General features: G+C 50.3%; 116 protein-coding genes, 3 tRNA genes, 1 pseudogene and 1 CRISPR repeat array (2 of these 121 only partly in view). Of the genes and pseudogenes, 50 read left to right on the forward strand and 70 right to left on the reverse strand.

The genetic code is table 11. The annotated features are described in order from the left end of the window. Both glp and serS read left to right on the forward strand, forming a co-directional pair. A protein-coding gene (glp, locus tag E3E32_RS00355; protein WP_167729714.1) for a gephyrin-like molybdotransferase Glp crosses the window boundary here: on the forward strand, positions 1 to 416 show its final stretch. It extends 787 nt beyond the left edge of the window; only the last 416 of its 1203 coding nucleotides appear in the window; its start codon lies off the left edge, out of view; it ends in the stop codon at positions 414 to 416. Positions 417 to 496: 80 nt separating this feature from the next. Next, positions 497 to 1870 (forward strand): serine--tRNA ligase, encoded by a 1374-nt coding sequence (serS, locus tag E3E32_RS00360; RefSeq protein ID WP_167729716.1) that lies wholly within the window; start codon positions 497 to 499, stop codon positions 1868 to 1870. Between the two features lie 6 nt (positions 1871 to 1876). Here the strand turns inward: serS and E3E32_RS00365 are convergent, their stop codons facing one another. Continuing rightward, positions 1877 to 2581 (reverse strand): nucleotidyltransferase domain-containing protein, encoded by a 705-nt coding sequence (locus E3E32_RS00365; RefSeq protein WP_167729718.1) that lies wholly within the window; start codon positions 2579 to 2581, stop codon positions 1877 to 1879. A gap of 81 nt (positions 2582 to 2662) precedes the next feature. Here E3E32_RS00365 and E3E32_RS00370 point away from each other — a divergent pair, with 81 nt between their 5' ends. Further along, positions 2663 to 3082, forward strand: a complete 420-nt coding sequence (locus tag E3E32_RS00370; protein WP_167730840.1) for a hypothetical protein — start codon at positions 2663 to 2665, stop codon at positions 3080 to 3082. Positions 3083 to 3093: 11 nt separating this feature from the next. Here the strand turns inward: E3E32_RS00370 and E3E32_RS00375 are convergent, their stop codons facing one another. From E3E32_RS00375 to minD (E3E32_RS00405), 7 genes are all read right to left on the reverse strand, one after another. Next, complete coding sequence (locus E3E32_RS00375) at positions 3094 to 4275, reverse strand: hypothetical protein (protein WP_240910532.1); 1182 nt, start codon at positions 4273 to 4275, stop codon at positions 3094 to 3096. A 72-nt stretch (positions 4276 to 4347) separates the two neighbouring features. After that, positions 4348 to 5367 carry an L-threonylcarbamoyladenylate synthase gene (locus tag E3E32_RS00380; RefSeq protein WP_167729720.1) on the reverse strand — a complete coding sequence of 340 codons (1020 nt, stop codon included), beginning with the start codon at positions 5365 to 5367 and terminating at the stop codon, positions 4348 to 4350. Positions 5368 to 5399: 32 nt separating this feature from the next. Then, positions 5400 to 6437 carry a glycosyltransferase family 4 protein gene (locus E3E32_RS00385; RefSeq protein ID WP_167729722.1) on the reverse strand — a complete coding sequence of 346 codons (1038 nt, stop codon included), beginning with the start codon at positions 6435 to 6437 and terminating at the stop codon, positions 5400 to 5402. Positions 6438 to 6475: 38 nt separating this feature from the next. Continuing rightward, positions 6476 to 7681, reverse strand: coding sequence for a hypothetical protein (locus E3E32_RS00390; RefSeq protein WP_167729724.1), 1206 nt, complete (start codon positions 7679 to 7681; stop codon positions 6476 to 6478). A 143-nt stretch (positions 7682 to 7824) separates the two neighbouring features. Then, a complete protein-coding gene (gene asnB, locus E3E32_RS00395) occupies positions 7825 to 9267 on the reverse strand; it encodes an asparagine synthase (glutamine-hydrolyzing) (protein ID WP_167729726.1) in 1443 nt (480 codons plus the stop codon). A gap of 121 nt (positions 9268 to 9388) precedes the next feature. Beyond that, on the reverse strand, positions 9389 to 10132 hold the full coding sequence (locus E3E32_RS00400) for an ATP/GTP-binding protein (RefSeq protein WP_167729728.1): 744 nt from the start codon (positions 10130 to 10132) through the stop codon (positions 9389 to 9391). Continuing rightward, positions 10129 to 10869 carry a cell division ATPase MinD gene (gene minD, locus E3E32_RS00405; RefSeq protein ID WP_167729729.1) on the reverse strand — a complete coding sequence of 247 codons (741 nt, stop codon included), beginning with the start codon at positions 10867 to 10869 and terminating at the stop codon, positions 10129 to 10131. Before minD (E3E32_RS00405) ends, E3E32_RS00400 begins: the two co-directional genes overlap by 4 nt. 111 nt (positions 10870 to 10980) lie before the next feature. On the opposite strand from minD (E3E32_RS00405), the gene E3E32_RS00410 reads away from it, so the two are divergent. From E3E32_RS00410 to E3E32_RS00420, 3 genes are all read left to right on the forward strand, one after another. Continuing rightward, a complete protein-coding gene (locus E3E32_RS00410) occupies positions 10981 to 12789 on the forward strand; it encodes a PINc/VapC family ATPase (protein WP_167729730.1) in 1809 nt (602 codons plus the stop codon). Positions 12790 to 12856: 67 nt separating this feature from the next. Continuing rightward, positions 12857 to 13039 (forward strand): hypothetical protein, encoded by a 183-nt coding sequence (locus tag E3E32_RS00415; protein WP_167729731.1) that lies wholly within the window; start codon positions 12857 to 12859, stop codon positions 13037 to 13039. A gap of 123 nt (positions 13040 to 13162) precedes the next feature. Next, a complete protein-coding gene (locus E3E32_RS00420) occupies positions 13163 to 13717 on the forward strand; it encodes a Maf-like protein (protein WP_167729732.1) in 555 nt (184 codons plus the stop codon). Between the two features lie 496 nt (positions 13718 to 14213). After that, positions 14214 to 16399: direct repeats of the CRISPR family, unit length 30 nt; unit sequence GTTGCAATAAGACTCTAGGAGAATTGAAAG. 2 nt (positions 16400 to 16401) lie between these two features. Here the strand turns inward: E3E32_RS00420 and E3E32_RS00425 are convergent. After that, a pseudogene (locus E3E32_RS00425) lies at positions 16402 to 17049 on the reverse strand (PHP domain-containing protein); the annotation flags it as partial. 115 nt (positions 17050 to 17164) lie between these two features. Here E3E32_RS00425 and E3E32_RS00430 point away from each other — a divergent pair. The 6 genes from E3E32_RS00430 (at position 17165) to E3E32_RS00455 (ending at position 23880) form a co-directional block, all read left to right on the forward strand. After that, positions 17165 to 17605, forward strand: a complete 441-nt coding sequence (locus E3E32_RS00430; RefSeq protein ID WP_012572036.1) for a cobalamin B12-binding domain-containing protein — start codon at positions 17165 to 17167, stop codon at positions 17603 to 17605. A gap of 34 nt (positions 17606 to 17639) precedes the next feature. Continuing rightward, a complete protein-coding gene (gene meaB / locus E3E32_RS00435) occupies positions 17640 to 18599 on the forward strand; it encodes a methylmalonyl Co-A mutase-associated GTPase MeaB (protein WP_167730842.1) in 960 nt (319 codons plus the stop codon). After that, the gene (mce, locus tag E3E32_RS00440; protein ID WP_167729733.1) at positions 18596 to 19000 is read left to right on the forward strand and encodes a methylmalonyl-CoA epimerase; all 405 of its coding nucleotides are present in this window, start codon (positions 18596 to 18598) and stop codon (positions 18998 to 19000) included. Before meaB ends, mce begins: the two co-directional genes overlap by 4 nt. Before the next feature lie 171 nt (positions 19001 to 19171). Further along, a complete protein-coding gene (locus E3E32_RS00445) occupies positions 19172 to 19597 on the forward strand; it encodes a DUF835 domain-containing protein (protein ID WP_240910574.1) in 426 nt (141 codons plus the stop codon). Between the two features lie 48 nt (positions 19598 to 19645). Continuing rightward, positions 19646 to 23212 (forward strand): chromosome segregation protein SMC, encoded by a 3567-nt coding sequence (gene smc, locus E3E32_RS00450; RefSeq protein ID WP_167729734.1) that lies wholly within the window; start codon positions 19646 to 19648, stop codon positions 23210 to 23212. 5 nt (positions 23213 to 23217) lie between these two features. After that, positions 23218 to 23880 carry a ScpA family protein gene (locus E3E32_RS00455; RefSeq protein WP_167729735.1) on the forward strand — a complete coding sequence of 221 codons (663 nt, stop codon included), beginning with the start codon at positions 23218 to 23220 and terminating at the stop codon, positions 23878 to 23880. On the opposite strand, the gene E3E32_RS00460 is transcribed toward E3E32_RS00455, so the two are convergent. Then, entirely contained in the window at positions 23877 to 24302 is a 426-nt protein-coding gene (locus E3E32_RS00460) for a hypothetical protein (protein ID WP_167729736.1), read from the reverse strand. The two genes, E3E32_RS00455 and E3E32_RS00460, sit on opposite strands and share 4 nt — an antisense overlap. Positions 24303 to 24351: 49 nt before the next feature. Between E3E32_RS00460 and E3E32_RS00465 the strand changes: the two genes are divergently transcribed. Next, entirely contained in the window at positions 24352 to 26721 is a 2370-nt protein-coding gene (locus E3E32_RS00465) for a DEAD/DEAH box helicase (protein ID WP_167729737.1), read from the forward strand. A 431-nt stretch (positions 26722 to 27152) separates the two neighbouring features. Here E3E32_RS00465 and E3E32_RS00470 read toward each other — a convergent pair whose 3' ends face one another. Then, positions 27153 to 27995, reverse strand: a complete 843-nt coding sequence (locus tag E3E32_RS00470) for a M55 family metallopeptidase (RefSeq protein ID WP_167730844.1) — start codon at positions 27993 to 27995, stop codon at positions 27153 to 27155. A 152-nt stretch (positions 27996 to 28147) separates the two neighbouring features. Here E3E32_RS00470 and E3E32_RS00475 point away from each other — a divergent pair, with 152 nt between their 5' ends. After that, complete coding sequence (locus tag E3E32_RS00475) at positions 28148 to 28387, forward strand: hypothetical protein (RefSeq protein ID WP_167730845.1); 240 nt, start codon at positions 28148 to 28150, stop codon at positions 28385 to 28387. Between the two features lie 2 nt (positions 28388 to 28389). Here the strand turns inward: E3E32_RS00475 and E3E32_RS00480 are convergent, their stop codons facing one another. Both E3E32_RS00480 and E3E32_RS00485 read right to left on the reverse strand, forming a co-directional pair. Further along, positions 28390 to 29157: a geranylgeranylglyceryl/heptaprenylglyceryl phosphate synthase gene (locus tag E3E32_RS00480; protein WP_167729738.1), complete on the reverse strand. Its 768-nt coding sequence runs from the start codon at positions 29155 to 29157 to the stop codon at positions 28390 to 28392. Beyond that, the gene (locus E3E32_RS00485; protein WP_167729739.1) at positions 29154 to 29597 is read right to left on the reverse strand and encodes a DUF123 domain-containing protein; all 444 of its coding nucleotides are present in this window, start codon (positions 29595 to 29597) and stop codon (positions 29154 to 29156) included. Before E3E32_RS00485 ends, E3E32_RS00480 begins: the two co-directional genes overlap by 4 nt. A 61-nt stretch (positions 29598 to 29658) precedes the next feature. Between E3E32_RS00485 and E3E32_RS00490 the strand changes: the two genes are divergently transcribed. After that, positions 29659 to 30048, forward strand: coding sequence for a DUF2095 family protein (locus E3E32_RS00490; RefSeq protein WP_167729740.1), 390 nt, complete (start codon positions 29659 to 29661; stop codon positions 30046 to 30048). 152 nt (positions 30049 to 30200) lie between these two features. Here E3E32_RS00490 and E3E32_RS00495 read toward each other — a convergent pair whose 3' ends face one another. The 6 genes from E3E32_RS00495 to E3E32_RS00520 form a co-directional block, all read right to left on the reverse strand. Then, the gene (locus E3E32_RS00495; RefSeq protein WP_167711908.1) at positions 30201 to 31712 is read right to left on the reverse strand and encodes an AMP phosphorylase; all 1512 of its coding nucleotides are present in this window, start codon (positions 31710 to 31712) and stop codon (positions 30201 to 30203) included. 127 nt (positions 31713 to 31839) lie between these two features. Then, positions 31840 to 32088: a hypothetical protein gene (locus E3E32_RS00500; protein WP_167711909.1), complete on the reverse strand. Its 249-nt coding sequence runs from the start codon at positions 32086 to 32088 to the stop codon at positions 31840 to 31842. A 90-nt stretch (positions 32089 to 32178) separates the two neighbouring features. Beyond that, entirely contained in the window at positions 32179 to 32430 is a 252-nt protein-coding gene (locus E3E32_RS00505) for a hypothetical protein (RefSeq protein WP_167729741.1), read from the reverse strand. Beyond that, the gene (minD, locus tag E3E32_RS00510) at positions 32427 to 33206 is read right to left on the reverse strand and encodes a cell division ATPase MinD (protein ID WP_167729742.1); all 780 of its coding nucleotides are present in this window, start codon (positions 33204 to 33206) and stop codon (positions 32427 to 32429) included. Before minD (E3E32_RS00510) ends, E3E32_RS00505 begins: the two co-directional genes overlap by 4 nt. Before the next feature lie 171 nt (positions 33207 to 33377). Beyond that, positions 33378 to 34184 carry a slipin family protein gene (locus E3E32_RS00515; RefSeq protein WP_167729743.1) on the reverse strand — a complete coding sequence of 269 codons (807 nt, stop codon included), beginning with the start codon at positions 34182 to 34184 and terminating at the stop codon, positions 33378 to 33380. Position 34185: 1 nt separating this feature from the next. After that, complete coding sequence (locus E3E32_RS00520) at positions 34186 to 35511, reverse strand: nodulation protein NfeD (protein WP_167729744.1); 1326 nt, start codon at positions 35509 to 35511, stop codon at positions 34186 to 34188. Between the two features lie 91 nt (positions 35512 to 35602). On the opposite strand from E3E32_RS00520, the gene E3E32_RS00525 reads away from it, so the two are divergent. Genes E3E32_RS00525 through E3E32_RS00540 form a run of 4 tightly spaced genes read left to right on the forward strand, consistent with a single transcriptional unit; the run spans position 35603 to position 37463 of the window. Then, positions 35603 to 35902 (forward strand): hypothetical protein, encoded by a 300-nt coding sequence (locus E3E32_RS00525; protein ID WP_167729745.1) that lies wholly within the window; start codon positions 35603 to 35605, stop codon positions 35900 to 35902. Then, on the forward strand, positions 35884 to 36711 hold the full coding sequence (locus E3E32_RS00530) for a DNA-3-methyladenine glycosylase (protein ID WP_167729746.1): 828 nt from the start codon (positions 35884 to 35886) through the stop codon (positions 36709 to 36711). Before E3E32_RS00525 ends, E3E32_RS00530 begins: the two co-directional genes overlap by 19 nt. Next, on the forward strand, positions 36708 to 37040 hold the full coding sequence (locus E3E32_RS00535; protein WP_167729747.1) for a hypothetical protein: 333 nt from the start codon (positions 36708 to 36710) through the stop codon (positions 37038 to 37040). Before E3E32_RS00530 ends, E3E32_RS00535 begins: the two co-directional genes overlap by 4 nt. Positions 37041 to 37067: 27 nt before the next feature. Next, positions 37068 to 37463, forward strand: a complete 396-nt coding sequence (locus E3E32_RS00540; RefSeq protein WP_167711925.1) for a hypothetical protein — start codon at positions 37068 to 37070, stop codon at positions 37461 to 37463. A gap of 121 nt (positions 37464 to 37584) precedes the next feature. Here the strand turns inward: E3E32_RS00540 and E3E32_RS00545 are convergent, their stop codons facing one another. After that, a complete protein-coding gene (locus tag E3E32_RS00545; RefSeq protein WP_167711913.1) occupies positions 37585 to 38070 on the reverse strand; it encodes a type II toxin-antitoxin system VapC family toxin in 486 nt (161 codons plus the stop codon). Positions 38071 to 38130: 60 nt separating this feature from the next. Here E3E32_RS00545 and E3E32_RS00550 point away from each other — a divergent pair, with 60 nt between their 5' ends. Genes E3E32_RS00550 through E3E32_RS00560 form a run of 3 tightly spaced genes read left to right on the forward strand, consistent with a single transcriptional unit; the run spans position 38131 to position 40583 of the window. Beyond that, positions 38131 to 38898 (forward strand): 5-oxoprolinase subunit PxpA, encoded by a 768-nt coding sequence (locus E3E32_RS00550; protein ID WP_167730846.1) that lies wholly within the window; start codon positions 38131 to 38133, stop codon positions 38896 to 38898. 4 nt (positions 38899 to 38902) lie between these two features. Beyond that, positions 38903 to 39589: a 5-oxoprolinase subunit PxpB gene (gene pxpB / locus E3E32_RS00555; RefSeq protein WP_167729748.1), complete on the forward strand. Its 687-nt coding sequence runs from the start codon at positions 38903 to 38905 to the stop codon at positions 39587 to 39589. After that, the gene (locus tag E3E32_RS00560) at positions 39582 to 40583 is read left to right on the forward strand and encodes a biotin-dependent carboxyltransferase family protein (RefSeq protein ID WP_167729749.1); all 1002 of its coding nucleotides are present in this window, start codon (positions 39582 to 39584) and stop codon (positions 40581 to 40583) included. Before pxpB ends, E3E32_RS00560 begins: the two co-directional genes overlap by 8 nt. 9 nt (positions 40584 to 40592) lie before the next feature. Here the strand turns inward: E3E32_RS00560 and E3E32_RS00565 are convergent, their stop codons facing one another. Both E3E32_RS00565 and E3E32_RS00570 read right to left on the reverse strand, forming a co-directional pair. Further along, the gene (locus tag E3E32_RS00565; RefSeq protein ID WP_167711916.1) at positions 40593 to 41027 is read right to left on the reverse strand and encodes a UPF0179 family protein; all 435 of its coding nucleotides are present in this window, start codon (positions 41025 to 41027) and stop codon (positions 40593 to 40595) included. A 27-nt stretch (positions 41028 to 41054) separates the two neighbouring features. Further along, positions 41055 to 42095, reverse strand: coding sequence for an NAD(P)-dependent glycerol-1-phosphate dehydrogenase (locus tag E3E32_RS00570; protein ID WP_167730847.1), 1041 nt, complete (start codon positions 42093 to 42095; stop codon positions 41055 to 41057). 73 nt (positions 42096 to 42168) lie between these two features. Here E3E32_RS00570 and E3E32_RS00575 point away from each other — a divergent pair, with 73 nt between their 5' ends. From E3E32_RS00575 to E3E32_RS00595, 5 genes are all read left to right on the forward strand, one after another. Beyond that, positions 42169 to 42978 (forward strand): DUF63 family protein, encoded by an 810-nt coding sequence (locus tag E3E32_RS00575; RefSeq protein WP_167729750.1) that lies wholly within the window; start codon positions 42169 to 42171, stop codon positions 42976 to 42978. 5 nt (positions 42979 to 42983) lie between these two features. Beyond that, positions 42984 to 43766 carry a bifunctional fructose-bisphosphatase/inositol-phosphate phosphatase gene (locus tag E3E32_RS00580; protein ID WP_167729751.1) on the forward strand — a complete coding sequence of 261 codons (783 nt, stop codon included), beginning with the start codon at positions 42984 to 42986 and terminating at the stop codon, positions 43764 to 43766. Next, entirely contained in the window at positions 43756 to 44367 is a 612-nt protein-coding gene (locus tag E3E32_RS00585; RefSeq protein ID WP_167729752.1) for a rhomboid family intramembrane serine protease, read from the forward strand. Before E3E32_RS00580 ends, E3E32_RS00585 begins: the two co-directional genes overlap by 11 nt. Positions 44368 to 44415: 48 nt before the next feature. Continuing rightward, positions 44416 to 44523: transfer RNA gene (locus E3E32_RS00590), tRNA-Met, on the forward strand. Between the two features lie 375 nt (positions 44524 to 44898). Continuing rightward, positions 44899 to 46080 (forward strand): transglutaminase-like domain-containing protein, encoded by a 1182-nt coding sequence (locus tag E3E32_RS00595; RefSeq protein WP_167729753.1) that lies wholly within the window; start codon positions 44899 to 44901, stop codon positions 46078 to 46080. Here E3E32_RS00595 and E3E32_RS00600 read toward each other — a convergent pair. Together E3E32_RS00600 and E3E32_RS00605 are read right to left on the reverse strand one after the other, a co-directional pair. Continuing rightward, on the reverse strand, positions 46074 to 47285 hold the full coding sequence (locus E3E32_RS00600; protein ID WP_167729754.1) for a DEAD/DEAH box helicase: 1212 nt from the start codon (positions 47283 to 47285) through the stop codon (positions 46074 to 46076). The two genes, E3E32_RS00595 and E3E32_RS00600, sit on opposite strands and share 7 nt — an antisense overlap. A gap of 72 nt (positions 47286 to 47357) precedes the next feature. Further along, positions 47358 to 47435: transfer RNA gene (locus tag E3E32_RS00605), tRNA-Lys, on the reverse strand. Positions 47436 to 47547: 112 nt separating this feature from the next. Here E3E32_RS00605 and E3E32_RS00610 point away from each other — a divergent pair. Further along, a complete protein-coding gene (locus tag E3E32_RS00610) occupies positions 47548 to 48294 on the forward strand; it encodes a DUF835 domain-containing protein (RefSeq protein ID WP_167729755.1) in 747 nt (248 codons plus the stop codon). Positions 48295 to 48368: 74 nt separating this feature from the next. Next, positions 48369 to 48456: transfer RNA gene (locus E3E32_RS00615), tRNA-Leu, on the forward strand. 534 nt (positions 48457 to 48990) lie between these two features. Here the strand turns inward: E3E32_RS00615 and E3E32_RS00620 are convergent. Further along, complete coding sequence (locus tag E3E32_RS00620) at positions 48991 to 50916, reverse strand: helicase C-terminal domain-containing protein (RefSeq protein ID WP_167729756.1); 1926 nt, start codon at positions 50914 to 50916, stop codon at positions 48991 to 48993. 49 nt (positions 50917 to 50965) lie between these two features. On the opposite strand from E3E32_RS00620, the gene E3E32_RS10045 reads away from it, so the two are divergent. Beyond that, positions 50966 to 51295: a hypothetical protein gene (locus E3E32_RS10045; protein WP_240910575.1), complete on the forward strand. Its 330-nt coding sequence runs from the start codon at positions 50966 to 50968 to the stop codon at positions 51293 to 51295. 12 nt (positions 51296 to 51307) lie between these two features. Here the strand turns inward: E3E32_RS10045 and E3E32_RS00630 are convergent, their stop codons facing one another. The 25 genes from E3E32_RS00630 to E3E32_RS00750 form a co-directional block, all read right to left on the reverse strand. Next, on the reverse strand, positions 51308 to 52012 hold the full coding sequence (locus E3E32_RS00630) for a hypothetical protein (RefSeq protein WP_167729757.1): 705 nt from the start codon (positions 52010 to 52012) through the stop codon (positions 51308 to 51310). A gap of 196 nt (positions 52013 to 52208) precedes the next feature. Further along, on the reverse strand, positions 52209 to 52877 hold the full coding sequence (locus E3E32_RS00635) for an ABC transporter ATP-binding protein (protein ID WP_167729758.1): 669 nt from the start codon (positions 52875 to 52877) through the stop codon (positions 52209 to 52211). After that, positions 52874 to 53335 (reverse strand): hypothetical protein, encoded by a 462-nt coding sequence (locus E3E32_RS00640; RefSeq protein ID WP_167729759.1) that lies wholly within the window; start codon positions 53333 to 53335, stop codon positions 52874 to 52876. The genes E3E32_RS00635 and E3E32_RS00640 overlap by 4 nt, the downstream gene beginning before the upstream one ends. Then, on the reverse strand, positions 53332 to 54090 hold the full coding sequence (locus E3E32_RS00645) for an ABC transporter permease (RefSeq protein ID WP_167729760.1): 759 nt from the start codon (positions 54088 to 54090) through the stop codon (positions 53332 to 53334). Before E3E32_RS00645 ends, E3E32_RS00640 begins: the two co-directional genes overlap by 4 nt. Next, positions 54074 to 55150, reverse strand: coding sequence for a hypothetical protein (locus E3E32_RS00650; protein WP_167729761.1), 1077 nt, complete (start codon positions 55148 to 55150; stop codon positions 54074 to 54076). Before E3E32_RS00650 ends, E3E32_RS00645 begins: the two co-directional genes overlap by 17 nt. 116 nt (positions 55151 to 55266) lie before the next feature. Continuing rightward, positions 55267 to 55566, reverse strand: coding sequence for a hypothetical protein (locus tag E3E32_RS00655; RefSeq protein ID WP_167729762.1), 300 nt, complete (start codon positions 55564 to 55566; stop codon positions 55267 to 55269). Positions 55567 to 55763: 197 nt separating this feature from the next. Continuing rightward, positions 55764 to 56810 (reverse strand): M42 family metallopeptidase, encoded by a 1047-nt coding sequence (locus E3E32_RS00660; protein ID WP_167730848.1) that lies wholly within the window; start codon positions 56808 to 56810, stop codon positions 55764 to 55766. Positions 56811 to 56953: 143 nt separating this feature from the next. Beyond that, positions 56954 to 58516 (reverse strand): proton-conducting transporter membrane subunit, encoded by a 1563-nt coding sequence (locus E3E32_RS00665; protein ID WP_167730849.1) that lies wholly within the window; start codon positions 58514 to 58516, stop codon positions 56954 to 56956. Positions 58517 to 58526: 10 nt separating this feature from the next. Continuing rightward, on the reverse strand, positions 58527 to 59012 hold the full coding sequence (locus E3E32_RS00670; RefSeq protein ID WP_167729763.1) for a Na+/H+ antiporter subunit E: 486 nt from the start codon (positions 59010 to 59012) through the stop codon (positions 58527 to 58529). Beyond that, complete coding sequence (locus tag E3E32_RS00675) at positions 59009 to 59413, reverse strand: Na+/H+ antiporter subunit C (protein WP_012571989.1); 405 nt, start codon at positions 59411 to 59413, stop codon at positions 59009 to 59011. Before E3E32_RS00675 ends, E3E32_RS00670 begins: the two co-directional genes overlap by 4 nt. Continuing rightward, on the reverse strand, positions 59406 to 60176 hold the full coding sequence (locus E3E32_RS00680) for an MnhB domain-containing protein (RefSeq protein WP_167729764.1): 771 nt from the start codon (positions 60174 to 60176) through the stop codon (positions 59406 to 59408). The genes E3E32_RS00675 and E3E32_RS00680 overlap by 8 nt, the downstream gene beginning before the upstream one ends. After that, positions 60177 to 60431, reverse strand: a complete 255-nt coding sequence (locus E3E32_RS00685; RefSeq protein WP_012571987.1) for a hydrogenase subunit MbhD domain-containing protein — start codon at positions 60429 to 60431, stop codon at positions 60177 to 60179. After that, positions 60424 to 60783 (reverse strand): monovalent cation/H(+) antiporter subunit G, encoded by a 360-nt coding sequence (gene mnhG, locus E3E32_RS00690; protein ID WP_167729765.1) that lies wholly within the window; start codon positions 60781 to 60783, stop codon positions 60424 to 60426. The genes E3E32_RS00685 and mnhG overlap by 8 nt, the downstream gene beginning before the upstream one ends. Beyond that, positions 60780 to 61064, reverse strand: a complete 285-nt coding sequence (locus E3E32_RS00695) for a monovalent cation/H+ antiporter complex subunit F (protein ID WP_012571985.1) — start codon at positions 61062 to 61064, stop codon at positions 60780 to 60782. The genes mnhG and E3E32_RS00695 overlap by 4 nt, the downstream gene beginning before the upstream one ends. After that, on the reverse strand, positions 61054 to 61629 hold the full coding sequence (locus E3E32_RS00700) for an NADH-quinone oxidoreductase subunit B family protein (protein ID WP_167730850.1): 576 nt from the start codon (positions 61627 to 61629) through the stop codon (positions 61054 to 61056). Before E3E32_RS00700 ends, E3E32_RS00695 begins: the two co-directional genes overlap by 11 nt. 5 nt (positions 61630 to 61634) lie before the next feature. Next, complete coding sequence (locus E3E32_RS00705) at positions 61635 to 62132, reverse strand: 4Fe-4S dicluster domain-containing protein (RefSeq protein WP_167729766.1); 498 nt, start codon at positions 62130 to 62132, stop codon at positions 61635 to 61637. Between the two features lies 1 nt (position 62133). Continuing rightward, a complete protein-coding gene (locus E3E32_RS00710; RefSeq protein ID WP_167729767.1) occupies positions 62134 to 63756 on the reverse strand; it encodes an NADH-quinone oxidoreductase subunit C in 1623 nt (540 codons plus the stop codon). A 3-nt stretch (positions 63757 to 63759) separates the two neighbouring features. Beyond that, entirely contained in the window at positions 63760 to 64641 is an 882-nt protein-coding gene (locus E3E32_RS00715) for a respiratory chain complex I subunit 1 family protein (protein WP_167729768.1), read from the reverse strand. Further along, on the reverse strand, positions 64638 to 66542 hold the full coding sequence (locus E3E32_RS00720; RefSeq protein WP_167729769.1) for a proton-conducting transporter membrane subunit: 1905 nt from the start codon (positions 66540 to 66542) through the stop codon (positions 64638 to 64640). The genes E3E32_RS00715 and E3E32_RS00720 overlap by 4 nt, the downstream gene beginning before the upstream one ends. A 4-nt stretch (positions 66543 to 66546) precedes the next feature. Then, the gene (locus E3E32_RS00725) at positions 66547 to 66741 is read right to left on the reverse strand and encodes a CooT family nickel-binding protein (protein WP_167729770.1); all 195 of its coding nucleotides are present in this window, start codon (positions 66739 to 66741) and stop codon (positions 66547 to 66549) included. Then, positions 66742 to 67551, reverse strand: a complete 810-nt coding sequence (locus E3E32_RS00730; RefSeq protein WP_167729771.1) for a P-loop NTPase — start codon at positions 67549 to 67551, stop codon at positions 66742 to 66744. It lies immediately after the preceding gene. Between the two features lie 70 nt (positions 67552 to 67621). Continuing rightward, positions 67622 to 69514 carry an anaerobic carbon-monoxide dehydrogenase catalytic subunit gene (gene cooS, locus E3E32_RS00735; protein WP_167729772.1) on the reverse strand — a complete coding sequence of 631 codons (1893 nt, stop codon included), beginning with the start codon at positions 69512 to 69514 and terminating at the stop codon, positions 67622 to 67624. 10 nt (positions 69515 to 69524) lie between these two features. Continuing rightward, positions 69525 to 70163: a 4Fe-4S dicluster domain-containing protein gene (locus tag E3E32_RS00740; RefSeq protein WP_167729773.1), complete on the reverse strand. Its 639-nt coding sequence runs from the start codon at positions 70161 to 70163 to the stop codon at positions 69525 to 69527. 98 nt (positions 70164 to 70261) lie between these two features. Next, positions 70262 to 71371 carry a winged helix-turn-helix domain-containing protein gene (locus E3E32_RS00745; RefSeq protein WP_240910577.1) on the reverse strand — a complete coding sequence of 370 codons (1110 nt, stop codon included), beginning with the start codon at positions 71369 to 71371 and terminating at the stop codon, positions 70262 to 70264. Further along, entirely contained in the window at positions 71371 to 71925 is a 555-nt protein-coding gene (locus E3E32_RS00750; protein WP_240910578.1) for a V4R domain-containing protein, read from the reverse strand. The genes E3E32_RS00745 and E3E32_RS00750 overlap by 1 nt, the downstream gene beginning before the upstream one ends. A gap of 64 nt (positions 71926 to 71989) precedes the next feature. On the opposite strand from E3E32_RS00750, the gene sfsA reads away from it, so the two are divergent. The 3 genes from sfsA to xerA are packed head-to-tail and all read left to right on the forward strand — an operon-like array spanning position 71990 to position 74505. Beyond that, positions 71990 to 72712: a DNA/RNA nuclease SfsA gene (gene sfsA, locus E3E32_RS00755; protein WP_167729775.1), complete on the forward strand. Its 723-nt coding sequence runs from the start codon at positions 71990 to 71992 to the stop codon at positions 72710 to 72712. A 49-nt stretch (positions 72713 to 72761) separates the two neighbouring features. After that, complete coding sequence (locus E3E32_RS00760; protein WP_167730852.1) at positions 72762 to 73655, forward strand: toprim domain-containing protein; 894 nt, start codon at positions 72762 to 72764, stop codon at positions 73653 to 73655. A 1-nt stretch (position 73656) separates the two neighbouring features. Further along, positions 73657 to 74505: a site-specific tyrosine recombinase/integron integrase gene (xerA, locus tag E3E32_RS00765; protein WP_167729776.1), complete on the forward strand. Its 849-nt coding sequence runs from the start codon at positions 73657 to 73659 to the stop codon at positions 74503 to 74505. On the opposite strand, the gene pfkC is transcribed toward xerA, so the two are convergent. Beyond that, entirely contained in the window at positions 74506 to 75885 is a 1380-nt protein-coding gene (gene pfkC / locus E3E32_RS00770) for an ADP-specific phosphofructokinase (protein ID WP_206205183.1), read from the reverse strand. Between the two features lie 98 nt (positions 75886 to 75983). After that, positions 75984 to 76697 (reverse strand): aspartate/glutamate racemase family protein, encoded by a 714-nt coding sequence (locus tag E3E32_RS00775; RefSeq protein WP_167729777.1) that lies wholly within the window; start codon positions 76695 to 76697, stop codon positions 75984 to 75986. A 96-nt stretch (positions 76698 to 76793) separates the two neighbouring features. On the opposite strand from E3E32_RS00775, the gene E3E32_RS00780 reads away from it, so the two are divergent. From E3E32_RS00780 to E3E32_RS00800, 5 genes are read left to right on the forward strand one after another with little or no spacing between them, the layout of a single operon-like run. Then, complete coding sequence (locus E3E32_RS00780) at positions 76794 to 77402, forward strand: nitroreductase family protein (protein ID WP_167729778.1); 609 nt, start codon at positions 76794 to 76796, stop codon at positions 77400 to 77402. A gap of 41 nt (positions 77403 to 77443) precedes the next feature. Beyond that, positions 77444 to 77770 carry a hypothetical protein gene (locus E3E32_RS00785; protein ID WP_167729779.1) on the forward strand — a complete coding sequence of 109 codons (327 nt, stop codon included), beginning with the start codon at positions 77444 to 77446 and terminating at the stop codon, positions 77768 to 77770. Between the two features lie 5 nt (positions 77771 to 77775). Then, positions 77776 to 78921, forward strand: coding sequence for a tRNA uracil 4-sulfurtransferase ThiI (gene thiI / locus E3E32_RS00790; RefSeq protein WP_167730854.1), 1146 nt, complete (start codon positions 77776 to 77778; stop codon positions 78919 to 78921). A gap of 9 nt (positions 78922 to 78930) precedes the next feature. Then, a complete protein-coding gene (locus E3E32_RS00795; RefSeq protein ID WP_167729780.1) occupies positions 78931 to 79485 on the forward strand; it encodes a DUF998 domain-containing protein in 555 nt (184 codons plus the stop codon). Between the two features lie 42 nt (positions 79486 to 79527). Next, on the forward strand, positions 79528 to 80118 hold the full coding sequence (locus E3E32_RS00800; protein ID WP_167729781.1) for a 7-cyano-7-deazaguanine synthase: 591 nt from the start codon (positions 79528 to 79530) through the stop codon (positions 80116 to 80118). Between the two features lie 91 nt (positions 80119 to 80209). Here E3E32_RS00800 and E3E32_RS00805 read toward each other — a convergent pair whose 3' ends face one another. The 4 genes from E3E32_RS00805 to E3E32_RS00820 are packed head-to-tail and all read right to left on the reverse strand — an operon-like array spanning position 80210 to position 83551. Then, positions 80210 to 80518: a hypothetical protein gene (locus E3E32_RS00805; RefSeq protein ID WP_167729782.1), complete on the reverse strand. Its 309-nt coding sequence runs from the start codon at positions 80516 to 80518 to the stop codon at positions 80210 to 80212. Continuing rightward, positions 80515 to 81108 carry a hypothetical protein gene (locus E3E32_RS00810; RefSeq protein WP_167729783.1) on the reverse strand — a complete coding sequence of 198 codons (594 nt, stop codon included), beginning with the start codon at positions 81106 to 81108 and terminating at the stop codon, positions 80515 to 80517. The genes E3E32_RS00805 and E3E32_RS00810 overlap by 4 nt, the downstream gene beginning before the upstream one ends. Before the next feature lie 36 nt (positions 81109 to 81144). Further along, a complete protein-coding gene (locus tag E3E32_RS00815) occupies positions 81145 to 82131 on the reverse strand; it encodes a hypothetical protein (protein ID WP_167729784.1) in 987 nt (328 codons plus the stop codon). Positions 82132 to 82144: 13 nt separating this feature from the next. Then, positions 82145 to 83551, reverse strand: a complete 1407-nt coding sequence (locus E3E32_RS00820; RefSeq protein WP_167729785.1) for a hypothetical protein — start codon at positions 83549 to 83551, stop codon at positions 82145 to 82147. A gap of 303 nt (positions 83552 to 83854) precedes the next feature. On the opposite strand from E3E32_RS00820, the gene E3E32_RS00825 reads away from it, so the two are divergent. Next, entirely contained in the window at positions 83855 to 84676 is an 822-nt protein-coding gene (locus E3E32_RS00825; protein WP_167729786.1) for a cysteine synthase family protein, read from the forward strand. Beyond that, positions 84673 to 85008 carry a hypothetical protein gene (locus tag E3E32_RS00830; RefSeq protein WP_167729787.1) on the forward strand — a complete coding sequence of 112 codons (336 nt, stop codon included), beginning with the start codon at positions 84673 to 84675 and terminating at the stop codon, positions 85006 to 85008. Before E3E32_RS00825 ends, E3E32_RS00830 begins: the two co-directional genes overlap by 4 nt. Before the next feature lie 32 nt (positions 85009 to 85040). Here E3E32_RS00830 and E3E32_RS00835 read toward each other — a convergent pair whose 3' ends face one another. From E3E32_RS00835 to E3E32_RS00850, 4 genes are all read right to left on the reverse strand, one after another. Next, positions 85041 to 85766 (reverse strand): acetate--CoA ligase family protein, encoded by a 726-nt coding sequence (locus E3E32_RS00835; protein WP_167729788.1) that lies wholly within the window; start codon positions 85764 to 85766, stop codon positions 85041 to 85043. A 31-nt stretch (positions 85767 to 85797) separates the two neighbouring features. Beyond that, on the reverse strand, positions 85798 to 87216 hold the full coding sequence (locus E3E32_RS00840) for an acetate--CoA ligase family protein (RefSeq protein ID WP_167729789.1): 1419 nt from the start codon (positions 87214 to 87216) through the stop codon (positions 85798 to 85800). 103 nt (positions 87217 to 87319) lie between these two features. Beyond that, complete coding sequence (locus E3E32_RS00845) at positions 87320 to 88096, reverse strand: sugar phosphate isomerase/epimerase family protein (RefSeq protein WP_370456342.1); 777 nt, start codon at positions 88094 to 88096, stop codon at positions 87320 to 87322. Further along, positions 88089 to 89270, reverse strand: coding sequence for a magnesium transporter (locus E3E32_RS00850; RefSeq protein WP_370456343.1), 1182 nt, complete (start codon positions 89268 to 89270; stop codon positions 88089 to 88091). The genes E3E32_RS00845 and E3E32_RS00850 overlap by 8 nt, the downstream gene beginning before the upstream one ends. Before the next feature lie 107 nt (positions 89271 to 89377). On the opposite strand from E3E32_RS00850, the gene E3E32_RS00855 reads away from it, so the two are divergent. Together E3E32_RS00855 and E3E32_RS00860 are read left to right on the forward strand one after the other, a co-directional pair. Continuing rightward, a complete protein-coding gene (locus E3E32_RS00855; RefSeq protein WP_167729790.1) occupies positions 89378 to 89986 on the forward strand; it encodes a potassium channel family protein in 609 nt (202 codons plus the stop codon). Next, positions 89979 to 90557 carry a potassium channel family protein gene (locus tag E3E32_RS00860; RefSeq protein WP_167729791.1) on the forward strand — a complete coding sequence of 193 codons (579 nt, stop codon included), beginning with the start codon at positions 89979 to 89981 and terminating at the stop codon, positions 90555 to 90557. Before E3E32_RS00855 ends, E3E32_RS00860 begins: the two co-directional genes overlap by 8 nt. On the opposite strand, the gene nth is transcribed toward E3E32_RS00860, so the two are convergent. Both nth and E3E32_RS00870 read right to left on the reverse strand, forming a co-directional pair. Beyond that, positions 90558 to 91289, reverse strand: coding sequence for an endonuclease III (gene nth, locus E3E32_RS00865; RefSeq protein ID WP_167729792.1), 732 nt, complete (start codon positions 91287 to 91289; stop codon positions 90558 to 90560). Further along, positions 91255 to 91686, reverse strand: a complete 432-nt coding sequence (locus E3E32_RS00870; RefSeq protein WP_012571955.1) for an ATPase — start codon at positions 91684 to 91686, stop codon at positions 91255 to 91257. Before E3E32_RS00870 ends, nth begins: the two co-directional genes overlap by 35 nt. A 96-nt stretch (positions 91687 to 91782) precedes the next feature. On the opposite strand from E3E32_RS00870, the gene E3E32_RS00875 reads away from it, so the two are divergent. Genes E3E32_RS00875 through E3E32_RS00890 form a run of 4 tightly spaced genes read left to right on the forward strand, consistent with a single transcriptional unit; the run spans position 91783 to position 94310 of the window. Next, the gene (locus tag E3E32_RS00875) at positions 91783 to 92232 is read left to right on the forward strand and encodes a PadR family transcriptional regulator (protein ID WP_167730857.1); all 450 of its coding nucleotides are present in this window, start codon (positions 91783 to 91785) and stop codon (positions 92230 to 92232) included. Position 92233: 1 nt separating this feature from the next. After that, positions 92234 to 93220 (forward strand): ATP-binding cassette domain-containing protein, encoded by a 987-nt coding sequence (locus E3E32_RS00880; protein WP_167729793.1) that lies wholly within the window; start codon positions 92234 to 92236, stop codon positions 93218 to 93220. 4 nt (positions 93221 to 93224) lie between these two features. Beyond that, a complete protein-coding gene (locus E3E32_RS00885; protein WP_167729794.1) occupies positions 93225 to 93989 on the forward strand; it encodes an ABC transporter permease in 765 nt (254 codons plus the stop codon). Between the two features lie 12 nt (positions 93990 to 94001). After that, on the forward strand, positions 94002 to 94310 hold the full coding sequence (locus E3E32_RS00890) for a hypothetical protein (RefSeq protein ID WP_167729795.1): 309 nt from the start codon (positions 94002 to 94004) through the stop codon (positions 94308 to 94310). Here the strand turns inward: E3E32_RS00890 and E3E32_RS00895 are convergent. Further along, complete coding sequence (locus tag E3E32_RS00895; protein WP_167729796.1) at positions 94304 to 95548, reverse strand: phosphoglycerate kinase; 1245 nt, start codon at positions 95546 to 95548, stop codon at positions 94304 to 94306. The two genes, E3E32_RS00890 and E3E32_RS00895, sit on opposite strands and share 7 nt — an antisense overlap. A 143-nt stretch (positions 95549 to 95691) precedes the next feature. Here E3E32_RS00895 and E3E32_RS00900 point away from each other — a divergent pair, with 143 nt between their 5' ends. Next, entirely contained in the window at positions 95692 to 97830 is a 2139-nt protein-coding gene (locus E3E32_RS00900) for a restriction endonuclease (protein ID WP_167729797.1), read from the forward strand. Here the strand turns inward: E3E32_RS00900 and E3E32_RS00905 are convergent, their stop codons facing one another. The 7 genes from E3E32_RS00905 to E3E32_RS00935 form a co-directional block, all read right to left on the reverse strand. After that, the gene (locus E3E32_RS00905; RefSeq protein ID WP_167729798.1) at positions 97831 to 98454 is read right to left on the reverse strand and encodes a hypothetical protein; all 624 of its coding nucleotides are present in this window, start codon (positions 98452 to 98454) and stop codon (positions 97831 to 97833) included. Positions 98455 to 98542: 88 nt separating this feature from the next. After that, positions 98543 to 100579 carry a metallophosphoesterase gene (locus E3E32_RS00910; RefSeq protein WP_167729799.1) on the reverse strand — a complete coding sequence of 679 codons (2037 nt, stop codon included), beginning with the start codon at positions 100577 to 100579 and terminating at the stop codon, positions 98543 to 98545. Between the two features lie 68 nt (positions 100580 to 100647). Next, the gene (locus E3E32_RS00915) at positions 100648 to 101247 is read right to left on the reverse strand and encodes a DUF447 domain-containing protein (RefSeq protein WP_167729800.1); all 600 of its coding nucleotides are present in this window, start codon (positions 101245 to 101247) and stop codon (positions 100648 to 100650) included. Positions 101248 to 101280: 33 nt separating this feature from the next. Further along, positions 101281 to 102345: an ABC transporter ATP-binding protein gene (locus tag E3E32_RS00920; RefSeq protein ID WP_167729801.1), complete on the reverse strand. Its 1065-nt coding sequence runs from the start codon at positions 102343 to 102345 to the stop codon at positions 101281 to 101283. 10 nt (positions 102346 to 102355) lie between these two features. Next, positions 102356 to 104197, reverse strand: a complete 1842-nt coding sequence (locus E3E32_RS00925) for an iron ABC transporter permease (protein WP_167729802.1) — start codon at positions 104195 to 104197, stop codon at positions 102356 to 102358. Between the two features lie 147 nt (positions 104198 to 104344). Continuing rightward, positions 104345 to 105796 (reverse strand): ABC transporter substrate-binding protein, encoded by a 1452-nt coding sequence (locus tag E3E32_RS00930; protein ID WP_167729803.1) that lies wholly within the window; start codon positions 105794 to 105796, stop codon positions 104345 to 104347. A gap of 92 nt (positions 105797 to 105888) precedes the next feature. After that, complete coding sequence (locus E3E32_RS00935) at positions 105889 to 106989, reverse strand: CGP-CTERM sorting domain-containing protein (protein ID WP_167729804.1); 1101 nt, start codon at positions 106987 to 106989, stop codon at positions 105889 to 105891. 123 nt (positions 106990 to 107112) lie between these two features. On the opposite strand from E3E32_RS00935, the gene E3E32_RS00940 reads away from it, so the two are divergent. The 3 genes in view from E3E32_RS00940 to E3E32_RS00950 are tightly spaced (at most 48 nt apart) and all read left to right on the forward strand, a layout consistent with a single transcriptional unit that may run on beyond the window. Beyond that, a complete protein-coding gene (locus E3E32_RS00940) occupies positions 107113 to 108240 on the forward strand; it encodes a tyrosine--tRNA ligase (protein WP_167730858.1) in 1128 nt (375 codons plus the stop codon). A 25-nt stretch (positions 108241 to 108265) separates the two neighbouring features. Further along, the gene (locus tag E3E32_RS00945; protein WP_167729805.1) at positions 108266 to 108727 is read left to right on the forward strand and encodes an Lrp/AsnC family transcriptional regulator; all 462 of its coding nucleotides are present in this window, start codon (positions 108266 to 108268) and stop codon (positions 108725 to 108727) included. A 48-nt stretch (positions 108728 to 108775) separates the two neighbouring features. Further along, on the forward strand, positions 108776 to 110752 hold the 5' portion of the coding sequence (locus E3E32_RS00950; RefSeq protein WP_167730859.1) for a DEAD/DEAH box helicase. 564 nt of this gene lie beyond the right edge of the window; only the first 1977 of its 2541 coding nucleotides appear in the window; it begins with the start codon at positions 108776 to 108778; its stop codon lies beyond the right edge, outside the window.

Raw genomic sequence — 110752 nt, forward strand, 5'->3', positions numbered from 1 at the left:
TCACCAGCTCGATAATCGAGGAGCTCGGCGAGGTGAAAATCCACGGCATAGCCATACAGCCCGGCAAACCAACAATAATAGGCCTCATTAACGGAAAGCCCATCTTTGGCCTTCCTGGCTATCCCACGAGCTGTTTAACGAACTTCACCCTTCTCGTCGCCCCACTCCTCAGGAAGCTCCTTGGCAGGGAGAATGAGGTCAGGAAGGTCAAGAAGAGGCTTGCCCACAAGGTCTTTTCGGTCAAGGGCAGGAGGCAGTTCCTTCCCGTCAGAATCGAGGGCGAAAAAGCGGTTCCAATACTCAAGGGCAGCGGAGCTGTTACGAGCTTCATCGATGCTGATGGCTTCATAGAGGTGCCGGAGAACGTGGAGATACTCGAGGCGGGAGAGGAGGTTGAAGTAACCTTCTTCGGTTGACCTCTTTTTTGCCGAAATGTCAAGGCGATTATCAAATTATTTTTAAACTCCAGCACCGTTCATCTCCCAGGTGAAATGCTATGCTGGACATAAAGCTCATCCGTGAAAACCCTGATCTAGTTAAGGGCGATCTCATAAAGCGCGGGGAAATTGAGAAGATAAAATGGATCGACGAAATCCTCGAACTCGACAAAAAGTGGCGCGAGAACCTACGGAAGATCAACCAGCTCAGGAAGGAGCGCAACCAGCTCGCTGTGCAGATAGGAAAGCGCAAGAAGGCTGGTGAGCCGATAGACGATCTCCTTGCAAAGAGCAACGAGATTGTGAAGCAGATTGAGACCCTTGAGAAGGAAGTTGAGGAGCTGAGGGCGAAGATCGACTACTACCTCTGGCGCCTGCCGAACATCACCCACGAGAGCGTTCCGATCGGCAAAGATGACAGCGAGAATGTGCCGATAAGGTTCTGGGGCAAAGCGAAGGTCTGGGAGGGGTTCCTTGAGACGTTTAAGGAGCAGAGCCTTGGGAAGATGGACTATGAGGTTATTGACTGGAGGCCAAGGCTCCACGTCGACATGCTCGAGATTCTTCGCGGAGCTGACATCGAGAGGGCCGCAAAGGTTAGCGGTTCAAGGTTTTACTACCTCCTCAACGAACTGGTCATCCTCGATCTCGCCCTCATAAGGTTTGCCCTGGATAAACTCATCGAGAAGGGTTTTATTCCCGTCATACCGCCCTACATGGTGCGCCGCTACGTTGAGGAGGGTGTCACCAGCTTCGGTGACTTTGAAGACGTTATCTACAAGGTCGAGGGGGAGGATCTCTACCTTATTCCAACGGCCGAGCACCCGCTCGCTGGGATGCACGCCAACGAGATACTTGAAGGAAAGGACCTCCCGCTCCTCTACGTTGGTATTAGCCCCTGTTTCAGGAAGGAAGCTGGAACCGCTGGAAAGGACACCAAAGGTATCTTTAGAGTCCACCAGTTCCACAAGGTCGAGCAGTTCGTCTATTCGAGGCCAGAGGAGAGCTGGGAGTGGCACGAAAAATTAATACAGAACGCCGAGGAGATCTTCCAGGAGCTTGAAATCCCCTACCGCGTCGTCAACATCTGTACCGGAGACCTCGGCTACGTTGCGGCCAAAAAGTACGACATAGAGGCATGGATGGCTGGACAGGGCAAGTTCAGGGAGGTCGTTTCGGCGAGCAACTGTACGGAGTGGCAGGCGAGAAGGCTCAACATCCGCTACCGCGACAAGACTCACGAGAAGCCCAAGTTCGTTCACACGCTCAACTCAACGGCGATAGCCACCTCGAGGGCTATCGTTGCTATCCTCGAAAACCACCAGACTGAGGAGGGCGTCGTCAAGCTTCCAAAGGCCCTCTGGAAGTACACCGGATTCAAGGAGATTCTCCCGGCGCATATGAAGGAGAAGTGCTGCCAGGGGCTTGAGTGATTTCTTTTAAATCCCCCCGGCTTCCCTTACCTTTCTCCTGACGTTCGGGTCGCGGTCCGCTATGAGCTTCAGCGCCTCCTCGAAGGTCATCCAATCGGGCACCTCTTCGTTGAGGTAAGTGCCTGTCCTTCCTATCGCGTCCCTTCTCGTCAGGACGTGAATGCGCTCGGTTACGATGTCGATGCTAACTCCGAGGATTTTTGCTACTTCGCTCTCTCTTCCGACGACCTCGCGCTCGATGTGACCTCTCTCGGTTGGGACTATAAGAATGAGCTTCTTGTTTACTCCAGGAACCCTCTGCTTGGTCTTCACATCCCAGATGTCTATCGCGCCACCCCACTTATAGAACTCCAGCTCCCTCTCTGTCGGTTCTATGAGAGGGAATGTTACCGTAGTTTCTTCATCTATCTCGATGACGCCCTTAATGAGATGCCACGGCGTTGCCATAACGATCTTTCTCCTGCTTACTATGCCCTCAAGGGCGAGCTCTATTAAATAGCTCGGCACCTTGTAGGGAATGAAGATGTCAATGTCGCTGTCTCGTCTAACATCCCCCCTAGCCACGCTACCGTAGAGCTGCGGGTCGAACTGCTCCAGACGTTCCATTATTTTCAGAGCTTTCTCCCGCTTCTCCCAAAGGTAGTGCCAGCGCTTTGGTGGATAAACCACTTCCCTTTCGTCCCAAATCTTAACTACTTTTTCCCTCGGCATCGAACTAAGCTCGACCGGAACGTTTAAAGGCCTACCGATAGCGTTTTATATAGTTGAAACCACTTGGGGGTGGTGAAAGAAATGCCAGTGCTTGGATTCAACATAACCAAGGTCGAGATGGAGAAGACGGCCATCGGCGTTCCCGGGGGCCAGATTGAGGTCAGGCTCTCGCCGAAGATTAAGGAAATGCGCCTCGGTGAGATACGCACTCCGACCGGAAAGATGAACGGTATCGAGGTTCTCTTCAGGTACGAGATTGACTACAACCCCAAGGTCGCTCAGGGTGTAATCGAGGGAATTATTCTGTATGTTCCGCCTCAGAAGGACAAGATGGACGAGATACTCAACCTGTGGGAAGATGAAAAGAAGATGGATCCAGTAACCTTTGCCGAGATTGTGAACTTCATAACCAAGGAAGTCTCCCCTATGATAATGCTCCTCGCGAAGGAAATGCGCCTGCCCTACCACATACCGCTTCCGAGGGTAGAGGTCAAGTCCTGACCTTTCTTTTCTTAATGATATATTCCCTCTGCCTCGTGGAGCATGTTTGCGACCTCTTTGAGCTCATCCTTTCTCAGGAGTACTTTTTCGGCCAGCTCGAGGGCTTTCGGATAGTTCTTCTTATTGGTGTAGTACTCGATGGTATCGATGTCCTCCAGGAGATCTTCATCTCCCTTTGACGCTGCGAACTGTTTGAGGATAGCCAAGCGGACACTAGCCCTGAACTTCATATCACTCCTGGTTTCAAGGGCGCTCTTGTATGTTTCCATGGCTTCCTTGATTTTGCCAATTCCTATCAGAGCTTCAGCCATCTCCGCAAGCTTTTCGGCGGCCATGTCATCGTTGCTGTTGGCGCGATGAGAGCTTACTATCTGGTAGAGCATCCTGACGGTGTTTATTCCTATCAGCTTGGCCCTGTTGAAGTTCCTAGCCAGCAAATATGCGTACTGTGCCTTGACGAGACAGCTAGTGGTTCTATCAAGGTCACCGTTGGAATAGGCCAGCTTGCTGGCTTTCTCAAAGTTCTTGGCTGCTGTGTCCATCATCTCAATGAAGTGTATATCGTAGCCGAATATCGACCTGATGAAGCTGGCGAGGCGGTAGAAAGCCTCTGCAGCACCCTTTAAGTCTCCTTTTTCAAGCTTCTCTTCTGCTACCTGTCCATAGAGGGTTATCAGTATCTCCGCGATCCTCTTGTAGGACTCAATGCTGTCGATTATCTTGTAGTACCTGTAGGCGGATTCGTAGGCTCGGATAGCCATGGTGATATCGTCATTGTCCCGGTACGAGTTGCCGAGGTCCTCATATATCGCTGCGAACTCTTCGGCGTATTTCATCAGGTTTCTTTCATCGTTTAGCGTCAGAAAGACCTCGAGAACATTGGAGCAGTACTCATCGAGGGTGTCTAGATTAACTCCTGGCCGGGTTATCTCCTTTTCGATAAGGTCAATGTAGAGATAGGCGCTCTTCAAAAGGGATGGGCGGGACTTCTCAATCAATTTAGTTCTCTCAAGCAGAATATATCCCAGGTATTTGTAAAGTCTCGCGGCGTCCTCCTTTTTCCCCTCCTCTTCGTAGCCTTTTGCAGCACGAAGAACGAATTTAAGTCCCTCTTTAAGCTTTCCCTCGTTGATTCTCTTGAAAGCTAGCTGTTCCAGTTCTTCTGGCCCTTCTAGTCCCATGTTGGCTGCCAAATTTCTCACCCCACATGATTCAAGTCAGGGTCCCATTGGCTAAATTTAAGAGTTTCAATATTTAAGCGTTGTCTATGCCCATACTATTCTGTACCCTGCTGCCTTTCTCAGTCTGTTCATCACAGCAAAGCCCAAACCTCTCTCTTCGATTCCTTCGGCAATTATGATGTCAACTCCCCTCTTGTCGAGCTCCCTTAAAGCTTTGAACAAATTCCTGGCAACTTCCTCCTCGCTCGTTCCAAGATGGAAGAACTCATCTGCATCGTATTGTTCTGTGGCCATAACTCCAACCCGCAGTCCTTTTTTCCGGTACTCATTAACGAGCTCTTCTATCTTTTTCCTGACGTTCTCTCTGGGTCCTTCAACGACAATAACCTGCGCATTCGGCGAGTAGTGCTTGTACTTCATTCCCGGAGAGCGGGCAACATCGACGAGCTTACCTCTGACCGCAGGGTGTATCTCCACTTCTCCAATGACCTTTTCGATCTCCTCGAGCGGCAAACCACCGGGCCTCAGGAGAGTTGGTTTCTCACCACTCAGGTCGACGACGGTGGATTCCACGCCTATTTTTGTCTCGCCTCCGTCGATTATGCACTCGATTTTTCCGTAGAAATCATCTATGACATGCTCGGCTAGGGTTGGACTTGGCTTTCCGCTTATATTGGCTGATGGGGCCGCTATTGGCGTGCTGGCCCTTATGAGTGCGAGGGCTATCGGGTGGGCTGGCATTCTAACCGCCACGGTGTCTAGGCCGCCGGTAGTGACCGTTGGTACCTCCTCCTTTTTGGGGAGAACCACTGTTAGGGGGCCTGGCCAGAACTTTTCGGCCAGGAGTCTTGCCTCGTCAGGTATTTCTCTTGCGAGCTTTTTGAGGTCATCGAAGTCTGCAATGTGAACTATCAACGGGTTGTCCGCTGGCCTTCCCTTGGCCTCGAATATTCTCCTCACGGCTTCCTCGTTCAGCGCATCCGCACCGAGGCCGTAAACAGTCTCCGTTGGGAAGGCGACGAGCTTGCCCTCGAGTATGAACTTCGCGGCAATCTTTATCTTCCTACCATCCATACCGTCTCGCATATTGATTACTACCGTCATCTTCTCACCCAACGTTCACCGAGAAAAGGCCGTTAAAAACGTTGCCCAATGACATCGAGGTAAACCTTTTCAACCTCCCTTGCCACGGCCCCCCAGGAGTAGAGGCTGGCTATCCTTCTTCCAGTCTTTCCGATCTTTATGTTGGCCTTTGGTTCGAGGATTGACTCAACGGCTTTTACCAGATCCTCGAAGCTTTTGAACGTCACCCCGTTTTTACCTTCCCTTATTAGCTCGGGGATAGCGCTTACCCTTCTCCCAACAGTCGGAACACCAAGGCTGTTGGCTTCAAGGATTACAAGGCCGAAGCCTTCCCTCTTTGAGGGCAGTACAAGAAGGAGGCTTTCTGAGAGAATTCTATCCACATCGCGGCGGTAACCCAAAAACCTGACGTTCTCCGGCGCTTCCTTCTCGAGTTTCCATCTGAGGGGGCCATCGCCCACTACGAGAAACTCCCTATCAGGAAAAACCCGGGCTAGCTCGATAAACGTTTCCGGGCTCTTGTAATCTCTCAAGGCCCCAATAAACGTGATGTAGCGCCTTTGCCCCTGTTTCTCCGAGAGAGACTTGACGCCATTGGGGATAACCTTAACCTTGCCCGCTCCCAGGGAGATCGCCTTCTTTGCGAGCCAGTGGCTGACGGTTATTATAGCGTTTGCCGTCGCAAGCGTTCTTTTGACGTAAAATCTTCCAAGGGTAAGCTTCGCGGTGTGTTCTAAATCGCTTCCGTGGGCTGTAACAACAAGAGGCAGGTCAATTCTCTCCTTGGCCAGAACGCCGGCGTAGCTCGTTGTTCCCACGAAGTGAGCGTGCACCAAATCAAAACTGAACTCGCGATGGAGTCGGACTATCTCCTTTGCCCCAAGAAGGGCGAAGTTCGTTCCCCTGATGCCGTAAACCGGTGGAACCTTAACCTGATGGACGAATTCTTTCTCGTTATCTCTCGGTTTAATTGGGCCGTAGGTAAGGACATGCACCTCGTGGCGCTTTCTAAGTTCCCTCACGAGGTTATCGAGGTGGTTTGCAACGCCACCACCGTGGGGAGGGTAGTGTCCTACCATTAGAATCCTCATTTTGACCGGGAAAAATGGAGAAGGGACATTAAAAAGCCTTATGGTCTTCCCCTGTCCCGGCCTTCAGGTATTCCTGGAATCGGCCTCTTCACTGTCAGCTGGGCTATCTCGTTCTTTATCTGTGGGATCAGGTCATTGAGGAGTGCTGAGTAGTCCCCTCTATCCAAGGCTTTCCCTGCCTGGATCAGTAAAGCCTCGAGGTTGCTAACGTCGTAGCCCTTTTTCTTGAGGACTTCCACCATTACCTGCAGCCGGAACAGCTCCCGGGTCATCTGAAGCTTGGCAGAGCCCTGATAGATGGTGTTCATCTCCCTGTATGCGCGGGAGATAACGAAGTCTGCGTTGAAGTTGGCCCTAATTGCCAGTTCGTAGGCCCTGGCGTAATCTCCCTCATTGTATGCCTCCCACGCGAGGGTCATCAGCTTCTTGGCATCGTCGAGCTTTTTCCTAGCATCTGGGATTTCAAGACCATCCAAGAGCGTCTCGGCACGATGGGTCTTGTTCTGTACATCAACTAGAACTTGGTATGTTCTTGTAGTGAAAGGCATGAACATGCTCTTGGAGGAGAAATAATCTGTCCCGAAGCGTTTCTTAAGCCAGAGGTCGATTGTTTCCTCGTTAATAGGAAACAGGGGAGTTCTGCTGAACGAATTCGCGTAGGTGGCCATGTATCTGACCTCTATAATCCTGTTGAACTCGTTCAGGACATTCAGCGTGGTCTGGATTTTTCCTTCATCTGTGAGGACTAGAATTGGGATGCCTGCAAACTCATTTGGGAGTGATTCCCTCATGCTCTGTATGGCAAGAACGTCGCGCCCGTTGACGATGACCACGGAAGTTATTTGGCTAAACGCCTCAGGAAACTCCTCCTTGAGCATCTTTATAACTGCTAGGTTTGTCTCGTACCTCGTCTCTCCGTACCAGCGCTCATAGGGTATCCCAAACTCCCCGAAGTCCTGAGTGTATTCCTCTGGTACGGCGACGGATCCGCCGATGATTATTACCTTGTCTGGGTTTATCGTCAGTATCTCTGCACTCGCAGCCGGGTCATAGGTTCCCCATGGGCTAACAACTACCTGGGCACCCAGGATTTTTGCCACATTCTCCGCTATTGCCCTATCAGCCTCGTTGTCACTCACGAGGATTACGAGCTTTATATTTGCCCCTGCGACATGTACCGTCGTGATGGGACTTGTGATGAATAGGATTCCAATGAGCAATGCGAGGCCTTTTCGAAGTATCACGGCTTTTCACCTGGTTTTAGTTTCGAAAGAGCCATATTTAAGCGTTTTTCACGAAACCGTTTGCCCGTGTTTGTGAGAGGACGGATGAGAAAGTTAAAAAAGCTCCCCCATGTCCTAGAAGATTAAAGGACGTTTAACAACGTTTATCCGCGTTTAAATGCCTCATTAAAGGCTCTTTGGGCGTACTCTCTGAGGGTCATTCCTTCGCTCTTGGCGAGCTTCTCGAGGAGCTTCTGAGCACCGCTGCCATACTGAGCGGCCTTTTTGTCCCTCTCAGCTATCCACTTCGGAAGACCAAGCTCCACGGCAACTTCCCTGAGGATAGCTTTTCTGATGCCCTTCCTTATCTTGGTCTCGAGGGGCGTGTTGAAGGCTGTTGAAATCACTGCTAGATCAAGGAAGGGAACCCTTCCTTCCACGGAATTCAGCATCGCTATCTTATCGTCCCTGACAAGGTTCTTCTCACCTATTTCAAGCAGATCGCTCTCCATGAGTTCTGGCCTCTCGAGGTATTTTGCGTAACCGCCGAAGAGCTCGTCGGCTCCCTGACCGCTCAGAAGAAGCTTGCAGCCATCTTCACGGGCGAGTTTGGTAGCGAAGTAGAGAGGAATACCTATTGCTAGGTTCATTGGGTTCGATTCCTCTATAGCGAAGGCAACTTTTGGAACGGCCTCCTTGACGTCGTCCAGATCAAAAACATACTCCCTAAGTGGAAGACCAAGCTCTTCGCTGACCTTCCTAGCCCATTCGAGATCCTGACTTCCCTCAGCTCCGGCGGTGTAGAGGACGACATCCGAGTACCTCGATGCAGTCAGAGCTATTAGCGAGCTGTCCAGCCCGCCGGAGAAGAGAACCCCCGTCCTCTTTTCGACTCTAACCCGTACGGCATGGGTGAGCGTCCTTATTAGCGAGAGTTTTGCTCTTTCCTCAGAAAAAACCATCCTTTTTAGTTCAAGTATACTGAAGAGCTTTCTCCTTTGAACCCCTTCACGCGAGAGGAGGATCAGCTCTCCCGGCTGAACTGGAATGGCCCGCTCACCAATCGCCCAGAGCACCTTTTTCTCCGAGGCGAAGAAGCCGTTCGGTGAATAGTAGAGCGGCCTCACACCAACGGGGTCGCGGAAGAGGTATATTCTCCTGCCATCACTGAAGGCAACTGCGTAGTCCCCTTCTAGCATGCTCATGGCCTTTTTAACAGCTTTCTCAACGTTAAAGCCTCTCTTCAGGAGATATTCGAGGAGCCTTAGGATCACTTCGCTGTCAACGTCGCTCTCGAAGGAGACTCCCCTGCCCTTGAGGTAGTTCCGAATATGGTTGTGGTTGTATATCTCACCATTATGGACAAGCGCCAAATCGTTGTAGAATGGCTGGGTGTAACCGAAGGAACCGGTCATGGCCAGTCTGCACTGAAGGAGGCCGATTCTTCCGTCGGGAATTTCATCAAGCTTCGAAAAGTCCTCTGATTTGAGCACTCCTTCGTTAGTCCACACACCAAAAGAGTCCTCTCCTCTGTGCTTTCCAGCAAGAATCATCATTGTAAAGTGTTCCTTGAGGTTGGTTCCGATTCCTCCCGCTACAAGACACATGCTCTCACCCAACGGACTTTAAGATACAATGCCAAAAGGCTTCTCCCTTATTCCTTGAAAGAGTTTTTAAAATGTTAGCTGCTGACTGAAAGGATGCTCACAAAATCGAAAGACCGGTGAACTATGTTAGGTCTCCGCAGGTGCAGTAATGCTCGTAGGCCAGTGTTTCAAGCTCATCGAAGCCTTCGCGCGTTTTGGCTGAGATGTAAACAACCCTCGTCGGCGGAGCTAGCTCCGGAAGAGCTGAGCACATCTTGTAGGCCAAAAGTCCCTGCATCGACGGGTCGAGCTTAAGTCTGGCCTTCAGATACTCAACGTCATCGAGGTATTTCCTGTACTCCTCTATGTTCTCAACGGTATCGATTTTGCTGAGAACTGGAACCGTTGTCGTGCCGAGGCGCAAATCTATCATGAGACCGAAGAACCTCACGAAGCAGAAGTCGTGGGGCTTTCTTAGAATGTCTGGACTGAAGAGGTAAACTGTGAGGGGCTCGGGAAGGCTCTCCATAAGCCTGACCCCGAATTCGTGGAAGAGGAAGGTTTCCATCTGCCCAGGAGTGTCAAGGAGGACGTAGTCGTTCTCCGTATCAAGCCTGATAATCCAATCGATGTAGCTCCCAACTTTTGGGAGAAGCCTGTCGTAGCTCTCAACTATGGCCCCGTTGGGCCCGTAGCCCTCTTCCATTATCTCCCATGCAGTCACTTCGTCCCTAACGTCTAAATCAGGTTTGTAGGGAAGACGCATAACTCCAGTATCAAGGTTCACGTAGGCGACGTTGTGTCCGTTTTCCTCCAGATACCTCCCAAATTCCCCGGTTAAGGTCGTTTTTCCGCTTCCGGCAGTGCCCACGAAGGTCAGTATCACTTCCTCATCACCTGCGCCTTGAGACCGGATATCCTTGCCACCTTTTCTGCGAGCCTCATGTATGCTTTGGCACCTCTGGAGTCGGGCTTATACTCAACGACGGGGACTCCTTCGAGAGTTGCTTCTCTAACGGCTGGATCCTCCGGAATAACAGCCAGGAGAGGTATCTCCATAACCTCCTCTGCAACGTCGGGAGGAATATCGTTATCGCTCCTTCCATAACGGTTGAGAACGAATCCGAGAATTGCCAAGCCAGCTTTCTTGAGAACCATCCCTACCTTCATGGTGTCGGTCACACACGATATCTCTGGGTTCGTAACGAGAAGAACTTCCTCACCGCTTAACATGGCGTTCATTGCGTCCATCTGAAGTCCAGCAGGAGAGTCTATTATGACGTAGTCGAACTTGTTCTTCAGCTCCCTTATCGTCTCCGGAAGCTTTCTGGGATCGGCCCTTATGACGTGCTCCCAGTCTATCGACGCGGGAATGAGGTGGACGTTTTCGTATGCCGTTGCGTAGATGGCCTCACTTATAGTTGCTTTTCCGGCGAGAACGTCGTGAATGGTCGTGTACGCGTCATCTATTCCCATAACGAGGCTCAGATTCGCCATTGTCAGGTCAGCATCGATGGCACAAACGCGATAGCCCATTTTTCCGAGGGCTATAGAGAGATTAGCCGTTGTTGTGGTCTTTCCCGTGCCTCCCTTGCCGGAAGCAATGGATATCATTCTGCCCATCATCCCACCTATCCTATTTTTGACTAAACCTTTATGAACCTTTAGTCAGAGCATCGGTTAGGGAAGTCTTATAAACGGATGAGAGTTTCCGGGACTTCTGAGGTGAGAGAAATGAGAGTGTTCGTTGCTGATACGAGTGTTATAGTAGATGGCCGCCTTACGCAGTTCCTATCAACGCTTGAAGACAAAGTTAAGGTTGTTATCCCTGAGGCAGTCATTGCCGAGATAGAGCACCAGGCCAACGAGGGAAAGGCTATAGGTCATGTGGGACTTGAGGAGCTCAAAAAGCTCCGTGAGATGTCCGACAAGGGGAAGATACTCCTCGAGTTCTACGGCGAGCGGCCCGAGCTCTGGCAGATAAGTAGAGCGAAGGCTGGAGAAATAGACCACATGGTTAGGGAGGCTGCCCAGACGCTGGGCGCTACTCTAATAACCGGTGACCAGGTCCAGAGGGACATAGCCATCGCCAAGGGTATAGACGTGATTTACCTGACGGCCAAGAAAGAAGTCAGGCACCGCTTGGAGGACTTCTTTGACGAGACGACGATGAGCGTTCACCTGAAAGCTGGCTTAAGGCCCATGGCAAAGAAGGGAAGACCGGGAGAGTGGAAGCTCGTTCCCGTTCGTGACGAGATTCTGACCGATGAAGAGCTCGAAGAGATTGCCGATGACATAGTCGAGCGCGCGAGACGTGACCCAGAATCCTTTATAGAACTCGACGAACCTGGAGCGACCGTCGTCCAGCTCAGAAACTACCGTATAGTTATTGCCAAGCCGCCCTTTGCAGACAGGATTGAGATAACCGCCGTTAGACCCGTCACGAAACTGAGTATAGAAGACTACGATCTGAGCGAGAAGCTCCTGGAGAGGCTCGTGGATAAGGCGGAGGGAATACTCATAGCAGGTGCGCCGGGAGAAGGAAAGACGACCTTCGCACAGGCTTTGGCCGAGTACTACGCCTCCATGGGCAAGATAGTGAAAACGATGGAGAAGCCGAGGGACCTGCAGGTGAGCGACGAGATAACCCAGTACACGGCTTTGGCCGGTAGGATGGAAAAGACGGGGGACATACTCCTCCTCGTCAGGCCGGACTACACGATATTCGACGAAATGAGAAAGACCAGTGACTTCAAAATATACGCTGATCTGAGACTTGCAGGCGTCGGAATGGTTGGTGTCGTGCATGCTACCAAGCCCATCGATGCGATCCAGAGGTTCATCGGAAGGGTCGAGCTGGGAATGATACCCCAGATAGTCGACACCGTGATTTTTATCAAGGCAGGAAGGATCGCCAAGGTTCTAACGCTGGAGTATCTCGTTAAGGTGCCAAGCGGCATGAAAGAAGAGGACTTGGCCAGGCCTGTCATCGAGATTCGCGACTTTGAGACAGGCGAGCTTGAGTACGAGATATACACCTACGGCGAGGAGATAAGCGTTGTTCCAGTAAAGAAGGAGGAGAAAGCACCGGCGCTGAGGCTTGCAGAGAAGAGGCTCAAGCAGGAGATAAAGAAGTTCCTGCCCGATGTTTACGCTGAGGTTGAGATAGTCAGCCCGCACAAGGCGGTTATTTATGCCGACGAGTTCGACATTCCTGCAATCATAGGCAAGAAGGGCAAGCGTATCACCGAGCTTGAGAAGCGCATAGGAATAAGCATCGACGTCAAGAGCTTCGCCGAGAGGGAAGCGACAAAGCCGAAGGAGAGGATACCTGTCGAGGTCGAGGAGAAAAAGAAAACGATAGTGCTCCGTGTTTCGCCGGACTACGCAAAGAAACCGCTCAAGTTCTACGGAGGCGAGCAGTACGTCTTTACTGCAACGCCAAGCAAGAAGGGTCTCGTCAAAGTAAGCAAGAGTACACCGATAGGGAAGGAACTCAAGAGGCTCCTCGACGCGGGCATTCCGATATGGGCCTCGGCCTGATTTCAAAAACTTTTTATAATTTGGTTTCTTATTTTCTTTAGTGGTACTAACCACGGAGGAATGTTTTATGGTATGGAGAGACAAGGTGTTCTGGGGTCTGGCTGGCATGGCACTGATTGCATATCTCTACGGACTGCTCGTCGACTTCGACGCAATGATAATAGGCCATGTCCTGTGGATCCTTGCCTTCGTTTATCTCTTGGTTTCCAGCATTGAAAAATGGGCGAAATACCGGAAGGAAACTGCATGATGGCTCAGCTGCGAGGGTACTCATCATCTTGCCACATGGAGCGTGACTTCAGCTAGCGAAATTGTCGTCATCGCCAGCTTTAGTTCTCGGAAGCTTTTTTAACCCTTTTCCGAAGGCCCAACCATGTTAGTGCTGGCCTCTGCAAGTCCAAGGAGAAGGGAAATACTTGGCAGGTTCATTAAGGACTTCAAGGTAGTCCCAAGCAACGCGAGCGAGGAGTGCTCCCTGACCGAGCCTAGAGCTTACGCCCTTGAGCTCGCTCGAAGGAAAGCAAGGGAAGTTTACAACCGCGTCGGCGGGACTGTCATCGGTGCCGACACCGTCGTCTCCATCGATGGCCACATTCTCGGGAAACCCAAGAGTGGGGAAGAGGCCTACAGGATGCTGAAGCTCCTCAGCGGCAGAGTTCACCGTGTCACGACCGGCTACTGCATAATCCACGGGGGAGAAGAGGTCTCGGGTGCCGTCATCACGGAGGTCAAGTTTAGGGAGCTGAGCGACGAGCTGATATGGGCGTACATAAGAACGGGTGAGCCCATGGATAAAGCTGGCGCCTACGGCATACAGGGGAGAGGAGGCCTTCTGGTGGAATGGATCAAGGGTGACTACTACAACGTTGTCGGCTTTCCTCTGGAGATAGTCTGGAAACTCAGGGAACTTGGGTTCAAGGTAATGTAGAAACAACTAAACTCCTTCTTTTAGATTGCATCTCGTTCATATCCCTGTTTTTCTTGAATTTTCTGTTAATCGTTTCAGAATTTAAAAAAGAACTCCGTTTGACCCATTGGAAGTCTTTAATAACAGTTTGTGATAGTGTTACTTTGAGTTATAAAATTCCAAGTTAATTGTAACGAAAAATTTTCGAGATTTGGGAATTGAAGTGTAAGGTGCCCTCAATTCTGCCTATCCCTGCCCTGATATGTCTATTATCGGATTGGACTGGTTTTTTGCTGCTGAAGATGATAAAAAGGCTGACCTAGGCTTCGGAACTCTCCAACGCTGTTAATGGGTTCGCTGGAAAAAACGTCGAGAGGGTCTTGTCCCTTGTGTTCAGTTTGCATATCCATTAAAAAGCGGGCAGCACATTGTCGTTTAAACTCCCCTCCGCAGAAAGACTTAAATATTTCCAGCTTTTTTAATTCTTTTTGAGGCAAAAGGGGGTAAAAGCCGCCCTGTTGCAATAAGACTCTAGGAGAATTGAAAGAAGGTGGGTTTGCATACTATGACTTCACACACTTCAGAGTTGCAATAAGACTCTAGGAGAATTGAAAGTTATGTAGACTCCCGTTGCATCGTCTATCTTTTTGAATGTTGCAATAAGACTCTAGGAGAATTGAAAGCTTCTCGCAGAGTTCGCTTCAGCTGACCCGATCCTTTAGTTGCAATAAGACTCTAGGAGAATTGAAAGTCCTGGCTCTCTCGATGGCCTGGTTCTCAAAGTACTTGTTGCAATAAGACTCTAGGAGAATTGAAAGTCGTCTCAAAGAACCTCACCCTATCCTTGTAGATTAGTTGCAAGTTGCAATAAGACTCTAGGAGAATTGAAAGTCAGTTTCTTCAGGTGTCTCGACAGTATATACTGTATGTTGCAATAAGACTCTAGGAGAATTGAAAGACAGAGACTAACAAACCATCGCTTCGCAGTCTATGACAGTTGCAATAAGACTCTAGGAGAATTGAAAGCAGTTAGGCTTATCCGGGCTGGATTTTGGATTTTCCTGTTGCAATAAGACTCTAGGAGAATTGAAAGGGCGTATGGCTTCGTCAGGACGTCCCCAGAAGGTTAGTTGCAATAAGACTCTAGGAGAATTGAAAGAGTGCTTCAAGTCGACATCCGCCCGCTCCTGGAAATCGTTGCAATAAGACTCTAGGAGAATTGAAAGTTGGCGTAGGTCTCATTGAGTGCGTAGATGAAGCGATCGTTGCAATAAGACTCTAGGAGAATTGAAAGATGATGGGTGATGGAAGTAACGGGAAAAGAGTTAGCAGGTTGCAATAAGACTCTAGGAGAATTGAAAGCACGCTTTATGGCTTGTGTATTATGCAACTGAAGAAGTTGCAATAAGACTCTAGGAGAATTGAAAGGCCGGCCTCCCGGCTGGAACATACACCGGAACGCTTTAGTTGCAATAAGACTCTAGGAGAATTGAAAGAAAGGGGGTTCATCTGACAGTGTTCTTAACAGGGCTGGTTGCAATAAGACTCTAGGAGAATTGAAAGGGGCCTGGGTTATGAGATGGTCTCGCTCTGGTGGGTTGCAATAAGACTCTAGGAGAATTGAAAGCCCAGATGGGCGGGGGTCTCGGTAGGGGAAAGACCCCACGTTGCAATAAGACTCTAGGAGAATTGAAAGTAATAACACTCGGCATCTCAACTGATATCCTGTCCCTGAGTTGCAATAAGACTCTAGGAGAATTGAAAGGGTCTTACATTCATTTCATACAATTTTCCATGTTGCTGTTGCAATAAGACTCTAGGAGAATTGAAAGCGAACAGCGGGTCGTTGACGAATTCCTTCACCTCGTAGTTGCAATAAGACTCTAGGAGAATTGAAAGCAACGGCAACAGGTTCAACATCAGGAAGCACATATTTGGTTGCAATAAGACTCTAGGAGAATTGAAAGGAAAAAACTCCAGGAGGCCCAGGCCCAGGGGAGTGGGTTGCAATAAGACTCTAGGAGAATTGAAAGCTGCAAGGCCATACATCACTCCAACGCCTATCAGTTCGTTGCAATAAGACTCTAGGAGAATTGAAAGAGAGACTATTCATGCAGGTCGTGCTCCCAAGCGTGTTGTTGCAATAAGACTCTAGGAGAATTGAAAGCGCTGATGGACTCGAGGGAGGAGGTTAGGTAAATGGTGTTGCAATAAGACTCTAGGAGAATTGAAAGATTGCTGTCTCTGGCTTGAGTTCGAACTTTTCCAAGTGGTTGCAATAAGACTCTAGGAGAATTGAAAGAAGAGCAACGTGAGCGCCAGGCCGATGTATATCGCTCCGTTGCAATAAGACTCTAGGAGAATTGAAAGCAATATGTCCATTGTCATAGTTGACAGTGACGAGCAAGTTGCAATAAGACTCTAGGAGAATTGAAAGACGTGCACTGGGTGGACTGGAAGATAGTCATGATAAGTTGCAATAAGACTCTAGGAGAATTGAAAGTGTTAATGTTGTTATGTATTGCGAATCTTTGTAGACGTTGCAATAAGACTCTAGGAGAATTGAAAGATCAGCGCTCCAGCCACACCAGCCAACGGGTTCTCCGTTGCAATAAGACTCTAGGAGAATTGAAAGTCGTTCAGGAGTGAACCCTTTTTCCCTTATTCCTATATGTTGCAATAAGACTCTAAGAGAATCGGAATCACAAAAGCTCTCCAAACAATAAATCCTCCTTCGTCCCCCCGGCCTTCCTGAAAGCCTTCTCACTCCAGCTTACGTTTCCAACGCTTCTTGGCCAGTGGGCATCGCTGGCAAAGGTGAGCTTTATACCTCTTTTTATGCACTCCCTGATGAAGTCCAGTTCGGGAACTTTATAACGTGAGCTTATCTCGAAGGCCTTTCCATTCGCCTCGGCCAGCTCCAGTATATCCTTCAGACCCTCCTCGCTTGGATAGCCGGTGTAGGGGAAGCTCGCCCCGAAGTGGCCGATTACGTCAACGTTCTCGTCTTGGAGGGCGAGCTTAATGAGCTCGACGTGCTCCTCCGGCGTCTCCACCCACAGGTGAACACTTGCTATCACGTAATCAAGCTTCTTGGCTATGTCCGTGGTTATATCAACCCCCCAGTGCATTATGTTGGCCTCCACCCCGGCCAAGACGGCGAGCTCGGCACTTTCGCTCCACTGGCGTATTTCCCTGACGTATCGGTTGAGGCTCTTTGGGGTGAGGTAATGGATGTGATCGCTTATTCCGAGGAGTCTCAGCCCTTTTTGTTCAGCTGCGGCTATGTTTTCGGGAACGCTCCCGGTTCCGTCCGAGTACGTGGTGTGGGTGTGGAGATCCATCATGATCATGACTCCTCGCTGGGCATTAAAAAGACTTCTGGACAAAATATCCAATGTAAAGTCCAACCTTTAGTTTTGACAATCTTTAAATACCATCTGGAACAAAATCCTTCCGGTGGTTGAAATGGTCGAGCGCTCAAAGGTTAGGGTCGTTATCGCCAAGCCCGGTCTTGATGGCCATGATAGAGGCGCCAAGGTCGTTGCGAGGGCGCTGAGAGATGCAGGGTATGAAGTCATTTACACGGGTATAAGACAGACTCCGGAACAGATAGTTGAGACAGTCATACAGGAAGATGCCGCCGTACTGGGAATAAGCATTCTCTCAGGTGCACATATGGTTCTAATACCTAAGATCCTCAAGCTCCTTGAGGAAAGGGGTCTTAAGCTGAACGAGGATATTGTTGTTTTTGCCGGTGGAATAATCCCGCCCGACGATGCCGAGGAACTCAAAAAGATGGGTGTTGCGGAAGTGTTCGGGCCGGGGACGCCGCTTCAGAAGACTATTGATTTCATTGATAGGGCCGTAGAGAACCTCAAGCGCTTTAGGGAAGGCTTAACTTTATAATTTCTTTCTTGGATAATTTGTCCGAGTGATGACGATGATAGACGATCTGATCGAACGCATGCTCCAGGGAGATAAGCGCGCCACGGCCAGGCTGATAACCCTAGTAGAGAACGACGAGGATAAAGCTAGAGAAGTAATCAAAAAGATCTACCCCCACACGGGCAATGCCTATATCGTCGGTATCACTGGCCCTCCTGGAGCTGGAAAATCAACTCTTCTCGACAAGCTGATCAGGGTCGCGAGGGAGGAAGGCAAAGTTGTCGGCGTCATAGCCATCGATCCGACCTCGCCTTTCACCGGCGGCGCTCTGCTCGGCGACAGGATAAGGATGCAAAGGCACTCGACTGATCCTGGCGTTTTTATCAGAAGCATGGCCACACGCGGCTCCCTTGGTGGACTGGCCAAGGCCACAAGTGACGCGATAAAGGTGCTTGATGCTTACGGCTGCGACGTTATTTTCGTTGAGACGGTTGGCGTGGGCCAAATAGAGATTGACATCGTCAAAACTGCTGACACAGTCGTCCTTGTTACGGTTCCAGGACTGGGCGACGACATACAGGCTATTAAGGCTGGCCTTATGGAGATAGCGGACATTTTCGTCATAAATAAGGCCGACAAAGAAGGGGCAGATGCCACTTACTTCGAACTTAATATGATGCTCGACCTCGAGAAGGAGCGCTGGGAGAAGCGCGGCTGGAGGCCGCCGATAGTCGAGACCGTGGCGACGACAATGAGAGGCATAAGAGACCTCTGGAAGGCAATACAAGATCACCATGAGTTCCTTGAAAGGAGTGGCGAAATAGAGCGTAAGAGAAAGTTCCGCGCCGAAGAGGAGGTTAAAACTATAATCTCCGGTAGAATCGCGAAGATGATAAGTGAGCGGCTCGACGAGGAAGAGGTTTCGGGCCTGATAGATAAAATTGTGAAGCGGGAGATAGACCCGTACTCTGCCACGGATTTAGTTCTTGAAAAAACTCTGGGGGTGAGGGTATGATAAAGAAAATTGACCACGTCGGTATTGCAGTGAAGAACCTTGAAGAGGCCATAAAGATCTGGGAAGGTCTCGGCCTCAAGGTCGAGGAGATTGAAGAAGTGCCGGATCAGAAGGTTAGAACTGCGATAATCCACGTCGGCGAGAGCAGGATCGAGCTCCTGGAGCCAACGGCCGAGGACTCCCCAATAGCCAAGTTCATTGCCAAGCGTGGTGAAGGCATACATCACATAGCACTTGGAGTTGAGAACATAGAGGAACACCTTACAAAGCTGAAGGAAACGGGTTACAGACTGATCGACGAACAGCCTAGAATCGGTGCAGGTGGTGCGAAAATCGCATTCATACATCCAAAGGCTGTAACGGGCGTTTTGCTCGAACTCTGTGAGAGAAAGGGAGAGTGATCATGCAACTAGATAATTTTCAATCTTTTGTTATTCTTCCAGGAGTTGGCTAGATCAGAGGACTTGTTGTGAAATTTTTTATCCGGCTCACAGTAACATTTATATAGGACGTACCGAAGTTGCGTTGGTCATGCTTTAATCCTGTCGAGTAATCTGCGTGAAGTGGTGGTTATGTTACTAAAGGGAAGACCCCTACGAAGCGGGTCAAGAATAATGGACTATCGGCGGCTTAATGATATACTCATGAAAGACGTGGATCGTAAGAAAATACTTATAACTCGAAGGCCTCCCTTTGAAATCCACGGACACAATGTCCATCCTATATGGCTTGCCAAGGTGTCTCATCCCAGTGCGGTTCATCCTTCTAGGCTTCATGTGATCGAACAGGCGGTCTGGGAGCATCTTCAGCAGGAGGAGGCAGACGTTGTTCTCGATGCTGTTGAGTATCTCATAATTGAGAATGGTGTTGAACCAACCCTCCGCTTTGTTAGCAAGCTGCGTGATATAGCCCTTCTCATGAATTCGGACTTCTATGTGACCGTTGGTGGTGGGCTGGACGACAGAGTTTTCAACATCCTCAAGAGGATTGTCGAGTAGGTAAAGTTATATAACCTTCTTCGTCATTCTCCAGTTTAGGTGTAGGGCATGCCGTACATCGAGAAGATTGAAATGAAAGGTTTCAAATCCTACGGTAATCGAAAAGTCGTTGTTCCGCTTTCTAAGGGATTTACAGCGATAGTAGGTGCCAACGGTTCTGGAAAGAGCAACATCGGTGACGCCGTTCTCTTCGTTCTTGGTGGTCTATCCGCAAAAGCCATGCGTGCAACGAGGATAAGCGACCTCATATTCGCTGGTACAAAGACTGAACCTCCCGCTAAATACGCAGAGGTTGCGATGTACTTCAACAACGAGGACAGGGGCTTCCCGATAGATGAGGATGAGGTCGTTATCAAGCGCCGCGTCTATCCCGATGGTAGGAGCACTTACTGGCTCAACGGCAAGAGGACGAGCAGAAGCGACATTCTCGACGTGCTAAGTGCGGCCATGATCTCTCCGGAGGGCTACAATTTAGTCCTTCAGGGAGACATCACCAAGTTCATCAAGATGAGCCCAACTGAGAGAAGGATGATCATCGACGAGATATCGGGCATAGCGGAATACGATGCTAAGAAGGAGAAGGCTTTGAAGGAGCTTAAACAGGCGGAGGAGAACCTCGCGCGCGTTGACCTGCTCATAAGAGAGGTAAAGGCCCAGCTCGACAAACTTGAAAAGGAGAGAAACGACGCCTTGAGGTACCTCGATCTGAAGGAACGTGTTGAGAAGGCTAAGGTTACGCTCCTTCTTGGAGAAATTAGGAAGCTCGAGAATCTTATCGAAGAAAGCACCGTCCGCGACAAAGGCATAGAGGCCGAGATAGCGGTTATAGAGGAGCGCCTCAAGGAGATAGCCAAGGAGATAATAACGAGGGAGAGGGAGCTTAACGCTGTCGAGAGGGAGCTGGAGGAGAAGAGCGAGGATGGTATCCTGGAGGTCACCAGAAAGATAAGCGAGGTTCAGTCGAAGATAGAGATGGCCAGGAAGAACATTGAGCTCGCTCAGAAGGAGATAGAAGACAGCCAGCGCCGCCTTGCTAAGGCCAAGGAGGAGCTCAGGAAGGTTTCAGAGGAGATAGAGAAGAACAAAAGCGCGATCCAGCGCTGGAGCAAGAGAAGGGAGAAGCTCAAGGCTGAGATAAAGGAGAAGGAAGTCGTCAAGAACGAGCTTGTCATCAAGCTGGGAGAGATAGACAGGGACTTTGCGATAGCCAAGCAGGACTTCGACAGAGTCGTCGACGAGCTGGAAGAGGCCAAGAAGGAACTCTACATGAAAGAGAGCGACGTGAGGAAGTTTGAGGAGGAGATAGAGCGCCTCAAGGCCAAGATGGCCCAGGACAATGCAAAGAGGGTTGCTCTCAAATCCAAGATCGAGGAAGCGAGGAACTCCTTGGAAAGCAAACGCTCCGAACTTGGTGAGATAGATGGTAAAATGACAAAGGCCGAGGCTCGCCTGAGGAAAGCCGAGAAGGAACTAGAGGAGAAGACGAAGAAGCTGAACAAGGTTTCGAGTGAACTCGTTAAGGTCAGGGAGGAGCTGATAAAGGCTGAAGCCCAGAGGGAAGTGAGGGGCAACAGGGCGATAGAGTTCCTGAAATCCCAGAACATCCCCGGCCTCTACGGGTCTCTGGGTGAGCTGATAAGTGTTAGGGACGAAAACTACGCGCTGGCCGTGGAGGTCGCCCTCGGCGGCAACTACGACAACGTTGTTGTTGAGGATGATAAGGTTGCCGAGAAGGCGATCAAGCTTCTCAAGGAGAAAAAGCTCGGAAGATTAACATTCCTCCCGCTCAACAAGATAAAGCCGCGCTCCATGAAGGATAGGCCCTCGCTGGGTATCCCTGCGATGGACGTCGTCCAGTACGATCCGCGCTTCAAGAACGCCGTTGCCTACGCCCTCGGGGACACACTCATAGTGAACGACATGGACGAGGCGAGGGCAGTTGGCATCGGAAAGGTCAGGATGGTGACCCTCGGGGGCGAACTCCTTGAGAGGAGCGGAGCGATTACAGGCGGTCACTACAGACCGAGGGGCAAGCTGAGCATTAACACCGACGAGCTCAGGAGAAAGGTCGAAGCCCTCGAGAGGGAAAGGGAAGCCCTCGAGTCTGCAATCAACGCTCTCAAGCTTGAGATTAAGGGCCTCCAGAACGAGATCTTTGAGCTGAGAATGAGGAGGAGCGACCTGAGCAAGGACCTTCAGGTCATCCAGCGCGAGATGGACAGGCTTTTAGCGGAGGACAAAGCTCTGAAAGAGGAGATTGAGGAGAGCGAGAAGCTCATCAAGGCTCTCGAAAAGAAGATCCACGATACAAAGGGTGAGATGGCAAAGCTCCGCGGAAGGATAGAGAGGCTCGAGAAGAAGAAGGAGAAGCTCAAAAAGGCCCTGGAGAACCCGGAGGCCAGAGAGCTCAACCAGAAGATAAGAGAGGTCGAGCACGAGATAAGCGCCCTCAGAGAAGAGCTCAGCAAGGTCGAGAGCAAGCTGGAGAACCTCGAGATAAGGATAAACGAAGAACTCCTCCCGAGGAAAGCTGACCTGGAGGAGGAGATTGAGGGCTTAATCAACAGGATAAACGCCCTTAAGAGCAACATAGTCGAAAATGAGAAGGCCATTGAGGAGTTTGAGAAGGATCTCGAGGAGCTCAAGAAAGCAGAGGAGAACGTTAAGGACGAGCTCAAGGAGCTCCGCGAGAGAAGGGAGACGCTCAGGAACGAGATAGTTGAGCTCCGCGCCGAGAAGGAAGAGCTCACGAACAAGCTCCAGAACCTCAGGATAGAGGCCAACACGCTGAAGATACGCCTCGCTCAGTACGAGGCTACCCTCAAGGAGAAGCAGGCGGAGCTCAAGCACCACGACGCCAAGCTCATCAAGTCTATCAAGGAGATACCGCTGGAGCTCGAGGCACTGAAGGAAGAGATAGAGCGCATGGAGGAGGAAATACGCTCCCTCGAGCCGGTTAACATGAAGGCCATCGAGGACTTTGAGGTCGTCGAGAGGCGTTATCTTGAGCTGAAGAGCAAGCGCGAGCAGGTCGTCGCCGAGAAGGAGAGCATAGAGGAGTTCATCGAGGAGATAGAAGGCCAGAAGAGGAACGTCTTCATGCAGACCCTCAACGAGATCGCCAAGAACTTCTCCGAGCTCTTCGCCAAGCTCTCACCGGGTGGAAGCGCGAGGCTCATCCTCGAGAATCCCGATGATCCATTCGCTGGTGGACTGGAGATAGAAGCCAAGCCAGCCGGCAAGGACGTCAAGAGGATTGAGGCCATGAGCGGTGGCGAGAAGGCTTTGACGGCTCTGGCTTTCGTCTTTGCAATCCAGCGCTACAAGCCAGCGCCCTTCTACCTCTTCGATGAGATAGACGCCCACCTTGACGATGCAAACGTTAAGCGCGTTGCTGACTTGATAAAAGAGGCCTCAGAGAACAGCCAGTTCATTGTCATAACTCTCAGAGACGTCATGATGGCCAACGCAGAGAAGATAATAGGTGTGAGCATGAGGAACGGCGTCAGCAGGGTCGTCGCGCTCAGCCTTGAGAAGGCCATGAAGATACTCGAGGAGGCAAGGAAGAAGAGCGAGGCCGAGCACGCCGAGATGTTCGGCCATCTAAGCGGGTGAGAACCATGGAGTCCCGAAGGGAAGAGGAAATCACTCCCGTCGATATACTCCTTCAGCTCGTCCAGATGGGAAAGGTGGATCCGTGGAACATCGATATAGTCGACCTTACAGAAAAGTACATAGAAAGGCTCAGGGAGATGAAGGAGCTCGACCTCCGCGTTTCCGCGAGGGCCATCTTAGCCGCTTCAATCTTGGTCAGGATGAAGAGCGAAGCTTTGTTGTACGCGGACGAGGAAGATGAGGAAGAAAAGCACGAGGAGCACATCCGCGTCGAGGTCGAGCCTCTGGCACCTCCGCTCAGGAGGGTGGAGCGCTACTACACCTTTGATGACCTGCTGGATGCCCTCATGGATGCCCTTGAGGAAGCCGAGAAGAGGAAGCCGCGGAAAAAGAAGAAGGTCGAGATAGAGGAGGAGATATTCGTCGTCGATGACTTCAGAGTTGACATTGAGAAGCACGTCAACAGGCTCCACGAGATAGTCAGGAAGCTCTACAGCGAGACCAGGGAGCCGATAAGGTTCTGGGACCTAGTCTTTGACCCCACTCCGAAAATAGTTGCCAGAACCTTCCTCTACCTTCTCTTTCTCTCCAACATGGGCAAGGTCGAGCTGGTTCAAGAGGAGCCCTTCGGAGAGATATACATAGTTCCCGTCGGGGAAAATGCTTAGCATTCTCTCTCCTTTCTCTTCGCTGGCCTTAAGGTTATTGCCAAAAGCGGCCCTTCGCTGCCTATGTAAAGGCTCCTCTTCTCTCGGTTGATGTAGAAGCAGTATTCACCCTCTGGAATCAGCTCGACGAACTTCCTAGGAACGGTCTCCCTAGCGAGTCTGCCATCGAGAAAGACACACTCGTAAGGACGTTTTATCTTTTCAACACGGTGCCTTATTTCCTCCAGAGGGAGCCTTTCGCACTCGAGCCTAACACAGACGAGGCTCTTTCGCCCGTCAGTGAATATCACGACCTTATCGTTCACGTCTATCCTTTTCGAGCGTTCCAAAAACTCCCAAAGTGCCAAATAAACCCTTTTGAGCTTTCTTCTTTTAGCGAGTCTTTTGACGAGTCTCTCCTTGGCGTGTCTCGTGAGTAGCATGACCTCAGTTCGTCCGAGAATTTATAAACTTCGTCGAGGAGATAGGAGTATGTATCTCCGCAGGGACTTAATCCAGCCGCGCGTTTACCAGGAGGTCATCTACGCGAGGTGCAAGGAGAGTAACTGCCTTGTTGTTCTGCCAACCGGATTAGGAAAGACGCTCATCGCGATGCTTATCGCCGACTACAGGCTTCAAAAATACGGCGGTAAAGTTTTAATGCTCGCCCCTACAAAGCCTTTGGCTTTACAGCATGCAGAGAGCTTCAAAAAGCTCTTTGACATTCCTCCGGAGAACATAAACGTCCTGACAGGGGAGCTCTCACCTAAAACAAGGCAGGAAATCTGGGAGAAAAGCGTGATAATAACTGCCACGCCTCAAACGATAGAGAATGACATTTTAACAGGCAGGATCTCCCTTGAGGACGTTGTACTTCTCGTCTTCGACGAGGCCCACAGGGCGGTGGGCAACTACTCCTACGTCTTCATAGCAAGGGAGTACCTCAAGACTGCTAAACATCCGCTTGTTCTTGGCCTTACGGCCTCCCCTGGAAGCGACGAGATGAGGATAAGGGAAATAATCAATAACCTCGGAATAGAGCGCATCGAGATAAGAACCGAGAGCTCGCCGGATGTGAAGCCCTACGTTCAGAGGATAGCCTTTGAGTGGGTCAAGGTCGACCTTCCAGGCATCTACAAGGAGGTCCGCTCCCTCCTGAGGGAGATGCTCAGGGAGAGCCTCAAGCCCCTCGCCCAGTTTAAGCTCGTGAGTTCATACTCGCCGGACATCTCAAAGAAGGAAGTTCTCCAGGCGGGCTCAAAAATCAATCAGGAGGTCGCGAGGGGCAACTACGAGATTGGAAGGCTGAGGATGTACCAGGCTAAAGCAGTCAAGCTCCAGCACGCGATTGAGCTCCTTGAGACGCAGGGACTGACCGCCCTCCGTGCTTATCTCAAAAAGCTTCGCGAGGACAAACGGACGAAGTCAAGCAGAGAGCTGATGGAAGATCCTCGTATGAGAAAAGTGATATATCTCTTAGTCCAGGCGAAGGAGCTTGGAATAGACCACCCCAAGATGGAGAAGCTCAAGGAGCTCGTTAAGGCCCAGCTGGAGAAAAAGCCGAACTCCAAGATAATCGTCTTTACTAACTACCGCGACACAGGAAAGAAGATAGTCGAGGAGCTTCGAGCGATGGGTGTCAGCGCGGAGCGCTTCATTGGTCAGGCCAGCAGGAGCAACGACCGGGGCATGAGTCAGAAACAGCAGAAAGAGACGTTAGAGCGCTTTTCTAAGGGTGAGTTCAGCGTTCTGGTCGCCACAAGCGTCGGTGAGGAAGGTCTCGATGTCCCCGAAGTCGACCTGGTAATCTTCTACGAGCCCGTGCCTTCCGCCATCAGAAGCATCCAGAGACGTGGACGGACTGGAAGGCACAGGCCGGGTAGGGTCGTTATCCTCATGGCGAAGGGAACGCGCGACGAGGCCTACTACTGGAGCTCCAGACGGAAGGAAAAGGGAATGTTTGAGGCGATTAGGAAGATAGCCCGTGAGCTTGAGGCCGAGATGAAGGAGAGGGAGGATATGAAGAGGGGTAAGATCACTTCCCTCGATGCTTTTCTAAAGCCCAAGAAGAAGCCGGCTGAAGAAAAAGCCGAAGGAATTGAAGAGGCTGAGAAGCCCTCTGAGGGGAAAGTGGAAAAATACGAAAAGGCCGGGCCTTCGAAGGAGGAGATCTACGAGAAGCTCCCGATAAAGCCCGTCTTTGTCAGAAGGCCAAAGGGCATAGTCGTTTACGTTGACAGCAGGGAGCTAAGAAGCGGCGTGCCAAAGCATCTCAGGGAGCTCGGCGCCGAGGTTGAGGTAAAGACGCTTGACGTTGCTGACTATGTGGTGAGCGAAGAGGTCGGAATAGAGCGCAAGAGCGCCAACGACTTCATACAGTCCATAATCGATGGAAGGCTCTTCGACCAGGTGGAGAGGTTGAAGAGGGCCTACGAGAAGCCCGTGATAATTATCGAGGGGCAACTCTACGGTATAAGGAACGTTCACCCCAACGCGATTAGGGGTGCCATAGCGGCTGTCACTTTGGACTGGGGCGTGCCGATACTCTTCTCCTCTGGGCCGGAAGAGACTGCCCAGTTCATCTACCTGATGGCCAAGCGCGAGCAGGAGGAGAGGAAGAAGGAGGTAAGACTGAGGAGCGAGAAGAAGGCCCTAACTCTTGCCGAAAGGCAACGGTTGATAGTCGAGGGACTGCCTAACGTCTCAGCCACTTTGGCGAAGAGGCTTCTCAAGCACTTCGGCAACGTCGAGAGGGTTTTCACCGCCACGGAGGAGGAGCTTCAGGAAGTTGAAGGCATCGGCCCGAAGAAAGCGAGGGAGATAAGGAAGGTGATAACGGCACCTTATGTGGAAGAGGAGTGAAACAAGCCTTGCCCTCGCAAAGTTTGATCAAAGAGTAAACTTCCTACTAAACAAGCGGGAGTAGTTTGTATGTCCTCGTAGAGACTAGTTTAACACGGAGTTTAACTCAAAAAGCCAGCAGGGATGATGTTTCAACTTTTCTTAACGTCCGAAGGACATTATCTTTGCAGTGAAACCCTGAGAAATTACAATTAAAGAGTAAACTCACTGAAGAATTAGCTATAATCGACATGCAAACCTTGATCAAACTCAACGGGACTATCGTCCCGTGGGTTGTATATCTAACGAGCACCTTCGCTTCAACGTCGCGCAGGTGAAGTTTGACTAAATGTGCCCCCGGGGAGCGAAGGGAGGTCACAGCTCGCCGAGGCGCTCTCCTCCCCGCGGTTTCCCGGGGGCGTCATAGTGTTAGCCATCCGGAAACTTAAGCTTTACCTCGTGACTATTGCGCTTACACCCGCGGAGGCAAGGGTAAGGAGCTCGAACACCCTGTATGCTTCTTCAACAGTCTTTGCCTTGAACTCGACAGTCTTTCCATCCAGTCTCTTGATGAACGGAAGAAGTTCGGCGGTATCTGCCATGTCGCTCCTCAGGAAGCGGACTTTAACGTGAACTGGCTCTTCTGTCTTGAGCGGCTTTGCCTCGCCATTCTTAAGTCTATCAACGGCTCTGGCAACACCTTCCCTGAGCTCATTCTTCAGCTTCACCATACTAGGGCTCTTGGCAGAGTAGCGCGAGGGCGACTCCTTGAAAACAACTCCCTCCACCCAGGGTGTGAACTTCCTCACATCGTCCTCTATGAGCTTTTTGTCCCCACCTACGAGGATTGCCGGAACATTCCAGCTTCCCAGGAGGTAGGCATTCAGGAGGAACTCGCTAACCTCAACGCCATTGATTTCCAGCCTGTCTATTGAAGCGCCGCTGTATGTGTGGTCAAAGGTTGCATAAGCCGTTCCGGCCTTGGCGTGATAGCCAAGGAAGAGCGCAGCGTCGCTGTCTTTGGCGAAGGCCACCATGCTGAGCGGTCTCGGGAAGCCGCGGACAAGCTCAACGTACTCGGGCATCTCCTCCGGGAGGATGTTCACCATTGGTCCGTGGCTATCGGCAACAATAATTTCATCGAAACCGTTCTCGTGAAGTGCTTCGGCCGTTACTTTGACTATCTCGGTTGCTATTCTCCTGGCCTCAGAGTAGAGAGCCCCCTTTACGAAAAGGTGCTCCCTGCTGACTATGTAAGGCAGACCTTCGAGGTCAAGGGAGATAAAAGCACGCATGGGCACCACCAAAATAAAAATCGAAACGATAAAAGAAAAGTTTTCCGGTGGCTTTTCATAACCTCTGGGAATATTCCTGATGGGATTCGATAATCCACGCTCATGAGAAAGGTTATATAGGTCTTTTTTCATAAAATAAAGTGGTGATGAGTATGCAAATCGTTGAACTTGACATAAAATTGCCCTATGAGGGCAGAGGGAAAATTCTGGGTCGTCTGTATGAGAAGATTAGGGGCAAGATTCGCGACATACACTTCTTCCCGCCTGACGCAGAGGGTATAAGTGAAATTAAAATGGAGATAGTCGAGGATGACGCTCTCAGGCTTCTCGCGGAGCTCAGAAAGATAATCAAAAAGGGAACCATAACCTTCAAAGTGCTCTCCGAAGCTTAATTTTACCCCTTGACTCCTCTTATTATGCTCTCCAGTCTGTTTTTGGCTTCTTCCAGAGAGCCCGCCTTCTCGATTGCCGTTCCCGTGACAATTATATCTGCCCCGGCTTTCACAGCGGTCTTTGCTTGTTTCTCGCTCCTTATGCCGCCGCCGACGATGAGGGGAACGTCGATTACCTTCTTCACGAGGGCTATCATCTCGGGAGGAACCGGCTGCGGAGCGCCGCTTCCGGCCTCAAGGTAAACGAGGCGCATTCCGAGGTACTGGCCAGCCAGGGCATAAGCTGCTGCTATCTTTGGTTTGTGCCGAGGAATGGGCTTTGCATCGCCGACCCAGCCGACGGTTTCTCCGGGCTCTATTATGAGGTATGCCATTGGTATCGGCTCTACTCCGTAGCGCTTGACCTGGAACGCACCCAAAGCCTGAGCACCGGTTATGAAGAACGGATTGGTCGAATTAAGCAGACTCATGAAGAATATCGCATCGGCATACTTGCTTATTCCACCATGAGAGCCCGGAAAGAGTATAACCGGAAGGTTTGAGCTCTCCTTTATCGCCTTCACGACGTTGTCAAGGACTTCTCCTTCGGCTCCGGTCGAGCCACCAACCATTATCGCATCAACGCCGGCCTCTTCACTCATCCGGGCTATCTCTCCAGCCTCCCATACTTTGTCCGCAAAATCGTCTGGGTCGAGAAGAACGAAGTGAAGCTTTTCTTTTTCGAGCTTTTCGTGGATGTAAGCCTCTACCTTCCCAATTTTGACCTTCATTTTCTCTCACCGAATTCTATAATCTCTTCCCTGCTTTTAATCCTTTTCCACTCGAGGCCGAGCCTTTCGAGGATTTCGATGAGCACACTGTCTGGTTCTTTTTCAAAGCGGTACAAGTTGGTGCTCACCCTGACATCTCCGGCGCCAAAACCCTCAACGGGCTCGCCGTACTTCGCAATCTCCAGTGATAATTTCTCCTCAAGTCTCTTCTCGCTCGGTACCAGATATGCCTTCAGAAGCTCTGCTTCTCTCAGCAGGTAATCGATGTGCCAGTGGAACTTCTTCTCCCTCCTGAAATGTCTCTCCACCCGCTTTTCGAGGGAGTTCATGGCAGAGCCAACGTAAACGTAGTAACCTCTCTTCAGGAAGAACTCCCGCCTTTTGGTAGCTATCCTTTTATCCTCTCCGAGTTTGATGACTAGAAAATACGAACCCTTCATGAACCTGGATTCCACTCAGGGTTTATAAACCCTTGACTCATAGTTCCCTCAGGTGTGATGCATGGATGAGAAAAAGAAGAAGCGCCCTATAGATGAGTTCGCCTGGCAGGAGTACGATAAAGGAGAGTTTGAAGAACGCTTTCCAGCTTTGGCGAGGGAGCTTGAGGGGGAGGGCGTTCCGATAGACGCTTACAGAACGGATGAGACTCGGGCTATAGCCGAGGATGATGAGCTCAGGAACTTCTCCGGCTACAACCCAACTGTCATAGACTTCCTGAGGAGATGTGAGACAGACGACGAGGCGCTCGAAATAATCAATTGGATGGAGGAGCGCGGTGAGATAACCCACGAGATGGCCAAGGAGCTCAGGATAACCCTTGTCCAGAAGGGCGTGAGGGCATTCGGTCCGAAGAAGGAGTGGGGTTGGTACGAGCGACACGGGGGGAGGTAAGGCCTATTCCTGCTCCTGCTGTGTCCTCTCAAGGCCTTATTATAACTTTTAAGGGATTGGTTGAATTCCATGATGGAACTTCTCAAAAGATGTCCCGGACACTTGGAAATACAAGATGAGAAGAATAAGACAAGAAACAAAAATTCTCAACCTCAGATGTTGCCGATTCGCTGGAGTACCATTCCCTCGATCCTTATCGGCTCTGCCCTTCTGGCGAAGACTATCGCCTGGTCGAGCCTGGCCTCGCTCTCGGCGTATATAGTGAATAGTGGGTCGCCTTCCTTGACCTTCTCGCCAACCTTGACGTAGAGCTCTATTCCGGCGCCCTTATCCTCCGGCGCTCCGGCGGCCCTTGCGATTCCGGTTATCGCCTTGTTGTCTATTGCGGTGATGTAGCCGCTCGTCGGTGCGGTGAAGGTGTAGGTCTTGTCGCCTATCGGTATTTCCTCCGGCTTGATGTCCGGGTTTCCGCCCTGCTCCTCTATGATTTCACGCATCTTCTGGTAGGCCTTTCCGCTCTCGAGTATCTCACGCGCCATCTTCTTACCCATTCCTGATGGAGCAACACCGCCCATCTCGAGGAGGATTCCAGCCAGGCCTGTCGCCTTCTCTATGAGGCTTCCCGGGCCGGTTCCGCTCATCAGTGCTTGAAGCGCCTCTCTGGCCTCGAGGGCGGGGCCAACGGTGTGGCCTATCGGCTGGCCACCGTAGGTTATCGCGACCTCAACGTACTGGCCGAGCCTCTTTCCGAGCTCTATGAAGTCTCTTGCCAGTGCACGGGCTTCGTCAACGGTCTCTACCTTGACACCCTTTCCGGTCGGGATGTCTATAAGGACGTACTGGCTACCCATAGCGTATTTCTTTGACATTATGCTCGCCAGCATGAGGCCGACCGGATCGATGCTCAGCGCGCGCTCGGCTTTAATGGTAATATCATCTGCCGGAGCGAGGTTGAGCGCGCCTCCCCAGACCATACAAGCACCTATCTTTTCGACTATTCTCTTTATCTCGTCTAGACTGAAGCTGACCTCTGCAAAGACCTCGACAACATCGGCCGTTCCTGCGGCGCTGGTGATGGCCCTCGAAGATGTCTTTGGTATGGTAAGGCCTGCCGCCGCAACTATCGGGACAACTAGGATGTTGGTCTTGTTTCCTGGGACACCGCCAATGCTGTGGACGTCCATGATGGGCTTTCTGTCTATGTCGAGCATGTCGCCGGTCTCTGCCATGGCTATGGTCAGGGCTGCTATCTCGTCCATGTCGAGGCCATTTATCTCAAGGGCAGTGACGAAGGAGCTTATCTCGATGTCACGCAGCTTCCTATCAACGATGTCCTTGACTATAGTCTCAATCTCGACCTTCCTGAGCTTTTCGCCGTTCATCTTCTTCTTTATATAGCGGACGCTCTCAGGGGCCCCGCTGGGTAGCACTGTGACGACCTCTCCCTCGGAAAAGTTGTGGAGTTGGAGTACATCTTTGCTGATTCCGATTTCACCTTCTTTCACGAGGTTGCTTATGGTGACGCTGCCGTATACAGTCTTCTTCCCTGCCTCAAGCTTAACAAGGTCATCCGGGTGGAGCTTTGCTTTCTTCGCCTCTTTCTCATTGATAAACACCGAATACCTCCCGCTGTACATGTCCAGTATCCTAACCTTCGCCTTCATTTTCATCCCTCCATTCACTCACGAGTTCCCAATATTGCGCAAAAGAGTACTTAAATGTTTTCAACTGAAAGACTGTTAAAATGCACCCAACCGTCCATAGGGCTAGGCAGACAAATGTAAAAGAAGGTCAGCCGCTGAGTCCTTGACCGTATTCGACGGTGGGCTGGAACTCTCCATGAAGCTCTCTAGTGCTCAGAAGCACCCTAATTATGTCTGGCACCACAGCTTTAACTGAAGGGGGCAGAAGACCCTCTCCTTTGAGATAGTAGTTCACGACCTCACTCAGTGGGGCGCTTACTAGTTTGCCATTGAAGACATGGACGGCCTTATCATCGACCTCGACTATCCTATCTGGATAGCCGAGCCTGACTTTCATAGCGCCCCACCTCCACTTTAGGATTAGTAGAGAGGGGCTTTTAAAATTTAACGCCACAGAAATGTTTAATAACAAAAGGATTAGAAAAGCTCAGAGGTTCCTGACTTCTTCGTCTATGGATTCTTCGAGGGTCTTCTCCCATTCCTCGATGTCAAAATCGACCAACTCGCTCTCGAGGTCCTCCTTGAGACTGGTGACACGCCTCTTAAGGGCATTCTTGGTTTCTTCGTCGTAAACGACATAGTATGGGTTGCTTTTGGCGGAATAGTAGAGCATCAGCAGCACGATGTTAAGCACTATGAGGATGATAACTATTCCGTAGAGGAGAGCACTGGTCATCATCTCTTCCCTCCGAACAGTGCTTTGAACACTCTCTTGATCGGGCTCTCGGGCTCGGGGGCCTGCCACCTGATACCTGCGAGCTTTGCCGCAAGCTGCTTGATGGCTATCGCAGCTGGGCTGGTTGGGTTCTTGATGACGAGTGGAACACCATAAGCACTGGCGCGCTTGACCTCAGGATCCTCAGGGATCATCGCCAGAACCGGAACTTCAAGAATTGCTTCGATTTCTTCCTGGGTGAGCTCGGTCTTCTCGTTGGTGACTCTGTTGAGGATGGCACCGAGCGGGAGAGTTCCTAGCTTCTCTGCGATGAGTTTGGTCTTGAGAGAGTCAGTAATGGCTGAAATCTCTGGGTTGGTAACGATTATAAGCTCCTTACCTATGAGAAGGGCAGTAACTGATGTCATCTCGAGACCAGCAGGAGCATCGATGAGAACGAAATCTGCCATCTGGCCGATTTCTCTGATTAGCTGCCTGAGTCTCTCAGGCTTGGCCTTTTTTATTTTCTCAAGACTGAGACCACCCGGGATGACCTTGACGCCGGCGGGACCCTCGTAGATTGCATCCTTGAGATCTGCCTCTCCTGCGAGGACATCGTGGAGTGTTATTGGAATGTCTTCCATGCCAAGGACGAGGCTTAGGTTGGCCATTGTGATGTCAGCGTCCAGCAGAATAACTTCCTTTCCAAACTGGGCCAGTGCGACACCCAGGTTGGCAACCGTCGTTGTTTTACCTGTTCCACCTTTTCCAGATGCAAAAACAATTGAACGGCCTTCCAAAGTTGACACCCCCAGTATGAGCGGTAACCGCCCTTTCCTATAAAGCGTTTCTGGGTTTCGATTTTATACGGGCCACTGTTTTGCGTGTATGAAGTATGCTGGCAATACTTTTATTTTTTGCGGTTCGTCCAATCCGGGAAAAGAAAAGATAGAAGAAAAGCTATTCACTACTTACTCTTTCCCAGCTTCTTTTTCGAGTTTTGCTCTAGCAACATCTGCGGTGTCAGCTAGACTCCTGAAGAGCTTGAGCATCTCCATTGGTAGCGGCAGTACTATTACGTTGCTCCTGTCTCCGGCGACGTCACTTATCGTCTGGAGAGTCCTAAGCTGGAGTGCCATCGGGTGCTCAGAGATTATCTCGGCAGCCTCACGAAGCTTCTCGGCGGCCTGTCTCTCGGCATCTGCCAGAAGGATTCTTGCTCTCCTCTCCCTCTCGGCTTCTGCCTGCCTTGCCATGGCCCTCTGCATTCCACTCGGCAGTTCGACATCCTTGATCTCGACGGTGCTGACCTTTATTCCCCACGGATCAGTTGCCTCGTCAATGATCTTTTGGAGCTGAGTGTTGAGCTTCTCCCTCTCACTGAGGAGCTCGTCGAGGTGGGCCTGGCCGATAACGCTCCTTAGCGTTGTCTGTGCAATTTGGCTGGTGGCCATTATGTAGTTGCGGACTTGGGTGACGGTTTTGATCGGATCAATGACGCGGAAGTAGACGACCGCGTTGACCCTGACCGGGACGTTGTCCTTGGTTATGGTCTCCTGAACCGGAACGTCGAGGACGCGCGTTCTGAGGTCCACTATAACAGCTTTTTCGAATATTGGTATGATGAAGAACAGACCTGGGCCTCTTGCTCCGACTATCCTACCAAGCCTGAAGATAACGGCCCTTTCGTACTCCTTGACTATCTTTATGGCGGAGGCCAAAATAATCAAAACAAACAACAAAACAATACCCAAAACCATTGTGCTAATTGCCACCATCTCAATCTCCCTCCTTTTCCACTATAAGAGTTAGTCCCTTGATTTCAACAATCCTGACCTTCTCCCCTGCTGGAATCCTGCTTCCGTCCTTGCTGAGGGCCTTCCAGAGCTCCCCGTGAACCCTGATCATGCCTTCGGGGTTGAGCTCCTGGATGACTTTTCCTCCGGCTCCAACTAGCTCTTCTTTTCCTGATTCTGGTTTCCTCCTGTGGGCTTTCACTGCCGCCGCTGCTCCGAAGGCGAAAAATAGCCCCATTAGTATTGCCATGACGATGATAACTATCCTTAACATTTCGTAAATGGCTCCGCTCACCAGGTACTCACCTCCACCGCTTCCGAAGAGCATTATCCCTCCGAGAATGAATGTAATGGTTCCCGCCACAGTGAAAAGGCCAAAGGTTGGCGTCAGGGCTTCAGCTATGAAGAATATCATTGCTAGGGCTATCAGAAGGAGCCCTGCACTGCTGTAGCCGAAGTATCCGAGGCCTATCAATCCAAGGACGAGCATTATGGCTCCCGCTGTCTCCGGCACGTGCCAACCGGGAGTTAGGAATCCAAAGATTATTCCGATAAAGCCAAGGTTGAGAAGGATATAGGCTATAGTGGGGTCGGTTATGTACTTAACGACGGTGTCCTTGAAAGATGGCTGCAGGTAAACAACGCGCGCATCTTTGAAGTTGAGAACGACTCTTCCCTTTCCTTTGACAGGTATCTTGGTCTCCATCCCATCGGCCTTCTGGAGGAGGTCGTTGACATCGGTCGCTACAACTTCGATAACGCCGTATTCAAGAGCCTCTTGTGAGGTGACGCTTCTGTCCTCAGTGATGAACTGTTCTGCAAGGGTGGCGTTCCTTCCGCTCATCTCGGCCAGCTCGCGCAGATACGCTACGTAGAAGTTGATTATCTTGGGGGGTGCCTCTATTATGCTGCCGTTTGCACCGTAGCCGAGTATTGGCCTGCAGGCCCCAATGACGGTTCCGGGAGCCATGGCTATCAGGTGAGAGCCCAGGGCTATATACGTTCCCGCGGAAGCGGCCATTCCCCCTGAGGGATAGACATAGATTATAACTGGAACCTTGGCGTTCTGTATCCTCATCACTATCTCCTGCATGGCGTCGGCCCTTCCTCCGGGGGTGTTGAGCTCGATGATGATCGCCGATGCATTGGCCTTCTCCGCCTCGCTGATGTACCTGTCGAACTGATCCACGGTGTAGCCGGTTATCATGCCGTCTATTTTGGCAACATAAACTGTGTTGCCCTGAGCATGCGCACTGGGAAGGAACGTGACGAACAAAATGAGCACGAGCAGGACAATCTTTAGCTTCATATCTATCGCCTATTATTAATACTACTACATAGTTTAAATCTTTTGCCTATTTTCCAAAAGTGATTTATATGATTAAGGCCAACTCCAGACCATGAGCCTGAGGGCGCTCGTCAAACTTTATCGAGTCTCGAGGGGTAAGGAGAAGGTGGGGAGAGCCTGGAAACTTGTCCGTGAGGCGGCTAAATACGCTCATTATGAACCGTACTGGGAGTTTCTGAAGGAAACTTTTAACGTTCGCGCAGAGGATATAAAGGAGGCGATGCGCTTTCTGGAGGAATCCGGAGAACTCGAGATCAAACGCTCCACAGATGGTAGGCGTCTTTATGTCTTGACGCTAAAGGATATAAAGGAGAACCCTGTTAAGCTTGACCGATGGCTGGGATTGACCTGAAGAAAACGACCCACGAGATGGTAAAGAACGGCACGTGGAAGTTCGACGGAATCTTCTGGCAGGCCTTTGAGAACGGTCTGGCTGGCTTCGACGGAGAGAACTTCATATTCCCTGATGAATGGGGTAAGCATGAAAGGAAAGAAGCAAAGAACAAGCTGAAATTCATCCTTGGCCTCGATACAGATCTGGACTCCTTTTACAACGAAATGGTCGATTCAAGATTCGCTTTTCTTATCGATGAGTTCTACGGCCTAACAGTTCCCGCCGCCCCAAGCCCGTACCAGGCCCTTGTTGAGGTGGTAGCGCAGCAACAGATTAACTTTGAGTTCGCCCAGAGGACGATAAGGAACCTCGTCAAAATGGCCGGCAAAAGGATTGGTGATCTTTACGCCTTCCCGAGCGCTGAAAAAATAACGTCGCTGAGTGAAGAGGAGCTTAAGAAGGCAAAGCTCGGCTACCGCGCGGGATACATAAAGTTCCTCACGGAGCTCTACCTCAATGGCGAGCTGAACCTTGAGCTATGGGACTGGAGGGAAGAGGACTCCATTAAATACCTCACAAAGTTCCGCGGAATCGGGAAGTGGAGCGCCGAGCTGTTTCTCCTCTACGGTCTAAGGAAGAATGTTTATCCTGCGGGTGACCTGGGGCTGAGAAGGGGGGTAGCAAAGATTTTTGGGAAGAACGTGAAAGAAGTCAAAGAGAAAGACGTCCGCGAGCTCATTGAACCCTACGGAAAGTGGAAGAGCCTTCTGGCATTCTATGTCCTCTGCTATGATAGGAAAACTGAGATGGAGCGGAAGAAAACATGAATGGACTCCAGATAGTCTTGCCCCGTGAGAAGTTCAAATCCCTGAAAGATAAGGACTTCGAGGCTCTTATCGAGGAATGCCTTCCAAAAGTTGATGAAACTTTGAAAGCTGAACGCGAGGAGATTTTGAGAAAGAAAGTCAAAGTGCTGGAGGAGAAGCTCCGCGAGATGAAGGAGGAAATCGAGGAACTGAGAGAGTTTTACGAGAAGGCTTTGAGAGACAAGAAGCTCATGATGAAGGAGCGCAACAGGCTGAGGAATGAGAATGAGGAGCTGAGGAAGAAGCTGGAAGAGAAAAAGAGAGAGCTGGAGAACCTTCATGAATCGTGAACGATTCGTTTATGGGGCGTGAACAAAGTGAAGCTCATAGTCAAACCCGATAAAGGGTTCGGCAAAATTGAGATTGAACTCAGCAACGAGCTCTGGGGGAAAATAGAGAGGCTTAGTGAGGAATACGGCGTTTCTCCAGAGGATGTTATCGAAATCGCCCTTCTCGGAGAGTTTAAGATGCCCAAGGGGGAACTTGAGGAACTTGAAAAGAAGGTTGAAGAACTCGAGGAGAAGGTGTGGGAGCTGGAGAAGGAGTACGCTCCACTGCGCTTCAAGGCTTACGGTGTAAGTGAAGACAACAAAATCCTCGCAATTGAGCTCTCTGGCCTTACCGCTGAGAACAGCCAGCTCAGGCGCTTCTTGAGACTGAAGCCTGAAAGAAACCTCGAGCTGAGAAAGCTTATATCCTACTACCTCCAATGAACGACCGCGGATGATGACAGCGAATTGCACCGAGCTTCGTGATGACGAGGACTGGCCCTGACGCCGCCTGGGGAGGCGGGTGACGAATCCAAGACGGGATGAGGAGAACCGATGATATACCCTATGAGCGCCGACGCCTCCTCGGGCGCTTTCTTGGAATGAGCCTCACGGGGCTCCCACAATCTGGACAGATTCCGTCAGGAGGTTCGCTCGTGAACTTCCTCCCGCAGCCGATGCAGACGTAGTTCCAGCGGATGACCTTCTTTATTCCGCGCTTAAGGGTCTTGAACTCTATCCCAAGAACCCTTGCGATGTTCTGGAGGTTATAGTCGTCAGTGAAGAGCGTTCCCTTAAGCTCGTAAGCCAAGGCGAGGATTTCTATATCTGCTTCGCTCAGTTCCCCGAGCTCGCCGGTTCTTTTGGCCGCTTCCTTAACGGCCTCAATGCTCTCGCGTGAAGGCGTCAGCACTCTAACCTTCCCCGCGTTAATCAGGCCTTCCAAAAAGAGCCTCGACTCGGGGTCTTTAACCTCTTCTACCACCTTGGGGGTAGTTACGCCTTCGACGTCAACCCCCTGGATGAATATAGCGGCATCTATCGCGAGCATGTTCTTAACTCGTGGAAACCCTTTTTTAGATTTGGGTCGAAATGAACCCCGGTGGTGAAGGTGAAGGTTGACCTGAACTCGGACCTGGGTGAGAGCTTCGGCCGCTATAAACTTGGTCTCGATGAGGAAGTCATGAAATACATTACCAGCGCTAACGTTGCCACCGGCTGGCATGCGGGAGACCCGCTCGTCATGAGGAAGACTGTCAGACTTGCGAAGGAGAAAGGTGTTGCCGTTGGAGCGCATCCGGGTTATCCAGATTTGCTTGGCTTCGGGAGGAGATACATGAAGCTGACTCCTGAAGAGGCGAGGAACTACATTCTCTACCAGATAGGTGCGCTTCATGCCTTCACAAAGGCTGAGGGGATGGAACTCCAGCACGTCAAGCCCCACGGTGCCCTTTACAATGCCCTCGTGAAGGATGAAGAGCTCGCAAGGGCCGTGATTGAGGGAATCACCGACTTCGACAGAAGGATTATCTTCGTGATGCTCTCCGGCTCAAGACCGGCAGAGATTGCCGAGGAGATGGGACTAAAGGTTGCCCATGAGGTCTTCGCCGACAGGGCCTATAACCCGGATGGTACGCTTGTTCCAAGGGGGAAGCTCGGGGCGGTAATACACGACAAAGAGCTCATAGCCGAGCGCGTTGTCTCTATGGTGAAGGACGGCGGCGTTAAAGCCATCAACGGGGAGTGGATCGAGCTTAGAGCCGACACAATCTGTGTCCATGGAGACAACCCGAAGGCAGTGGAGATAGCAGCTTATATCAGGCGCGTCCTCGAAGATGAGGGCATCAATGTAGTGCCTATGGGTGAGTTCATAAGGTGAGAGCATGGTCAAGTTCAAACCAGCTGGCGATTTAGCGCTTGTTATCTCCTTCGGCGAGGTAATAGATGAGAATGTAAACAGAAAAGTCCACGCTGTGGCGAAAGCCATCGAGAGGGCTAATCCAGAGTGGCTCATCGAGGTTGTCCCAACCTACTCAACCGTTTACGTCTACTACGACCCGCTCATGGTGAGCTATACCAAGGTCGCCGAGGCAGTGAAACCTTTCCTCTCCGCTGAGCCTGATGAGGAGAAGTCGAGAATAGTCGAGATTCCAACGGTTTACGGCGGTGAATTCGGGCCCGACATCGAGTTCGTCGCTCAATACAATGGCCTCAGCGTGGATGACGTCATCGAGATCCACTCGAAGCCTCTGTACAGGGTCTACATGCTAGGCTTCACCCCAGGCTTTGCCTATCTGGGTGGAATGGACGAGAAGATAGCCACCCCCCGCTTGGAAAAACCGAGGCTGAAAGTTCCCGCCGGAAGCGTGGGCATAGCTGGAAAGCAGACGGGCATATATCCCCTCGAAAGTCCCGGTGGCTGGCGGCTCATCGGCAGAACTCCTCTGAAGCTTTTTGATCCAAGGAAAGACCCACCGACGCTCCTCCAGCCTGGCGACTACGTGAAGTTTGTGCCGATAAGTGAGGAGGAGTTCCGGGAGCTTTACAGAGGGGGTCAGGGCAATGATTGAGCTTCTCCAAGTCCCCTCACTCCTAACCGTCCAGGATCTTGGCAGAACCGGCTACAGAAAGCTTGGCGTCCCAGTGAGCGGCGTCATGGACGAAGTGAGCGCGAGACTAGCCAACTACATAGTTGGTAATCCGGACAACGCCCCGGTTCTTGAGTTCCCCCTTGCGGGCCCAACCATCCGCTTCAACGCTTCGGCAGTTTTCGCGGTAGCTGGAGACGTTGAGGCCAGACTCAACGGGGTTCCGATTGAGCCGTGGGCGAGCCACTGGGCAAAGAGGGGCGATGTTCTTGAGGTCGGAACGCTGAAGAGTGGCCTCTATGGCTACATTGCCTTCGCCGGTGGAATAAGGTGTGAAAAACTCTTGGGAAGCTGTTCGACCTATGCAAAAGCTCACCTCGGAGGACCCCTAAAGGCTGGCGATAGGCTAAGCCTTGGATACGCGATTCTGACCGGAAAGGAGGGCAGGTACCTCCCCCGGGAGCTGAGGCCCGATTATTTGGCAAAGGAGAAAGTTATCCGCGTAATCCTCGGGCCGAACCTTGACCACTTTACCGAACACGGAATAGAAACCTTTCTGAGCGAGACCTACACGGTAACCCCCGAATCCGACAGGATGGGCTACCGCCTCGACGGACCGGTGATAGAGCACTCGGAGAAAGGAGCCGACATCGTAACGGACGCCGTTCCAATCGGCTCAATTCAGGTTCCGGCAAACGGGAAGCCGATAATCATGATGGCTGATGCCCAAACCACTGGCGGCTACGCGAAGATAGGGGTAGTTGCTCGGGTTGAGGTTCCGCTGGTAGCTCAGAGCAGACCGGGTGAGAGGCTGAGGTTCAAAGCGGTGAGTGTCGAAGAAGCACATGAACTTTTAAGGAGGCGCGAGAAGATGATGACAGTGATAAAAGCCTTTCTTAATGGAGAGCTCAGGGCGTACAGGATCAAAACAGGAGGAGAAGAGTTGATAGCGTTTGCAGAAGTAGAAAAAGAATAGAAGAGGGCGTCACTCCTTTTTCCTCATTACTTTGACGAGCTTGTAGGTTCTTCCGTTGCACTCCACATCGCCGAGGATTTCTATGATTTTGACGCTGTCGCCCTCGAAGAGCCCCTCCGGACGGAACAGGTCACGTTTCTCCGGGTCACTGCAGTCCACGAAGCTCAGCTTTATCACAGAACCCGCTATGGCCAGCCTTGGTTCGATGGCTATCTCGATGGAAGGCTCCACAACCTCGACGACCCTGACCTTGCCCTCGTGGAGAGGGCAGGAGTGCGAGGGCATGCTCCTTACGCGCAGAATCTTGTAGCGCCTTCCTGGTTCAAGGTTTCCAACGCAGACCCCTGCGAGCTTACAGGTCCTGCACGGTTCTGCTGGGCCGTAATATATGAATTCAACCCCAGGCCTTGCCAGTTTTTCCCCGACTAACGTGATTATTGCCATTCCAAACACCTCCATGAATGATGATCCTTAGATGACTCCTGTGATTTTAGCGGCCTTTTCGGCTGCCTCCCTCGTCAGGCCATCCTTTCCGAAGATTGTATAGCGCTCTGGCCTTATCGTGTGAGCAATCGTGAGCGCCTCGATGATATACTCGGGGTCAATTCCCAACTCATATGCGTTAGTTGGTGCTCCCACCTTCTTTAAGGTTTCCCTAATTTTCTCCCATCTAAGGCCATGAAGGTAGGCCACTATTATGGTCCCTACTCCGCACTGTTCGCCATGCAGAGCCGGTTTCGGCGCTATCATGTCGAGCGCGTGGCTGAATAGGTGCTCAGCGCCGCTTGCCGGCCGTGAGGAACCGGCTATGCTCATAGCAACGCCGCTCGAGATTAAACCCTTTATGACCTTTCTCACGCTATCCTCGTTGCCGAGCCGTATGATATCAGCATTCCTTATCACCATTTTGGCGCTCATCAGACTTAAGGAGGCAGCGTACTCGCTGTAGTACTCGCCCCTTATTCTGTGAGCCAGTTGCCAGTCCTTTACAGCGGTGAAGTTCGAGATTATGTCTCCGACACCGGCCGCTAAATAGCGGTACGGGGCGGTTTTGATAACCTCAACGTCGGCTATGACTGCTATCGGGGGAATAGCTTTGATAGAGGTCTTCGCTCCCAAATCCTTTATCGAGGCGTTAGCGCTTGCTATTCCATCGTGGGAAGCTGTGGTTGGAAAGCTGATGAACGGGATACCCGCCTTGAAGGATGCTAGCTTGGCGATGTCTATTATACTCCCGCCGCCAACGGCTATGAGCCAGTTAACGTTTTCGTCCCTTATTTTATCCAGCGTTCTCTCAACCTCGCCCATTGTGGCCTCTCTTACGATGAGCGAACTAACCTCGAAGGCCTCTTTTAGGTTTTTCTCGACGTCCTTCCCGGCGATTTCCTTAGTCTTCGGGCCGTAGAGTATGAGAGCCCTCTTGCCAAGGCTCAGCCTCTTTGCAACGTTAACGACTTCTCCCTTGAGGTTCTCGCCCAGCAACACTTCCCGCGGCAGCTGCATTAAGTGCATCCCCATCACCGTCCGTAGGAACTATGGTGGGAAAAGCTTTAAGGCTATCGGAACAACCGTCTATGGTGGTCGAATGGGTCTCTACGAGTTCTTTTACAGGTACTTCATCGAGCCTATAATCAACAACGAGGGCTACAACATCGTCAATACCTTCGTTTATGCAATAATCCTTGGAATAGCTGTCCTCCTGCTGTACAGGCTCCTGAAGAGGATGGGGATAAAAATAGACGAGCGCTTTTTCAAGGCGCTGATTCCGTACATGATCCTCGGCCCGCTTATGAGGGCAATGACAGATGTGGGAATCCTCCCAAGGACATACTTGACAGTCAGTCCAGGCGGCTACTTCGTCATCGCAGCCTTTGCCCTCGCTTCCCTCTACGTCGTCTGGCGGCACGTTGGGTCAGGGGAGAAGTTTTACCCACTCTACCGCGATTTCGGATACGTCCTCCTTGGTGGACTGGTCTTTATACTGCTGATAAACCTAGACAAGGTCAACTTCAGGTGGGAGGTCTTCAAGTACTTCGTGCCAATTCTTATCGCCGCGGAAGCATTCGTATGGGTGCTCTCGAAAAAGGTCAAGCTTGTGGGAGACAACTCGCTTCTCTTTTACACCCACTTCTACGACGCGACCACTACCTTCGTGGGAATTCAGTTCTTCGGTTTCTGGGAGCAACACGTTTTAGCCAGAAAACTCATGGAGCTCTCCGGTACTCCCGCGGTGATTTATCCCGAGAAGCTCCTCATACTGCTCCCAATAGTCTGGATACTCGACAGGGAGATGAAGGATGAAGATCCGGAGCTGATAAACTTCGTCAAGCTCGCAATGTTCATACTTGGCTTTGGACCCGGGACTAGGAATCTGTTGATAACCCTGATGGGGTGATACGTATGGAAAAATTTGGTGAGATCTCCTGGAACGAAGTGGCCATTGAGATGGCCAAGGAGGTTGAGAAGGTTGTAATGCCTCTCTTTGGAACCCCAAAGGCTGGGGAAACTATTGGGACTAACGTGAGCGGTGACGTCACTAAGTACGTTGACAAAGTGGCCGAGGACATCGTCTTGGGCAGACTGCAGCCCCTCGACGTCAACATCGTGAGCGAGGAGATCGGACTCATAGACAACGGGAGCGATTACACGGTTGTCGTCGATCCCATAGACGGCTCCTACAACTTCGCCGCGGGGATACCTATATTTGCTTTCAGCTTTGCCGTCTTTGCAGGTAGAAAGCCAGTCTATGGCGCGATATATGAGTTCGTTACCAAACATTTCTATGAGGGCATTCCTGGAAACGGCGCCTTCATGAACGGAGAGAGGATACACGTTAGAAAGCCGGAACGTGGAAAGGAAGCACTGAGCTTCTACACGCGCGGAAGGTGCATACGCCTCATAAAGAAGGTCAAACGCGTCCGTGTTCTTGGAGCTATAGCAGTTGAGCTGACTTACCTCGCTAAGGGGGCTCTCGACGGCGTTCTCGACATAAGGAATTACGTTCGCCCAACGGACATAGCGGCGGGAGTTATAATTGCAAGGGAAGCCGGCGCGATAGTGACGGATGAGAAGGGAAACGAGCTCAAGCTCAACCTCAGCGCCACGGAGACAACCAATCTAATAGCTGTGAATGACAGCTATTTACTTGACCTAATTCTGGAGGAGCTCGCCAATGACCTTTAAAGGCTCCACAATGAAATACGGGAAGGTCACAACGGCGCTCTTCGCGATCAACGTTGCCGTTTACATTTTCGAGGCCATACTGAGCGGTAACCCCATAGACATCAGCATCGAGGTTCTTGCCAGAATCGGTCAGTGGAACTATGCAGTCCTTAATGGTGCCTGGTGGCAACTCTTCACCGCCATGTTCGTTCACGTGGGAATACTTCACATAGTCTTCAACATGTACTTCCTCCTTATGCTTGGCAGTCAGCTGGAACGCCTTTTCGGGGGCAGGGTTCTTGTCTTTACTTACTTGGCCGCTGGTCTTGTCGGTAATCTGGTCACGCTCTTCCTCCTCCCGCTGAACTCGATCAGCGCCGGCGCGAGTGGGGCTCTCTTCGGAATCGTAGGCGTTCTGATAATGGTATCGGGGATACTCGGTGGCAACATCCAGAGTGCCTTCGTGAATGCTTTCATCCTCTTCCTGATAAACAGCATGTTTCCGGGAGTAAACGCCTATGCCCACCTGGGAGGCCTCATAACTGGCATCCTGCTTGGTCTCCACTATGGCAAGAAGCTCAAGAAAAAACTCATGGCAATGACCTACAGCTATGCCTGGTGAACGAAAGATTTAAAAATACCCCCCGAAAGGTATAACCCGGGCGCTTGTGCCGGGGTAGCTTAGCCTGGTCAGAGCGCTCGGCTCATAGGGCCGCTCCCCTTCGGGGGAGCCTGAGAAACCGAGAGGTCCGGGGTTCAAAGCCCCGCCCCGGCACCATTAGAAACTTTTGCCAAGCAATGTTGGAGCGAAGCTCCAACACACGGAGAACTTCGTTCTCCGCTGAAGTTTCATCAAAGCTCGTATGTCGCTTTTAATCTGCCAGTTCTCAAGCGGTTTCACGCTTAAAGAGACCATTCTTCGGTGTTTCACCAAAATACGGTGCTCGAAGAGCACCAAAAAAGTGAAACAATTCAAACTGCCTTCTGAATATGAAACCAAACTAAATTTGCTTGAATTCAGAGTACATACAAACTCATTCTTGCCAATCCTCGCAGTTAGAAAACTTTGATCAAACTTTGCCTGCAAAGTTTACTGGCGCAGAGGTTGTTCCATGAAGGTTTCCTTTATAACTTTCACTGACGATTTTATGTCATGATGAGAAGGGCAGTCCTCGCGCTGGTAATCGCACTCATGGTGTTCGTCTCAGGGTGCATCACTGTAGTTCAGCAGACTGAAACCTCGCCATCTTCCACATATTCCCCAACAACTTCTACCTGGAGCACGCCCGCTCCGACCACCACTACAACCACAACAACACCTGCGACGTGGACGAATCCCGAAGTTCAGTGGGGCAACTTAACCGTTCTCCTGCCAAGTCAGGATGCCCAGTTGAACTGCTCAGGGATACTCTGGCGCTACATACTCAAAGACGCCCTTCCCTGCATGCTGAGCAGGCCGGAGCTTGAGGTTATCTCTCCACTCGCGGAGAAGCTTAAAGGCGAAAATTTAGTCCAGAGTGCCTGGAACGTCCTTGACTGGGAAGATCAGTGGATAATCTACGACCGAGAGAAGGCCAAAGAGCCTTTTGCCAAGGTTATCATTTACCCTGACGGAAGACAGGAAGTTGTTGAGGGACAGAACAACACGATACAGACTCCCTATGAGACGATTATGAGGGGAAAGGGCATATGCACTGACTACACTGTTCTCACCGACGCCCTGCTCTTGGCCATGAACTACACCCCCGTTTACGCGATGGCGATAAACCTTACCGACCTTGGCCATGCGGCGGCACTTGTAAGGATAGACGGCTGGTTCTTCGTCCTCGACCAGCATCTGCCCCCGATGGACCTCGGCTCCTACTATCGCTACTGGAAGAGGCATGGGAGCATAATAATCAACGCAACGCTCTACGAGATAATGCCAGGAGAGAACCTTGCTGAAGTGAAGACCCTCGGGATCTTAAGTGGAAAAGACTTCCTCATGCAGGACTACACCATGACGGAGAACGACGCAAAGGCTCTGGCTTATGGTATGCTGAACCTACTTGCCCAGGATTTTGGAATTGGCGCCGATGATTCCCTCTCGCTCATCTCTGAGGGCAAGCTTCCGGAAGGTTACAAGGCCGGCTGGATGTGGAGCGCAACCTTCTACAATCTGGCCGATTACTATCATCCCATATTCTACGAGCAGTATGTGAAGTGGCTCCTCGAAAGGATGACATCGGATTCCGAGCTTGTGGAATACTTTGAGAAAAGTGATTCAGCGTGGATAGAAGTGGGGATTGAGGGCAACGACCTCGTTGTCACCCTCTACCTCGGCCAGCGTCAGTAGCGCCTTGAATAGCCGCGGGAGTAGTCTCTTCTTCCGTTTTTCCGGTATCTCTGTGGTCTCTCCTCGCGCTCGCACCTCTCGCGGTACTCCCTAGGTATCTCCTCGCTGAGCTCGGACTTCTGGATATCAACACCCGCGACGCTTGCTATGTAGCGGAGCCTCTTGAACTCGCCGGGCATGATGAAGGTGACCGCCTTACCCTTCTTGCCCATCCTGCCGGTTCTGCCTATCCTGTGGACGTAGTCTTCGGCCGTCATGGGCAGGGAGTAGTTCACTATGTGGCTTATGTCCTGGACGTCGAGGCCTCTCGCTGCAACGTCAGTCGCTACGAGAATCCTTGTCCTCTTGGTTTTGAAGCGCCAGAACGTCCTTTCTCTGGCCGCCTGACTCATGTCTCCGTTGAGGGCTTCGGCGCTGTAGCCCTGTCTCCTGAGCTTCTCGCTCAGCTTCCGCGTTTCCCTCTTCGTCGCGCAGAAGACTATCCCGTAGAAGTCGTCGCTCAGAATTTTCTTAAGGGTTGAGAACTTTCTGGCAGGAACGACTTCAATGTACTCCTGCTCTACCATCCCCGGAACGAGCTCGTCGCTGCTGACTTTGATTACCTCATAATCGTTCATGTAGCGCCTCGCCAGCCTTAAAATCTCACGCGGCATCGTTGCCGAGAACATCAGCACGCGCTTCTTCCTCGGTGTTTCCCTGAAGATTACCTCTATATCGTTTATGAAGCCCATGTCAAGCATTCTGTCGGCCTCGTCGAGGATGAAGAACTTCACCCTACTCAGATCTAGGGTTCCGCGCCTTATATGGTCGAGAACCCTTCCGGGAGTGCCAACGACGACGTGAGTACCTCTCTTAAGGGCTCTTATCTGCGCACCAATCGGCTGGCCACCGTAGACTGCGTAAACATAAACTCTCTTCCTCCCTCGGAGGCTCTTTATCTCGTCCGTCACCTGAAGGGCGAGCTCCCTTGTGGGCGTCAGGATAATTGCCTGGACGCTCTTTTCCTTCTCATCAATTGCCTCGATTATGGGTAAGGCAAAAGCGGCCGTCTTTCCGGTCCCAGTCTGGGACTGCCCGATTATATCCGCGTCGCCAGATAAAAGACGCGGGATGACCTCCTTCTGAATGTCGGTGGGCTGTGAGAAGCCCTTCCTCCTAACGGCAACTAACGTCGCCTCAGATAGGCCTAAGTTTTCAAAACTCATTTTTCTTAACTCCTTTTCAACTGCTCAAACGCGCTCCTTCAAGACCCGAACGCGTCGAGAAGAACCGCGATTTGGCGGGCCGGGGGGGATTCGAACCCCCGACCACGGGATTAAGAGTCCCGCGCTCTAACCATGCTGAGCTACCGGCCCTCAACCCGAAACCATAGACGGGAAGTGGCTTTATAAATTTTTTGGTCTGAGGTGGGGCGCTGGATGTTACGCTTGGGAAAAGAATATAAACCCACTGTTATATGTAGAAACGATGATAACCTACGAACACGTTAAACTCGCAGCTGAAATAGTTGCCTTCGTTTCCATCACTGGGGTAGCTTATTTGCTGGTCACCATTAGAAGGATGCTGAGAGAATTTTTAGGGATCTCAGTAGTCAGGGGAATATTTCTAGGGGTGCTAATTTTCTGGTCTGGGTATCTGATAAATGTTCTCAATGATATTTTTCCGCTGGAGCTCCTGAAGATACTGGACGACGTTATAGTGACAATAGGTATTGGGATAATAGCTCTCTCGGCGGTTAGAGTTAGAAAACAGATAGTAATGCACGTGAAACCCAGAGTCGTTCTCGACGGAGAGTCTGGACTCCAGCGTGGGGCGTATCTCGTTAAGCCCACATCTCCCCAGATGATTCTGAGGCTTCTATCGGGAAAGAAGGTACTTGTTGTAACGAGAAGGCCCCAAATCTACGAGCCCCTTGGTGTTCCTTACATCTGGATAACGAACGTAGACCATCCAAAGGCGATATCCCCCACAAGGCTCGCTCCCCTTCTGCACACCATAATAGAGAGTGCTGATAAGGACACTTTCGTTATTTTCGATGGACTCAATTACCTCATACTCCAGAACGGATTTGAATCAACAATCAAATTTCTCATGTCCCTTAAGGATGTCCTCCTTGAAAAGGGCGCTGGTATTGTATTGATCGTTGATCCTGAAACCTTGGAGAAGAAGCACATCGCGATACTCGAAAGGGAATTCAAATGGATACTGAAATGACGCTACGTTGGAATGTGTTCTCTTCACAGACCGCAAAATTTATAAAGCCTCTCCGAGCGTTATACTTTGGCAACGCGGGGGTTGCCGAGCCTGGTCAAAGGCGCGGGATTGAGGGTCCCGTCCCGAAGGGGTTCCGGGGTTCAAATCCCCGCCCCCGCACCATAAGAAACTTTTCTGGGGAAAATTTCATCAAAAGTTTCTGACCGTTCTAACAGGCTGTTTTGAAATTGCATTCGATACAATAATAGCTCTATTTTGCGGTTAATTCCTTTTAATTGGCCCTTTAAACAGTGAGTTCACCCAAAATTGACGCCATTAGGGTGTCTAAAGGGAAAGGACTCAGACGAGATTGCTTTCTCATTAGTGAATTCCCTGCTAAATGCTCAGCATAACTAGGAATGCACTCCAAACTCGCCACTTCAGCAGTGTCTGACTTTTCGCCGGTCTTTCTAAAGGCTGTTTGCCAAGCAAAAGTTTGATCAAAGCCCGTACATCTTCTTGAAGTGCCCTCTTTGGGAGTGAGCTCACTTTTAGTGGGCAGTTTTAGAGTGTTCAACCCCAAGTGAGTGCCCAAAGGGCGTCAAAAAGAAAAGGGGACTCACGTTAAGCACTTCTTCATTTGAGAAATCCTCTCTAGAAGGGTCCCAGAGAGTCGCATACTGATAAAGTGGTCATCTAAAAGTAACCCTTCTTTGGTCAAGCTTTGCCTCGTAAAGGTTGCTGCCAGAACCGCCTCAAATACAGCCTCATTCTTCCCAGATCAACGGGTCTCATTGTCTCCCGCATCCAGTCTGGTAGGTCCTTCTTTATGCTGTTCCACAACAGGCGGTAGTCGAGGACGATTATTGACCCCTTCTCCTCCGCCGAGCGGTGAACCCTTCCTGCCGCTTGGACGAGCTTTCTGTGGGCCGGCAGGTAATAACCGTAGTATCTGCCTTTGCCCGGGAACTTTCTCTCGAAATACCTTATCTGTGCTTGAACCCTTGGCGTCGGCCTCGCGTATGGAATACCAACTAAAATGACTCCGTTCATCTCGTCACCGCTGTAGTCCTGTCCTTCGCTGTTTCTCCCACCCATAACACCGAGGAGAACCGCACCCTTCCCCCTGGCGTGGGCTTTGAACTTGGCAACGAGCAAATCGTTCTCCTGAGATGTAGCGCCCTGTTTCTCTATGAATATTGCCTTCCCCGTCTCTTCAAGGCGAACCTCGAGGTTTGCCGAGAGCAGACCCTGCAGAACCTCATATGATGCGGTAAAGACACCGACGTTCTTCGGAATGAGCTTAACTGCTTCGACGATGTAGTCAACCATCCGCTTATAGACTTCCATCGAGCGCTCCTCACCACGTGTTGAAACATCCTTTGCAACCAAAACCTGAGCGTTTTCGCGCTTCACCATGCGTGGGAACTTCTTCAGCTTGGCGTTTTCGATGCCCATAACGTCGCGGAAGGCCTCTAGAGGTGTTAATGTTCCAGACATGAATATCGCTGACTGGACGTTCTTTACGAAGCTCAGTGCCTTTGAAGGATCCAAAGCCACGAGCTCAAGGCTGAGGCCCTTCTCCCTGCTCATGAGGAAGAGATAGTCTTCCCGCCCGATGAGCGAGAGCCAGAAGAGGAGGAATTCTCCAACGCGGCCGATGTAGGAGCGCGGCGGCTTGCCCTTCTCTATCCTGTCCTCCCTTATTGAGTCTCCAACCGCCACCATCTCGTTGAGGGTTTTGACCAAATAGCGGCCATTGAGGTTGAGTATATCAACGACGTGTGCGAAGACAAGTTCCGGCTGAATCGGTACCTCGTGAACGTCCCTTTCTCTCAGCTTCTCCGCATAGAGCATTTCAATCCCCTTTCCGAAGATGCTCAGAAAGTTTGCTATCTCGTGCTCTCTGTACTCATCGGCCTCCTTTATCGCCCTGTTGATGGTGTGGATGCTCAGCCTGTCGCTCAGGGCGGAAATAGCCTGGTCAGGAAGGTTGTGGGCCTCATCGAAGACGACAATTAGGTCAGAATAATCGACGTCGAGTGAGCTGAGGAAGTTCTCTCTTATCGTTGGGCTGAGAAGATAGAGGTAGCTCGCGACTATGACGTTAGCCTTCTCCGCTATTCTTCTCGTCAGGTCGTAAGGGCAGAGCTCCAGCGTTTGGGCGTAGTCGAGTATCTCCATCGGATGGCTCGGCTCCTGAAGGAAAAACTTGATCAGCTCGTCGAACTCGGTCTTTTTCTTCTTCTCGTTCTCATAGAAGGGACACTTGCCGAGCTTTTTCAGGTTTTTGCAGACAACCATGGCGTTGTAAGCGTCGGTTGTGAACTGGGTCAGATAGCTGTGAAGGCACAAATCCTTCCTACTCCTTAGCTCCACGCCGGAAATGTGCGTTTTCCTGTTTATCGCTTTTAGCTCCTCTATAACGCGGTCCATCTGTCGGTGGGTTCTCGCCAGATAAAGAACCTTGTGGCCCATTTCGATAGCGTACGGTAGAATCCCAGCTAAAACGCTTACAGTCTTTCCAAAGCCCGTTGGGGCCTCGATTATAGCGTTTTCACCGTTTTTAACGGCTTCGTTAACGAGTTCTATGAACTCTCGCTGGTGGGGCCTGAGGCTCTCGTAGGGGAAGTATTCGCTCATGGGAAAGAGTTTTAACGGCTCGCTTTTAACTTTTCCCCAGGTGGGAGGAATGGAAGAAAAGGACAAGAGGCTCATCGAATACACCGTAGAGGCGTTGATCGTAGCCTGGCTGAGCTATCTGTTCTTCTACCAGAACTATCTGCTTTACAACTGGCACCGTGGGCTGCCTCTTCCCTCGAAGTGGCCCTTCCTCCTGGTGGGCATTGGCATAGGTGCGCTTTTCTTCTGGAATGAATGGAGGAAGTTCGAAAAGGAGCTTTCTGAGGGGAGCGTCTACACGGAGGGAACCCCTAGAACCCCAACTATCACCAAAGAGATGCCAGAAGATAGCTCTCAGGAACTTCTTAACGAGGATCTCATGAATGATGAGGTTCTCTGAAATCGTTTACTGTCAGTGCTCCTCAATTTTAACCATATATCTTCCGGACAGCTCCATTCCAGTAAAATCGTCCTCTGACACGTCCAGAATGCTCTTCCTAACCTCTATTATAGAGCTTCCCGACGCCGTCTCGTACTCTACCTTTTCAATGACTCCTTCGAGAACCTCCGCGACAAACCTACTATCCCCTGCCTCCCCAATCATTCTGAATGACTCCCTCCCTGTTTTTAGCATCACGTAGCGGAGCAAATGGGCAAGCAGTGGGGCCCTAAACTCCTTGAGGATGAACTCCCGCGCAGAACCGAAGACGAGCGGGGCAACGATGTGGTGGCTCTCCGCCATTCTGGCGAGGGTCTTACCGGAGCCCTCGGCGATTAGCCTGAGCTTCTTTCCGAGCAACTTCTCGCCGGGAATGTCGGCAGAAGCTCTAGCCAGCAGATTCCCATTGTCTGCCATGAATGACAGGATTAAAAGACCCTTCCGACCTTTCATTACGTAGGTGACGTGAGGTTCGTTGAAGGCCAGCTCAAGGGCTCCCTCGAACTCGAACTTCCAGAGGAAGCTCTTAATGGAGAGTTTCGCAATAAGCCTCTCTTCTGTCTTAGTAACCTCTGCCCGATATGGAAACGTTGGGAAGAGTTCCTCAGGATTCACCGCGACGCTTATTAGAGCTTCCCATCCTCCCGAGAAGGGCACCCTTGCCGTCTTTGACTCCATGCCGAGCACCCTTGTACATTGTCCCTCTAAGAGATGCTCGGACCGGTTTTTAAAGTTGGCGGAAGAGAGGGGAGTATAAACTAGTTGCCCGCTGAGTGGACATACTTCTATATGAAGCCTGTCTGTTCCAACTTGGGGGTGCATGAGTATCGAACCATGTACGTTGCTGGTCTTTGTCTGAAAGTGGGGAAATTCACTATCCTTTGAGTCCATAGTAGAGCCGCCGAAGAGTCTCCTCTATCTCTCCTGCATCTCCCTGGGCCACAAGCCTGCCGTCGGCTATCACATAGACCCTATCCACCACTGGGAGCAGAGGCTCCCACATGTGGCTGATTATCAGAAAGCTTTTTTCTTCCCTCAGTTCCTTGATAGTTCCAATGATGTCCCTTATTCCACTGAAGTCTAAGTTTGCCAGTGGTTCGTCGAGCATCACCAGATCTGGATTTCCCACTAATGCCTGAGCCAAGCTGAGCCTCTTGAGCATTCCGGAGGAGTACGAAACTATCCTCCTGTCAAGGTAGTCTATCCCGAGTATTTCTGCAACCTCTTCCACGTCGTCTTTTCCACGCGCCCGTGCGAAGATAGAGAGCCATTCTCGTCCCGTGACGAATGTGGGAAACCTTGGTGGGTCAAAAGCGACGCCAATACGTTTTCTCACGGCGCCATCTGACCAAGGGTTCTTTCCGAAAACTTTGATGTCTCCTGAAGTAGGCCGATAGACTCCTGCTGCTATCTTCAAGAATGTGCTCTTTCCACCTCCGTTTGGACCTACGATAAGGTTGGTTCCTTTGGGGATCTTGACCGTGACGCCGTTGAGGGCCGTGATGCTCCTGAATCTCTTCGTCAGTTTTTCGGCGGTTATCACTTGGACCACCTCATCCTCATTAAGGTCATAGAAAGGATTACACTTACGAGAATTCCAAGGCCATAGTAAGCATCCTGGACCCTTTTGGGAGGGTGCAGATCTCTCATAAGGAGGGCACATGTTGGCATTCCGGAGCCACTGAACTGCAGGAGGTAGTCCCCTTCATACGGAATTGGAAACTCGACCGTGAGCTGTTGGCTCATGTTTTCCTCGAAGATGATCGAGTTTGCAAAGACGTTCTTGATATAAACAATTCCAGTGCCTCCCGAACAGGTTAGTCTTGCTTTCATCCATCCAGGAACGTAGAAGACAAATGAATCGTATTCTCCATCTTCCGTGCTCTTTAGAGCGACAGGGGGCGTGTTTATTTCAACGTTTGATTTGATTGAATAAGCGGCCATTAACCCAAAGGAAGACATGAGCAGGGCAACAAGGAGTGTTATTATGAGTCTCTTCACAGCACATCCCTCCTGTCCATCATGACTATGCCGGCGAGGAGAAGGATCCCCGGCACAACTACTCCTGCAAAGAACTCCATTCTGACAATGTCTAGCGTACTGGGGCCAATCAGCGCCAACATTGTCATTCTGTTAACAAACCTAAATGGGGGAACGCTCAGACCAATGAAATTGGGAACGGCAAGGAGGAAAAAGGAAACAAGGAAGTCTAGGAAGGCGTTTCTGAAGGCAAGGGACACCACTATGGAAACAGCCACGGAGTAGAGAACGAAGTAAAGGACAAGAATCATAGCCGAAGCGAAATTCCCACTGCCCAATATTATGGGAAGGGCAGTCCAGTTATCGGCCTGGGTTATCAGGATGACAAGAAAGATTGGAATGTAAGTAACCAGCAAAGAGAGCAGATAAACGGTAGCAGTCTTCACGAAGAAGAACTCCCTCTTTGACAGTGGAAGTGTGTAGAGAGAAAGCGCATATCCCATGTCCCTCTCCTGCCTGAAAACTAAAATGGACAACACGGATATTATAGACACCAGAATCACCCACATTTCGGAGGAGCCCAAAGTGGAGATGATGGCTGATCCAGTAAGGATCCGTATTGTTTCCTGGCCAAATCCTGACGCCCGGAACCAGCTGCGTGCCTCGAAGAGTTGAGAGGCAAAGATGAGAACGAGGGTTGGAATGCTGATTGTCAAAACAAACAGGCGCATGTGCTCGCTTAACTCCCAAGTGAAAGCTTCACGCAGATTTCCCACGCAGGACACCCCCTTTCAGAAGGATTATCACAACGAGGACAGATAATGAAATGAAAAATCCAATTTTAAGTCCGCTTTTTGGGGGATTACTCTCGACAACCTGATTGTTATTCTGAATGTTTGTCTTGAAAAGGGAAACCCCATGCATCCACAGTTCCTTGGGTTCTTTCGTGTTGACTAAATCCTTCATGTGCTCACGGGCGTAACTTATTGCCCTTTCATCTGCCACTGAAACGTCCAGGATTCCTATCGCCTGGAGATCAGCGATGGGCCCCATAAAAGTCAGCATAATGTCCAGTTGGGGATTGTACGAAACAATACTGGCACCTTTTGTCTCATAGAACAGCAAACCAATCGCCGAAGGTTCGGTTATAAGAATTCCATTGGGTTTCTCAATGGGACCATAGTACGTCAATATGGTCGTGTTGATGATTTGGTTTGAACGAATCCTTATTGGAGTGCCGTTGTGTATTAGGAAGGTGTCATTCACATTTAGGTCTCTTAATCCCCACAGTGCGGTGTGGCCGTAATACCTGCCCTCTAAATCGTAAACGCTTCCATTCTCCAAGAATATCAAGTATTTGCCCCTTATTGTTATCGGCCGAAGAGACGTCACTTTCACCTGTAAGACGTCCTTGTTACCTATCTGTATGGAGTTGTTGGCCACATATACCGTCTCATCCCAGAAGGGATTTCTAGGGAGATTTGGAGCGTTGTCCTGAGGGACGAATACTATGTTTATTCCATTAGACGTGTCATTTCTCTCGATATCGTTGGAGTTCGGAGTGAGAACTACCTCAACGCCCACTGTTGCAATTCCTTTTTGAGAGTCCACGGATATGATTGTGAAATTTATCAGAATTGCTTTGACTGACTTTACAAGATAATACGTCCCGTTAAACCAATAGACTAACATTGCATTGCTGAAATTGTCAACGGCGTGGTATGCAGTATACGTTCCCGGTTCAAACCAAAACGGGCTGTAAGTGGTGCCCTTTGCTGCGGGCGTCACAAGGCAGGTACCAAATAAAAAGAGGAAAAGGAAGACACTCTTTTTCACTCCTCACCACCTCTATCTGAGCTATTAGAGGTCCATGGATCATTACCCTACTGGCGCTGGTACAAGGGCTACGATCCAGTCACCATATGAACCGACGGTTCCATAAACTCTGGTTCCTACCTCGTCTGCTGAGTGCCACCTCTCAATTCTCCAAACCAGGCCATCCCCCCATGAGTTGCGGCGTGATCCCAGAGGACAAGTGCTAGAGTGTATTGAGGCGGTACTTCCCACTGCCCCATCGCATAGGCACTGAATCCCCCACTGGCAAAGAAGTAGTTGACATCTCTGTACTCATAGTCCTCCCCTGCAATGACCCCTGGCTTCACTGTGGTGTAGTGGAGTGCTGCCACGCTCCCTACCATCAGGAAGATGGCCAGAACAACCAATCCAACAGCCCCTACTTTCCTTCTATCCATCGTCTCCCCCCATTTGTGGTGAGGGCATTCTTATTATCTGCTAGGATAATAAAAACTTTTCGATTTGTAGATGTTTTAAAGAGCTTTTATGCATGATTATAGCATTAAGCTCCAATAGTATTATCTAGCAATTCTGGATAGTTGATAATGTGGACGGAAATAGAGAAGAATATTATTTTAAATTTAGGGAAATAAAGTTAGAGCTTAAGTCCCGGAATCTCCTCGAGAACCTTGACCATCAGCTTAACTCCAGCGTCAACGTCGCGTCCGTCCACAACTTCCGCGTTGGAGTGGATGTATCTCGCTGGAACGCTTATCGCTCCCGTTGGAACGCCAGCCTTGTTGAGGTGTATTGCGCCAGCATCGGTTCCTCCACCGAGGAGGATGTCCCACTGGTAGGGTATCTCGTACTTCTTGGCGAGCTCCTCCATCCACCTGACGATGGTCGGGTGGCAGATGACGGAGCGGTCCATTATCTTTATTGCGGTTCCCTTTCCGAGCTGGGTGACCTGCTTGTGCTCCGGTGTGCCAGGAACGTCAGCGGCAATGGTGACGTCAATGGCGAAGCCGTAGTCAGGGTCAATGCCAAAGGCTGAAACCTTTGCACCGCGGAGGCCGACCTCCTCCTGGACGGTGGCCACAAAGTATATGTCCGCATCGGTCTCGCCGAGCTCCTGGGCGGCCTTGACAAGGGTGTAGACAGCAATCCTGTCGTCAAAGGCTATGCTGACGAGTCTGTGCTTGCCGAGTCTCTCAAGCCTTCCGTCCCAGGTGATTATGGTGCCGATCTTAACTCCCATCTCCTCGGCTTCCTCCTTGCTCTCGGCACCTATGTCGATGAAGACCTGTTCCCAGGTCGGAGCCTTGGTCCTCTCCTCGGGCTTCTGAATGTGTGGCGGAACACTTCCACCGACACCGTAAATGAACTCGTTTGGGCCAATCCAGACTTTAAACCTCTGGGCTATGAGCGTCCTCGGATCAACACCGCCAACCGGGGCAACGCGGAGGAATCCGTTCTTCTCGATGTGGGTGACCATAAGGCCTATCTGATCCATATGTGCAGCCAACATGACCTTTGGCCCAGAGCCTTTCTTGTGGGCTATGACGTTTCCGAGCTTATCGACCTTTATCTCATCGACGTAGGGCTTGAAGGCCTCGATGACAACGTCCCTAACGCCCAAAAACTCGTATCCAGAAACACCAGGAGCCTCAACAATCTTTTTGAGCAGCGCGTAGTCAACCATTCCCATCACCTCTTTCGTTAAGATTTCCATCTAAATGCTCGGGTGGGAGATATTTAAGGTTTTAGGTGTAGTAACAACCCATTGATAGTCATGTGCTCATTTAAGCGCTGTTAACAGATAAAAGAGTAGAAGTAGAGTGTGATTTAACGAATAGTCTTTAAGGCAAGATCCAATACTGCATTTATGTAGCTGTTATAGTCCATCGCCTGTGTCGCTGCTGGGTTTATGAGGCCGTCCACAATAATTGGGGTTGCCAGTCCGACTATAATACAGATTACTGCCAATACCAAACAAACTAAGCTCATGCTGGCATGCTCTTTGATCTTTATATCCTTCCTTGGTTTGCCCAGCCAAATAATGTAGAACACCCTTACATAAGCTACCAGCGCAATTACAGAACTTATCACTAAGATTAACGCTAGACCAAGGTCCTTCTCCATTAAAGCATTGAAGAGTAGCAGCTTGCTGAAGAACAAGTTTAATGGTGGAACACCTACGAGGCTTAATGTAGCTATTGCAAGGCTGAACGTCGCAACTGGCATCTTTTTACCCAGGCCAGCCAGATCATCCACGTTCCTTGAACCAATGGCGTGAATAAAAGCTCCTGCCGCTAGGAACAGCAGAGCTTTGGCAATGGCATGGTTGACCAGGTGGAACAATGCGGCCTGTAGTCCTAATTGAGTGCCAAGTCCAACCGCCATGAATAGATAACCCATGTGCATTATTGTTGAATAAGCAATGAGTCTCTTAACGTCCTTCTGGACTGTCATCATTGCAGCGCCGAAAAGGGATGATACTGCACCAAGGACAACGACGATGTTACTCAATACGCCGACTATGCGGGCCAATTCTGGAATTAGTGTACCCCCATAGACTGTGTAGAGGAATCTGATGAGTGAGTAGACACCGACGTTGACGACTAGTCCTGAGAGTATGGCTGAGATTGGGCTTGGTGCTGCTGGGTGTGCTTCTGGGAGCCAGAAGTGGTTCGGGACTATGGCAGACTTAATCAAGAACGCCCAAGTAGCCAAAGCCAAGGCAACACCTGAAGCTATCGCAATATTGCTGACTGGTGAATTAGTAACCGGAAAGTTTAAACCATGGACTTTTGCTGTCAAATCTGCAAGATTAACAGTGCCAAAAGCTCCATAAAGTATTCCGAGGGCCAGGAAGTACATCGTGGTTCCTACGGCACCTATTAGGGCGTATTTGAAGCCAGCGTACACTGAATCGCCTCTATCGCGATAGAACATCACCAGGGCATAGGCTGCAATACTTGTAACTTCTATCATGACGAAAAGATTGAATGCATCCCCGGTCAACAGGACTCCCAGTAGTCCGGCCTCCAGACCCAGATAGAGCGTATAATACCACTCCAGACCATTTTTGTGTTCTAGGTATCTATACGAGTAAATTGAGATCAGGAACATAAGTCCAGCGGTCACCAAGGCAATTAAGGCGCTTAGCTTGTCGACTTCGTAGATTACACCAACTGGTGCACTCCATCCTCCGAAAGTGTAGACTAATGGCCTGTCCGAGGCGTAGGTTTTCTGGAAGAGTTTGAAAGTGCTAACTAAAGCCAAGCCAGTCCCTATTAGGACGTAAGCCTGGATTATCTTTCTGTTTCCTTTGATTATGATTGAGAATAAAGGTAGTGCGAATGCGAAGATTACAGGAATGACTGGAGTAATGCCGACAACGTCCATTTTCATCACCTCACTCGAATATCCTCTTCGCAAACTTTTCAAAGTCTGCAGAAATTTCTCCCTTAACCTTTTCAGGATCCTCTGTAGTTACGTTAATCCAGTTCACATACATGTACTTATCATCTAGATCTACAACTACTGTTCCTGGAGTGTTGGTAATTGAATTTGCGACTAGTGTCTTTGCATAGTCTGTTTTTACTCCAATTGGTACTTTGACAATCCCTGGCTCGTACTTTCCTGTAATCGTTCTCACCATAACGTCAACGTGGGACTTAGTCTCGGCCACGAGCATGTACCAAATGAAATATATCACAGTCCATAGCCATCTGGTAGGGTTCATGGCTTTTGTATCATTCTGGACTAAGTATCTCCCAATAAGCAATCCGACACTAATGGCTACGATTATCCCAGTAACTAAGTCAAATGGACTTGCAGACCCCGTAAATATGAGGTATGTGATGAATGTCAGCGTTGCAGTGGGGACCACACCTTTCATCGTTCACCACCCCCAAGTAGCTCCTGTTGAAGCTCTCTCGTGTCAACAGTCCCGTATAAACGGTAAATCTGGATTATTGCAAAGGCTAGGAGAACGTTAACGGCCATTCCAATAACCACCGCAGTAATCACTAGGGCCTGTGGTAGAGGGTCAACTGCTGTGCTGATGAACTGACTTAGTGTCTCCTTGCTTAAGTCGGGCAATATTGGTGGCATTACAGGATAAATTGAGCGATATCCAAGTAAAACAACAAGCAGGTTTGTAGTATCTCCCAAAATTGTTAGTGCGATGAGTTTTTTGACTAGATTGGGCCTTCCCACGATACCATACAGGCCGATCATGATTGTCGCGATGAGTGATAGTATTATGATTGATAATATAAAGGGAACTGCACTACTCATCCACATCCCCCCGTAAAAAGCGCTTAAATATGCTTTCTGGGATTGCTAGTAGGAGGAATACTGCAGTGAAGCCTGCTCCAACTGCTAGGAATTCGAAGAAGTTGTAGTAGATCAGTGAACCGCCAATAAGCTGGCCGTCGATCTCTGCGGGAAATACTGGCTGATTCTGCATGATGAAGCCTCCGCTAAGGAGTGGAACTAACGCCACTAACGCTATTCCCAGGAGTCCAATAGAACGCAGAATTAATGCCCTCGTCTTGTCCAAGCCATTTTCTTCTAGGGTATATTTTGAGTATGCTGCTATTATAAGGAGTGGAGCGACCGCGAGAGCAGAGCCGCCCTGAAAGCCACCACCCGGTGTCAAGTGACCGTGCAAAGCAATAGATGCCGAAACCGCAAGGATCATGACGACAATAATTTTCGTAACTGATTTGACTACTATGGTAAGACCTCCCGTGAATCCCTCTATCTTCTGCTTTGCTGCCTTTTCCTGCCTTTTATTTAGCCTAAAGAGAGTTAGGCTTCCAATAATCGCAAGGAAGAATACCGCAGTCTCAAAGAGTGTATCAACACCACGATAGTCCCACAAGATTGAGGTGACGACCTCTGGACTTCTAGCCGAGTAATCCCCGAAATAACTATTCTGGAGGTAAAACTCACCTAGGGGCCTTACATCAGTTTGCTGGGGGAGTTTTGGAGTAATATAATAAGCCAATCCCAATATTGCCACAAGTATGATTACAAGTGGGATTAGCTTTTTCATTTACACCACCTCGTATCTCCCTGTTTTACTCACAACGAAAACCAGGAGTGCTGAATATATTCCAACCGCTATAGCAACGTAGGCCAGGACAATGTCTGGTGCCATTAGGATGTAAAATGCGATTGCATAGGCAATTGCTTGGACTGCCGAAAAGCCAATGGCTCTAAGCAGGTCTTTTTCAATAATTGCCAAGTATGAGAATATTAATCCGATGATTGTTGTAATTGCCAGCATTAGTAAGTGCACTTCAATCATGCTTCTTCACCTCTGTTAAGTGGTCGCACTTGGGGTTCCACTGGACGAGCTTAGCTTTGTGAGCGGCGTACGCTAAGGCATGGGCACCGGCAGGCGCTGCCAGAAGCACTATTATCCCTGTGACGAAACTAGCTCCTGCTATGGCATACTTGTGGGGAAGGAAATTGCTACCCAATGCTAAAAACCCGACACCGAATAACGGCACTACTGCACCCCCAATAGTTCCAACAGTTGCAGCGTGCAGCCTGACGTAGAAGTTGGGGAAGCGGAGTAGGCCTATGGCCCCAAAGAGGTCGCAGATGCCGCCGATAGCTATCATGATGGCTCCGAGGTAGAACAGCACCTCACTCATGCTCCCACCTCTCTACTCACAAGGTATTTGGCTATGTAGATGTCCAGAAGATAAGCCCACAATGCTAGAGTTATAGCACCACTAATCAGAAAGACGCTTTTGAAGTAGACTGCCAGAATGGCCATGAATGCTGCGATATCGAAGCTCATGCAGTCTATTGCTAGTATTATGTCAGGTATTGTTGGACCTCTGAAAGCTCTAATTGCATAAATCACAAATGCAAGCAGGTAAAGCGGAATAATGAACTTCATGAAGATAATGAATGTGTCCTCAAGGCTCATCCTCAACCCCCCGGATGACAATTCCCGGCATAAAGTGCCTCGTCTTTTCTGCTTCACTTATGAGCTCGGCGATCATCAGCTTCTCATTTGCCACCGATTCCCCCGGCTCGACATAGACAGTCTTTTTCTGTTTTGACTCTAGCATCCCACTAGCAACAGCCACACCGTAGATTATGGCCTCTGGCTTTGGGGGACAGCCAGGTATAAAAACCGTCGCGGGAGGCTCCATATTGTATTCTTCTTTTAGAATCCTGTAGAGCTCTTTAATACCACCTATTACGGAGTAAGTATCATACCATATGCCTCCTCCACAGGCGCACGCCCCTATGGCCAGAACCACTTTTGGCTCTGGAACCGCTTTCAGAGCGTCAATAACCTTTGGCAGACACTCCCTCGTAATTGGTCCGGTAAATGCTATGGCGTCTGCATGTCTGGGAGAGCCAACGAGCTTTATCCCGAGTCTTTCAACATCGTTTCGTGGTGCAAAGATATTTAGGATCTCTATATCACAGCCGTTACACGAGCCGGAGTTGAGATGAAAAACCCATAGACTATTTTTTACCATGGATCTCACCCCCACACCCTCCACTCAGACGTTTTTTTCGCTCTACACTCAGGGCACAGGAGGAGATTCCTTCTTTCCCAAGGGTGTATTTTTTCGAGAGAAGCTATCAGATGCCTATATGTGTCGAAGGACTTTCCGCACTCACTGCAGCGGGCCATCTGTAGTTCCACAATCTGGTGCAGTTCGTCATGATCTGGTGTAGCAAGCTCGAATTGTGTGGTTAGCTTTATCGCACCCACGGGACATACGTCTTGGCAACGACCACAGAATATACATCTCCCAAGGAAAAGATGGACGACTCTGATGCCCCTAGCCTCGTCTGTGAAAACTCTAATTGCTTGGGGAGGGCAGGCGTTAGCGCAGGCACCGCAACCTATGCATGTTTCCTCGTTGATAACTGGTTTTCCTCTGTAATCATCTGGAACGTCAATCGGAGCGAAAGGATATTTTTCTGTGACACTACCTATGGAAATGGCCTTGCCCAGTAGTTTCAGCCTCCCCATTTCAGACCCTCCTCACGCCCTCCTTAAGCGGCCCTCTCCACAGAATCTTCCCGCTTTCAGAATCAATTATTGAGACGTGGTCTGTACAGGAGAAGCATGGGTCTATGCTGGCTATTATTAGGGGAGCATCTGCAACGTCATTCCCTCTGAGCATTATAGGAACTGCCGGGAGGTTGTTATAGGTTGCAGCTCTTGGATGCCAGCGGTAAATCATGTTCTCTCCCCATGTTATCACGGCGTGGATGTTCTCCCCACGTGGAGCTTCAGTGACTCCGATACCGAGTTTGAATGGAGGAATCTCATATTCGTCATTTATCAGTTCTCCTGGAGGCATATTTTCCAGGGCCTGTCTTATCATATTGAAGCTCTCAAAAATTTCTTCGTATCTTACGAGGAACCTTGCAAAAACGTCCCCTTCTTTGTAAACCGGGACTTTGAAGTCCAAGTCCTTGTAAGCCGCGTAGGGATGGTCTCGCCTTACATCAGTGTCAATCCCGGAGCTCCTGGCCATGGGACCGACCACACCTATCTCCCTAGCCTCTTTCTTCGGTAGAACTCCGACACCCTCCATCCTTTCTCTGAGCTCCTTCATCTCAGCGATGTTATCAAGTACTTCCCTACTCTCTTTTTCAACCATGTCCAGAAGTTTCAGCGTTTTTTCCTTTTTATCCTCCGTGATGTCTCTTCTTACTCCTCCGACAATATTTATTCCGTAGGTCTTTCTGTTGCCGGTTATGAGCTCTGCTATGTCCATTATGTATTCTCTAGCCCTCCAGATGTGCATGAAGCCGCTGTCAAAGCCGAGAAGATGGCATACAACCCCGAACCAAAGGAGGTGGCTGTGAATTCTCTCTACCTCAAGCATTATTGTCCTTATATACTGTGCTCTCTCCGGAACGTAGATGCCAGCAGCATCCTCAACTGCCTGACAGTATGCGGCGGAATGGGTGCAACCACAGATTCCACATATCCTCTCCGCGAGGAATGGGATTTGGTTTATTGTCATTCGTGATTCAGCAAGCTTCTCCATTCCCCTATGGATGTGAAATCCCCTGTATTCCGCATCTACGACTTTGTCTCCTTTAACATAGAGCTCAAAATACTCTGGTTCGTGAAGGGAGGGATGATATGGTCCCAGGGGTATCTCCATGACGTCTTTTTTGTGCTCCCTTTCTTTTTCTATGGGTTTTGACGGTGGAAGCTTTTTGTTGTAAGGAAAGTCTTTTCTCAAGGGATAGACTCCTTCTGGCCAATCGTCCGGTAGAATAAGCCTTTCGGGCTTTGGATGTCCATTGAAAACTATGCCGAGCATGTCCATGGCTTCTCTCTCTGACCATTCAGCACCCTTGATAACAGGGGTTATTGACGGTATCTCAGGGCTCCCTTCGGGGGATGTTATCTTGAGAACCACATATCTTCCCTCTGTATCGCAGTTGAATATGTGGTACATTGCAAACCTCCCGTTTATGGGCCGTTCGTCTACTCCCATGCCACTAGAGTAGTAATAACCCCTCTCGAATAACGCCCTTGCAATCTCCCGTATATTGCTGGCGCCGACCTCGGCGACTGTCATCTTATCATTGTGCTCCAGTATTTTACATCCTTTGAGGATATCAAATACCATAATTTACCACCCCACCACTCCCAAAATCCAACTTAGGATTCCAACTATTGCAAAACGCTTGAGGAATCTGGCGGCGTCTTTAGTCCTGAATCTTCCATAGTGGGCTTCAATTGACGCGTAAACAACTGATATGATAACTAGTCCAATGACGTAGACTAGTACTCTCACTGTGCCATCTTGGGGTAGGAAGAAGTTCAGGAGTATCGTGGTGAGAAGTAGCCGTTTCACGTAGATTGAGAGCTTTAACATTCCCAGACCTTTCCCGCTGAACTCTATGAAGGGACCCTCGACTATCTCTGGTTCGGCTTCAGCGACGTCAAATGGGATTCTGGCTCCCGCGACGTATGCCATAACTGCGAATGCCAGAGCACCTGTTATGGTAGATACTTTTAGTTGGAGGGGGAAAAGTCGCGAGAACGAGAGACCCCCACTGGATGCTGCGAGTGCGGCCACTATAAAAGCCAAGGAGAATTCCTCTGCCATTATGATTGAAACTTCTCTGTGGGACCCTATTTGGGCATATGCACTTCCAGTTGAGAACGCTCCGAGGGCTATGGCGACGGCTGAGAGCGTTGAGAGGTATATGAAGGCGATTATATCCCCCCATGTGTCTAAAGAGCCAGGAAGCAGTGATGGGATGAACAAGGACGCCGCCAATACAGATACAAGCGCTATTGCTGGTGCTGGTTCGAACAGCCACCTTACGGACTCCCTAGGCCTGACGTTTGGCCTTCTGAAGAGCTTTAATAAATCAAGCCACGTCTGGATTAACGGCGGCCCTTGTCTTGACTGAAGTCTTGCTTTGACTTTCCTCTCGATTCCGTCTAATAACGGAGCAAAGAGTACTATGAAGATTAGATTGAGGGCAGCATAAACTGCATTCATAACAGAACACCCCCGAGTATTGTAAGGAGTATAAGGAGCATTAGCCAAGCTCCAGTCATCATCTTGTCCAAGTCGAAGGATGCTTCCTCAAAGCTGGACAAGACGGCTTTTGTGGCGTCCCATAGTCTTTTCGTGGTACATACACACCATTCTCCCCAGCTATAAACATCCTCGAATTCTTCCTCAAAGGAGGCATAGTATGAGCTCGCTGGAAGCCTCATGGCCAAGGACTTTCTCGTGCCAGTTGTCCACACTGGAAGACTGATTTTGTATGGGAAAATGGCTAGTAACACTGCGGTCAGAGCTCCGGAGAATACCAGGAGAGCCAGAGGAGCTATGTTTCCAATACCGTCGGACACTATGAGACCGGGAAAGACCGTGATTGATGGAGTGGTCACGCCTACTGAGTCAACCGCTTTTGAGATTGCTTCCAGTGGCAATGCTGGATAAACACCAAAAATTACACAAAGAACTGCGAGAATCAACTGGGACGCCCACATTGATACTGGGACTTCTTTGACCGTTATCTCCTTGGCAGGTGGTCTTACAAAGATGGAAGTAAAGTACTTAACGAACGATGCGGTTGTTACAGCGCTTATGAATAGTGCTAGGGCCCCAAACAGGGAAACGAGAGTCGGAGTCGGAAGTGTTGAAACGTATATCATCCACTTGCTAACAAAGCCGTTGAATGGTGGCATCCCAGCTATGGAAAGAGAACCTATCAGTGCAGCAAATGCCGTTATCGGCATAAATCTAGCTAGTCCTCCCAGGTGGTCCAAATCCCTGCTTCCAGTTCTATAAAGGATCGAGCCTGCTGTTAGGAAGAGCAGTCCCTTGAAGAATGCATGGTTGAGAGCGTGGAATAGGGATGCCATAAGGGCAAGAGCTCCGAATGTGGTGTACCCCTTGGAGAGGAGATATATCCCTGCCCCAAGGGCAAAGACAACGTAACCTATCTGGCCGACACTATGGTAGGACAGTAGGCGCTTTGAGTCTGTTTGCTTTAGTGCGTACATCGTGCCAAAAAACAGGGTTAATGTTCCGAACAGTGCTATGAGCAGACCAATATTAGGGGTTAGTGGGGTGAAACTCAGGAAAAAGCGGAACATCATATACACTGGCATTTTTTCCATGGCCCCACTGAGCAATGACGAGACGTTACTTGGTGCCTCCACGTATGCGTCTGGAAGCCATACGTGGAACGGCACAAGGGCGGCCTTGACACCAAGTCCGATCATGAATCCAGCACTTACAAGATACATCTCCAGAGGATGAGAGCGGAAATAGTTTACGAGCTGGGACGAGAGGATATCGTAATCACCTCCGCCAGAGATTGTTATGAGTACTAATACTATGGCTATCAGCATAAAGTCTGCTGCGGCTTTAGTCATGCAGAAGTACTTGAGGGTCGCAATGAGAGTCTTCTCGTTCCTTTCAAACGCTACCAGGAACTGGGAGAAGAGAGTCATCAGTTCCCAAAACACAACAAACCACAGGAGATTCCATGAGACGAGAACAAGGAACATGAAGAGCAGGAAGAGGGGATAGTTGAAGGCATATAGTCTCTTGTCTCCTTTATACATGTCTAAGTATGCAATACCATAAACCGACGTACAGAAGCCTAGAATTCCGAGTATTATCATGAAAAAGCCTGACAGCGGGTCGACTTTGAGTGTTAGAGTTGAGAACGCATTGATAATGGAATCCGATTTCAGATGTAACAGAGTGATATTTAATTCAACGCTCTCTTTGAGACCTATAATCCCGGCATAGGCTATTGTCAATGAGCCGAGAGCGGAGAGAGCATTTACTAACTTCGTTAAAATTGCGCTCCTCGAAAAGACTCCAATGAAAGATGCAACTGACAGAATAATGACAATAAAAAGAAAAATTACCTCCATAGAATCACCTCCTGAGTTTAAACCTCATGATGTGCCTCAGAAAATCAATGCTGTCCAGCTCATAGTCTTCGAGTAGCATCTCTCTACCGAGAATGTCTCCTATCACTGGCTTTCCTTCCTTAAAATACAAAAACGCCACGTCCTCCATTATGATTTCTTCCTTTCCATTTTCCACAACAACGGCTTTTGACTCACACATTCATACCACCTTTGAGCGTTTTTTCATGCTCAGAAGTTTATTTGCAAGAGATTCAACATCACGGTAAATCCTGGAATCTCTTGGTATGGAATTGACACCCAGACCTTCATTGTCAGCTTTAATTACGGACGTGTCAAAATGCACCAGGTGATAGGGAACTAGATAGTCAGAGAAGACACGTGAGTAGAGCTTAGCGGCTTCCATGGAATCGTGTACTTTGTTAATTATGAGCATTAAGTTCGAAATGTTGAGCTCCTCACCCATTTTGAGAAGTTTCTTGGCTATGGTGAGCGATTTAAGTGTTGGTTCCGCAACACAAAGCATAACATCGAATTTTTCCGCTAGACCTCTACCGAACACCTCTGCACCGGCCTCACTATCAACTATTACAATGTCCTTCTCTCTTAGAAGGACATGATTCAGGAATGCTTTGGCGAGTGCTATCGACGGGCACAGACAGCCTTCCTTTGGCTGTTCTGTACTCCCGACCACGACGAGACTTAGATTCGGGTTTATCCTTATTCCGTACATGTCCACTAAGTCGTCAACTTTTGGTGTGAGGGAGAACAGTACCCCCCAACCGGAACCAGGTTTTGCTCCCGTTCTCTCTTGGGCAAGCTCCTCGTTCCGCGAGAGTGGGACGATATCTAATGCCTCATCATACGGGACACCAAGGCTTTGAGCAAGGTTTGGAACGGAGTCTGTATCAAGGGTCAGCACGTTGTAGCCTTTGTCGGCGATTATATGGGCAAGTAATGCTGTCGTTGTTGTTTTGCCAACACCTCCTTTTCCAGCCACTAGTATTTTCATTGTTGGCACCTCCAGCAATGTTTGTACGTTTAATATATACAAAATTCAAAAGTTAAAATAATAGAAACTATCAAACGGGCCATCCAAGTTTCTTTCTCTTCTCAATTATCACATTGTATATTGTTTCTGCTGCTTTCACTGGATCTGTCTCAACGTAGAACTTTCCTCCAAGGAGATCCTCGATGTCATCCGTAAGGAGTTTGGTAACCTTCTGGCTTCCAAGGACTGGTGGGATAACTCCCAAGTGTGTGAAGACGCCGCTTGCAACGAAGTAGGTTCCTATTGCTACTGCCTTCTCGCTCATCCATTCTGGAGCAGAGCCAGCAACTGGCAAGTCTGAAATGTCAACATTTAGGGCATCGGCGAGGGCACTCAAGACCAGCAGGATTCTTGAACAGTCAACACAGCTTCCCATGTGCAGGCATGGTGGAATTCCAAGCGCTTCGCATACTGCCTTCAGCCCTGGACCGGCCATTTCAGCTGCTTCGGGGGTCAGTAATCCATGCATTGCTGCAGCAATTCCCCAGCAACCAGTTCCAACAACCAGGATGTCCCTCTTGATGAGCTCCTTGGCCAAGGTGACGTGACCGTAGTTCTGCTTGACCCTTGGATTGTTACATCCAACGATTCCGACGATTCCCTTTATTGTTCCGTCCTGGAGGGCTTTTATGAGGGGCTCCAATGTTCCACCAAGGGCTTCAAGTATTGCCTCAACGCTAAATCCAGCAACCAATTCCATCTTGTGCTCTGGAATGTAGACCTTTGCCGGAACTCTGTTCTTATAGTTCTCAATTGCAATCTTGATGATCTCTTTGGCGATCTCGTCCGCTTTCTCCGGGTCAAATTCGACGTGTATTGCTCCCGGAATGCGAGCCTTTGGCTCAGTAGTTATTATCTTAGTGTGGTAACATGAAGCAACATCAACTAATGACGGCATTAGGCACTGGTAGTCAACTATCACGGCCTCAACTGCACCAGTTATAATCGCCAGCTCTTGCATCAGGAAGTTCCCAGCGACCTGAACTCCCATTCTTGAGAGAACTTCGTTTCCGGTACAGCACATTCCAGCAACGTTAATTCCCTTTGCTCCGTACTGCTCTGCCAACTTCTGCATCTCTTCACTCTGGGCAACCTCTGCTATTTTCATAGAGAGAATCGGGTTGTGGCCGTGAACAATTATGTTGACCATGTCTTCCTTCAAGACTCCCAGGTTCGCCAGCGACTTTATCGGCTTCGGTGTTCCGAAGAGAATGTCGCTCAGATAGGTAGCCATCATTGAGCCACACCAGCCGTCGGCCAGGGCAGTCCTCACACCGTGCAACAGAAGGTTCTCTGGGTCTGCATCACAGCCTATGTGGGTTCTGTGCATACTGAGACATATCTCCCTGTCGATGGCTCTTGGTAAGACTCCTAGCTTCTCCCAGACCTTAATCCTCTTCTTTGGCGCTGTTGCTGCAAGTAATCTTACTGGCTCCTCATCCTGTTTTCCGAACTCCATCTCAAGAATGTGGGCGACTTCCAATGCAATTTCATTTTCGCTCTTGCCCTCTGTTTCGACACCCAGAATCTTAGCCAGCTCTTTGAGCTTTTCAACATCTGTTAGTTTATAATCCTTGAACTTTCCTTCAGCAATGCCCTTGAATACATGGACTACATCTCTTGAGTGATCGCTGTGACCGGCAGTACCAGCCGCTATCATTCTTACAATGTTCCTTGCTACTATTGTATCTGCATCCGCACCACAAACTCCCTTAGTTGGGCCAACTCCAAACGGATCGATTCTACATGGCCCCATTGTACAGTTCTTACAGCAGACACCTAGGAGACCAAATCCACACTGAGGCTGCTGCTCCAAAAATCTGTGCCAGGCAGTCTTGACTCCATCCTCCTCGGCTTTCTCAATAAGCTTTCCAACACCTGGAGTTATGGAGACTTGCTTTGAGGGAACCTTCTTTCCGGCCATTTTCACCACCTCAATACCACATCACATTTGAATATTCAAGATACAGATCCATAGGTCTAACAAGATCCTCTTTCTTCTTTGACTCGGAGACGGGCTTCATGTAGACCATTCCCTGCGATTTCAGCCCAGATATGAGACTCTCTGCCTTCTCCTTTCTAACCTCTTCCAGTATTTCGCCGAGAGTCCCGAACTTCAGGGCTCTAGTTGGGCAGGCCTCAACACATGCTGGCTCTTTGCCTTCTCTGACCCTATCCACACAACTGTCGCACTTTATCACAGCCTTGTATTCGGGCTCGAACTTGGGATGGCCAAATGGACAGGCCATCACACACATGAGACAGCCTATGCACTTGTTGGCGTTAAGGACAACAAAGCCTTCTTTGGTCCTTGAGATCGCTCCTGTCGGGCAGGCCTCCATACAGGGAGCGTCCTCACAGTGCTGGCATCTCATTGGAACATTAAAGAAGTCGGCGACAACAACTTGGAGTCGGGGTTTGGGGGTTGGTTTTTCAAAAATTGCGCCAAAGAGGTTTTTGCTCATTGAATGTTCAACTGCACAGGCAATTTCGCAGGCCCTGCACCCCGTGCATCTCTCTGGATTTATGTAAATTGTAAGCTTCTCCATGTTGGAACCGGAAAAAGCTGGCATTGTTGATCACCTCGTATAATGTAGAACAAAAAGATTTTAAGATGGAATCGTGTTCGGCGATCCGGATAAAAACGCAAGAAATTATTCGATTTGCCGTATTAGAACCTTTCATTTAGAGACAGTAAAACTCTCTCTCGGATCCGTTGGTATTCTTTCAGGAGATCTAGGGCAACTCCAGTGAGTACAGTTATTCCTTTTTTTCGACCTCCCTTAACGGAGACAATCAATCTTCTCCCGAGTTTTTCCTCAATATCCTTGATCCTTTCCCAGTATGTTGATGGAGAAACCCCCATAATCTTACATGCCGCTCTAAATGATCTGGTCTGAGAAATAAGTTCAAGGAGTTCCATAATATCTCCAGGAATTTTTATGCCTGATGACGTAACAAAGGATATTTCAACTTTTGGTACAAAACTCGGATTCTTATTGTCGGGACATGGGGAAAAGAATATCTTCCGAAGCACTTCTCTAGTCATCTCCCGGTAGCTTACTGAAAAATTTGAGTTTGGACACTTTGATATAATGCCATATGGATTAACATAAAGATGCCTGCATGGATCCATGGGGGACATAAGCAAAGTAATGGGATAATCATTTAGGAACACTTTCATAGCAGAATAAAGATATTTCCTTCCATAATGCAGGCCAAGTTCGACATCTTTTCTGGCGCTTATTGATTCAATGAACATATCTCCGGATGGAGGGCTAAAAAGAGAGGGTCCAACAGTTATTCTTAATCCTCGCTTCATGCACTCTCCGATTTTCCTAAGGATCTCCCCTGGATCCGAGCTCGAGTTAAACACCAAATAAGCCTCAATGTGATCAATACCTCTTGATTCAAGGGCTCTGATGAGAGTATCCCCTCTTTTAATATCTATCATGGGCGGAACAATTATAGAAATCGTGTCCACATCAGCAAGCACATCTACTCTGAGGTTGGAAAGACTGGCAGTTAAGGGTATAAAAACAGTCACCCTTTTTGATATGTCCCTCAGCTCATCGTATATAACCTTTATTTTTGGATGAAGAAATGGGTTAGGGCACATCAATATTCCTTCATCGAATCTGAACCCATCTAAAAGAGAGGCTATTCTAGGGAGAACATCTCCAGGGAGCATTACTCCACTCAACCTTTCTCTCCAAATGCAGTTTGCACAGGTTGCATCACATCTTCCTGATGATTGTACAACTATAACTCCCATAACCATCACTCGAATACTACCTCAAAGCCACAGAAAGAGTAGCCAAGTCCCTGACAGTATATCTCTCTTGTAATGTTTCTGCCCACTAGCTCTTCTATAATACCTTGGATCAGGCCTGCTTCAAAATCACATAAAGTTCTCCCTATGGTGACAGCATTGTAACAACTCATACACTCATAGATATTTAGCTTTATCCTATTAAAAGATTCTTCCAAGATATCAAGAAGTCCTATCTTTTGATTTAAGAACACTCTAGGAAGATCGTCTAGACTTTTGACTTCTCCACTTTCTACAAGTCTTTTAGCGAGCTTTAATCCTGCACCCCTCAAAATGAGACTTCTTAGAGACGGACTATATTCCATCATACCATAAGAAATCATCCTGAAAGTTCTTACGTATTCCGGATCCTCTGGGAAAAGCTTTGCAAAAAAAGGTCTCCTAACTTGGAAGTAATTCTGTGGCGTCAGTTCAGTTCTCTGAAGTTGAGAGGGCTTTTCTTTAACCTCAAACTTGTAAATATTTCGCCACTGTTTGATTAGATCGACGTACTCAATTTCCATCTCCAACACCTATGAAAGAGTATGCATACATCAATTTAAAAGTTTTGAAAACCAAAATATAAATATGGTCAGGATACTCCTCAGGCTTAATGTTGTACCATGTATGTTCATCAAAAGGCTCAACCGCTTCGTGGCACTGGTCGAGGTTGACGGGGAAAAGAGAAAAGCCTTAGTTACAAACACCGGCCGCTTGGAAGAGTTCATGATTCCAGAGAGGAAGGCCTTCTGCGTTCCCAAGAGCGGGGGAAAGACAGACTTCGTTCTGGTTGCCTTTGAAGACCGGGGTGGAAAGGGGGCTATCATAGACACGAGGACTCAGGCCAAAGCCTTTGAGAAAGCCCTAGAGCTTGGCTTGGTTCCATGGCTTAAAGACTGCAGGATAAAGAGGAGAGAGGTAACCATTGGAAGCTCAAGGCTGGACTACCTCTTCGAGTGTTCCGATGGAGAAATCTATGCAGAAATGAAGAGCGCGGTTCTGAGAGGTGGGGAGAGGGGAGAATATGCTATGTATCCAGACTGTCCTACCCTGCGGGGGCAGAAGCACATAAAAGAGCTGATAGAGCTCCAAAAGGTTGGGAAGAAGGCAATGATTTTTTTCATCGGCGCCATGCCTGGTGTTGAGAAGTTCAGGCCATACGAGAGAGGCGACCCTGAGATAGCGCGCCTTCTGAGTGAAGCCAAGAACGCCGGCGTTGAAATCCACGCGCTGAGCATTTCACTCCTTCCGGATGGCAGGGTGGTTCTTGAAAGGCCGAGCCTTGAGATTGAGCTGAGGGAGGATTTTTAAAGACCCCACCCTATTTTCAAAGGGGTAACGACCCCGCGAGGTGATGGGAATGGCCATAGTCGATGTTAGAATTTTGGTTGAAGGTGCGAGCGACGTTGAAGTGGTAAGTAAAGCTCTTCAAGGTCTGGCTTTGGGAAGTGAGTACAACATAACGATTTCCGCCATAATCCCGACGACCAACGTTGAGATTGCAAAGAGCGCCGCAGCTGGGGCTGACCTGCTTATCATAGCCACTGACGCCGACCGCGTTGGAAGAGACCTTGCCGAGAGGCTTTTCAATGAGCTGAGCGAGATGGTCGGCCACGTCGAGAGGATGAAGCTCCCTCTCGGCCACGACCTCGAGCACGTAGATGTCGAGCTCGTCAGGAAGGAACTCAAGAACACCCTCGTCAGGGCTGGTTTAAAGAGCCTGCAGATACTCCCTGAGTACATGGCTCTAAGGAACCAGCTCCTTGATCTCAAAGGCCGCTACGATGGTCTTGCCGAGGAGTACCGGAGGCTCCGCGAGGAGCACGAAAAGATCACCAGCGCCTGCGAGGAGCTCAAGGCTGAGAACGACAGACTGAGGGAAGAGAACGAAGGACTTAAAGCTCTCCTCGAGAATGCCAAGAACATTTACCGCATCGAGGAGGCCTGGAAGTCCCTCTTCCCGGCCGAGCCGGTTCCGGACGAGGCATACATAGGCAATGCCGTTGAGAAGCTTGGACTGGCGGGTAAAGTCATAGTCGGCCAGGGATACATCTTCGCCGAGGACAAGGGACTAGTTGATGAGCTCCTCAAGACAGTCTATCTTAGCCTCGCCATAAGGGAGGAGCCTCCAAAGCCACCGGAGCCACCGAGGAAGGAGCCGCCAAAACCGTCTGAGCCCCCCAAAGAGCCAGAAGTTGTCGCTGACGCAGAGATAAAGCCCGGCAACATCGAAGGGCTCCTGAAGGGGCTGTGAAATGGAAGCCCTCAACGAGATAATCGAGGAGTACGAGACCTACCTTGATCTGGAGGGCAAGAGCCCGAACACCATTAGGATGTACTCCTACTACGTAAGGCGTTATCTGGAATGGGGCGGGGAGCTTAAAGCCCGCTCCGCACTCCGTTTTCTCGCAAAGCTCAGGCGCGAAGGCTACTCCAACAAGAGCCTGAACCTTGTCGTCCAAGCCTTGCGCTCCTACTTCCGCTTTGAGGGCTATGATGAAGAGGCCGAAAAGCTCAGGCCGCCAAAGGTACCCAAGAGCCTCCCCAAGAGCCTGACGAGGGAGGAGGTCAGGAAAATTCTCTCCGTTATCCCGCCGACGAGGAAGCGCGACAGGCTCATTTTTCTCCTCCTCTACGGCGCAGGTCTTCGCGTCAGCGAGCTGTGCAATCTGAAGAAGTCCGATGTCGACTTCGAGCGCTCCCTTATAATCGTTCGCGGCGGAAAGGGCGCCAAGGACCGCGTTGTACCGATTCCTGCCTTCCTGCTGGAAGGGATTAAGACTTACCTTGAAACAAGAGATGACGACAGCGAGTACCTTATTGTGGAAGACAGGCGGGAGAGGAAGGATAAGCTCTCGCCGAAGACTGTCTGGTACCTCCTTAAAAAATACGGCGACAAGGCTGGAATTCGGGTTACACCCCATATGCTCCGCCACAGCTTTGCCACCCACATGCTCGAAAACGGCGTTGATATAAGGGCTATTCAGGAACTGCTCGGCCACTCGAACCTGTCAACAACCCAGATTTACACGAAAGTCACAGTGGAGCACCTCAGGAAGGCACAGGAGAAGGCGAGGTTGATAGAGGGATTAATTGGGAAATAATCAGAGTTCTCCTTTCTCTTTCAGCAGGGCAAGGTAGCTCGTGAAGGCTCCAGCTGAAATCGTGTCTCCGAGGCCAACCGTTGAAACCGGATCCTTGACGAGCCTTGTCGGGATTATAACGACCTTGTACTCCCTCGTTCTCAGTTTCCTCTTGGCCTCTTCGAAGCGGAGCTTGACATATTCACCGCGCTCGTTGTAGGGAACTTTGAGGCCAACCTTAAAGTCCTCGGGCGATTTGATGTCCCCTAGAGAGGCTCTCGTTGCCGCTAAAGTCGTGGCCAGTTCGAGACTCTGCATGAGCTCCTCCTCACTCAAAGGATTGTCAGCGTGGGTAACGTACATGATGTAGTAGATCGTATGAATCTGAAGGATCTCAAGGTTCATCTCGTCAATGAGTATCTTTCCGCCCAAAACAGTGTCCTCGATGCGGTTGTAGGTGAATATCCTGTCCGAGAGTTTTGAGTATCCCAGAGCGTTCAGGATGTGGGCTATCTCTGACTCGTCCATGCCTACGCTGTCGACGAGTGGGAAGAGGTTGTAGATGACTTTCTTCCTCAGCTCGCGGTTCTGGATTGAGGCAAACTCCAGGTGGACCTTGACGTCCTTCTTCCTCTTGAGGAGTATAATATCCTCTTTGGCCTTCTTGAGGTAGTAGTTTGCATCCTTCCCGTCGGAATAGCGGAGCTTTATCCCCTGGTAGCCCGAAAGGATCGCTCCATCAACCTTGCTCCCTATTTCGGGGAGAAAAGGTCTCAGCTCGGACTTAGTATGGATCTTTATGCTTTCGAATCTGGCCGAAACGATAAACCTGCCCGAGAAAGGAACCGTTATCGTTTCGCTTCCGAGCTTGAAGGTCGTCCCTGCGCGGAACTCGAATATCCTGTTGACCTTTATCGGGTCGCCTTCGCGGTAGGCCTCGCGCGGGTGCTTGAAGGTCAGCTTTCTGTCCTCAACAACAGGATAAAAGAGATTTGGCTTATCAACAAACATTCTGGCCTGCTTTTTGGCCAGATGAGGGGTGTAAACTATAACGCGCCTGAAGTCGAGGTTCGCCAGAAGGTTCGCTATTATGCCCGCCTGACCCCCCATTCTCTCGACGTCGTATTTGAAGTGGGAATCAAACCACTCGTGGAGCTCCTCATTAACCAAAGGCACAGCCATCGGCTTGCCAGTTTTAAGCGCATGAACAAGTCTTGCAACGAAGTCTATGGGCTCGTTTATCTCCCTTGGGTACTCCTCCATCCTTCTCCTCACGGCTGTTGCACCGAATTCGTCTATCAGTTTCTGGACTGTCTCTCCTTTAAGAAAGACTATCGCGTCGACGTTCGTGTTGTACGCGGTGTATATCGAAAGTTCCCTAGCCTTGTGGAGGAGCTCCATATGTATCACCCTCAGTGACTAACATTTAGAAAATGTGCACGGATTCTTAAAAGGGTTTCGGAAACTGAATGGACACAAAAATGTTGAAAGGAATGAGATCAGAACTGTGTGAAGAGTCTTCCAAGCCAGGGAATCTTCTCCATGACGTCCATTTCTCTGAGTGCCAGCCAGAGAGAAGCTTGGTTGCTGGTGACTACTGGGACACCAAGGTCTTCCTCCAGAGGCTCGATGATCTCGAACGTCCTCAGGTTGGTGCAACTTATGAAGATTGCATCAGCCTCGTCCACGAAGGTGGCCTTAGCTAAGCGGTAGGCCTCGTAGGGTTCGAGCTTCCCTATCTGGGCGTTATCCTCTATTCCGAGGCCCCTGATGTCTAGAACCTCGAAGTCGTTGGCCTCGAGGAACTCCTTCTCGCGTTCGTTTATCTCGTCGGTGTAGGGGGTTATCACGAGTATCGACTGGGCGTCGAGCATCTTCAGGGCCTCGACGACGGCCGTGCTCGTGCTCACCACCGGAACATTTACTTCGTTCTCTATCTTTGCCTCGAGCTCCTTCTCGAAGTCCTTGCCGCCGATGAATGAACCGCTCGTGCAGCCGTAGAGAATCAGCTCAACCCCTGCATCGCGGAGGAGCTTGGCGCTCTCCACCGTCAGAGCGTTCATCTTGATTAGCTCCTCCTCGGTAACGTTCCTGAGCGGAACCCTTGCAGTGTGCAGCGAGACCCCCTCGGGGATGGCCGAGTGAAGCTCCATCTCCATTGTGGTGTTCGAAGAGGGAACGATAAGACCTAGCCTGCCTCTCCATCCGTACATGCTTTCACCTTAGGTGGACTACTCAAGGACTCTCTTAAACCTTTGGTTTTGGAAAGACTGATTAACCTTTCCGCTAACGTTTCACCGGGTGATATTGTGGAACTTGGCAAGGCAATATTCAAGAGGACTTCTGTGAGGTACTTTGAGGAGAGGGATGTTCCGGAGGAGGCAATCAAAGCGCTCATCGAGGCAGCAGTAAGGGCACCTACCGCCAGCGGTCTTGAGAACTGGCTTTTTGTTGTTTTCAAGAGTGAGGAAGCAAGGGAGAAGATCTACCACCTGATAGCACGTGGGATGGAGGAGTACTATCGGGCGGTGAATCTCTCGGAAGAGAAGATAGAGAAGCTCAGAAAAAAGATGTATGAAAGGGGGATGTACCGGGCACCGGTTTATATAGCAGTTTTCATCGACAAACGTGTCCGCTTCCTCGAAGGTGAAGAGTTTGACGAACTCGAGTTTCTCTGGAGCGTGGAGAGCGCGGCAATGGCGATACAGAATTTAATGCTCAAAGCAGTTGAGCTCGACCTAGGTACTGTTTACATAGGTGTTACGAACTTCAGAGGCATCGAAGAGCAAGTCAGAACGCTGGCTGGCCTCGATGAGAACTACTATCTCGTCGGCCTCATACCCCTTGGCTATCCGCTGGAGAAAGCTGCACTGCGGAAGCGGAGGAAGTCCCTCGAACAGGTCACTCGCTTCATCTAAACGTTTTTATTCTCCATCCCTCAATTCCCTTTGGTGGAAGGATGATAGAGTTCGTCATACTCCTCGGCGTTATCGGCGGCTGGATAATAGTGGCTTCGACGCTGTTCCTAATGATCGCTCTTGGAAAGATGTGGGGGTTAGCTGGGGTTCTGATCCTAGTTCTGGCCATTCAGATAAACCACTGGCTCAAGAGGAAGTATATGGGCGCCATAGTTGACGCCACGCCGAGGGCGAAGGAGATAGCGGCCCACATTTTCGAGATGAACGAGCTGATACTCCTTTCCTCATATCTCATCTCGATCGTCCTTTATGTCGTCATTCAAAAGTACGTCGAGATTGTGATTAAGTTCCCGCATATGGTGGGGTGATGCTCATGTTCAACGTCGTCATAGTCCGCTACGGTGAGATAGGCACGAAGTCGAGGCAGACGAGGAGATGGTTCGAGAACATCCTCATGAACAACATCCGTGAGGCCCTGGTGAGTGAGGAAGTCGAGTTCAAGAAGGTAGAAGCAAAGCACGGAAGGGTTCTTGTAAAGACAAACAGGGCTGAAGAGGCCGTTGAGGTTCTTAAGCGGGTCTTCGGCATAGTCTCGCTTTCCCCGGCGATGGAGATCGACGCAGAAATGGAGAAGATCAACAGGACGGCTCTCAAGCTGTTCCGCAGAAGGAAGAGGGAGCTTGGATTAGAAAAACCTCGCTTTAGGGTAACCGCGAGGCGCATAACCAAGGAGTTCCCTCTGAAGAGTCCGGAGATCCAGGCGAAGGTCGGCGAGTACATCCTCGAGAGCGAAGAGAGCGAGGTGAATCTCCACGAGTATGACATAGAAGTTGGCGTTGAGCTGATGGAGGGCAAGGCCTACATCTTCGTGGACAAGGTCAAAGCCTGGGGTGGCCTTCCCATCGGCACTCAGGGCAAGGTCGTGGCTCTGCTCAGTGGCGGCATTGATTCACCTGTTGCCGCTTTCCTCATGATGAAGCGCGGTGTAGAGGTAATACCTGTGCACATTTACATGGGCGAGAAGACCCTCGAAAAGGTCAGGAAGATATGGAACCAGCTCAAGAAGTACGGCTACGGCGGCAAGGGCGAGCTGATTGTGGTTAAACCCAAAGAGCGCGAGAGAATTCTCCAGAAGCTCAAGGAGCTTAAAAAGGAGAACTACACCTGTGTCTTCTGCAAGTTCATGATGGTTCGCCACGCCGATAGAATCGCGAGGGACTTCGGGGCAAAGGGCATCGTGATGGGTGACTCCCTCGGCCAGGTGGCCTCTCAAACCCTGGAGAACATGTACATCGTCAGCCAGGCGAGTGATCTGCCGATTTACCGCCCGCTCATAGGCATGGACAAGGAGGAAATCGTCAAAATAGCAAAGGAGATAGGCACCTTCGAGCTGTCCACTCTCCCTGAGGACGAGATTCCCTTTATACCGAGGCATCCAGTAATAAGGGGTTCCTGGGAGGAGTTCAGAAAGCTCTACAAGGCCGTCTTCGGCGAAGAACCGAAAAATAGGGCATGTTGAGGTGACATTATGGAGTCGACAAAACTCCCGGCATACATCTCCCTCCTCCTGCCACTCGTATTTCTTGTTGGGCTGGTCGTTGTCATTTACCATAACCCCTGGTTTTCATTCACCGACAACGCCCTCAGCGACATGGGGTCAGTACGGAATCCCGAGAACTACTACTTCAACGGCTTCATAATGCTCTTTGCCGTTCTGGGCTTCATAGCCTCGCTCGGGGCCTTCAAGAACGGCCTCTCTTATCTCATGCCCATCGCCATGGTCTCGCTTTTCCTTGTTGGCATCTTTCCTGAGGAATATTCCCTACATACTCCTTCAGCAACTCTCTTCTATGTCCTGGCGCTAGCGGATATAGTCCTCATAGGGCTCAAGCTCGCTCGCTCTGGCCTTTCCGTCGGGATGCTCTGGGCAATTCTCTCGGTTGTTACTTTTGTGTTGATGGTCTATATAGTAAAAGCTCGCGTTTTCAAGGGCCTTGCCATCCCCGAGCTTATAGGTGCGGCCATGATACTGGCCTGGTTTACCTATATTGGCCTGCTCCAGATTAGAGGTTCCCAACTCTAAGTTGAGGAAAACTTCATATATGGCTCTCCCCTTCTTCCGAACATGAAAGCTGTTGCACTGCTCAGCTCGGGCATTGATTCTCCGGTGGCGATATACCTCATGCTCAGAAAGGGCATGGAGATAACGCCGATCCACTTCAAGCAGAGCGATAAGAAGGAGTCAAAGGTTCTGGAGCTCTGCGAGATTCTAAGTAAGTACGGGAAGCTCAACGAGCCCGTAATCGTTGATGCTTACGAGGAACAGGCGCCAGTCTTTTCCAAGCTGGTCGAGATTGGAAAGGCCAAGTGGACGTGTCTTTTCTGCAAGTACACGATGCTGAGGAAGGCCTGCAGGGTGGGGCACGAAATCGGGGCAAAAGCTATAGTTACGGGCGATTCCCTCGGGCAGGTGGCATCGCAGACCCTCGACAACCTGCTGATAATAAGTCAGGCAAGTGATCTGCCTATTTTGAGGCCCCTCATCGGCCTCGACAAGGAGGAGATAGTCAAAATAGCAAAGGAGATAGGCACGTTCGAAATAAGCATAGAACCTGAAGAGCCCTGTCCGTTCGTGCCGAAGTATCCGGTGGTGCGTGGCTCCCTTGGAGAGTTCGAGAAGATAAGGGAGAAACTCGTGAGGGAAGGTGTGCTTTAAAGCATCTCATTCCTCGCATGAGATTCTCTCAAGTCCACATCGAGGATGCAGGTGCAGTTCCTTATACAGGCATCCTTGGGCACACCACTGGTCACCACGGACTGAGTATTTTGTATGCTTTTATTCCCTTGGTTGTTTGAACGTATACGACGTTTCCTTCGAGTTTGATGTTCAATGGCCTATCACCGTCTTCAAATTCTTTACAAGCGAGTTTCCTCAGGTTTCCTGCCGTGAAGACGCAGACCCCGTTTTTCTCCTCTCCATGCTCGTTAGCCAGGAAATAAGCAACAACCCCATACTCCTCGTTGGCATCTATGAGAAGCCTAATACCAACACCCTCTCCCGGGATGCTGGTGATCTCCTCTTTCCTGATCTTTTCGCCTTCCTTCATGTAGATCAAGGCATGGATCTCCAGTGGAGGTCTTCTCGGCTCCCCAATGGTGACGTACATCCTCCGCCGGTGATTTTAACGTCCGAGACATGGCCACCGAGCACATCCGGGCAGAGCCAATTTAAGAGCCGTCCGGTAGTGATGTTCATAACGTAAACGCATGAGCTCCCAGAGGAGCCAAAGGTTGGGTTGCTCACGAGAATTAGCCCATCCTTTGTGTATTTGAGAGGATATGCTGGAAACTCACGGCTCCATCTTTCGCTGAGGTTGTAGTCAAGAAAGACCATTGAAGATTGACTATCCGTAGTGAAGTATGCATACAGAAGTACTCCTTCAGGGGTGCAGACATACCCTTTACTTATTCCGTGCAAGGTGTAGTTGACGATCCGTGTTTCATCTGCTGAAACTGTGAAGGTGCAGGAGAAATTTTCAAGAGTGGAAACGGTCTGAATCTTCAATGAGTCACACTTTGTTGAGATATTAAGGCCGTCAAAAGACGCTTCTTCGGGATTTACTGGAGTAAGCAGGCCCTTGGGCAGGAAATATATCAGGGTTAAGAGGACGAACCCCAAGGTTGCTAATTTTTCCTTTTTGTTCATAGTTTACACCTTGTCGTTAATCCCCTACATGCTAGATTATCCCAGACTTAGTATCTTGTATGCTTTTACCCCCTTCGTAGTCTGAACGTAAACGATATTTCCTTCAAGTTTCACATTTATCGGCCGTTCCCACTCCCCAAATTCCTTGCATGCGATTTTGATTAGCCTACCCGCGGTGAAAACGCAGACTCCGTTCTTCTCGTTCCTGAGCTCGTCCCGAAGGTAGTAAGCCACCGCTACATATTCATCGTTAGCGTCAATCAGCAGTCTAACACCAAGGGGGTGCCCTTCAATTGTGGCGATTTCACTCTTTTTCACTTCCTCGTTCCTCACAAGGTATATCAACGCCCTCGTTTTCCACAGATTAATGTCATAGTAGCCCACTGTATAGTACACCGTCTCACCCAAAATCCTTATGTGTGAGATGTATGGCCTCCTGACGTCGGGGCATATCTTCCTTCTTACGTTCCCGTCAGAAGTGTTCACAAAGTAAATGCACGAATCCACGAGGATTATGCTCCCATTGTGGTACATTTCCGGAAAGGCCTGGTATTTTTCCTTCCATACGGGGGTTAAGTTGTAGTCAAACAGCGCCATGGAGCTTCTCCGCTCTCCTGGGTAGTATGAATACACGACTACCCCCTCAGGAATGCAGAAATACTCCCCTTCCACACCTTCTAAGGTCATGTTCGCCTTCAGCGTTCCGTTAAGGGAGAGGGTGAAGTTCACAAGATGCTTAAATCCGCTCTGATAGTACTGAGATTTAACTTGGATTGCCGATAAACATTGAATGAAACCAGTAGTCTCTCCCTCGAAATTAATCCCACCAGTTGCTATCGGAACGAGTGTCTTATCATCACATGTTTCGTTGACACTTATTGAGATGTTGGACTTGTTTTGTAAATGTAATCCTTCACCTTCATTAGGAATGGGTGAGTTATCTTGTTGGATTTGGATAATAAATAAAGAAACAGCAAAAATAAAAATTAAAAATCCTATCAAAACCTTTTTATCGTTCTTCATGATACTTCACCATTTACCACCTTATTACCCAGTCCCATCCACATTGGTTTCCGTATTCTTCTCTAGTACAGATTGCAAAGTTTTGAGATCTCGCGCTGTCTGGTGCAAAGCATCCTCCACAATGCCTATTTGCCCATCTGCAGGTACTTCCTACGTCTCCTCCACCACAACACACTAGATAGGGTGTGTTAAGGTACAGTTTGTAGAATCCATTATAATGAGTAACATCCGGATCCTGAAGAGGTTTTAGGTAGTTTGTGACAACCCAACAACCTCCATTGTTGCACTCAACCTGCCAGATTATGTTGCTCTCTTGGTAGCTAAGTGTCTCAGGATTGTACGCAGATCCACTATAGAAAAGTTTAATTTGAATTGATCCGCCAATATATGGAAGAGTTGGATGTAACCATACTGCTTGATCCCAGTATTTTTTAAAGTCCGTTCCCGTATCAGGGAAGTCATAAGTACAGTAATCTCCCCAAAATGTTGCCCTGTTCGGAGTTGAGCTTTCGTATATTCCTACCCAAACTGCTGCTGGAGAGAAGTATAGATATCGAACGTAAGGCGCCTGATCAGCATCATACTGGCTATATACTCCAGGTAGTGCAGGGGCAGGTTCGGAACATAACCCACAGTTATACCCTTCCGCAATTCCTCCGAAGTGAATTGCTAGCGGTTCTAATCCGGTGGTGCTTGCGATTAGTGTCTGCTTTTGTCCGGTTTCTTTGAGTGTTTGCAGGGTTTGTAGTTTTTCTTTCTCTTTTGCGAATTTGTAGATTTCTTCCCAGAGTTTTTTTCTCCTGTCCAGCAGGGTGAAAATCTCCTCGATGGTCTCTTCAGTGTAGTTCCCGGCTTTGACTTTCTTAAGCAGTTCTCTCATCCGCATGTCTGTTTGAACGACCTCTGTGAACGTCAGCTCCGCCGCCTGCCTGTAGTAGGCTATGAACCATTCCAAGTCCACGTCAGTTCTTACTGGATGGACCTTTTTAATGTGCTCTTGGACGATGGTGCTCTCTGGGGGTAGTTTGTAGTTCAGAACTTTTCTCCCGTAAGAAGTTTCCACAGTGTAGTTCTGGACGAGTTGGAGGCTGAGCTTTTGACGTTCGAGGTACTTCAGCTCGTTGGTGAGGAGTCTGATCTCATCTTTTAGCTTCACGATTTCGAAGAGAACGCTTGTGTTTTTAGTAGCGCTCCATTCCTCATAAAGAGTTTTGAGTTCTGATTTCTTCTGTTTAATGGTGTTAGTCAGGTTTGTGATGTTCGCTGTGAGATTATTTAGAAGGACGTTAACGTCGATGCAGGAGCAGTCCTGACAGGTTGCCTGGACTTGGTTGGTGGTTTGTGTTGCTTCCGCTTGGACGGTCTGAAAGCCGCCCAGGAGGAGAAGCCCAAGGAGGAGCATCGTTACCCACTTTCGCATTCGCCCCCCCCAAAGAGGTTATCAATCATAATTATCAAAAGTTGTATATAACACTTTCGCCCGCAAAATACTGGGATTAAAACTTGCATTGGACAATATACAACTGTTGGAGTTATGTCCAAAGTATTTAAAACGCAGATTCATTACCCAATTCTGTCCATAACTGTTCGTTTTAGGAAAGCTTTTAAAGGCTTTATCGGAGCCCTTTATGGTGATTGCAAATGAACGTGTTTAACAACACACTGGAGCTGTTCGAAAAGTACAAGCCGACCCCCCTTGTTAGGCTTTCCACCGAGAGGGGGGATGTATTTTGCCAAGTTAGAGTTCTTTAACCCCTTCAGCAGGAGCATTAAGGACAGGGCCGTTTTTAACATGCTTATGAAGGCCATCGAGCGCGGGGACATCAATGGCACCAGGAGGCTTTTTGAGGCAACTTCCGGCAACGTCGGGATTTCTCTGGCTGCCCTCAGCAACGTTCTCGGTATTGAGTTCAGGGCATACCTGCCAAAGCCGACACCAAAGGCCACCCAGGTTCTGCTCAGAGTACTCGGTGCGGATGTCGTCATGACTGAATTCGAGACCATAGACCCTGCCATGGTTCAGTACGTCGTCGAAGAAGCGAGGAAGGCCGGAGCAGCTAACCTCAACCAGTTCGAGAACGACGACAACTTCGAGGCCCACTACCGCTTTACCGCCAGGGAGATAGACGAGCAGCTGAAGAGCATTGGCAAAAAGCCCGACGTTGTGATAGCGGGCATAGGTACTTCGGGCCACATAGCAGGTCTGGCAAAGTACTTCAAGGAGCGCTACGACACAACCGTTGTGGGCGTCGTCCCGGCGAAGGGTGAGAAGATCCCCGGCATAAAGCGCCTTGAAACAAAGCCCAAGTGGTACTTCCAGGTAGACATAGACAGGGTCGTGGAGATAACACGGAACGAAGCCATTGAGGGTGCCCTCAGCGTGGCACGCAGAGACGGTCTCTTGATAGGACTCAGCTCTGGAGCAGTGGTCAAAGCGTACGAAAAAGTCTCCAGCGAATTCGGTGAGAAAACATACGTCCTGATCTTTCCGGACGATGGATTTAAATACGTGGAGATATTTGAGGGTTACCTGGGGATCACATGAAAAGGTTAACCCTCGCCACCTACCTTCTTTTCCTCAACGGCTTTCTGCTTCTGTATTATGCCTACTCCTTCGGTTCAGTAGTTTACCTAGTCTTCGGCCTGCTGAGCATGGCTCTCGCATACGGCCTCACGCAGGAGAACCGGACCGCCATAAAAATCGCCCTTATCTACGCTGCAATAGAGTTCTTCTTCGCGTTGCTGTTCCTGATAGCAGGCAACATATGGTCCGCTGTTGATGCCACGGTGAGCTTTTTCATACTGCATGATATTCTGGGATACATCCAGGAGGTCGCAGGTGAAGAATCAGAAAAAGTTGAGAAAGAAAAAGTCTAATCAAGCGGCCTTTCTCAGTACGCGGGACTTATTTACTTCTTCTCTACGGGTTCTTTGAGGATTATCCTTGCGTCAACTACCACGGCACCTTTGCCCTGCTCGTAGACGAAGACCGGGTTGAGATCCATCTCTTTGATGTATTCCCTAAGCTCGTCGACGAGCTGGCTGACCTTGAGAAGGAGATTAACTATTGCATCGATGTCCGCTGGTTCTTCTCCGCGCGCTCCGGCAAGAATCGGATAGCTCTTGATTTCCCTGATCATCTTCCTGGCGTCATTTTCGGTAATCGGCACCAGCCTGAAGGTGACGTCCTTGAGAACCTCGACGAAGATTCCACCGAGACCAAACATTATAGCGTGGCCGAATTGCGGATCTTCGGTAACGCCTATGATGATCTCCCTTCCAGGCTTGAGCATCGGAGCAATCAGGACGCCGAGTATCTCAGCATCTGGCCGGTACTTCCTCGCGTTTTCGTGGATGATCTCCCACTTCTCCTTGAGCTCCTCGGGGGTCTTTATGTTAAGGAGAACAACCTTCGCGTCGCTCTTGTGGAGTATCTGAGGAGACATCAGCTTCATGGCAACTGGATAGCCAATCTCCTCAGCATATTTGAGTGCCTCGTCAAGGGTCTTGGCAAGCTTTTCCTCCGGAACGGGAAGGCCGTAGGCCTTGAGGACCTGTTTAGCCTCGTATTCAACGAGTGCAGTCCTCCCGGACTTCAAAACCTCTTCGATAACTTTAAGGGCTTCCTCCTTCATGATACCACCACCGGGAAAGTGAATGAGGGGCTCAGTCGCCCCTCCTCAGATATTCAGCATATTTGACAAGGCCTGCCAAGGCCCTTACTCCCCTCTCGGGGGTTGGATAGACCGGGACTCCCTTCTCCTCTAGGATTCTAGCGTAGTAATCGGTCTTCTTACCACCCATGGCAACGGCAACGATGGGCTTGTCGCTCTTCTTCTGGTACTCCGCAAGGATGTCAATTATCTTCTCCTCCTCGAGGAGCGGCACTTGGAAGAGCACGATGACGAGTATAGCATCGACGTTCGGGTCATTGACGAAGCCCTCTATGGCGATCCTATACCTCTCGGCGTCGGTGTCGCCGACAACGTCTGTCGGGTTGCCAGCGACAGCGTGCGGCGGGAAGTTTTCTTTGAGGAACTTGAGTGTTTCTTCGCTCAGCTCGGCCATCTTGAGGCCGAACTTGGCAACGGCATCGCTCGCCATTACCCCGGCTCCACCGCCATCGGTGATGATTCCTATCCTGTTGCCCTTCGGAAGTTTGTCCTTCAGAGCTGCGAAGGCCTTCGCAAGATCAAACATGTGCTCGAAGTCCTCAGCACGGATTACACCCGTCTGCTTGAAGACTGCGTCGTAGATAGTGTCCGCTCCAGCAAGGGAACCGGTGTGAGATGAAGCTGCCTTGGCTCCGTACTCGGTTCTTCCGCTCTTGAGGGCTATGACCGGCTTGACCCTGGTTATCCTCTTGGCGGCTTCCATGAACTTCCTTCCGTCCTTCACGCCCTCGATGTAGAAGGTGACGACGTTTATGCTATCGTCGTGGATAAAGTAATCCATGAGGTCCGCATCGTCGACGTCGAGCTTGTTGCCGTAGCTGACCATCTTGCCTATGCCTATGTCCGCCATGGCTGCCCAGTCGAGCATGGCTGCCGCGAAAGCACCGCTCTGGCTGACGAATGCAATTGGTCCGCTCTTGGGTCTGTCCATTTTGTTCTCAGGCAGGAAAACCGTGTCAACACCGGTATCCGGCACGTAAACACCAACACAGTTCGGACCGATGATCCTTATGCCGTTCTCTCTGGCTATTTCAAGAATTTCGCGCTCGAGCTTCTTTCCTTCCTCGCCGAGCTCACCGAAACCACCGGTGATGATGATTACTGCCTTTATGCCCTTCTTTGCTATCTGTCTCATCGTGTCCGGAACGAACGGGGCAGGAATCGAGATGACTGCTAAATCAGTGTCATCAGGGAGCTCCTCAACGCTCTTGTAGACCTTGTAACCATCTATTTCATCGAGCTTTGGGTTTACCGGGTAGATGTTGCCTTTGAAGATACCGCGCTCCTTGTTCATTTTGAAGTTCTCAAAGATGACGTTTCCAACTTTACCTTTCTTGTTGGTTGCGCCAATGATAGCGACCGCCCTTGGGTCGAAGAAGGGTCTCATTTCCTCTACTATCTTTGCTTCCATTGGTATCCCTCCACCAGAAACTGCTTCTCGCAAAAACTTCATTTCAAATGTATAAAAGAGTTGCGTTTTGTAAAAATTGGGCTCCAGTGAACTGAAAAGTCCATCAATGCAGACTCCTCAGAAATTCGAGGCTTTTTCTCGCCGATTCTATGCCCCCTACCTCAAGAGACCATGTCACCTTTGGAAGTTTGGGGATGACCTGGGCCCAGGGAACGGTTCCCTCTCCTAACGGGAGATGCTCGTCCTTATCGCCGCGGTTGTCGTGGAGGTGGAGGTGCACGATTCTGTTTCCAAGAAGCTGGATGAAGCGGTCAAAGTTCCTTGTCGTGGTGTTTAGATGGCCGACGTCGAGAGTAACTCCAATATCAATGTCCTCTACCAGCTCTGCGAGTCTTTCGCAGCTCTGGGCGTCCAGAATGGGAAAGCGTGGCATGTTCTCGAGGCCGACCTTTATGCCGAACTCTTCGCTCCATGCGGCAATCTTTCTGAGCGATTTCCTGTGTATCTCAAGGTATTTCTCCCGGTGCTTTATGCTGAGTGGAGAGCAGTGGCCGGGGTGAATGGTGACCACCAAGGCGTTCATTTCAGCGGCGACCTCTATCGTCTCGCGCAGAACCTCCAGTGCGGCTCTCCGTATCTTTTCGTTGAACGCACCGATGTTGATGTCACTGAAGGGAGCGTGGACGGTTATCTTCATCCCATAGCCCTCAACGATCTCTGCGAAATCCCTGTAGCTCGCTTTCGTCAAATAGTGCGGCCACTCGCTCAGGAGTTCTATGAAGTCAAAGCCAAGCTTTTGTGTTTTCCCGGCCCATTCCTTGAAGTCCTTTATGCTCTTTCCCGAAAAGGCCGTCATGGATAGGCCAATCAACTCAACCACCTACCATAAGCTTTGCTATTATCACGACGTATATCGTGCCGAATATGTCGCTGTTGTTCGAAATGAGAGGTATCGCTACGTTGTCTGGATCGATGTTCTTCTGGAAGAGGAAGTAGGAGATTGTATACGAGTAGAGCATTATGAAAAGTGCCATGAGTGGATAGCTGAGGGTCAGTTCGTAAACTATTCTTGGCTCGGCTCCCGCGATGAAGTGGGCTATTCCCGCACCAAAGACGTTTATCAGGACCCCAACAATTGGCGTTGTGAGGAAGAGTGCGAGTATCTCCATGAATGGCTCCTTGGAGAGGTAGCCGTCAATCTCACCGAGGTGGAGTGCGGTTGAGGTTTTCGCCGCTATTATTGAGCCGTAGTTTCCAAAGGAGCTGAGGATTGAAGGATAGGCAAAGCCGAGGATTATAGAGGCCCCTATCAGGTCGCTGAACCTTTGGAGTGTGAAGCCCGAGATGAGTGAGAGCAGAGCTAAAGCTGTTATTATCGTGAAGAGCTCCTTGAATTCGACTATCTCGGCCTTTCTCACACGGGAGATTGCCAGCAGGAGGAGGAAGAGCAAAATTAGGATGAGGTTGCTCCCCCAGAAGGTCTCCTTCGAGGTCTCAAGGAGAAGTATAAAAGCTATCAATGCTGGAATGGTGAGCAGGTCACCCATCGAGGCAACGAGCGGGGCGGCCATGCTGTCGGGGTCAACCTCCTTCCTGAAGGCAAATATGGTGACGAAAGCCGTAAAGTAGCCGAGGATGAGAGAGACGAGTATGGTCGAGCTCACAACGATGAGGAGAATCTGGAGGGCGTGGTACCTTATCCCCTGAATGACACCTATTGCCCAGAGAATTGTTACAGGGATTAGAGAGAGGAGCATCGCTATGACAATGTTCTTGAGAACCTTCTTTTCCCTGAGCGAGGGCTCGAGGTCACCGAGGTAAAGCATTGTGGAGAAGCGCGAGGCCATCGAGCCAAAAACGTTGCCGCGGAGGCCCATCATACCCGGCAGAATAACGAGCAGGCCGGGATAATCGCGGCTAATCTTCTCCAAGTACTTACCGAGAAAGGTGCCTCCGAAGAAGCCGATTATCAGAGAGACGACTAACGAGGGTAGTGAGACCCTGTAAGCCTGCTTCACCTTTTCTCCGAGCTCTTGAGCCGTCACTGGTATCACTCTCCACGCCCTTCACCCCCTAAACATTGACCTCTGGTGGTATTAAACTTTTCGCGGCCGAAAACTAAATAAGATTCCCTTCAATTTCCCCTATCGGTGAGAGCCGGGTGGAAGAGTGGGACGAAATCGAGGTTCCCAAGAACGTTAAGGACATCTTTGTTGAGATGAAGAACACCGCCGAGCTGATGGTTGATCTCGCCTACTCCTCCGTTCTCTTCGGGGAGGAGGAGATAGCCGAGGAAGTTCTCGAGCTTGAGGAGTATCTTGACTTACTCAACTACCACCTGATGGTGCATGCTGTTCTTGCCGCTCGAAACCCGAGGGAGGCGGAGCAGATAACGTCAATACTTCACATGGCACATGCTATCGATGACATGTCCAACGCGGCGGCGGATTTGGCGAAGATGGTTCTCGAGGGAGTTGAGCTTCACCCAGTTATCACCGAGGCCATCTTAGGCAGCGAGGAGATAATAGGTAAAATCTACGTCTCAGCAGATTCCATTCTCGTTGGTAAGACCTTAGAAGAGCTAGACCTTTCAACAAATACTGGTGTGTGGATAATAGCAGTTAGACGCGGAAAGCGCTGGATATTCGATCCAGACGGGGACTTCAAGATATTCCCTGGCGATATACTCATAGGCAGAGGCACTAACACCTCAATTGAGTACCTCAAGGAGATAGCGAGGGGCAACATAAAGGTGATGGGCAATGAATGAACTCGAAGAGATTAGAAACTGCCTTATAGAGATGAAAGACCTCTCATCGCTCATGGTTGACCTCGCTTTCTCGTCGGTCATGTACAACAGCGAGGACATAGCGGAGGAGGTCTACCTCCTAGAGGAGCGCATGGACGAGCTTACCCTGAAAGTCAAGAAGCTGGCCCTGATGCTGGCCAAGAATGAGGATGACCCGTTAAAGCTCCTCAGCGTCATAGACATGGCGGAGATAAATGAGCAGATTTCGGATGCCGCTTATAAGATCTCCGATCTTGTTCTTAGAGACGTCGAGCCCCACCCAATAATCAAGAAGATAATGGAGGACACCGAGGAAGAGCTGGGGAGGGTTACCGTAAGGAAAGGCTCCATTCTGCACGGCAAGACCCTGAAACAGCTTAAGCTCCCGAGCAAGATTGGAACGAGGATTCTGGCCATAAAGCGCGGAACTCGCTACATCTACAATCCCGGCAGAGATGACATCATAAAGGAGGGTGACGTGCTCATAGCCGTTGGCTCGGACTTGGACAAGCTCAGGAAGCTCGCCGGGGAAGAGGTGGAGGAAGAGGAGTGACTACTTCTTCGAGCTCCCCTTTATATCTCCGTCCGTCACAAGCCCCTTTGAATAGGGACACAGCTCCCTCAGCGGGCACTCGTCGCATCTCGGTTTAATCGGCCTGCATATAGTCTTTCCGTGGTCGACCATGGCGTGGTTAACGTATATCCACTTCTCTCTTGGGATGAGCTCCCTCAGGTAGTCCTCGACTCTTTCTGGCTGAACTCTAGGAGGAGCCAGGCCCAGGCGTTTGCTTATCCTGTTTACATGGGTGTCAACCGGTATCGCCTGTCTCCCGAAGCCATAAGCCAAGACAATGTTGGCGCACTTTCTGCCTATTCCCGGCAGTTTCATAAGCTCGTGAATATCGTCCGGAACCTTTCCGCCGTACTCCTTGAGGATTATCTGGGAGGCCTTAACAATCCATTCGCCCTTTGTTTTCCAGAGGCCGACGCCGTTCTCCTTCAGAAAGGCCTGCATCTCATTTACAGGTGTTCTCGCGATAGTTTCGATGTCCCCGTACTTCTCAAACAGTTTTTCCCAGACCTTGTAGGTGACCTCGTCGCGCATGCGCTGGGAGATTATGCAGTGGATTAACGTCCTGTAGGGGTCGCCGATGAGGAGCTTCTCCCTCGGATGGGTTTTCATCAGGATTTCGACTATCTTTTCCGCTCTCTTTTTCTTTTCCTCCCAGTTCTCTTGGAAGGTGAAGCCATCAAGGCTTAACGAACCTGAGTTTGTTTTTGCCATGCACTATCACCACCGTTTCTTTGGAAACGCTAACTTTGTTAAGTTCCTCGAACTCATCACTATAAATCTTTTGTCCATTATGGTTCAGGATTAGAACCTTATTAGGAAACACCACGACGAAGCCCTTCTCGAAGGAAATTACATCTCTAATAGGGTCGTCGAATTCGAAGTCGATGATCCTAACTTCTCCAGTCGAGAACTCCACCCTCGTGCTCCTCGCGACCTTCATCGGTGAGGGCTCCGCAAGCAGAACTTTGAAGCGAAGAGGCTTTCCGAGCAGGTCTATCTCGACTTCCTCGTTGGTTCTTACCTCTTTCCCGGCTAGCTTTTCCCTCACTATCTCCTCGAAGCCGGCCGGAAGTTCTGCCTCAAAAAGGGGCTTCAGGACAAGCCTCATATTCCCACCCTTGGATGCTTTTACCTCGCGAGTAATAAGGATTCCGAACCAGAATCTTTTTAAACGATATATCGTTCGATATGTTGGGTGATGTATGTGGAAAGACCCAATTTCAGGGGCTACATGAAGATACTGATCCTTGACCTGCTGAAGGAGCCGAAACACGGCTATGGCATAATGATAGAACTGGAGGAACGATACGGCATAAAACTCAGCGCAGGGACCGTTTACCCCATCCTTGCTTCCCTCAGAAAGAATGGCCTCATCGAGGTCGCTGAAACCGGAGATAGGGAGAAGAAAAACTACGTCGTGACGGAAAAGGGTCTAAGGTATCTTGAAGAACATGAAGAAGAGCTGGAAGAAGTCAAGAAGAGGATGCACGCCTACAGAACATTCCTTGAACTCGGTGGAGACGAGCTCAAGGAAGCATTCAGGGAACTATTCAGATCGATTGAAGATCTCACGGACGAGCAAAGGGAGGAGCTCAGAGGCACCTTCCGGGAATTTGCGCGTAGAATAAGACGGATCCTTCTGGAGGGTGAATGAAATGAATGCTATTGAGGTTGAGAATCTTGTCAAGAAGTACGGTGATTTTGAGGCAGTTAAAGGTATATCTTTTAACGTGAAGCGGGGCGAGATATTTGCCTTCTTAGGCCCCAACGGCGCCGGAAAAACCACTACCGTTCACGTCCTCACGACGCTCCTCAAGCCAACGGCCGGAAATGCTATCGTTGCCGGCCACGATGTCGTGAAGGAATCTATAGAGGTTCGCAAAAAGATAGGCATTGTCTTCCAGGACCCGAGCCTTGACAGAGAGCTGACCGCTTATGAAAACATGTTCATCCACGGCAGGATTTACGGTCTGAGTGGAAACGAGCTCAAGGAGAAGATAGAGACGCTCCTAAAGTTTGTTGAACTCTGGGATTTCAAAGACAGGCCGGTTAAGTTCTTCTCGGGTGGAATGCAGAGGAGGCTTGAAATAGCGCGCTCGCTCCTCCACGAGCCCGAGGTACTGTTCCTCGATGAGCCGACAATCGGCTTAGACCCTCAGACGAGGGCCCACATCTGGGAGTACATCAAGGCTATGAAAGAGGAACACAACATGACGATATTCCTCACAACTCACTACATGGACGAGGCGGAGCAGCTGGCAGATAGAATAGCCATTATGGATCACGGCAAGATAATCGCCGAAGGCACGGCAGAGGAACTGAAGAAACTCGTAGGCAACGACATCATTTACCTCAAACTGGAGAGTCCAAAAGAGAGCCTCAAGTGCATAAAGGCGGGCTTCATCAAGGGCTGCAAGCTTTTGCCAGACGGAAGAGTCAGGCTTGACGTTGAGAACGCCTCCGAGGCACTGCCGAGGCTCTTCGAACTTGCCAGAGAGAGCGGCGTTAAGATTCTGGAAGTTACCTATCATAGACCAACGCTGAACGACGTCTTCTTGCACCTGACCGGAAGGGAGATACGTGACGAAGGTGGCGAGCAGAACGTTGCAAGGATGATAATGAAAGCCCGTATGAGGAGGTGATAGCATGAGGGTTTTCACCACCATGATTTATCGCGAGCTGAAAAGGTTTTTACGCTCCCGCGCGAGGGTTATAGGTAGTCTCATCAACCCGCTAATCTGGCTGATATTCTTCGGCAAGGGCTGGAGCGGTGTCTTCAACAATCCGATGGCCGCGCCGATATTCGGCGGCGTCGACTACATGACCTACCTAGTGCCAGGAATCATTGCCATGACGGTCTTCAACATGAGCTTCATGCAGGGCATAACCCTCATCTGGGACAAGCAGTTTGGCTTCCTCAAGGAGATACTCGTGGCTCCAGCGAGCAGGACTGAGGCAATACTCGGCAGGATCACCGGCGGTGCGATAATGGCCATGATACAGGGTGTCATAATACTCGCACTCAGTTTCACCTTGGCGGACCTCAAAGTCTCGGGAGTGCTTCCAGCCCTTGGACTCAGCTTCCTCGTCGGCATAGCGATAGCGGCAATGGGGGTTGCAATAGCGCTCAAAATGACCAGCATGGAAGGCTTCCAGATGATAGTGACCATGATAATGCTCCCGATGACCTTCCTAAGCGGAGCGTTCTATCCGATAAGCACTATGCCTGAATGGATGCAGTGGCTCTCAAAGGTCAACCCGCTGACCTACGCCGTGGACGGCTCGAGGTATTATCTGGCTGGAGTCGAGCCGACCTTCTCGCTGGCGACGGACTGGCTCGTGCTCGCTGGTCTGGCAGCACTCTTCGCCGGAATAGCGGCGCTCGAGTTCAGGAAGGCGACGATAGACTGAGGTGACGGATGTATGAAGAATCAGCAGTTTACCATGCTCTGCGTGGCCCTTGCGGGCCTGATTTTTATTCCCACAGTCTTTTTCAACCAGCCTCTCTTTGCCCTGATTGGAGCATTTTTTGACTGGCTCCCTCTTCCCACCGGCTGGATGAAGTCGGATAGGAAAGTGAACAGGACGTTCCTGAAGCTTCACGTCGCTGTGACGCTTATGGCTTACGCCATCTTCGTGGCATGGCTTGCCACGGGCACGGCAACAGTGGGCTTCGCCTTCTTCGAGGTCTGGTGGGTGGCCGTTATCTTCGGAGTGCTGATGAACTACTGAGATCCTCTTTCTATTTTGTCCTTAAACCTCTCGTGGCTTATCCTGAACGCCTCCAGAACCGGAAGCTTCTCGCCGGAGAAGAAGCTCAGCATAGCCCCTCCGCCCGTCGACACGTGGCTTATGCCGGTTATATTGTACTGGTAGATGCTCGCTATTGAATGTCCACCGCCGACAACCGAGAAAGCCTGGCTCTCGCCAATCGCCCTGAAGACCCCGACCGTTCCGAGGGCAAACTCCTCCCGCTCAAAGACGCCCATCGGTCCGTTTGCTACAATGACTCTCGCGTTCATGAGGACATCACGGTACTTCTCGATAGTTCTCGAGCCAATGTCGAGTATAGGATACTCGTCGAAGAGCCACTTTTCGTCGCTGAGGAGGTCAACCTCAACCCGCTCGCCCTTGTAATCGACCGCAAAATCTACTGGAGTCCTCACGTAGGGATAGAACTCATCGAGTATCTTCTCTGCCCAGTCGACCAGCTCCAGAAGGCCCTTTTTAGCCATGAACTCGAGGTTGGCATCGCCGAGGTGGAAGCCCTTGGCGAGCGTAAAGACGTGGCCAACCAATCCACCCGTGAGGATTAGGTCTGCCCTTCCATTTCTGAGGACGTTCTCGGCCACGCGGAGGGAGTCGTCAACTTTGGCCCCACCAAGGACATAAATTCTCGGCTTTTCGTTTGTTTCATATGCCCTGCTGAGGGCTTCAACTTCCTTCTCCATAAGAAAGCCCATTATCATCGGCTTCAATCGGGCTAATCCTACGAGGGATGGCTGACTTCTGTGAGCGGCTGCGAAAGCATCGTTAACTACGTAATCTAAGAGCGGAGCAAGCTTTCTCACGAAGTGAGTCCTCTCACATTCCTCCAGGGGCTTGTATTTGACATCCTCGGCGGCAAAACGCAGGTTTTCGAGGATTATTGCTTCACCCGGCTTTAGCGCCTTTATTCTCTCTCTCGCATACTTTCCAAAGATGTCCTCGACGTACTCAACCTCCTGGCCGAGAAGATTGCTCAGGATTTCGGCGTGCTGCTCCGTGGTGATATAGTCACCTTTGTATGGCTTGCTCTGATGGGTTCCGATGACGAGTTTCGCACCTTCGTCCAGGAGGTGCCGGATCGTCGGCAAAACAGCCCGGAAGCGAGCGTCGCTGATTATCCTTCCATCTTTAACCGGTGAGTTGAGGTCAGCCCTCAGAAAGACGGTTTTGCCGTGATAGGTGAAGTCTGTGAGTCTGAACATTCCATCACCGCGGAGATGTTAAAGTTATCTCGTTAAAAACCTTATTTTGAACACCTACAGTGATAACGAATTCCGGGGAAAGAAATTTATAAAATGACCTCCAAATGATTTTAGTGACAGATTTTCGCTTATGGGTGAGAATGATGGCGTGGACCCTTGATCTAATAAGGCTCACACCGGAAGAAACTCTTATCGAGAACGTCATTGAGCTACTGAAGAGAATGGGCTTCAGGAACTACGAGAAGGTCGCAAGCAGGAAAGACTGGGGAATCGACATCGTGGCCATACGTGATGACCCCATCTCTGGAACCGAGAAGCTCGTCATAGCCGTCCATCGTAAGGGATTGGCCGCTTCCCGCGACGTTAACGTTTTTGCAGATCTAGTTGACAAGTACAAGGCCGACAAGGGAATCTTAATCTCGACGACCGGCTTCACAAAGGACGCCAAGGTTCTCATATCCCGGGAGTACCGGGGAAGGATAATCCCCTGGGACGGGGAGAAACTTGTTTCCCTTTTCCACAACTACTCCATAGAACCTCCGGCCGAGCTCGTTGAGATGGCCGCGGCCCAAAAGAGGAAGCAGAAAAAAGAGAGCCCTCTCAAGGAGTTTGAGTTCGACGCTCCGCTGCTCTATGACTTCTCCGCAGAGGGACTCATGAAAAGGGTAGCTTCCTTCGCCTCTTCCATATATCCGATAAAGGCCGGTGAGATTGAGCTCCGGTCCCTTTCGGTTACCCTCTCGAGTGCATATATATTCTCCTGGTCCGTTGAGGGGGGAGGGGAGAAGGATAAGGCCGTTGTCTTCTCGCCGGAAAACATTGTCCTGAGGGCAACCTCACACAAGAAGCTCCGCGTTCCAGTAACCAAGGCACTTCTCGACGACCGCTCCATAATACGGGCTACCGAGAGAGAAATAGAGGTCCCCATAAGCCCCAGTGAGGCAGTGCTCGTACTCAAATCAAGGGCCTCGCGGGAGCTGGACATCCCAGAAGGGAAGATAGTAATCCACGAGAGGAAGAAGGTCTACATACCCAAAATGGCAGAACTCGAACTTAAAGTCGGTGAAAACACCGCGAAGGCCGTGGTAAACCTCGAGAACAATGAGATCGAGTTTCACATAACTCCGCTCTCCGATGAATACTTCCTTGAGAAGGCGAGGGGAATAATCAGTGAACAGACCGGAGAAAAGACCGTCGAGCTTGACCTGAAGAGGGACAAAGGAAAGGTAAAGATCACCGGACGGACCGAGAGGTTTTCATTCGAAGTCTCGTTCAACGGCTACACAGGCAAGCCGCTTGGTGTGGAGGTTTTGATGAACGACGAGGCTCTCGATGAACTTCTGAGAAGGGCATATCCCGACGGGGAGGTTCTGAACCTGGAGAAGGGTAAGAAGGTTGCCGTGGCTGACATCCTCCTTGGAGACGGCATAGCCGTCGTTGAGGTTGACCTTACGAGAGGGAGCTACACTGAAGTAAGAAGGCTGCCTTCACCGGAGGAAGCCTACAAGAATGCCAGGGAGGTCATAGAGAACAACTTCCCTCTGGGGAACCTCGAACTTAAATCCTACTGGGTGCTGGAACACAAGTACCTTGAGCTGATCCTTGAAAGCGGCGATGGGAAGGCCGTCGTGAAAGTTGACGGTGCGACGGGTGATGTTCTCGACTACATCGTCGAAATAACGCCGGAGCGGGCAAAGGAGATAGTGGCGGAGAAGTACCCGGAGTTCGGGATAACAGCCGTTGAAGAGGCAGAAGCTGAATACACCATAACCGCTGAGAACGACAGACACGAGGTAAAAATACGGGTCAGTAAGGACGGAAAACTCATCGAAGAGATAGACAGGGTGCTCAAAAGGGAGCTCGCCGAAAATATAGCGGGAGAAAAGGTCAGGGAGGTAGACCCCGAGGCTGCCATTAAGGGTATCAAACTCCGTGAACACTGGGATGTTGAGTTCACTGGTGGGACGAAGGTAGGAAAGCTCGTGCTCCACAGGGCTACTGGGGAGGTTCTTAGCCAGGACGTCCGCTTCACGGAGATGGCAATAGAGGCAATGTATCACAACCACGTCAGAAAAGTTTACGGTGAAAAAGAGCCAAAGACCGAGAGGGTGACCCACCACAAGGATAAGGGCTACATCAACATCAAGCTCTCAGGAAAAGACAGATTCTACTACGCAAGGATCGACACTAGGACAGGAAAAATAATCAGCGAGGATACGGCCCCAATAAAGGGAATAACAGCAAAGCTGAAGCAAATTCAGTTGGAGGGTAAGTACAAGTGATCAGGCCATCAGCATATTTTCGATCATCCTGATGGCTTCCACTATTTTCCTTTCTGGCTTCTCCTCGTTCTTGGGTATCTCCAGGTTTATGACGAGCCTCTCCTCCTTGGTGTCCTCGAAGTCGTATATCTCGAGCTCCTCGACCTCAACGTCCTCGAAGATGCTCTCTATCTCCGGGCTTATTATCTTCTTGTCGTTCCCGTAGACTTCAACGCGAACCATGTCGTCAGTGGTCGAAGCAACGACGACTATCTCGTAGGAACCGACCTTCTTTATGAATTTGATGACGCTGCCGTAGCCCTCCACTTCTTCCTTGAAACCGAGCTGGCGCATAGTGCTCCTTATGGCTTCAGTTTTGCTTTTTATCCTGTTGAGAATTCTCTCTCGGAGCTTGTAGCTCTCCTCGAGAGCCTTCTTTATCCCCTCTCCGGCTTCATCAACGGTACCTTCCCATATGCCTATGACCTTTATACCTGATGACGTCGGTTTGAGCTCTATCTTAATTGAATCGACATCAAAGTCTCGCAGATCGTCTATTTTAAGCTCGCCGAGGGTGAGAATTTCAAATTCAATTCTCACGATGTTACCAAAGGCTTTGCCCTTAAACTTCACCTTCACCACCATGGTGGGGTTCAGGGGATGGTTTAAAAACTCTTCCCCTTGGAAAGGCCCCAGAATAATGTCAGGTAATGTAAAGAGAAAAGAGGGAAACTCACTTCCTCCTCCTGAGGAGGAGTGGGACTAGTGCAAGCCCGACGAGAACAGCCGGACCGCAGGTGGTGCCTGTGGCAGCGGTGCTAGTAGTTTCAGTGGTCTCAGTTGTGATGGTAGTTGTGGTCGTGGTTGATGTAGTGGTTCCACCGACGGTGTAGGTCGTTTCACCGACGTTGCCGTAGAAGTCGGTGGCTATTACCTTTATGGTGAAGCTCTCAGAGTCAACACCCGGAACCTCCGTGAAGTACGTGGCTGAGACTTCTGCTGGCTTCATCGAGAACGCCGGATACTCTGCAATGACATTTCCGTCACTTATTATCTGGACCTTCATGTCTCTGATTCCGACGTTGTCGCTGGCGCTGATGTAGACCTTAAACGCCTTGCCCGGCTTGGGCTTGCTCGGCGAGAGGTAGCCGACGTTGACCTCCGGTGCCTTGGTGTCGGCTTCTTTGACCACGGCTATCTGGCTGATTCCCTCGGGGACGGTAACGTTAAGGAGCATATAGTATGTTCCGCCTATTTCCCTTTCCCCGAGAACGGTGTAGGTTATGTTGGTGGCCTGCGGGTCAACCTTTGCACCGGCAGGTACCTCGAGGACGATCGGGCCGCTTATGCTCCTTCCAAGCTCATTGATGAACTTGACGGCGGTTCCCTCTTCGCCATTCTGTCTGAAGACTATGAACTTCTGTGGAACCGGGAGTGAGACGGGCTTCTCCTTGTCAAAGAGGTTGCTGACGAACGGGAACTCAACAGTGCCATTGTCATAGACGTAAATTATCTGGGAACCGTACCAGCTGGGCTTGGTATAGCCCCTGTTTATATCCGTCTGGCTGGGCGGATTGCTGGTCTTGTCGGGAGCACCGGTGGTAGTAAGGGCGTAGAACCAGTGCTCGTTACCGTCCTTGTCTATGTAGAGAACGGGCTTGTCCTTGTGGATGTGTCCACTGAGGACGAGCCTGACGTTGTATTTCTCAACCATCTGGAGGAAGTACCTGGCAATGTCCTCGTACTCGCCGTTCCTTCCGACCCAGTCCCAGCTGGCGAGCTTCTTTATCTGTTGCCAGTCATTGTCATCGAAGGCCGTGAGGTTCTCAACGACTCCTCCGTTCAGTCTGCTTATGTACCAGAACGGGTGGTGGACGAGGACTATCGGTATCTTGTCCGGGTGCTCCTTAAGAACCTGTTCCATCCACTGAAGCTGCTCCATTTCGGGGTGCCTCTCCTCACCACGGCTGTCAAGACCTATGATGAGGAAGTCTCCAATGACCTCATAGAAGTATCGTGGGCCAATATACTTAGTATAATAGGTCGGCGGGTGGTCGTGGTTGCCCTTGACGGCTATGAAGGGTGTTCCGGCAGCGGTAGCGTGGAGGATTGTGTTGTCAAGGAGCTCGTATCCTGCCCTGTCACCGTTGGTATCTACATCGTCACCTGTGGCGAGGATGATGTTTATGACGTTCTCCCCGTCCTGACCAACCATCCCATAGTAAGTCATGAAGCTGTCGGTGGCGGTGTAGCTGTGAAGTGCCACGGGGTTCTTGCAGTACTCAAGTATTCCGGTTATGCTCTTCTGGAAGTAGTCACCGCAGACAAAACCCATCTTTGAACCACTCGTGACGTGCAGGTCACTTCCATGGACTATTCTGAGAACTGTAGGGGCCTCCTTCATGACCCATACTCCGTTTGGTATGGCTACCTCACCTTTGTCGCTCTTGACAACAAGGAAGTAGACGTCCGGAGCGGCGTCCTCTGGTATTTTAGCCTTGACTATTCCATTCTCTGTGCCCAGTATCTGCAGGTCGTAAGGTCCGTGTAGAATTGAGATTATCTGGAGGCTCTGGATTGTAACCCCTTCGACAGGATAGATTTCAATGGTGTCTCCCGGGAGGCCAATGGCTGGAACTCCGGGGAGGGGCTTTATAAGAACGTCTCCTGGAGCCAGGCTGGTGGTTGTTGCTGCCCAAACACTCGTCGTTGGAATGGCTGCTAAGGTGAAAAGAGCCATCAACAGGGCTATTATTCTTCTGCCCAGCATGGTATCACCAAAACATTCATGGAAAAACTTAATTATAAGTTTTCCCTTTCTAAGTCGCGTTTTGGAGTTCAGGGGTTCCATCTGAGTGATGAGATTGCCCACCCAATCATTTTCTCGGCAATCTCGGAATTTCCGCCGAGATGTTTGTACATATGGTAGTTCAACCATATCCTCTCGTAGAGTCTTCTTGCGGCTTCAACTTTCAGGCCCCTTGTGGCAACGAAGAGCCTTGTGAGATCAACAGCCATTTCGAGGAGGAGGTAATCGGCACGGCTTATAGGCCGCGGAGGAAGTGGGCTCTCTATAACGCCATTCGGTCTAAGAGAGCACTTGAGAACAGATATCTTTCCGAGCTCGTCCTTGTGGATGTCTTCTCTTAACTCAACTTCTCCATAGAAACCGGGAAGACCCTTAATCCAGCGATAGGGCTTTTTCTCCACAAACTCGACTTCCACGGGAATGTTCAGTCCGAGCTTAACCAAGAGCTCGACGTCATTCGTTATCTGGATTGATGCGTATGGGTGGGCTTTCAGCTCCTCGGAACTCCTTCCGCCAAAGAGCTTGAAGTTAAGGGTCTTCCCTTTTCTGACTACGCCTACTGGGGTGGCATTGGAGCGCGTAACCAAGAGAACTTCGTAAACCTGCCCCTCGTTAAAGAGTTCGAGCATCCCGGCCACCAAAGAGAAATGGAGAAAAAGAATTTAAAGCTGCTGCTTTGGAAGGACTATTATATCGTCCCTGTCAACGTAGAATGTAACCTCCTGGAGCGGTCTGAGATGAGCAACTTCCTTGTCGCTGATGGTTCTTGAGATAATCCTTGTCTCCCCGAAGAGGCCAACGACCTCGACGAAGAAGCCGTAGTACTCGATGAGGTCTACTGTTCCTGTGAATGAAACCGCGTTCTCGACGGGCTTGAGCTTTATCCTCTCAGGCCTTATGACTATAACGACGTCGTCGCTTTTCTCAGTGTAGTAAAGGCCATCGAGCCTTATACCCTCGAACTCGACGGTGACCCTGTCTCCGTTCCTCTCGACGACTTTGGCAGGAATGACGTTGGTCTTGCCCATGAAGCTGGCGACGAACTCCGTCTTGGGGCTCTCGTATATCTCCTTTGGTGTCCCGACCTGTTCAACGGTTCCGACGTTCATGACGGCAATCCTGTCGCTTATTGCCATTGCCTCCTCCTGGTCGTGGGTGACGTAGATGACAGTTATTCCCAGTTCGCGCTGTATGCGTCTTATTTCCGAACGCATTTCAAGTCTGAGCTTGGCGTCGAGGTTGCTCAGCGGCTCGTCAAGGAGGAGAACCTTGGGCTCGACAACGAGAGCCCTTGCTATGGCGACACGCTGCTGCTGACCACCGGAGAGCTGGGTGGGATAGCGATCCTCGAAGCCACTGAGCTTAACGAGTTCGAGCGCCCACATAACCTTCTTCCGTATCTCTTCTTTGGGAAGCTTCTTGAGCTTCAGTCCATAGGCAACATTGTCAAAGACGGTCATATGTGGCCAGAGGGCGTAGTTCTGGAAGACTAGGACTGCACCGCGTTTGCTTGATGGAAGGTAGGTGACCTCTTCGTCGCCGAAGTGTATCGTTCCGCTGTCCGGGAAGTCCAAGCCGGCTATTATTCTCAGCGTCGTGGATTTTCCACAGCCACTCGGTCCGAGTAGGGTAAAGAGCTCTCCCGCCTTGATGTGTAGGTCTATTCCCTTGAGAGCCACAGTTTCTCCGAAGGTCTTAACAATGTTTTCTAGCTTGACATCAACCATTTCAACCACCTCATGTTAGACCGATGAATGAGTACCTCTGCTTGGTTATCAGGTTGGCCAAGACTATAGCTATTATCTGAACAGTCATAAGAAAGACACCAAGAGCCGCGGTGAGATGAGCTCCACCTACGGAACCAGTTATGAGCTCGACCATTCTTGCCGTTATCGGATAGTAGTCCGGGTTAATGGAACCGAGGGTAATGCCGACACTGGTCTCGCTCATACAGTAGACGAAGCTGAGCATAGCTCCACCAAGCAGATTGAGGAGTATCAGGGGTATAAGTATACCAGTAAGTGCTTTCCATCTGCTGGCGCCAAGGTTCAATGCTGCTTCCTCAAGTGAAACGTGCACCTGTTGAATTCCTGCCGATATGGAACGTGCCGCGAAGGGCAGACGCCTGATGGAGTAGGCCAGTATAAGCACCATTGCTGGGTTGAATCCGAGCAGGTTGGTGGGGTCGAGCGGCGTATCTGGGAACACTTTGGCGAAGAAGAAATAGCTCATGGCTATGACGATACCTGGAACTGCTATCGGAATCGTGGCGAGGCTGTCGAGAACCGGTCCGAGCTTGCTCTTCTTGAACCTGCTGGAAGCGTAGGAGGCAGTGAGCGAGAGCAGGATGATGACAACTATTGCAGCGGTTGAATACATCACGCTGTTTATGATGACTCTCTCGATGTCAGGCTGGGTAAGTATGCTTTGTATATGCTTGAGAGTAAATCCACTTGGCCAAGTGGCGTCTCCCCACTGTTCACTGAAAGCCAGGAGAACCACACCAATCTGCGGGAAGATCGATAGGAAGAGTATTGGAAGGACAACGAAGTATATCAGGAACGCCTGCCAAGACTTGGGCTTGGCGACTCGTGGCTTCCATCTTCCACCTTTGCTGAGCATCGCGTACTGACGCATGCTGACGTACTTCCTTATTCCTAAGAACATTAGGACGGCAATAAGAAGCATCATGAGAGCCAGTGCGGCGAGCTGCGGGCTACCAACGTTGAATCCGCTTGTAAAGGCACTGTAGATTTGGAAAGACATGAGTTTTCTCGCGAGACCATTGCCCTGGAAGACAATCGGTGCCGCCAGATCTTCTAGGCTGAATATTCCAACGAGGGTTGCTCCCGCTGCTATTCCTGGCAGGGCCAACGGGAAGGTAACCGTCCTGAACAGGTGGACTCCTCCGCTTCCCAGGTTCTCTGCCTGCTCTTCAAGTGTTGGATCGATGTTGATAAAGCTTGCATAGGCGTTGAGGTATACTATCGGATAGTAAGTTAAGGTCTGTGCAACAATAACGCCGACGAGACCGTCAATCCATATTGGATGTGGGAATATGTGGAGGATGTCATAAAAGATCCAGTTGATGAGTCCAGTGGGAAGAAACATCTTCTTGACAATGAAGACGTTGACGAAGGGTGTGACGAGCAGCGGAACGAAGAGCAGGATTCTAACAATGTTCTTGCCAGGGAAGTCATAACGGGCCATGACGAAAGCAAAGACCGTTCCTAGAATCGTCGTAAGAATCATGACGCTTATTGAAACTAGTATTGAGTTCAGTATGACACCAAAGTCCCAGCCTTGAATGTAGTAAACCTGCTCACCGTTTGGCATGGTTATGAGCCTGTAGAATTCTCCCTCCGGGCGGAAGCTAATGTAGTAGTCGGAAGTTAGTATACTTGTAAACCAGTGCAGTGAGAACTGCCCGTTATACTGAAAGGCCACTGCCAACATTGCCAGCACTGGTATTATGAGAAACGCTACCAAATACAGGAGTGGAAATAGGAAAGACGCAGTAACAACTGGGTCAAATATTGGAGTCCCAAAGAGTCTCTCGCTCCATTTGCTAACTTTCATTGGTTATCGACCTCCCGTTCTGTTTCTACTCCCATAGCTTCTGAGATGTCTTTGTGGGGTCTATTTAAACATTTCCAAAAACTTGTTGACTAGATACATTGAAAACTGACAAGAGAAAAAGGAGAATTTTTCAGAAAAATGTTAAAATTAGCCAGTAATCTTCTGCAGATCTTCAAGCACCTTGTTGTACTTGGCTATGGCTGCCTGGCGCCACTCCTGCACGAGCTGGTCCTGGAAGTTCCTGTCCTTGACAATCTTGTCATTTATGCTCTTGGCGTACTCTTCGGTAAAGGTGACCACCTTGCCCGTCTCTGGGTCTTTGAACTGTATTGGAGCGGTGAGTTCGTCCTTGAGTTGCTTGAACTGATCTTCGGTTATTTTGCCTTCCTTGTACGCGGTGACTATGGCAATCCATGCATTGTGTAGTTGCTGATTGGGGTCAACAAGGGTGGCCTTGAAGTAGTACTGGAGGGCACTTATGGTTTCGAGAGCCCTCTTGTCGTCGAATGGTATTCCCTGAGCGTTGACAGCATCATCGTAGGCTTTTTTGAGGGCTGGTCTAGCCTCCCCGTAGGTCTTACCCGCGTTTTCTCCTTTGAATATGACCTTGGCGTAAATGTCGGTTATCTCCATATCAAAGATCTGTGGGTTAATTGGAAGCCTGTTGACGTCTGGGCTCATCCAGACTGCTTGGCCCTCAGTGAGGACCCAGTATATAAAGGCCTGAGCTGCCTCAGGGTGCTGGGCGTTCTTGAGGAGGGCTATTGGGTCACCGTTGATAATGCTCTCTCCCTTCGGAACGACATAAACACAGTCTGGGTTCTGCTGCATGGCGGTGTAACCGTAGAAGTCAATGGTGTTTCCGGCCGCTATCTCACCGTTGATGACCGCGTCTCTGACAGCGTCGCTGGCCATGTAAACCTTAGAGTTGGCCGCTATGAGGGTCATGATACGCCAGCCCTCTTCCCAGCCGAAGGCTTGGAGTATAATCTGGTATATCCTCGTGTTCGAGGTACTCCTCGTTGGGTCAGCTATACCGTACTGTGGTGGATTAAGGGCCCAATCCTCGCTCGCTATGTCTTCCCATTTCTCGGGCAGTTTGAGGTTCCACTTCTCAAGTTGCTTCTTGTTGACAGTGAAACCAAAGGACGAGAGTGCTGCGGCTATCCAGTAGACATTACCGTTATCGTCCTTCCTGATCATTGGCATTCCTGCCAGTTCAGTTGGAATTGGGTTTCCAAGAAGGTTAAGGATCTTCTCGTCAGTTATAGGTGCAAGGTAGTTGGCTTTGTAGAGGTCGTCAAAGAGCGTTGGACCTCCGCCCCAGCCGACATCGGCACCTTTCTCGATGTAGCTTGGCCAAAGGCTTTCTGGAACCTTGATGAACTTGAGATCAACGATGTTATACTGTTTGGCTATATCACTCTGGAGAAAGACCTGCTTTACCATGTACTGGATTGTCGCGTCGTGTCTTGTTACGATGACCAAGGTTATTCCCTCGCCATTGGTTCCAGTGGAATTTTCTCCGCTAATACAACCGCTCGCGACGACACTAAGGGCGAGGAGTAAAATAAGGCCGATTGATGCCCACTTCCTCATGGTTTATCACCTGTTCATGCTCAATCGGTTGAAGTTGCTCAAAGTCAATAAAAAATTAATGGTTCAAAAGACAAAGGAAAGGGAAGAAAAATTCACTTCCTCCTCTTGTAGAGGACAAGCGGTATAAGGGCGAGGCCAACCAAGGCAGCTGGACCGCAGGTGCTGCCAGTCTCTCCACCCTCGGTGCTGGTTTCACTGGTCTCAGTTGTTTCACTGGTCTCGGTTGCGGTTTCTTTGCCGAGCTCCTGCTGGACATAGATGGCCCACTTGATGAAGTTGGTGACGAACTGCGGGCCGTCAAGCTTGACGCCGTGGTACTCAGGAGCCCACATCGGCTCATAGCCGCCGTAGGGGGTCTCGCCGCTGACTATGAGGACGTTCTTCTTGTCCGGGAAGACCTGGACTGCCATGAGCGGGAACTTGCCGGTGTCACCAGCGGTGTAGGCATTGGCTGCTGGGTCGGTGTTCTCAACAATCTGGCCGTCATCGCTGCTGGTAACTATGACGTAGATGTTCTCGATTCCACCACCGACTGGGAGCGGCTTCCAGTTGCCGCTGTCGTCAACGTAGGCAACGACGCCCGGGCCGTGGAAGAGGACCTTTCCGCCGTTGGCGAGGTCCTTGGTTATCATGTCCTTCTCCGGGGTGTCTGGATCGGGGTTAACAAGACCAATGACACGGTAGCCAGCTCCAGCGTTGCTGGTAGCGTCCTCAACTGAAGCTTGGTCAACTCTGAGGTTGGCACCGATGGCATCGAGAACCGTATCGGCGAAGTCAATCCTGTTCGGACCGTCACCGTAGTCAGAGTCCGCAGCCACCCAGAGAATCCTGTTGCCGTCGTTCCACCACTGGACGAGGGCCTGTATCTCGTCCGGGCTGAAGGCCTGGCTCGGCTGTCCGAGGATGAGGAAGTCGACATCCTTGATGGCGTCGTAGGTTATCTTGTCACCGATGTTCTGAATTCCGAGGGTGTCTGCAAGGGCCGGGTCACCAATATAGACCCAGTTAACGTCGCTGATGGCCTTGACCATTCCCTCTGCGAGAACGTTGCCGTCCCTGTCGGTCAGAACAGCGAGTCCCTTGTCGCTTTCACCGTGGGAGAGGTCGACGCCAATTGTTGTAGCGCTGGCCATGGCAAATCCAAAAACACCAAAGAAAACAAACACCGCCATTATTATTGCAGCCTTCTTCATGGTATCACCGTCGTGTATACAGCGTGGAGAGTTATAAATCTTATGAATCGGAACTTTAACAGGCCTGAAAAACTTCCGTAAAGTCCTTAAAGGCTTAGGATATTCTGGCTTTAGGTGGTGAGCATGGACATAGGGAGGAAGATAGAGCTGATAACCAAGAAGCCCACGGAGGAGCTACTGACCGTTGAGAACCTGAGACATCTTTTGGAGATAGGTGCCCCGATGCAGCACTACATCGGCTTTGAAATAAGCGGTTACATTCACCTGGGAACTGGTTTGATGGCCGGTGCCAAGATAGCAGATCTTCAGAAAGCGGGAATAAAGACGAGGATTTTCCTTGCCGACTGGCACAGCTGGATAAACGACAAGCTCGGCGGCGATTTGGAGATCATCCAGAAAGTCGCTCTGACGTACTTCAAGGAGGGTATGAAGCAGAGTATAAAGGTCATGGGCGGCGACCCTGATAAGGTCGAATTCGTGCTAGCGAGTGAAATCCTTGAGAAGGGCGACTACTGGCAGACGGTTATAGACATCTCCAAGAACGTTACCCTAGCGAGAATGATGCGCTCCATAACCATTATGGGCCGCCAGATGGGAGAGGCCATAGACTTTGCCAAGCTCATATACCCCGCTATGCAGGTGGCTGACATCTTCTACCAGGGCGTCACCATAGCACACGCCGGAATGGATCAGAGGAAGGCCCATGTCATAGCTATCGAAGTCGCTCAGAAGCTCAAGTACCATGCGATAGAGCACAACGGCGAGAAACTCAAGCCTGTCGCTTTACACCACCACCTCCTGCTTGGCCTTCAGGAGCCGCCGGTGTGGCCGATAGAGAGCGAGGAGCAGTACAAGGAGCTCAAGACCCAGATGAAGATGAGCAAGAGCAAGCCTTATTCGGCCGTCTTCATCCACGACACTCCCGAGGAGATCAAGCAGAAGCTCAGGAAGGCCTTCTGTCCGGCCAGGGAGGTTAAGTACAACCCCGTTCTTGACTGGGCTGAGTACATCATCTTCCGCGAGGAGCCGACGGAGTTCACAATCCACAGGCCGGCCAAGTTTGGTGGCGACGTTACCTACACGACCTTTGAGGAGCTCAAGAGGGACTTCGCTGAAGGAAAGCTTCATCCGCTCGACCTCAAGAACGCAGTGGCTGAGTACCTAATTGAGCTGCTCAAGCCGGTCAGGGACTACTTCGAAAAGCATCCAGAGCCTCTCGAGCTCATGAGGGAGATAAAGATTACCCGCTGACTCCCTTTTTCTTTTGGTGAGCGACATGCCGGGGATAGACGAAAAGGATAAAGAAATTCTCAGAATCCTGAGGAGGGAGGGTAGGATAACCCTCACAGAGCTCGGGAGAAGGGTTAAACTATCCCCGGCGAGCGTGAAGAACCGGGTGGAGAAGTTGGAAAAGCTCGGCGCTATTAAGGGTTATTCTGCCATAATTGACCCTGCTTTCCTCGATGAGTTCGTTCAGGTCCTTTTTGAACTCAAACTTTCGATAGACGACAAGAACGTTGATGTGATCCTCAGGAGAATAGCAAAGCTTGAGAACGTCCAAGCCCTATACCGTAGGAGCGGCGAGAAGCAGATACTCATAAGGGCGAGCTTTCACGATACCGATGAGGTTAAGGAGTTCGCCGGAATGCTGAAAAAGCACTTTGGGAAGAACCTTGAACGGGTGGAGGTAACACTCATAATCGACACCTTCAAGGAGTGCTGGGTGGCCAATGAGTAGGTAAGACGCTGAGGCGTGATGAGTGGACGGCTGGCCGGGGCGATAGCTATGCTCTTTGTCATCAGACCAGGAAGAAAGAAGAACGAGCTCGAAGCTTTTTTCATCGAGAACGAGCCCGAGAAGCTCTCAGCAATGAGGAACCTCAAGGCTGACAGGATTTACCGCTTCATCATGCGCGACGACAGGCTCTTCAAAGTTCTGGAGGGAAGCCAGTACAGAAACCCAAAGGAGATCGAGAAGGCTCTCCGGCAGGCCAGAATCGTCTTGGTAAACGCCGAAAAGTGGGAGGATTACTTCAAAAGGCGGCTTCAGAACAAGAGGGTTGAGAAGGCCGAACTCTGTCGCCTCTGCCTCTTCGAGGGTAAAATCACCGTCTTGACCGAAGGAAACAGGATAAAATACCACAACGAGTACATCTGTGAGCGCTGCGCCAAGGACGAGCTAAAGAGGGAGCTCCGTTTCAGGTTCAAGAGCGTGGCCATGTTTGACCAGGCGAAAAAGCTTCTCGAACGCTTTAAGGATCTTGACAAGGTTCTCTACGCCTTTGACCCCCGCTTCGACCCAACGAGGCATCCGGAGGTTACCAAATGGGATGAGCTCAAAGCCAAGCACGTAAGGGTTGAGAGGCTCAAGGTGGACGAGCTGAATCTCCCCGAGAAGTTTAAATCCGTTCTCAAGTCAGAGGGCGTTAGCGAACTCCTTCCCGTTCAGAGCCTGGCTATAAAGCGCGGGCTCTTAGAGGGAGAGAGCTTACTCGTGGTCTCTGCAACTGCCAGCGGCAAGACGCTCATAGGTGAGTTGGCGGGCGTTCCGAAGGCGATGGAAGGTAGAAAGATGCTCTTCCTCGTCCCTCTTGTCGCCTTAGCCAATCAGAAGTATGAAGATTTTAAGAGGCGCTACTCCAAGCTCGGCCTCCGCGTGGCGATAAGGGTCGGCATGAGCAGGATAAAGACGAAGGATGAGTTAGTCGTCGTAGATACTGGCATAGATGCTGACATCATAGTGGGAACCTATGAGGGTATCGACTACTTGCTGAGGGCAGGCAGAAAAATCGGCAACGTCGGGACTATCGTGATAGACGAGATCCACATGCTCGACGACGAGGAGCGCGGACCGAGGCTTGATGGCCTAATAGCCCGCTTGAGGAAGCTCTATCCTAATGCTCAGTTCATAGGCCTGAGTGCCACCATAGGTAATCCTGAGGAGCTTTCCAAAGAGCTCGGGCTTAAGCTCGTCCTCTACGACGAAAGGCCCGTCGATTTGGAAAGGCACATAATCATTGTCAGAAACGAGAGCGAGAAGTGGAGGCATATAGCGAATCTCTGCCGTGCTGAGGCGAGTAGAAAGTCGCGGCAGGGCTACAAGGGTCAGAGCATAGTCTTCACGTTCTCGCGCAAGAGGACGCACGAGCTTGCCGCTTACCTTACGAGTAAGGGGCTCAAGGCGAAGCCCTACCACTCCGGCTTACCTTACAGACAGAGAAAGCTCACCGAGATGGAGTTTCAGGCTCAGATACTCGACGTTGTAGTTACCACAGCCGCCCTTGGGGCAGGCGTCGACTTCCCGGCTTCGCAGGTCATCTTCGAGAGTCTCGCCATGGGCAACAAGTGGCTGAGAGTAAGGGAGTTCCACCAGATGCTCGGCCGCGCTGGAAGGCCGCTCTATCACGAAAAGGGCAAGGTTTACCTAATCGTGGAGCCGGGAAGGAAGTACTCGGCTCAGATGGAAAACTCCGAGGACGAGATTGCGTTCAAGCTGCTTACCGCTCCAATTGAGCCCGTCATCGTTGAGTGGAGCGACGAGCTCGAACAGGACAACGTTCTCGCCCACGCCTGCGTCTTCAATCGTCTTGACGTCATCGAGGACGTGCAAAGTAAATGCCTCGGCGCCAACCAGAGCGTCGAGAAGGTTCTAGAGAAACTGGAGGAGTACGACTTCATCCGCCTTAAGGGCTCCCTCGTCGATGTCACCCCCTACGGAAGGGCCGTGAGCATGAGCTTCCTCCTGCCTAAGGAGGCAACCTTC

It is taken from the genome of Thermococcus sp. GR6 (genome assembly GCF_012027415.1).
In the GTDB taxonomy this organism is placed as follows: domain Archaea; phylum Methanobacteriota_B; class Thermococci; order Thermococcales; family Thermococcaceae; genus Thermococcus; species Thermococcus onnurineus.

What these genes read in the sequence shown, in the direction of transcription:
- E3E32_RS00380 (WP_167729720.1), bottom strand. Translation starts at nt 5,367, where the DNA reads ATGACGGTAGTAATCAATATGCGAGACGGTATGGATGGTAGGAAGATA.
- E3E32_RS00490 (WP_167729740.1), top strand. Translation starts at nt 29,659, where the DNA reads ATGGATGAGAAAAAGAAGAAGCGCCCTATAGATGAGTTCGCCTGGCAG.
- E3E32_RS00495 (WP_167711908.1), bottom strand. Translation starts at nt 31,712, where the DNA reads ATGAAGGCGAAGGTTAGGATACTGGACATGTACAGCGGGAGGTATTCG.
- E3E32_RS00520 (WP_167729744.1), bottom strand. Translation starts at nt 35,511, where the DNA reads ATGAAGCTAAAGATTGTCCTGCTCGTGCTCATTTTGTTCGTCACGTTC.
- E3E32_RS00515 (WP_167729743.1), bottom strand. Translation starts at nt 34,184, where the DNA reads ATGGTGGCAATTAGCACAATGGTTTTGGGTATTGTTTTGTTGTTTGTT.
- E3E32_RS00430 (WP_012572036.1), top strand. Translation starts at nt 17,165, where the DNA reads ATGGTCGAGCGCTCAAAGGTTAGGGTCGTTATCGCCAAGCCCGGTCTT.
- E3E32_RS00810 (WP_167729783.1), bottom strand. Translation starts at nt 81,108, where the DNA reads ATGAACAAAAAGGAAAAATTAGCAACCTTGGGGTTCGTCCTCTTAACC.
- E3E32_RS00475 (WP_167730845.1), top strand. Translation starts at nt 28,148, where the DNA reads ATGCAAATCGTTGAACTTGACATAAAATTGCCCTATGAGGGCAGAGGG.
- E3E32_RS00370 (WP_167730840.1), top strand. Translation starts at nt 2,663, where the DNA reads ATGCCAGTGCTTGGATTCAACATAACCAAGGTCGAGATGGAGAAGACG.
- E3E32_RS00675 (WP_012571989.1), bottom strand. Translation starts at nt 59,413, where the DNA reads ATGAGTAGTGCAGTTCCCTTTATATTATCAATCATAATACTATCACTC.
- E3E32_RS00655 (WP_167729762.1), bottom strand. Translation starts at nt 55,566, where the DNA reads ATGGATAGAAGGAAAGTAGGGGCTGTTGGATTGGTTGTTCTGGCCATC.
- pxpB (WP_167729748.1), top strand. Translation starts at nt 38,903, where the DNA reads ATGGTCAAGTTCAAACCAGCTGGCGATTTAGCGCTTGTTATCTCCTTC.
- E3E32_RS00945 (WP_167729805.1), top strand. Translation starts at nt 108,266, where the DNA reads ATGCCGGGGATAGACGAAAAGGATAAAGAAATTCTCAGAATCCTGAGG.
- E3E32_RS00480 (WP_167729738.1), bottom strand. Translation starts at nt 29,157, where the DNA reads ATGAAGGTCAAAATTGGGAAGGTAGAGGCTTACATCCACGAAAAGCTC.
- E3E32_RS00815 (WP_167729784.1), bottom strand. Translation starts at nt 82,131, where the DNA reads ATGAAGAACGATAAAAAGGTTTTGATAGGATTTTTAATTTTTATTTTT.
- E3E32_RS00785 (WP_167729779.1), top strand. Translation starts at nt 77,444, where the DNA reads ATGATAGAGTTCGTCATACTCCTCGGCGTTATCGGCGGCTGGATAATA.
- E3E32_RS00880 (WP_167729793.1), top strand. Translation starts at nt 92,234, where the DNA reads ATGAATGCTATTGAGGTTGAGAATCTTGTCAAGAAGTACGGTGATTTT.
- E3E32_RS00935 (WP_167729804.1), bottom strand. Translation starts at nt 106,989, where the DNA reads ATGAAGAAGGCTGCAATAATAATGGCGGTGTTTGTTTTCTTTGGTGTT.
- E3E32_RS00415 (WP_167729731.1), top strand. Translation starts at nt 12,857, where the DNA reads ATGGTATGGAGAGACAAGGTGTTCTGGGGTCTGGCTGGCATGGCACTG.
- E3E32_RS00775 (WP_167729777.1), bottom strand. Translation starts at nt 76,697, where the DNA reads ATGTACGGATGGAGAGGCAGGCTAGGTCTTATCGTTCCCTCTTCGAAC.
- E3E32_RS00820 (WP_167729785.1), bottom strand. Translation starts at nt 83,551, where the DNA reads ATGCGAAAGTGGGTAACGATGCTCCTCCTTGGGCTTCTCCTCCTGGGC.
- E3E32_RS00715 (WP_167729768.1), bottom strand. Translation starts at nt 64,641, where the DNA reads ATGAATGCAGTTTATGCTGCCCTCAATCTAATCTTCATAGTACTCTTT.
- E3E32_RS00870 (WP_012571955.1), bottom strand. Translation starts at nt 91,686, where the DNA reads ATGAGGCTTGTCCTGAAGCCCCTTTTTGAGGCAGAACTTCCGGCCGGC.
- E3E32_RS00620 (WP_167729756.1), bottom strand. Translation starts at nt 50,916, where the DNA reads ATGAGCGAATACTTCCCCTACGAGAGCCTCAGGCCCCACCAGCGAGAG.
- cooS (WP_167729772.1), bottom strand. Translation starts at nt 69,514, where the DNA reads ATGGCCGGAAAGAAGGTTCCCTCAAAGCAAGTCTCCATAACTCCAGGT.
- E3E32_RS00750 (WP_240910578.1), bottom strand. Translation starts at nt 71,925, where the DNA reads ATGGAAATTGAGTACGTCGATCTAATCAAACAGTGGCGAAATATTTAC.
- mnhG (WP_167729765.1), bottom strand. Translation starts at nt 60,783, where the DNA reads ATGAGTGAGGTGCTGTTCTACCTCGGAGCCATCATGATAGCTATCGGC.
- E3E32_RS00600 (WP_167729754.1), bottom strand. Translation starts at nt 47,285, where the DNA reads ATGAGTTTTGAAAACTTAGGCCTATCTGAGGCGACGTTAGTTGCCGTT.
- E3E32_RS00910 (WP_167729799.1), bottom strand. Translation starts at nt 100,579, where the DNA reads ATGCTGGGCAGAAGAATAATAGCCCTGTTGATGGCTCTTTTCACCTTA.
- E3E32_RS00890 (WP_167729795.1), top strand. Translation starts at nt 94,002, where the DNA reads ATGAAGAATCAGCAGTTTACCATGCTCTGCGTGGCCCTTGCGGGCCTG.
- E3E32_RS00420 (WP_167729732.1), top strand. Translation starts at nt 13,163, where the DNA reads ATGTTAGTGCTGGCCTCTGCAAGTCCAAGGAGAAGGGAAATACTTGGC.
- E3E32_RS00535 (WP_167729747.1), top strand. Translation starts at nt 36,708, where the DNA reads ATGAATGGACTCCAGATAGTCTTGCCCCGTGAGAAGTTCAAATCCCTG.
- sfsA (WP_167729775.1), top strand. Translation starts at nt 71,990, where the DNA reads ATGGTCAGGATACTCCTCAGGCTTAATGTTGTACCATGTATGTTCATC.
- E3E32_RS00665 (WP_167730849.1), bottom strand. Translation starts at nt 58,516, where the DNA reads ATGGACGTTGTCGGCATTACTCCAGTCATTCCTGTAATCTTCGCATTC.
- E3E32_RS00860 (WP_167729791.1), top strand. Translation starts at nt 89,979, where the DNA reads ATGAATGAACTCGAAGAGATTAGAAACTGCCTTATAGAGATGAAAGAC.
- E3E32_RS00470 (WP_167730844.1), bottom strand. Translation starts at nt 27,995, where the DNA reads ATGCGTGCTTTTATCTCCCTTGACCTCGAAGGTCTGCCTTACATAGTC.
- asnB (WP_167729726.1), bottom strand. Translation starts at nt 9,267, where the DNA reads ATGTGTCTTGTAGCGGGAGGAATCGGAACCAACCTCAAGGAACACTTT.
- E3E32_RS00725 (WP_167729770.1), bottom strand. Translation starts at nt 66,741, where the DNA reads ATGTGTGAGTCAAAAGCCGTTGTTGTGGAAAATGGAAAGGAAGAAATC.
- E3E32_RS00525 (WP_167729745.1), top strand. Translation starts at nt 35,603, where the DNA reads ATGAGCCTGAGGGCGCTCGTCAAACTTTATCGAGTCTCGAGGGGTAAG.
- thiI (WP_167730854.1), top strand. Translation starts at nt 77,776, where the DNA reads ATGTTCAACGTCGTCATAGTCCGCTACGGTGAGATAGGCACGAAGTCG.
- E3E32_RS00680 (WP_167729764.1), bottom strand. Translation starts at nt 60,176, where the DNA reads ATGAAAAAGCTAATCCCACTTGTAATCATACTTGTGGCAATATTGGGA.
- E3E32_RS00595 (WP_167729753.1), top strand. Translation starts at nt 44,899, where the DNA reads ATGATGAGAAGGGCAGTCCTCGCGCTGGTAATCGCACTCATGGTGTTC.
- E3E32_RS00465 (WP_167729737.1), top strand. Translation starts at nt 24,352, where the DNA reads ATGTATCTCCGCAGGGACTTAATCCAGCCGCGCGTTTACCAGGAGGTC.
- E3E32_RS00695 (WP_012571985.1), bottom strand. Translation starts at nt 61,064, where the DNA reads ATGAGCCTTGAGGACACATTCATTATCTTCATGAAGTTCATTATTCCG.
- E3E32_RS00900 (WP_167729797.1), top strand. Translation starts at nt 95,692, where the DNA reads ATGGCGTGGACCCTTGATCTAATAAGGCTCACACCGGAAGAAACTCTT.
- E3E32_RS00795 (WP_167729780.1), top strand. Translation starts at nt 78,931, where the DNA reads ATGGAGTCGACAAAACTCCCGGCATACATCTCCCTCCTCCTGCCACTC.
- E3E32_RS00410 (WP_167729730.1), top strand. Translation starts at nt 10,981, where the DNA reads ATGAGAGTGTTCGTTGCTGATACGAGTGTTATAGTAGATGGCCGCCTT.
- E3E32_RS00485 (WP_167729739.1), bottom strand. Translation starts at nt 29,597, where the DNA reads ATGAAGGGTTCGTATTTTCTAGTCATCAAACTCGGAGAGGATAAAAGG.
- E3E32_RS00760 (WP_167730852.1), top strand. Translation starts at nt 72,762, where the DNA reads ATGGCCATAGTCGATGTTAGAATTTTGGTTGAAGGTGCGAGCGACGTT.
- E3E32_RS00570 (WP_167730847.1), bottom strand. Translation starts at nt 42,095, where the DNA reads ATGCACTTAATGCAGCTGCCGCGGGAAGTGTTGCTGGGCGAGAACCTC.
- E3E32_RS00700 (WP_167730850.1), bottom strand. Translation starts at nt 61,629, where the DNA reads ATGGTAAAAAATAGTCTATGGGTTTTTCATCTCAACTCCGGCTCGTGT.
- E3E32_RS00560 (WP_167729749.1), top strand. Translation starts at nt 39,582, where the DNA reads ATGATTGAGCTTCTCCAAGTCCCCTCACTCCTAACCGTCCAGGATCTT.
- E3E32_RS00630 (WP_167729757.1), bottom strand. Translation starts at nt 52,012, where the DNA reads ATGGAGTCAAAGACGGCAAGGGTGCCCTTCTCGGGAGGATGGGAAGCT.
- E3E32_RS00930 (WP_167729803.1), bottom strand. Translation starts at nt 105,796, where the DNA reads ATGAGGAAGTGGGCATCAATCGGCCTTATTTTACTCCTCGCCCTTAGT.
- E3E32_RS00460 (WP_167729736.1), bottom strand. Translation starts at nt 24,302, where the DNA reads ATGCTACTCACGAGACACGCCAAGGAGAGACTCGTCAAAAGACTCGCT.
- E3E32_RS00365 (WP_167729718.1), bottom strand. Translation starts at nt 2,581, where the DNA reads ATGCCGAGGGAAAAAGTAGTTAAGATTTGGGACGAAAGGGAAGTGGTT.
- E3E32_RS00925 (WP_167729802.1), bottom strand. Translation starts at nt 104,197, where the DNA reads ATGAAAGTTAGCAAATGGAGCGAGAGACTCTTTGGGACTCCAATATTT.
- E3E32_RS00500 (WP_167711909.1), bottom strand. Translation starts at nt 32,088, where the DNA reads ATGAAAGTCAGGCTCGGCTATCCAGATAGGATAGTCGAGGTCGATGAT.
- E3E32_RS00685 (WP_012571987.1), bottom strand. Translation starts at nt 60,431, where the DNA reads ATGATTGAAGTGCACTTACTAATGCTGGCAATTACAACAATCATCGGA.
- E3E32_RS00835 (WP_167729788.1), bottom strand. Translation starts at nt 85,766, where the DNA reads ATGAAGGAGGAAGCCCTTAAAGTTATCGAAGAGGTTTTGAAGTCCGGG.
- E3E32_RS00745 (WP_240910577.1), bottom strand. Translation starts at nt 71,371, where the DNA reads ATGGTTATGGGAGTTATAGTTGTACAATCATCAGGAAGATGTGATGCA.
- E3E32_RS00895 (WP_167729796.1), bottom strand. Translation starts at nt 95,548, where the DNA reads ATGTTCAGACTCACAGACTTCACCTATCACGGCAAAACCGTCTTTCTG.
- E3E32_RS00385 (WP_167729722.1), bottom strand. Translation starts at nt 6,437, where the DNA reads ATGAGGATTCTAATGGTAGGACACTACCCTCCCCACGGTGGTGGCGTT.
- E3E32_RS00455 (WP_167729735.1), top strand. Translation starts at nt 23,218, where the DNA reads ATGGAGTCCCGAAGGGAAGAGGAAATCACTCCCGTCGATATACTCCTT.
- E3E32_RS00705 (WP_167729766.1), bottom strand. Translation starts at nt 62,132, where the DNA reads ATGGGGAGGCTGAAACTACTGGGCAAGGCCATTTCCATAGGTAGTGTC.
- E3E32_RS00585 (WP_167729752.1), top strand. Translation starts at nt 43,756, where the DNA reads ATGACCTTTAAAGGCTCCACAATGAAATACGGGAAGGTCACAACGGCG.
- meaB (WP_167730842.1), top strand. Translation starts at nt 17,640, where the DNA reads ATGATAGACGATCTGATCGAACGCATGCTCCAGGGAGATAAGCGCGCC.
- E3E32_RS00905 (WP_167729798.1), bottom strand. Translation starts at nt 98,454, where the DNA reads ATGGTGGTGAAGGTGAAGTTTAAGGGCAAAGCCTTTGGTAACATCGTG.
- E3E32_RS00920 (WP_167729801.1), bottom strand. Translation starts at nt 102,345, where the DNA reads ATGGTTGATGTCAAGCTAGAAAACATTGTTAAGACCTTCGGAGAAACT.
- nth (WP_167729792.1), bottom strand. Translation starts at nt 91,289, where the DNA reads ATGGCAAAAACAAACTCAGGTTCGTTAAGCCTTGATGGCTTCACCTTC.
- E3E32_RS00610 (WP_167729755.1), top strand. Translation starts at nt 47,548, where the DNA reads ATGATAACCTACGAACACGTTAAACTCGCAGCTGAAATAGTTGCCTTC.
- E3E32_RS00670 (WP_167729763.1), bottom strand. Translation starts at nt 59,012, where the DNA reads ATGAAAGGTGTGGTCCCCACTGCAACGCTGACATTCATCACATACCTC.
- serS (WP_167729716.1), top strand. Translation starts at nt 497, where the DNA reads ATGCTGGACATAAAGCTCATCCGTGAAAACCCTGATCTAGTTAAGGGC.
- E3E32_RS00800 (WP_167729781.1), top strand. Translation starts at nt 79,528, where the DNA reads ATGAAAGCTGTTGCACTGCTCAGCTCGGGCATTGATTCTCCGGTGGCG.
- E3E32_RS00530 (WP_167729746.1), top strand. Translation starts at nt 35,884, where the DNA reads ATGGCTGGGATTGACCTGAAGAAAACGACCCACGAGATGGTAAAGAAC.
- E3E32_RS00720 (WP_167729769.1), bottom strand. Translation starts at nt 66,542, where the DNA reads ATGGAGGTAATTTTTCTTTTTATTGTCATTATTCTGTCAGTTGCATCT.
- E3E32_RS00445 (WP_240910574.1), top strand. Translation starts at nt 19,172, where the DNA reads ATGTTACTAAAGGGAAGACCCCTACGAAGCGGGTCAAGAATAATGGAC.
- E3E32_RS00940 (WP_167730858.1), top strand. Translation starts at nt 107,113, where the DNA reads ATGGACATAGGGAGGAAGATAGAGCTGATAACCAAGAAGCCCACGGAG.
- E3E32_RS00915 (WP_167729800.1), bottom strand. Translation starts at nt 101,247, where the DNA reads ATGCTCGAACTCTTTAACGAGGGGCAGGTTTACGAAGTTCTCTTGGTT.
- E3E32_RS00580 (WP_167729751.1), top strand. Translation starts at nt 42,984, where the DNA reads ATGGAAAAATTTGGTGAGATCTCCTGGAACGAAGTGGCCATTGAGATG.
- xerA (WP_167729776.1), top strand. Translation starts at nt 73,657, where the DNA reads ATGGAAGCCCTCAACGAGATAATCGAGGAGTACGAGACCTACCTTGAT.
- E3E32_RS00565 (WP_167711916.1), bottom strand. Translation starts at nt 41,027, where the DNA reads ATGGCAATAATCACGTTAGTCGGGGAAAAACTGGCAAGGCCTGGGGTT.
- pfkC (WP_206205183.1), bottom strand. Translation starts at nt 75,885, where the DNA reads ATGGAGCTCCTCCACAAGGCTAGGGAACTTTCGATATACACCGCGTAC.
- E3E32_RS00545 (WP_167711913.1), bottom strand. Translation starts at nt 38,070, where the DNA reads ATGCTCGCGATAGATGCCGCTATATTCATCCAGGGGGTTGACGTCGAA.
- E3E32_RS10045 (WP_240910575.1), top strand. Translation starts at nt 50,966, where the DNA reads ATGGAAGAAAAGGACAAGAGGCTCATCGAATACACCGTAGAGGCGTTG.
- E3E32_RS00840 (WP_167729789.1), bottom strand. Translation starts at nt 87,216, where the DNA reads ATGGAAGCAAAGATAGTAGAGGAAATGAGACCCTTCTTCGACCCAAGG.
- E3E32_RS00825 (WP_167729786.1), top strand. Translation starts at nt 83,855, where the DNA reads ATGTATTTTGCCAAGTTAGAGTTCTTTAACCCCTTCAGCAGGAGCATT.
- E3E32_RS00710 (WP_167729767.1), bottom strand. Translation starts at nt 63,756, where the DNA reads ATGGTATTTGATATCCTCAAAGGATGTAAAATACTGGAGCACAATGAT.
- E3E32_RS00660 (WP_167730848.1), bottom strand. Translation starts at nt 56,810, where the DNA reads ATGGTTGACTACGCGCTGCTCAAAAAGATTGTTGAGGCTCCTGGTGTT.
- mce (WP_167729733.1), top strand. Translation starts at nt 18,596, where the DNA reads ATGATAAAGAAAATTGACCACGTCGGTATTGCAGTGAAGAACCTTGAA.
- smc (WP_167729734.1), top strand. Translation starts at nt 19,646, where the DNA reads ATGCCGTACATCGAGAAGATTGAAATGAAAGGTTTCAAATCCTACGGT.
- E3E32_RS00830 (WP_167729787.1), top strand. Translation starts at nt 84,673, where the DNA reads ATGAAAAGGTTAACCCTCGCCACCTACCTTCTTTTCCTCAACGGCTTT.
- E3E32_RS00505 (WP_167729741.1), bottom strand. Translation starts at nt 32,430, where the DNA reads ATGATGACCAGTGCTCTCCTCTACGGAATAGTTATCATCCTCATAGTG.
- E3E32_RS00575 (WP_167729750.1), top strand. Translation starts at nt 42,169, where the DNA reads ATGGGTCTCTACGAGTTCTTTTACAGGTACTTCATCGAGCCTATAATC.
- E3E32_RS00740 (WP_167729773.1), bottom strand. Translation starts at nt 70,163, where the DNA reads ATGCCAGCTTTTTCCGGTTCCAACATGGAGAAGCTTACAATTTACATA.
- E3E32_RS00730 (WP_167729771.1), bottom strand. Translation starts at nt 67,551, where the DNA reads ATGAAAATACTAGTGGCTGGAAAAGGAGGTGTTGGCAAAACAACAACG.
- E3E32_RS00885 (WP_167729794.1), top strand. Translation starts at nt 93,225, where the DNA reads ATGAGGGTTTTCACCACCATGATTTATCGCGAGCTGAAAAGGTTTTTA.
- minD (WP_167729729.1), bottom strand. Translation starts at nt 10,869, where the DNA reads ATGGGCAGAATGATATCCATTGCTTCCGGCAAGGGAGGCACGGGAAAG.